This window comes from Curtobacterium sp. Csp1 (assembly GCF_013347185.1).
In genome coordinates this window covers 3498083-3579755 of record NZ_CP054594.1, presented here as the reverse complement: position 1 = coordinate 3579755, position 81673 = coordinate 3498083, and the positions used below count along the sequence as shown (strand labels likewise).

Sequence of the window (81673 nt, the reverse complement as noted above, 5' to 3'; positions counted from 1 at the left end):
CGGCATCGCAACGATCGAGCGCGTGATCTCGGACAACGCGTTCGCCTACCGGCACTCGGCCGCGTTCAAGGACGCCGTCGCCGCGCTCGGGGCGAAGCAGAAGTTCATCAAACCCCACTGCCCATGGCAAAACGGCAAGGTCGAACGATTCAACCGGACCCTCGCGACCGAGTGGGCCTACCGGCAACCTTTCACCAGCAACCAAGCACGCGCCGACGCGCTTGCGCCCTGGATCGAGCACTACAACACTGGCCGGACCCACTCAAGCCACGGACTCACACCTGCAGCCCGAGTGTCACCAACCTAACGGCCTAGTACATCTAGAGCGGGCCGGCGGTGAAGCGACCTGATCGATCGGGAGCATGAGGATCGTGCCCGCCGGCGCGACTGACGGGACGGGACGACAGTCGAGTGTCGGGCTCGAGTCGGCCGGTGTGTCCCGGGACCTGAGCCAGAGACACGGGACGTGCGACACGGGACACGGGACAAGATCGCGAGCGGGACAACCGAACTCGTCCGACGCTTCCGCCCGCTTGGAACAGATCACGCGGGGACTTGAGGGTGTCAGGCGAAGGCCGGTGCTGCCGAGGATGCAAGGGACGGGGTGCGCGTTCCGGGCATGCCCAGTTGGGCGATTCTGGGCCGACGCTGAACTGGTCGAGCCACAGGTTTCGTCGCCTTTTTCTCGGCCAGTTCCTGCGCTGCTGCTTCTTCATCTCAAGTGTCAACTGCTGCCCCGTGCGTGTCTGCGGATCGGTCACGCTCTGACCGCTCTTCGGCGCCGAAGTGGAACACCCCGGCAACGGTCCGCGAGCGGCCGAACAAGGTACGGCGGTGTCGCGCCCGCACGCGCCACGGCGCACGGTCCGCGCATACTCCGAACTGTGCACGCAGAAGAAGCCGCTCGTCGACGGGTCACCCTGAAGGAGGCCTGCCGTTCTGTTGAACGACTCGTGCTGCTGCTTTCGGAGAACGGCGGCCACGAGGAGCTCGCGCTCGAAGCGATCCGCCGCTCACGTCGCGTCGAGCGCATCGCCGCAGAGGCGGATACTCGTCCGTCCATGACCGCAGCACAGCAGACGCTGGATCGAGCCCTGGCGCTCCTCCGGGTCGGCGCACACCGAGGAGTCGCTTCCATCGAGTTCTTCATCGCCGTGGTTGTGAGCCTCGACTCAGAATCGACTGCACAGTCGCCCTCGCCCTTCCTCCAGCTGCACGAAGACGCTCGGCGCCTGACGGCAGAACTCGCGCCGCTCCTGCACATCGCGGACGAGGCCGACCCGATCGTGCAGGCGTTGCTGACCGCCCAGGGAGAACTGTGGTCCGTTGCGTCGACTGACATCGAGGGAGTCGCCGCGACGCGCAGACGTCTCAGGACGCAACGCGCGGCCCTCCGATTGGTTCCCGGCTGAGGGAGGGCACGTGCGACAACGTCCGGTCGCGCCGCTGCGCCGTCAGTCGTGACGAGTCGCGTGCGCACGGCCATGGAGAAGCGGGTCGAGTTCGCTGCTCGTGAGCACGGTGATACCAAAGAGACGCGCCATGGCGAGGACTGCGTCGTCGTTCGAGATGATTGCCCATTCGTCGCCGAACAGGCCCTCTTCCTCTTCGTGGACGGCGTCCAGAGCGCATGCCACGAGCATCGGATCCGCGTTGCCCTTGCCGCTGTACAGGTTGACCAGACGAACGTCGTCGACCGGCACACGTTTCATGACCCGCTGCAGGTGGTGCAACACCCGTCCCGTCGTCCGGTACTCCAGCTCGGTCAGGGACACGATGTCCGGGAGGAAGCGAGCTTCGTGCAGCACCTCTGAGGGGATACGACAGTGCTCCCTGATGAACGGCGTGGAGCGTTCCTCGACCGTGAGTCGCGAGAGGGCGTTGTTGTCGAGGAGGTACCGGTACCCCATCATCCGAGCGCCTCCCGGAAGTCGCGGATCTGGTGTGGCTTGATCTTGTTCGCACAGACCACTCGGCAGAAGTCGCCTGGGGAGACGCGTCCGGCGTCGAGTGCCCGGAGCATGCGCGCCGAGAACTCCCTGCCGTTGTACGTACGGACGCCGTTGACCGGCTTGGGCTGCTGTGCTCGGCTGGGTGGCCGAGCAGCGAATTCTCGCCCTAGGGCGTTGAGATGTGACGCGGCGACGGCGGGGCTCACGAGACGGAGACGCCGCGCTCGGACGACCAGGGCGCTCGGCGTGACGTTGAATCGATCTGCGGACGCCTTGAGGTCCTCGAGTGTCGCCAGCGCGAGCCCTCGAACTGCCTGCTCCGGCATCAGGATCTCCCCGACGATGTCGTACTCGCGTCCTGGCCCGACGGCCGGACTACTGCCGTCGTACGTCACCGGGGCGAAGATGCCCCGCGCGACGAGGACGGCAAGCAACGTCAACGTGAAGAGCTGCCGTCCTTCGGGCTCCTGCGCATCGCCGTGGTCCCCGCGAGCGAGAAAAATGTAGGGGACCTTTTTGTCCTTGATGGTCAGCCCGCTGAACTTCACCTCGATGAGCTGTGGCATAAACCCACGGACGCTCAACGAGACGAAGACCTGGTGTGCCTCCAGGCGCTCGATCAGAATCTCGAGCGCGCGCTCAAACTTCTTCTCGCTCGAAGAGCACGCCGAGCGGACCGATGACAGACGGGCGCACCATCTGCGCAACCGTCCATCCCTTTGCTGCGTAGCGGTTGATGGTCTCGTTGAAGACTGCGACGTGCTTCGCCTCGTTGCCAGACCCGTTGATGGTGACGTACTCGCAGCGCTTCATCTTGCCCTCTCAACCCGTGTCGACATTAGCAACCAGTGCGGACGCGTCTACTTTGCCAAGACACAACACGACTACTCTGCTGGGACGGGACCATCCTTCCCTACGCACGGTCCCCCCCCCCCCCCGCGCACGGCGGGGATTCCTGGGAGGTGACGACGCAGTGCCCCGACGCCCTCGGTCAGCACGAGTATCCCGATGCAAAGAGGAAGCGCCATACGGACCGGACGCCACTCCGCGCGATCCCGTCGACCGCACTGGCTTCTGTCCAAGTCACTGGCATCTCATCCTTGGTGATCACGGAGAGAATTCGTGCGCGGCAGGTCTGCCGCAGACAGTCCTGCTACCGATGACGGCGTCATCGACGGTCATCGGGGCAGCGGCTACGACGTGAGTTCCGGAACCGTAACGCATGGCCGCAACCGGCCCGTTCGGAGAACGATTCGCTCAACGAGAGCACCAGGGGCCCCGGCGTCGAGCCTCGCTGAACGCCTGAAGTGACGGAGGTCTTCCGTACAAACCGAGCCCGTCCCATCAGCGGAGGACGACTCGCCGACGTGACCTGGGCTTAGCCTCCTTCACCACGGCTGATGTGGCGTTCGCGCATAGACGGCGTGTCACCCACTCCGGGAGGCAACGAGCTGACGAAGCCCGTTACGTCCAGCACCGAAAGCGAACTGCCCATGCCCACGTCCTTGAGCCGCCTGACCGCGGAATCGGAGACCCGCGAGCTCACCCAGAAGTATGCGGCTCTCCTCAAACCGGCTGAAGCCGCATCGTTCCTCCTCACGTCCGTCGGGACGCTCGCCCAGTGGCGCTACCTCCGCCGCGGTCCCGCGTACATCAAGGTCGGCCGCTCCGTGGCCTATCGCCTCGGTGACCTGCTCGACTATGTCGAGCAGACGCGCGTATCGCACAACGGAGTGGCTGCCTGATGGCCACGATCCGTGAATACGAGACGGCGAAGGGCAAGCGGTTCGAGGTCGGGTACACGAAGCCGGACGGCGGAAGGACGCGGAAGCGTGGGTTTCGGACCAAGCGTGACGCGAAGGTCTGGTCCGCGGCGAACCTCATCGCAATGAGCAAGCCGAACTACCGCACTCAGTCCGACCTGTCGCAGAAGCTCGGCCCGTTCATCGACGAGTTCCTCGCTCGACGCGCGACGCTCGCCGCTACCACGGTCGCGAACCGTGCGGCCGTTGCGGGCAAGTGGATCACGCCGTACTGGAGCGAGACGTCCCTGGAGGCGCTCACGAAGAAGTCGGTGCGAGCCTGGGTGGAGTCCATCCACGCCGCCGGCGCCGGTGCGCAAACGATCCAGAAGGCGCACCAGATCCTAGGGGGCGTCCTCGAGGAGTGTGTCGAGCAGGGCCTACTGACCGGGAACCCGGCGCGAGGAGTCAAGCTGCCCACGGTGGTGACGCGCGAGCACGGTTACCTCAGCGCCCCGCAGGTCGCGCACCTCCTCGACGAAGCGCAGGAGCGCGACCGGATGCTCATCGCCTTCCTGGCGTTCTCAGGACTGCGGTTCGGCGAAGCCGCGGCTCTCACGTTCGCCGACCTCGACTTCGCGAACAACGTCGTGCACGTCCGCAGGTCCGCGACCGAGGTCAGGGGCGAGCTCGTGCTCGGTCCGCCCAAGAACGGCAAGGCTCGACAGGTTCCGGGAGTGCCGCAGGTCATGGAGCCGCTCCGACGACGCTCGGCAGGGCGTGAGGCACACGACCTCGTCTTCACCGGGCCGGGGGGCGGCATGCTCAGGCTCTCGACCTGGCGGCGTCGAGTCTTCGCTCCAGCCGTCCGGCGTGCGATCGCAAGCTGGCCAACGAGCAACTTCGCGCGCGGAGCGGTCGTGCAGCACTTCCCGAAGCTCACCCCGCACGACCTGCGGCACACCGCCGCGAGCCTCGGGGTTTCCGCGGGCGCCACCGTGCCCCTCGTGCAGGGCATGCTCGGTCACGCCAAGCCGAGCATCACGCTCGATGTCTACACCGGACTCTTCCCGGCCGACTTCGACCCGCTAGTCACCAAGCTCGGCGACCTCGCCTCTGGAGCGGGCATCGCGGACCGGCTCTGACCGCCCTCTCCCCCTTCATCCTTCGCGCCGAGTGCCGGCCTGTTCGATTCGTCGACAGGCCGGCATTCGGCTTTCATGCTTGCTTCCAGTAGCTGACAGCACGGCTGCGCACCGCCCGCGGAGCATCGGAACCGAGCGACGCGCGCGCGGGAAGGACTCATGCGTCGGGTTCGACTTCCCGGATCATCCTTACTCGAAGGACACGTCTCGAGCGCTACCCGAAGAGCCCGTGCATCAGGTCGGGGACGCCTTGTCCTGCCGAACCGGACCGCCGCCCGGCGACGTCCTTGCGTCGAGCCAGGTAGTACCTGCCGTGCCTCGGCTGCGAGCACCAGGGCCTGATTCCATCGGGCTCTTTGCGACGTCGCTCGCATCACGGGCACGCGCCGACTGTCGCGCATCGACGACATGGTGCGATCAGGACGCGTCGATCGACCGGATCTCTTGACGCGTCGCCTACCCGACATCGGGCGAGACGTAGGGCGGTGGAAGCTTTCGCAGATCGTGCCAGAACCGTGCCACGACACCTGATCCGAGCCTTGGGCAACGCGTGGAGAAACACGAAAACCCCCGGATTTCCGGGGGTTTTCGGCTGGTGGGCGATACTGGGATCGAACCAGTGACCTCTTCCGTGTCAGGGAAGCGCGCTACCGCTGCGCCAATCGCCCAGGGGAGTGTGGAGCTGGAGGTGGGGACGGGATTCGAACCCGCGTGGACGGCTTTGCAGGCCGCTGCCTAGCCTCTCGGCCACCCCACCATCGAGGTTCACGTCTCCGTGAGTACCCGAACGGTGGGATACCCTCTGGTGAGTCGTGGTCGTCCGCAGACTCCCACACTCGAGCGGATGACGAGATTCGAACTCGCGACCCTCACCTTGGCAAGGTGATGCGCTACCACTGCGCCACATCCGCATTTCGAGGCGGCCCGAAGCCCGCCTCTGTCTCTCCGCTGTCGCGGCGACGAGAAGAACTCTATACGAACCGGACGGCATCCGCCAAAATCCTCCCCGTTCACCGGGCGTGTCCCCCGTGTTCATGCGGATCCAGATCGGTCCGACACCATCTAACAGCCCTCGATGGAGCAGCAACTGTCGAGCCGGGAGCGGGAACCCGACGTCGCCTGCTCCATCGTCCACCGACGGGCGCCAGAGGCGTCCGCCGGCGAGTACCGGAGACGACCCACCGAGCACGTCGCCGACCGCGCCACACCCGGGCGGCGGCACGTGTTCGGCGCACCCGCCAACGTCCGCTACTATCGACAGGCACCCAAGTGCAGCGGGCGATTGGCGCAGTTGGTAGCGCGCTTCGTTCACACCGAAGAGGTCATCAGTTCGAGTCTGGTATCGCCCACGTGTCCATCTAGGGCCTGAAGAACACCACCAACGAAGAGCCCGGCGCAACAGCGTCGGGCTCTTCGTCTTCCCGTACCGAAAGACAGCAGCGCCCCATGACCGACGTCGACCTCGAGTTCGCCCGCGTCCGTGCGGTCCTCGACCGCCCGACACTCCGGCTCATGTCCCGCCCGACGAGCGCCGCCGTCCTCGCCGTGTTCCGAACGGTGTTCGACCGCGACGTCCAGTACGTCCCCGCCGACCGCATGCACCTGCAGGTCGAGGAGCACGTCGCGCGCCTGCAGGCGACGGGCGCGCGCGTGCCCGCGAGCGACCAGACCTGGGGCGAGCCGACGGACACCACCGCGCGTCCGAACGGCCGTGCGCTCTGCCGCGACTGGGTGGCGGCGCAGTGGCTCGTGCGCTCGAACTCCCCCGACGGCGACGAGCAGTACTCCCTGACGAGCCACGCCCTCGAGGCCCTGAGCATGGTCGACGCCCTGGCCGCCGACCGGGCCCTCATCAGCGAGAGCCGGCTCGCCATGATCGTCGACGCCGTGCACCGGTGGGCGGCGCGCGCCGAACCGGACCCCGACGTGCAGGTCCGACGGCTCGACGCGCAGATCGCCGAGCTGCAGGCCGAGCGGGACCGCCTGGCGAACGGCGACGAGGTCGCCACGGTCGACGACCACCGGATGCGCGACGGCTACACGAACATCTCCGACCTCATCCGGCAGCTGCCGAGCGACTTCAGGCGTGTCGAGGAGGCCGTCGCCGCGATGCACCGCTCGATCGTCGAGGACTTCCGGCAGGAGGTCCGCCCGATCGGCGAGATCCTCGACGACTACCTCGCCCGCACGGACGACCTCATGCAGGCGACGCCGGAGGGCCGCGCGTTCGAGGGCGCGTTCGAGCTCCTCCGCGACGACGCCCTGCTCCTGCGGCTCCGGGACGACATCGCCACGATCCTGGCCCACCCGTTCGCGGACACGCTCGGGTCCGGGGAGCGCCGGGCCTTCCGCAACACGGTCGGCATCCTCCGCCAGGGCATCGAGGACGTCCTCGCCCAGCGCCGGCAGCTCACCGCGACGTTGCGCGACCAGATCGTGGCACACGACGTCGTCCGGGACCGCGAGCTCGACGCCGTGCTCCGCTCCGTGAACCGCGGCCTGGCGTCGTGGATCGAGCAGGGCAGCGCCCGCGACCGCGTCCCGCTCGGCCTGCTCCCCGCGACGGCCGAGGTCGGCACGCTCCGCGAACGCTTCCACGACCCGGACAACGACGCCGTCCCGCCGCCCATCGAGGAGCCCGACGACGACGTCTTCGAGGAACTCGACGTCGAGAGCCTCCGTCGGCACGGCGGCCCGCTCCTGGCGGAACTCCGCGCGGCGCTCCGCGACGCCGCGGACAGCGCCGACGCCTTCCACGCGCTCCCGCCGGAGCAGCGCCGGCCGGTCGAGCTGTTCGGCCTGGCGCACCTGCTCACCGGGAACGACGACTTCGAGACCGCCACGCACGTGGTCCCGCACCGCACGGTGCGTCCCGACGGCGAGCCGGTCACCTTCCACATGCCCACGGCGTCCCTGACCGGCGCGCCGGCGGACACCCAGCACGACCACGACAACGGCCAGGAGGCACGGTGAGCGACACGACGACGGCTCCCGTCGACAGCGTGGACCGCGACGAGACGGACCTCGGCGTCGTCGACACGACCGGTGACGACGAACGCGACGAGACCACGTTCGCCCTCTTCGAGGGCGACGAGGGACGGCTCGACGAGCCGCAGCGGCGCGCGCTCGTCGCGCTGCTCCGCAGCACGTACGTCAGCGCCCGCACGCACGCCGACGAGTGGCGCGCGGTGCTGGACGGCGAGCACCAGCTCCGCTCGCGGCTGAACGACCTGTTCCTCGAACTGCACGTCGACCGGGACCGCGAGGTCGCCTGGAAGCGCCAGGCCCGCTCGGAGAGCCAGCGCCGGGCCTTCCCGACGCTGCTGCGCGACGTCCCGTACACGCGCGAGGAGACGATCGTCCTCGTCTACCTGCGGATGCGGCTGCGCGCCGACCCCCGCCCGGGCCTGGACCAGGTCGTCGTCGACCGGTCCGAGATCACCGGGCACGTCGCCGGGTTCCTCCCGCCGTCGACCGACCGCACCCGGGACGAGTCCCGCGTCGCGAAGGCGATCGACCGCCTGGTGACCGCCCGGGTCCTCGTGAGGACCTCCGACCCGGACCGCTTCCGGGTGGCCAGCGTCGTCGAGGTGCTCCTCCCCCTCGAGCAGCTCCGCGAGCTCGAGCACTGGCTGCGCGACGCGACCGCCGCCGGTGGCGAGCCGACGGACGGCGCCGGGACGAGCCTCCCGGCCGAGCCCACCGACACCAACGACGAAGGCGAGCCGAGCGCATGACCGACACCGCGACCGACCCCTCCGGCACGCCCGCCTGGGGCATGGACGCGCTCTTCGACACCGTCGCGCAGTGGCGCGCGGAGTCGATGCAGGTCGTCAACTGGGGCGGCTTCCACGGCCACCGGCACGTCGAGCTGTCCGGCACCGCGACGCTGATCTCCGGTGCCTCCGGCACCGGCAAGTCGACCCTGATGGACGCGTACCTGGCGGTCATGATGCCGTCGGACGTGCCGTTCAACGGCGCGTCGAACGACGCGACCACCGGGCGCGCCCGCAGCGCCGACCAGCGCAACCTGCTCACCTACCTGCGCGGCAAGGTCGACACGCGACGGGACCCGGAGACCGGCGCCCTGCGCGACGTCAACCTGCGCGGGGACGACCAGACCACGTGGGGCGCGGTCGCGGTGACGTTCCGGAACGACGACGAACGGCGCTTCACCGTGCTGCGGACGTACGTCGTGCCGAAGCGGGCGCGCGGCGTCGGCGACATCCAGATGACCATGGCGACCGTCGACGACACGTTCGACCTGCGCCGGCTCGAGGAGTTCGTGCCGTCGCGGTTCCACCACCTCGAGCTGACCAGCCGGGTGCCGGGGCTCGTCGTGCGGGACACCTACCAGGAGCTCGCGTACACGCTGCAGACCCGACTCGGGATCGGCGACTCGGGCGGCGGCAACCGGGCGATGCGTCTGCTCGCCCGCATCCAGGCCGGCCAGCACCTGCCGACCGTCGACGCGCTGTACAAGTCCCTGGTGCTCGAGACGCCTGGGACGTACGACGCCGCCGACCGGGCGCTCGCGCACTTCTCCGCCCTCGACGAGGCGTACGAGGCGATGGACACCGAGGAGCGCAAGGTCCGCATCCTCGAGCCGATCGTCGACCTGCACGCCGAGATCGAACGGTCCCGCGCGGCCGCGGCGGCACTCGACGGCATCGCCCCCGGTGCCGAGGTCTCCCCCTTCGCGCACTGGACGGCTTCGCGCAAGCGCGCCCTGCTCGACGCCGAGGTCGACCGGAACACCCGCGAGCGCACGGCAGCCCGCGCCGACGTCGCCGCGACCGAGGCCCGGCACGCGGCCGTCGAGATCGAGCTCCGCGAGGCCGAGGGGCGCCTGCGCGACCAGGGCGGCAACGCGCTCGCGCAGCTCGAGGACCGCATCGACCGCGGCACGCGCGAGCGGGACACCATCGCCCGGACCCGGGCCACGTTCGAGGAGCGCACCGCGCCGCTCGGGCTGACGCTCGACACCGAGGCCGCGTTCGGCGCTGCGCAGCGGACCTCGCGCGAGTTCCTCGGCTCGGTCGCCCGGCAGCGCGTCGCCCTCGACGAGCGCCGCGACGCACTGACCCGCGAGGAGTACCCGCTACTCGACCGCGAGCGGACCCTGCGGCAGGAGCGGCAGTCGCTCGAGCACCGGCAGGGTGCGATGCCGCTGCCGATGCACGAGGCACGCCTGGCGATGGCGCGCGCGGCCGGGATCGACCCCGAGTCGCTGCCGTACGTCGCGGAGCTGCTCGACGTGCTCCCCGGCGAGGAGCAGTGGCGCACGGCGATCGAGTCCGTCCTGGCGCCCGTCGCCCGCACGCTCCTGGTCGACCAGGACCGGCTCGCCGACTTCAGCCAGGCGATCGACGCCCTGCGGCTGCCCGTCCGGGTGCAGTTCGAGGGCGTCCCGACCGGCCCGCACCTCGACCTCGACGGCGACCCCGCGATGGTCTCCGGCAAGCTCACCATCAAGGACTCCCCCTTCAGCACGTGGGTGCGGGAGCGCATCGAGTCGGACCGGATCGACGCCCGCTGCGTCGACACCGCCGCCGAGCTCGGTGGTGGCGGCCGGCGGGTCACCCCGTCCGGCCAGCTCCGCGACGGCAAGCGCGGCGCGCACGGCGACCGCCGGCAGTCGAACGTCATCGGGTTCACGAACGAGGCCCGCGTGGCCGCGGTCGAGCAGGAGCTCGCGGCGATCGCGCAGGACCTCGCGACCCTCGAGGCCCGCCGGACCGACGTGGCCCAGGACCTCGCCGGGCTCGACGTCGTCCGCGCCGCCCACCAGCACCTGGTGGACGCGACGTGGGACGGCATCGACGTCGCCGGTGCGGACGAGTCGCTCGCGCGGCTCGACGCCGAGCGCCAGGCCCTGCTCGCCGCGGACGACGGCCTCCGCACGCTCCGCGAGTCCGTGGCCCGTCTCCGCCGGTCCCTGGACGAGGCCGCCGACCGGCGCGCGGGTGCCCGGCAGCAGGTGACCCGCCTCGAGGAGCGCCACGCGGTGCTCGTCGACGGGCAGGACGCCGCCGCGGAGATCCTCGAGCGCTTCGAATCGGCACCGGGGAGCGTGCCCGACGACGCGCAGGCGCAGCTGCTGGCCGAGACGTTCGAGGAGGTCGGCGCCCCCGAGGGCGTCGACGGCTTCGACGACGCCACCCGCCGCCTGCGCCGGCGACTCGAGGAGCGGCTCACCCAGGCGCTCGACGGGGCTGCGGCGGCCTCGAACGCCCTGACCGTGACGTTCCAGCGGTACCAGGACGCGTGGCCGGACCCGAACCTCGGCACCGCCGTCGCGTCGTGGCCGGACTACCACGCGATCCTCGAGGAGATCGTCGCCACCGGGCTGCACGCCCGGCGCACCGAGTGGCGTCGACGACTGTCGCAGTGGAGCGGCGAGGACCTCGTCCCGCTCGCCGGGGCCTTCGACCGGGCGGTCGTCGAGATCGAGGAGCGGCTCGAACCCGTCAACGAGATCCTCCGCGAGCTGCCCTTCGGTGCGAACCGGGACCGCCTGAAGATCCAGATCCGCCGGGTCACGCGCGAGGACGTCACCGCGTTCCGCCGCGAGCTCCGCGCCCTGTCGGCCTCGGTCGACACCGAGCTGACCGACGACGTGCTCGAGACCCGCTTCCGACGGCTCCGCCGCTTCATGGCCGTCATCCGGCCGGAGCCGGGCGGGTCCCGCGGGCGCACGACGCAGCGCGACGCGGTGCTCGACGTCCGCCGGCACATGGAGATCACGGCCGTCCGGTACGACGTCGACGGCAACGACCTGGGCGTGTACTCCTCGCTCGGCGACAAGTCCGGCGGCGAGACGCAGGAGCTCGTGGCGTTCATCGTCGGCGCGGCCCTGCGCTACCAGCTCGGCGACGAGACCCGTCCACGGCCCCGGTTCGCGCCGGTCTTCCTCGACGAGGCGTTCATCAAGGCGGACTCGGAGTTCGCGGGGCGGGCCGTGACGGCGTGGCTCCGACTCGGGTTCCAGCTCGTGGTGAGTGCGCCGCTCGACAAGGTCACCGCGCTCGAACCCTCGATGGAGCGGCTGCTGTCGATGCGGAAGCACCCCGACACGGGCCACTCGTCCATCACGGAGATCTCCCGGGCGTAGGCGCGGCGCAGGCGGGGCGAGGGGGCGGACGCGCGTGCCACATGTGGCACGCTCGCCGTCCCCCGCCGACACTTTGCGCCCACCGGGCAACACGCACGCGGCACGTCGTGCACGCTCGCGGAGCCGCGCTCGGGGTCCGGGGGCGTCCGGGCGCGTCCGGGGCGTCCGAAGCGACCGGGGCGTCCGGGGCGTTCGGGGCGTCCGGGGACGCGCGGTACGGTGAGCGGGTGTTCGGACGACGACCTCCCCGCCCCCGGCCCGACGACGCCTCCGGGAGCGGGAGCGGCATCGGGATCGGCGCCCTCGTCCGGGTCGTCCCGTCGGAGCGCGGCGGGGACCGCTGGGTCGGCGAGCCCGTCGGGGTCGTCGTGGCGCCGGGCGGGAACCAGCTCGGCGGCGTCCAGCGCACGTGGGTGGTCGCCTTCGACGAGCCCGTACACACCGAGGACGGCCGCGGCCCGTTCGAGCGCGCGACCGTCCTGGGTCGTCAACTGGTGCCGGTCGAACCGGCGGAGTGACCCCGGGCCGCGACGGGTCCCGGGGCGGCGAGCGGCCTAGTACTCCTCGGAGCCGCTCTTCATCATCGCGGCGACGGCCATGCAGAAGCCGACGCCCCCGAGGACGCCGATGCCGATGATGACGCCTGCGATGAGTTCGAGCATGGTGGACTCCTGTGGTGACGGGGCCGGGCTGGTCCGCTCCAGGTTACCGGATGCCCCGCATGGCCTTCAGCACCGGCTTCGCGAGCAGGAGCAGCACGACACCCACGACGACCGCGACGAGGCCGAGCACCGTGAAGTACGGGGCCTCGTCCGTCGGGTCGTAGTAGGCCGACAGGACACCGGTCACCGCGGTGCCGAGCGACACCGACAGGAAGAACAGCGCGACCATCTGCGTCTGGAACTTCGGCGGCGCGAGCTTCGTCGCGACGGACTGGCCGACCGGCGAGAGCAGCAGCTCGGCGAGCGTGAAGACGAGCAGGATCGCGACGAGGGCCACGAGCGGCGTGCCGTTCTCCCCGGTGCCGACGAAGGGCAGGAACAGCAGGAACGCGATGCCCATGATCCCCGTGCCGAGCGCGAACTTCGTCGGGGTCGAGGGCTGGCGGGCACCGAGCTTCGTCCACATCGCCGCGAAGACGCCGGACAGCACGATGATGAACACCGGGTTGATCGACTGGATCCACGAGACCGGCATCGTCCAGTCGAAGAACGACCGGTCCAAGCGCTGGTCAGAGTACACCGTGACGACGGTGAACTGCTGCTGGTACAGCGACCAGAACACCGCGCTCGCGATGAACAGCGGGATGAAGGCGACGACGCGGGACCGCTCGTCGGCGGTGAGTCCGCTCGACAGGATCACGACGAAGTAGGCGATCGTCGCGACGACCACGACGGCGACCACGACGGTCGGCAGGTTCCGCACGGTCAGGAGCCCCGTCAGGACGGACACCACGACGAGCACGAGCACGACGGCGACGATCCCGCCGAGCAGGGGCAGCCGACGACGGTCGACCGGGTTCGTGACGTGCCGGACGGCGTCCGGGAGCTTCGGACGGCGGATCGCGTACTGCACGAGCCCCGCGGCCATGCCGATCGCCGCGAGTCCGAAGCCGAAGTGGAAGCCGAGGGTGCTCTGCAGCAACCCGGTGAGCAGCGGGCCGGCGAACGCGCCGAGGTTCACGCCGAGGTAGTACAGCGAGAAGCCGGCGTCGCGCCGGGGGTCGTCGCGGCTGTACAGCCCGCCGACGATGGTGGTCGCGGTCGCCTTGAGCCCACCGGACCCGAGCGCGATGAGCACCAGGCCGATCCCGACCCCGGCGACCCCCGGGACGAGCGCGAGTGCCACGTGCCCGGCCATCACGACGATCGCGCTGCCGAACAGGGTCCGGTCCGCACCCGCGAGCCGGTCGGCGACCCACGCCCCCACGATGGTGAACAGGTACACCGCGCCGCCGTAGGCGCCCATGATGCCGGTGGCGATTCCCTCGCTGATGCCGAGGCCGCCCTGCGACGCCGTGTAGTACATGTACAGGAGGACGATCCCCTGCATGCCGTAGAACGAGAACCGTTCCCAGAGCTCGACCGCGAACGGTGTGGACAGCTCGAACGGCTGCCCGAAGAAGGTGCGCTTGTGCTCCCGGGAGTCGGGTGCGGTGGTGCTGGACATCCGTCCACTGTGCCCCGCGCTCGCGACGACGGCCGAATCGAGCAGGGGTGCGAACAAAATCCCTCCGGCGCGTTTTGGAGGGTTCCCACCACGCGCGCGCCGGGCAGCGCGACGGTCTTGTGCGGCGGACACGGCGTTCACGCGACTGTCGGTCGCGGTGCCTAGCGTGGGTTCTGCAACACGGACAGAGCAGTTCAGGAAGGCTCCACGCATGGTCGACACCGCCCCCGCACGCCCCAGCTCGACGACCGCAGCCCCGGCGACCGAGGCCCCGAACGCCAGCGCCGCCGGCGACCCGGCGGCCGGCACCCCGGTCGGCTCGACGGACACCGACGTCCGCATCGACACGACGCTCCTCGGCGAGCTCCTGCTCGGACGGTGGGCCGAGGACCGCCGTATCTCCCGTCGACTGACGAAGGACCCCGCGGTGCACAAGATCGAGGGCCAGCCGGTCCCCGAGCACCGTGCCCGTGCGCTCGAGCAGCTCCGCATCCTGGTCGACGCCGGCGCGATCCAGCGTCCGTACCCGCTCGAGTTCGGCGGGCAGGAGAACCACGGCGGCAACCTCGCTGCGTTCGAGGAGCTGACCACCGCCGACCCGTCGCTCCAGATCAAGGCCGGCGTGCAGTGGGGACTGTTCGGCTCGGCCGTGCACCACCTGGGCACCGAGCGGAACCACCGCGAGTTCCTGCCGGGGATCATCCGCTTCGACGTGCCCGGCTGCTTCGCCATGACGGAGACCGGGCACGGCTCGGACGTCCAGAGCATCGCGACGACGGCGACCTACGACCCGGCGACGCAGGAGTTCGAGATCCACACGCCGTTCCGCGGTGCGTGGAAGGACTACATCGGCAACGCAGCCCTGCACGGCAGAGCAGCCGTCGTGTTCGCGAAGCTCGTCACCGCGGGCGTCGACCACGGCGTGCACGCCTTCTACGTGCCGCTCCGCGACGTCGAGGGCGCCTTCCTGCCCGGCGTCGGCGGCGAGGACGACGGCGTCAAGGGCGGCCTGAACGGCATCGACAACGGCCGGCTCTGGTTCGACCACGTCCGGGTCCCCCGCACGAACCTGCTCAACCGGTACGGCGACGTCGCCGAGGACGGCACGTACAGCTCCCCCATCGCCTCGCCCGGACGCCGCTTCTTCACGATGCTCGGCACCCTCGTGCAGGGTCGGGTCTCGCTCGACGGGGCGGCCGTGGTCGCGCAGAAGATCGGGCTGCAGATCGCCCTGACCTACGCGATGGAGCGTCGGCAGTTCCCGACCGGCGGCGGTGACGAGGGCGTGCTGCTCGACTACGGCCGACACCAGCGTCGCCTGATCCCCCGGCTCGCGACGGTGTTCGCGCAGTCGTTCGCGCACGAGAAGCTCCTGCGCACGTTCGACGACGTGTTCAGCGGGCGCGAGGACACCCCGCAGCGCCGCGAGGACCTGGAGACCCAGGCCGCGGCGTTCAAGTCGATGTCGACCTGGTCGGCGCTCGAGACCCTGCAGGAGTGCCGCGAGGCCTGCGGTGGCGCCGGGTTCCTCGCCGAGAACCGCCTCACCGGTCTCCGCGCCGACCTCGACGTCTACGTGACGTTCGAGGGCGACAACACGATCCTGCTGCAGCTCGTCGGCAAGCGGCTCCTCACCGACTTCCGCGCCCGCGCCCCGCGCGACCCGGCGTCGACGGCCCGCTTCGTCGCCGCCCAGGCGGCCGCGAAGCTCGCCGACGCGTCCGGCCTGCGCCGGCTCGGGCAGACCGTCGCCGACCGCGGGTCGCTCGCGGCCTCCGTCACCGACCTGCAGGACCCCCGGACGCAGCGCGAGCTGCTCCAGGGCCGCGTCGACACGATGGTGACCGAGATCGGACTGCGGCTCGCCTCGGCCGGCAAGGACCGAGCGAAGGCGGCGAAGCTCCTGAACCGCTCGCAGCACGAGCTGATCGAGGCGGCGAAGGCACACGCGGAGCTCATGCAGTGGGAGGCGTTCACCGACGCGATCGAGGAGGTCGCCCCCGGCGACACCCGACGCACCCTGGTCTGGCTGCGCGACCTGTTCGCCCTCGGGCTGCTCGAGCAGCACCTGGACTGGTACCTGCTGCACGGTCGGCTGTCGGCCCAGCGCGGTCGCGCGGTGTCGGCCTACGTCGACCGACTCGTCGCGCGCATCCGACCGATCGTCCCGCAGCTGATCGAGTCGTTCGGCTACGAGCCGGAGCACGTCCGGGCGCCGATCGCCCTCGGCGAGGAGCGTGCCCGGCAGGAGGAGGCAGCGGCGTGGTTCGCGGCCGAGGCCGCCGCCGGACGCCTGCCCGAGCAGGAGAAGAAGCCCCAGCCGTAGCGAGCCGCAGCCAGGGCAGGTGGCGGGGTCCCAGCCGGAGTCGCAGGAGCGCCGGGCCTCGGTCGGGGTCCGGCGCAGAACGCCCCGGTCGGGGTCCGGCGCGGAGCGCCCCGGCGCGGAGCGCCCCGGCGCGAGGTCCGGCGCAGAACGCCTCAGTCGGGGTCCGGCGCGGTGCGCCCCAGCGCCGCCCGCAGCCGCGCCTCGGCGTCGTCCGGCCCCGTGGCACCGGCGGACGCCGCGGCAGCTGCCGCCTCGGCGTTCGCCTCGGTCACGGCACGCACGACCTCCTCGCGCTGGATCTTCACTCCGCGCGGTGCGTCGATGCCGATCCGGACACCGTCCCCGCGGCTGTCGAGCACCGTGATGACGACGTCGTCACCGACGAGGATCCGCTCGCCGACCTTCCGCGTGAGTACCAGCACCCCGTCAGCCTAGCGACAGGACCGGGACCCCCAACCTGTGCACCGACTCCGGCGTGGCGGTCTCCCCCGCGCCGATCGCCACGATGCCCGCCACGGGCGTGCGCGACGCCACCGCCGACACCATCGCCACGGTGTCCTCGTGCTTCCGGCCGACGTCGACGACGACCCACACCTGGTCCGGCGCGAGGCCCGCGGTCGTCGCGACGTCGTCCCACGCGGCGACACCGAGCAGCGCCTGCCCGGCCTGCACGCCGGCCGCGCGGGCGAGGATCCCGGCCCGCCGGTCCGCGGCGTCGGTCGGCTGGAGCGCGTGCCGCATCGCGAAGACGCCGGCCGCTGCGTCGACGTCGGTCGGTCGGCCGACCAGCAGGACCAGGTCGCCGTCGGCGGACCGCACCGCCGGCACGACGGGGGCCGACAGGACCGGTGGCACCGCGCCTCCAGGCTGGTCGCCGGCACCGTCCTGGAGGCGCGACCCGCCTCCGTCGACCAGGCCCGCGTCCGGCTCGGGGCCGGCCCCAGCAGGTCCGCGCACCGGCACCGGCACGGGCACGGGCACGGATGCATCCGCTGGCACGGATGCGGGCACGGATGCCGGCACGGACGCAGCCGCAGCCCCGCGCGGTGCGATCCCGTCCGCGACGAACCCGTCGAGCACCGACGCGAACGCGTCGGCCCGCGCCGTCGCGGTGCCGTCGGAGCGGGCGGTGCGGTCCTCGGCCGCCTCGGCGTCGGCGAGGAGCGCGGCGATGCCGACCCGCACGACCGGACCGTCCGCGATCGCGACCCGCGCGACGGGCGGGGTGGTCGGGTCGGCGACCTCGACGACCGCCTCGACGTGGGCGCGGCGGAACAGCCCGCCGATGCCGGCGGACGTGACGCGCTCGGCGGAGACGATGCGGGCGCTGGTGCCGAACTCGGCGCGGACGGCCTCGCGGACCGCCTCGAGCGTCGGGCCCCTACGCAGCGATCGGATCGGCGGCACGGACCACCCCCACGGTCTCGATGGTGGAGCCCGCGGCGGTGGCCTCCTGGTACGACAGCACCGGCAGGCCGTTCGCCTGGGCGGAGACCATGCGGTGCACGGCCGGGCGGAGCTGCGGGGCGCACACCAGGACGGCGGAGAGCCCCTGTTCCTCGACCGAGCGCACGGCGTCGCGGAGGGACCCGAGGACCTGCTCGATGCGGTGCGCGTCGAGCACGATCTGGGTGCCCTGCTCGGACGGCCGGAGCCCCTCGAGCATCGACTGCTCCAGGAGCGGGTCGATCATGATCACCCGGAGCGTGCCGTCCTCGGCGTAGCGCGCGGGCAGGGCCGGACCGAGGGCGGCGCGGGCCGCCTCGACGAGTCCCTCGGGGTCCGTCGAGACCTTGGCCCGGAGGGTGAGCGCCTCGCAGATCCGGCCGAGGTCGTTGATCGGGACACGCTCGGACAGCAGGCCCTGGAGCACGCGCTGCACCTCGGCGAGCGAGAGCATGCCGGGGACGAGCTCCTCGACCGCGGCCGGGTTCACCTGCTTGACGCCCTCGGTGAGGACCTTGACGTCCTCGCGCGTGAGCAGCCGTGCGGCGTTGTCCCCGATCACGGCCTGCAGGTGGGTGACGAGCACGGAGACCCGGTCGATCACGGTCGCCCCGGTCATCTCCGCCGCGTGCCGGAGCTCGGCGGGGACCCACTTGCCGGCGAGCCCGAACACCGGCTCGACCGTCACCGCGCCGGGGAGTCCGTCCAGCTGGTCGCCGAGCGCGAGGACGCTCCGCGCGGGCGCGGTCCCCCGCCCGGCTTCGACGCCGGCGATCCGGATGGCGTAGGTCGCCGGCGGCAGGTCGATGCTGTCCCGCGTCCGGACCGGGGGCACGACGATCCCCATGTCGACGGCGATCTTCCGGCGGAGCGCGCGGACCCGGCCGAGCAGGTCGTCCGAGGCGCCGGACACCATGTCGACCAGGTCGGGGGCGAGCAGGATCTCGAGGGCGTGCACGCGCATCTGCTCGAGCAGGTCCTCGGGGCTGTCCGACGTGGGCGCCGCGGCCTCGAGCGCCTGCTGCTGCTCGGCGGCCTGCTCCTCGCGCTTCGCCTGCCGGGCGAGCCGCCAGCCGGCGAACAGCAGGCCGGCGCCGATGAGCAGGAACGGGAGGATCGGCATGCCGGGGATGAAGCCCATCGCGATCGCGGCGACCCCGGCGATCATGAGCGCGTTGCGGGACTGGGTCAGCTGCTTCGTCGCCGAGGCGCCGATCTCGGTCTCCGCGCCGGACCGGGTCACGATCATGCCCGTCGAGACCGCCATCAGGAGCGCCGGGATCTGCGTGACGAGCCCGTCGCCGATCGTCAGGATGCCGTACTTCGACAGGGCGTCGGTGATCGAGAGGCCGTTCTGCAGCATGCCGATCGCGATGCCGCCGATGAGGTTGATGACGATGATCAGGATGCCCGCGATCGCGTCGCCCTTGACGAACTTCGATGCGCCGTCCATCGCACCGTAGAAGTCGGCCTCGGCGGAGACGGCCGCGCGGCGCTCCTTCGCCTCGGCGTCCGTGATGAGCCCGGCGTTCAGGTCGGCGTCGATCGCCATCTGCTTGCCCGGCATGGCGTCGAGGGTGAACCGCGCCCCGACCTCGGCGACGCGCTCGGCGCCCTTCGTGACGACGACGAACTGGATCACCACGAGGATGAGGAACACGACCGCGCCGATGATCACCGACCCGGAGACCGCGACGTGGCCGAACGCCTGGATGACGTCGCCGGCGAACCCCTCGCCGAGCACGAGCCGGGTGGACGCGACGTTCAGGCCGAGCCGGAACAGCGTCGCGACGAGCAGCAGCGAGGGGAACACCGAGAAGTCGAGCGGCTTCTTCACGAACAGCGTCGTGAGCAGGATCACGAGCGCCAGCAGGATGTTGCAGATGATGAGCACGTCGAGCAGGAACGACGGCACCGGCAGGATCAGGAGCAGGACGATCCCGACGATGAAGACGGGGACGGCGAGCTTCGGCAGGTCCTTGCGGTTCATGCGGGAACCCCTTGCGGATCGGAGGTCGCGGACGACGACGGGCTGGGTGCCGCGTCGGCGGCGGGACGGGACGGGCGGAGCCGGCGCGGACGCAGGTCGCCGCTGAGGGTGGCGGGGTCGAGGACGGCGGCGACCTCGGCCGGGGTGGTCGGACGGGGTGCGGCGTGCGTGCCCGCCGCGGCACCGCGGGCCTTGAGGGCCATCACGAACGACAGGACGCGGGCGACGGGCGTGTAGAGGTCGACCGGGACCTCCTGCCCGAGCTCGCACGCGGCGTGCAGCGCCCGGGTGAGCGGGACGTCGCGGACGATCGGTACCCGGGCCTCCTCGGCCCTGGCGCGGATGACGTCGGCGACCGGCCCGGCACCCTTCGCGGTCACCCGTGGAGCGGACTTCCCCGGTTCGTAGCGGAGCGCGACCGCGTAGTGGGTCGGGTTCGTCATGACGACGTCGGCGTCCCCGATCGCGGCGACCATCCGGTTCCGGCTCATCGCCAGCTGGCGGGAGCGTCGCTGCGACTTCACGAGCGGGTCGCCCTCGCTGTGCTTCGACTCGTCCTTGACCTCCTGCTTGGTCATCATGGTGCGCTTCCGGTTGCGCCGGACCACCACGAAGACGTCGACCGCGGCGAGGAGCAGCCCCGCGGCGACGGCGGCGCGCAGGAGCGTCCCGGTGCCGGCCGCGGCGGCGTCGAGCACCGCGGACAGCGGCAGCGAGCCGCTCGTCATGAGCACGGGCACGAGCGACTGCACCGCGAACCAGAGCACGAGCCCGACGACCGCGGTCTTGAGCAGCGCCTTCACCCCGTTCCAGAGCGCCTGCACGCCGAACACCCGCTTGATCCCGGCGACCGGGTCGAAGTGGTCCGGCTGCGGGGTCATCCGACGGAAGTGCACCCCGCCCTGCGCGACGGACACCGCGGCGACCGCGACCGCGACGACGCCGAGCATCGGGCCGAGCGTCGCACCGATCGAGGCGAACGCGTCGACGAGCGCCTGCCGCGCCGTGGCGGTCGTGGGGTCGGCGATCACCCGCTGCACGACGTGCAGCTGCTCCTGCCCGGCCGAGGCGGCGCTGCCGATCGCGGCGGGCATCATGAGCGCCGCCGTCGCGATCCCGACCCAGGCGCCGAGGTCCTGGGACCGGCCGAGCTGCCCCTTCCGGTGCACCTCCTGCATGCGCTTCTGGGTGGCCCGCTCGGACCGTTCCCCGCTGCCGCCGTCGGACATGCCGTCACCCCCGCCCGGTGATCGCAGCGACGGCGTCCCCGGTGAGGGACGACACCACCGCGGGCAGGGCCATGAAGAGCGCGCCGGCGAACACGACGGTCAGCCCGATCTTGATCGGGAAGCCCATCTGGAAGGCGTTCAGCGCGGGCGCGACCCGGGTGAGCAGCCCGAGTCCGACGTCCGCCAGGAACAGCACGACGACGAGCGGGCCGGCGATCTGCAGCGCGGCGAGGAACATCTGCGACATCGCGGTGACGAGCAGCGCCGCGAGTGACCCGACCGCGAAGGTGCCGGGTGCACCGTCGGCGCCGACGAGGGGCACCGCGTCGAACGACCGGACGAGTCCGCCGACGATGAGCTGGTAGCCGCCGCTGGCGAACAGGAGCGCGAGGGACGCCATCTGGAACAGCCGGGTGAACTGCGCGCCGTTCACCTGGGACTGCGGGTCGAACGCCTGCGCGAGGGTGAAGCCGCCGAACAGGTCGATGAGCGCACCGGCGGACTGCACGGCGGCGAAGACGAGGAACACCAGAAAACCGAGCCCGAGCCCCACCGCGAGCTGGGTGAGGAGGGCGAGGAGGAACGCGCCGGTGTCCGCCTGCACGTACCCGGCGCCGACGTGCGGGGCGAGACCGATCGCCAGGGCGAGCCCGAGGACGACCTTGACCGTCGCCGGGAACGCCCGGTACGAGAACGGCGGCGCGATGACGAAGAACGCCACGAGCCGCACCCCGGCGAGCATCGTGGCCTCGAGCCGCGCGCCGTCGACGACGAGGTCCATCAGCCGGTCCCGAGCAGCTTCGGGATCATGTCGAACGCGACGTGCGTGAACGCCACCATCTCCGAGATCATCCAGTTGCCGCAGACGACCAGGGCGATCGCGACGGCCACGGCCTTCGGTACGAACGAGAGCGTGACCTCCTGGATCTGGGTCACGGACTGGAACAGCGAGATCGCGAACCCGACGACGAGCGAGGTCACGAGGACCGGGGCGGCGAGCTTCGCCGACACCAGGAGCGCCTGGAGCGTGAGGTCGATGACGGCCTGCTGGTTCATCAGTGCACCACCTGGTAGCTCTGGATGAGCGACTGGATGATGAGCCCCCACCCGTCGACGAGCACGAACAGCAGGATCTTGAACGGCAGCGAGATCATCACCGGCGGGAGCATCATCATGCCCATCGACATGAGCGCCGCGGACACGACGAGGTCGATCACCAGGAACGGGATGAAGATGACGAACCCGATGATGAACGCGCTGCGGAGCTCCGAGATCACGAACGCCGGGATCACGGTCGTCATCGGGACGGCGTCCATGTCCTTCGGGTTGGCCTGTCCGGCCGCGCGGGTGATGAGCGCCACGTCCTCCTCGCGCGTCTGGTGCAGCATGAACGTGCGGAGCGGCTTCGTCCCGACCTCGACCGCCGTCGCGAAGTCGACGTGCCCCGCCAGGTACGGCTGCAGGGCGTCGTCGTTGATGTGCCCGAGCACCGGCGCCATCACGAAGAGCGACAGGAAGAGCGCGAGTCCGGCGAGGACCTGGTTCGGCGGGATTCCCTGGAGCGCGAGCGCGTTCCGGGTCATCGCGAGGACCACGAAGATCTTCGTGAAGGACGTCATCATGAGCAGCAGCGCCGGGGCGACGCTGAGGAGCGTGATGCCCAGGAGCGTCACGACCGCCGACGACGGGCTGCCGTCCGGACCGTTCACGCTGACGCTGAAGTCCCCGGTCGCGGGCGGGGTCGGCGTCGCGGGAGCGCTCGGCTGGACGACCCCGGCGGCGTGCGCGCCGGTCGGGTCCAGGAGCAGCAGGCCGGCGAGCACCGCCGCGCCGAGCAGGACGAGCGTGACGAGGCGGCCGACGCGTGCGGCGGTCACCCGGCCCGCCGGTCGCGGAGCGCGGCCGCGGCCTGCCGCCACGTGTCGGCGGACAGGATCGAACCGTGCAGCTGACGGTTGGTCGGCACGACGGTGCGCTGCGGACGCCGGTTGCGCGGACGCATGGGCAGCGGCTCCGTCACCTCGGTCGTCTCGGCCGCTCCGACCGGGAGGATCGTGGCGGGGTCGTCCTGCTGCTCCAGCTCGGCGCGGAACCGGTCGGCGGACGTGACGATCGCGAGCTCGGGCTCCGGCGCGGGCGCCTGCCCGCTCGTGAGCAGCGCGACCCCGTGCTCGGACACGCCGAGGACGAGCCGCTCGCCCTCGACGTCGACCACGACGACGCTCGCCTTGCCCCCGATGCCGGTGCGCCCGACGACCTCGACGGACGCGGCGCGGCGGCCGCGGGCCTTCGGACGGCCGAGCTGCCCCTTCGACACGCGGCGGTGCAGCACCCACATCAGGGCGAGCACGACGCCGAGCGACAGGGCGACGCGGAGGACGATGACGAGCGTGTCCACGGCCGGGCTCAGACGCTCTCGGCGACGTCGAGGATCTTCGTGATGCGGACCGCGTAGTCCTGGTCGACGACGACGACCTCGCCGTGCGCGATGAGCCGACCGTTCAGCAGGACGTCCGCGGGGGCCCCGGCGCTGCGGTCGAGCTCGACGACGGCGCCCGGTTCCATGCCGAGCACGTCGCGGACGGACATGCGCGTGCGGCCGATCTCGACCGTCAGCGTCATCTCGACGTTGTTGATCCGGCCGAGGTTCCCGGTCGGCAGGGCGGGCGTGGCGGCCGGGGCCGAGACGGTGCCGTTCTCGCGGACGCGGAGGCCGAACCACCCGCCGGCGACGCCGCCGCCGGCGGTCAGTGCGAACACGACGGTCTCCGGGTCGGCGAACAGCGACGCGGCCGACTCGCGGCGGGCCTCGCCGAGGACCCCGACGCCGAGGACCCCGGCGGCGGCCTCGAGGGACGGGCGGAGGACGTCGGTGACCGCGACGATCCCGTGGTCGGTGCCGCCGGCGGCGACCACGGCCTCCAGGTCGGTGAGCACCAGGGCCAGGTCGGCCGACAGGCCGCCGACGAAGGACGCGACCACCGCGTCGGCCGCCGCTTCGAGCACGACCGCGGGCGCGCCTCCAGGCTGTGCCACCGCGGATAGGGGGGCCGCCGTCGGGAGCTGCGCCGCGAGCGACTCGGCGGCTGCGGTGTGGAGGGTGGTCGTGGTCATGCGTGCTGCTCCGTGGTGGTCGTGACGACGATGCCGGCGAGGCGCGAACCGTTCGCGCCGACGGCGGCCGTGCCGACGGGCTCGCCGTCGACGGCGATGGTGAGGGGGCGGTGCTGCGGGTGCGGCAGCGGCAGGACGTCGCCGACCGCGAGGCCGAGGACCCGCGCGGGGAGCACGGTCGCCGGCGCGAAGCGCAGGCTGACGCCGACCGGGACCGCTGCGAGCTGCGCGTCGAGCAGGGCCTTCGCGTCGGCGGCGGTGACGCTCGAGGTGTCCTCGCCGAGCTGCGGCAGGAGCGCCTCGGCCGGCAGCGCGAGGGTTCCCGGTGCGACGCGGTCGCCGACGCGGATCGCGAACGAGGCGACGATCATCAGGTCGCCCTTCTGGGCGGCCTGTGCGAACTGGCTGTTGAACTGGAAGCCGCCGGTCGCGACCTCGTGCGTGAGGAGCCCGCCGAACGAGTAGCGCAGGTCGTCGAGGGCGTCCTCGACGATCTTCCGGACGAGCGCCTGCTCGATCGGGGTGAAGGTGCGGTCGGGGGTCGGCAGCGGCTTCGAGGCGCCGAGGGCGTGCGACACCCAGGTCAGGGCGGCGTCGAGCGGTACCTGCAGCACGCCCTTCGGCGCGATGCCGGCGATCGGCAGGAGCACCATGCCGGTCAGGGCGGGCAGCGACGCGGCGTACTCGTCGTACGTCGTCATCTCGACCTGCTCGCAGGTGACCTGGCTGACCGCGCGGACCTTGGCGGTCAGCTGCGTGCCCCACTGCCGGGCGAAGGTCTCGAAGGCGAGCTCGAGGACCCTGGCGTGCTCGCGGGCGAGCGTCGACGGGCGCGCGAAGTCGTACACCTCGGGCGCTGGCAGGGTCTCGGTCACGGGTGCGTCTGTCGGCCGCCGGCGGGCGCGCGTCAGTGCTGGCCCCCGGACTGGGGCCGGTGGGGCGCGTGCGCCTCGTCGGTTGCCATCCCGCTGTGCCGCTGCGCCGGGGCGCTCCGGCATGTGTTCGCTCGTCGTGTGTCAGCCGGCGGCGCGTGCTCCGTCCTGCGCGGTCGCGAGCGCGGGCATCAGGCTGCTGACGTCCTGGTCCGCGTTCGACAGCACGACGATGTCGACGCGGCGGTTCAGCGCGAGGTCGGCGTCCGAGTCGCCCTTCGCGAGCGGGCGGCTCGACCCGAAGCCGACGCTCTGCACGTGCTCGCCGGGCATCCCGCCACGTTCGACCAGGTCGCGGAGCACGCCCGTCGCCCGGGCGGCGCTGAGCTCCCAGTTCGTGGCGTACGGCGCGGTCGAGTTCCGCTGGTCGGCGTGCCCCTCGACGCTCACGTCGTGGTTGCTCGTCCGCAGGACCGGCGCGATGGCGTCCATGATCCGCCGCGCCTGGTCGGAGAGGTCGGCGCTGTTCGTGCCGAAGTAGGTCTCGCTGCCGATCAGCCGGACCGTGAGCCCGCGGGCGTCGACCGTGAACTGCACGTTCGCCTGCTCGCCGGCCTTGTCCAGGTTGCCCTGGATCGCCGACTCGATCGCCTTCAGGTCGTCGAGCTCGTGCTGCGCGGCGGCCAGGTCGGCCTTCGACGCGACCGGCGGGACCACCGTGGACGCGGGATCGACGTTGGTGTCCTTCGCGCCGGAGGCCGCGGTGGAGTGCTCGGCCTTCGACTTGTCGGTCGCGTAGCCCTTGCCGTCCTTCGTGACCTGCGACTTCGACACGACCGTGCCGGACGCCGTGTCGATCTTGTCGGACTTGACCTCGCCGAAGCCGGTCGCGAGCGAGGTCTTCAGCGCGATGAACTTCTGCTGGTCGACCGACGACATCGCGAACAGGACGAGGAACATGCACATCAGGACGGTGATCATGTCCATGTAGGACGCCATCCACCGCTCGTCGGGGTGCTCGGCCTCGTCGTGGCCGCCGCGCTTCCGACCGCGTCCGCGGCCCCGGGGGTTCGCGCTCACGATCAGGCCGCCAGCTGCTGGTCGTCGACGTCCGCCGACGCCCGGCCCTTCGCGCCCTTGCCGCCCTTCGCGTCACCGCGGGCGGTCGGCGGGACCATCGCGGTCAGGCGTTCACCGAGCAGGCGGGGCTGGCTGCCGGCCTGCACGGCGAGCAGCCCCTCCATCAGGAGGGTCTGGCGGTCCGACTCGAGCTGCGCGAGCTTCTTGAGCTTGCCGCCGAACGGGAGCCACAGGAAGTTCGCGGTGAGCAGGCCCCAGAGCGTCGCGACGAACGCGCTCGCGATGAGCGGACCGAGCTCGTCCGGTTTGCCGAGGTTCGCGAGGACGTGGGTGAGCGACACCACCGTGCCGATGATGCCGACCGTCGGCGCGAAGCCGCCGAGGCCCATGAAGAACGCGCTCGCGCTCCGCAGCGGTGCGGCGTTCGACTCGATCTCGTCCTCGAGCAGGATCCGGAGCTCGTCCCCGTCGGTGCCGTCGGCGATGTTCTGCAGCGCCTTCTTCATGAACGGGTCGTCGTGCTTGTCGGCCTCCTGCTCGAGCGCGAGCAGACCGTTCGAGCGGGCGGTCTCGGCGAGCCCGACGACGTCGTCGATGACGGCCTGCGGCGGCGTGACCTTGCCCGTGAACGCCTTCGGCACCGCTTTGAACGCGGCGATCGCGTCCTTCAGGGTGGTGCTGGCGATGCCGCAGCCGATCGTCGCGCCGAACACGAGCAGCATCGGGGCGGGCAGGAACAGTCCGGCGAGCTCGACGTGCTCCATCTGCGCCATGCCGAACAGGGCGCCGAAGGCGACGAGGATGCCGACGATGGTCGCGATGTCCACGTCAGCGCCCCCCGTCCGCGCGAGCGTCGGTCGATCTGCTCGGCAGGGCCGCGACGGGTGCAAGGGAGTGGGGACCGCCCGAGTTCTGGACGGACTGCGCGTCGGTGCCGTACGCCATCCCGACGATCCGGGCGCGGTACGCGGCGACGAGGTCGATCACCTCGGTCATGGACTCGCGGACGATGTACTTCGCCCCGTCGACCATGATGAGGGTCGTGTCCGGCGTCTCCTGGATGCGCTCCACGAGGTCCGGGTTGACAGCGAATGCGCTGCCGTTGAGTCGTGTGACGACGATCATGGCCCGTCCTGGTTCTCGATCGTCCCGCCGCCGTCCGTGGGGCGGGATGCAGGCCCGTCCGTGGTCCTGCACCGGTGGCTATCGGCGGAGGTCCCGACCTCGTTAGGAGCCGCACCACACCCGTCGCCCAAGTTCTCATGGACGAGTTATTCCCGATCCGTTCCTGCGAATCAGCCCCGTGATGTCCCCTGTTTTATCTCATGAGCGTGTTAGCGTGACGCCCATGTCCGACACCACCACCGTCGTCACGCCCGCCGACCCGGCTGCTCCCGCAGCGGCCACCGCGCCCCTGCGCGAGGTCGGCGCGCTCATCCGCGGCGCCCGCAAGGGACGCAGCATGACCCAGTCGCAGCTCGCCGAGCGCGTCGGGACCAGCCAGAGCGCGATCAACCGGATCGAGCAGGGTGGCCAGAACCTGTCCCTCGAGATGCTCACGCGCATCAGCGAGGCGCTCGACCAGCAGATCGTCTCGATCGGCGGCGCACCGCAGCGCTCGCACCTGCGGGTGCAGGGCGGACGGAAGCTCAGCGGCTCGATCGCCGTCAACTCGAGCAAGAACGCCGCCGTCGCGCTGCTCTGCGCCTCGCTGCTGAACCGCGGCGTGACGCGGCTGCACCGGGTCGCACGCATCGTCGAGGTCGACCGGATCATCGACGTGCTCCGCAGCCTCGGCGCGACCGTCACCTGGTCGCCCGACGGCGAGGTCCTGGAGATCGTCGCGCCGTCGGACCTGCACCTCGACGCGATCGACGCGGACGCCGCGCGCCGCACCCGGAGCGTGCTGATGTTCCTCGGCCCGCTGAGCGGTCGGTACGGGTCGTTCCGACTCCCCTACGCGGGCGGCTGCGACCTCGGGACCCGGACCGTCGAGCCGCACCTCATCGCGCTGCGCCCCTTCGGCGTCGACGTCGAGGCGACGTCCGGCTGGTACGAGGTCGGCGTCGCGAACCAGGACGTCCCCGCGCACTCCGTCGTCCTGACCGAACGCGGCGACACCGTGACCGAGAACGCGATCCTCGCCGCTGCCGCCCGCGACGGCGTCACGACGATCCGCAACGCCAGCCCGAACTACATGGTGCAGGACCTCTGCTTCTTCCTCGAGCTCCTCGGGGTGCAGGTCGAGGGCATCGGCACGACGACGCTCAGGATCACGGGCAAGAGCCGGATCGACGAGGTCGTGGACTACTGGCCCAGCGAGGACCCGGTCGAGGCGATGAGCCTGCTGACCGCCGGCATCGTCACGTCATCGACCCTGACCGTGACGCGCGCGCCGATCGAGTTCCTGGAGATCGAGCTCGCGACCCTGGCCGAGATGGGTCTGCGCTTCGACGTCAGCGAGGAGTACTCGGCCGCGAACGGTCGGACCCGCCTCGTCGACATCACGGTCCACCCCTCGGAGCTGCACGCGCCGATCGACAAGATCCACGCGATGCCGTTCCCTGGCCTGAACATCGACAACCTGCCGTTCTTCGTCGTGATCGCGGCGATGGCCGAGGGCACGACGCTCGTGCACGACTGGGTCTACGAGGGCCGGGCGATCCACCTGCTCGACCTGACCCGGCTCGGCGCCAGTGTGACCCTGCGCGACCCGCACCGGCTCGACGTCACCGGCCCGACGCACTTCTCCGGTGCCGAGGTCAGCTGCCCGCCGGCCCTGCGTCCCGCGGTGGTCATCCTGCTGGCGATGCTCGCGGCGAAGGGCGAGAGCGTTCTGCGCAACGTCGGCATCATCGCCCGCGGCTACGAGCAGCTGCAGGAGCGCCTCAACTCGCTCGGCGCGTCCATCGAGACGTTCCACGACTGACCGGTCCCCGCGCACTCTTCGCGAAACGCCACGTGGGCGGTTCCTCGCAGCGGAGTACCGCTGCGAGGAACCGCCCACGTTGCGTCTTGAGAGGGATCGGGAAGAACCCGCAGCACCTCGGGCGTTGACTGACAGGTCGGACGAACCTCGAGGAGACACGTGCTCGGTCCTGAACTGGTGGTCGCCCTCGGCCTCGCCATCGCCGTGACGGCTGCCGTCGCCGACCGCATCCGCGTCGCGCCGCCGGTGCTCCTGCTCGTGATCGGTGCGCTGCTCGCGCTCGTGCCGACCTTCGGGACGGTGGAGCTCCCCGCGGACGCCGTGCTCCTGCTGTTCCTGCCGGCGCTGCTGTACTGGGAGAGCCTGACGACCTCGCTCCGGGAGATCCGGAAGAACCTCCGCGGGATCGTCCTGATGGGGACCGTGCTGGTCGTCGTGACGGCCGGGGTCGTCGCCACGCTCCTGCACCTGCTCGGCATGCCGTGGGGGCCGGCGTGGGTGCTCGGCGCCGCGGTCGCCCCGACCGACGCCACGGCGGTGGGCGTCCTGACGAAGATGCTGCCCCGTCGCAACGTCACGGTGCTCCGCGCCGAGAGCCTGGTCAACGACGGCACGACCCTGGTGGTCTACGGCATCGCGGTCGCCGTGACCGTGGGCACCCAGCAGCTGACGTTCTGGAGCGTCTCGTGGATGCTCGTGCTCTCCTACGTCGGCGGGGTCGCGGCCGGGCTCCTCGCGGCGTGGCTCGGCTCGCTCGTGCTGCGCCGGGTGGACACCGTGGTGCTCGAGAACCTCGTGACGCTGCTCGTCCCGTTCGCGGCGTTCCTCGGCGCCGAGGCGATCGGCGCCTCGGGCGTGCTCGCGGTCGTCGCGGCAGGCATCGTGGTGAGCCAGGTCGCACCGAAGCTCGACCGTGCCGAGACCCGGCAGCAGGTCCGCGCGTTCTGGTCCTTCCTGACGTACCTGCTCAACGGCGCCCTGTTCGTGCTCGTCGGCATCGAGGCCATGGTGGCCGCGCGGGAGCTCGACGCCCGCGAACTGTGGAGCGGCGTCGGGCTCGTGGTCGCGGTCTCGGTCGTGCTGGTCCTCGTGCGCTTCGCGTTCGAGGGCACGATCGGTGGAACGGTCTGGCTCGTCACCCGGCGCTTCGGCGGCGAGCCCCGCGAGGACCGCCGCGACCGGCTCGTGAGCGGCTTCGCCGGGTTCCGGGGCGCGGTGTCGCTCGCGATGGCGGTCGCCGTCCCCCGCACGCTCGAGTCCGGGGGCGCGTTCCCGGAGCGGGACCTCATCGTGTTCGTCACGGCGGGCGTCGTCGTCCTGACGATCGTCGGCCAGGCGCTCGTCCTGCCGGCGGTGCTCCGTCGGGCGGCCCTGCCGGAGGACGAGTCGGTCGGCGAGGAGCGGCGGCACGCCGAGCGCACGGCCATCGAGGAGGCGCTCGACGCACTCCCCCGACTCGCACGCTCTGCCGGTGCCGACCGTGCGACGGTGGCGCGGATCCGGAAGGACTACGAGGCACACCTGGACGTCATCGAGGCCCGCGCCGAGGAGGACGAGGACCACCCGGCCCTGCAGCGCCACGACTCCGCCGTTGCGCTCGAGCTCGCGCTCGTCCGCCACAAGGCGGCGACCCTCCTGCGGCTCCGCGACGCCGACGAGATCGACGACCTGGTACTCCGCCAGGTCCGCGCAGGCTACGACGCCGAGGAGGCGCGGCTCGAGGGCTCGACCCCACCCTGACCCCGCGCGGGCACCTGCCCCGCCCGCAGCATCGCCCGCTCGAGCAGCTCCAGGTCGATCCCGACGTGCCGCCGCGCGATCTGCCCGGCCGTCACCGTCGCCCCGTCGCACACGGCGTCGACGAGCGCCTCGTGCTCCCGGAGCGCCCGGGCCTCCATCTCGGCCATGCCCTCCGCGGTCCCCCAGAGGTGCGCGGGCGCCGCGATCGACACCTGCGACTCGAGCCCGGCCAGGGTCGCAGCGAGCACGTCGTTCCGTGCCGCGTCGATGATCGTCCGGTGCAGCACGGCGTCCGCCTGCTGCTTCGCGAGCCCGGACTCCGCGACCCGGAAGTCCTCGAGCCGAGCGCGGAGCGCCCCGCGCTCGTCGTCGGCGATCCGCTCGGCGGCCGCCGTGGCGAGGGCCCCGTGCAGCAGTGCGATCGCGTCGGCGGTCTCACGGATGCCGGCCCACCTCGCGGTCATCGTCCGCCCGACCGCCTCGGACGACGAGTCCGGCCACTGCGTGCGGACGAACGTCCCGCCGCCCCGACCGCGCCGGGTCTCGAGGAGCCCCCGGTCCACCAGGCGCGCGAGGGCGGCCCGGACGGTGACCCGCCCGACCCCGAGCAGGCCGGTCAGCTCGCGCTCCGGCGGCAGCCGGGACCCGGGCAGGTACTCCCCGACGGCGACCGCGGTGACGAGCCGGTCCTCGACCTCGTCGACCCGGCTCTCCGGCGCGCGTTCCGCCACGTCGGCCCCTCCTGTCCTGTTTCGTCCACGTTAAAGGACCGGAAAAGGTCTTGCAGCAGACCTTTACGGGAGCCATGCTGAGCGGCATGTCCCGCATCACCGAAGGCACGATGCCGTTCCGCGACGGCCACACCTGGTACCGCGTCAGCGAACCCGACTCCCCGACCCCCGGTGCGCTGCCGCTCGTCGTGCTGCACGGCGGCCCTGGCATGGCCCACGACTACCTCAGGAACCTCGCGGCGCTGGCCGACGAGACCGGTCGGACCGTCGTCCACCACGACCAGTTCGGCTGCGGGCGGAGCTCCCACCGCCCCGACGCCCCCGTCGACACCTGGGTCCCGCAGCTCTTCGTCGACGAGTACGCCGCGCTCGTCGAGCACCTGGACCTCGGCGACCACCACGTGCTCGGGCAGTCGTGGGGCGGGATGCTCGGCGCCGAGATCGCCGTCCGGCGGCCGGCACACCTGCGCAGCCTGATGATCTGCAACTCACCCGCGTCGATGCAGCTCTGGGTCGACGGCGCCGCCGAGCTCCGCGCGCAGCTGCCCGACGACGTCCAGGACGCCCTGACCCGGCACGAGCAGGCCGGCACGGTCGACGACCCCGAGTACCTCGCCGCGACGCAGGTCTTCTACGAGCGCCACGTCTGCCGCGTCGTCCCCATGCCGCAGGACTTCGTCGACTCCGAGACCCAGATGGAACAGGAGCCGACGGTCTACCACACGATGAACGGCCCGAACGAGTTCCACGTCATCGGCACCATGCGCGACTGGACGATCGTCGACCGGCTCGACCGGGTCGCCGTCCCCACCCTGGTCGTCGCCGGCGAGCACGACGAGGCCACCCCCGCCACCTGGCAGCCCTTCGCCGAGCGCATCGCCGACGTCCGCCAGCACGTCTTCCCCGGCGCCAGCCACTGCACGCACCTGGAGCAGCCGGAGGAGTTCCGCCGCGTCGTCGCCGCGTTCGCGGCGACGCACGACGACCACCCCACCGTCGCGGACCGGCCCACCTCCTAGGTCGCGACCCCACACCGGACGGGAGGCGCGGCACCGCCCCGCCACGATCCTCCCGTCCGGCTCCCCCCACCCACGCACCGTCTCCCCGAACGGAACCGTCATGTCGCAGCAGCACAGCGAGCTCTCCGCACAGCAGCAGCTCGAGGCCTACGGCTACAAGCAGGAGCTCAAGCGCTCCGTGTCCACCACCGACCTGCTCGTCTACGGGCTCGTCTTCATGGTGCCGATCGCCCCGTGGGCGATCTTCGGCACCGTCTACAACGCGTCGAGCGGCATGGTGCCGCTCGTCTACCTCGTCGGTCTCGTGGCGATGATCTTCACGGCGCTCGCGTACGCGCAGATGGCGAAGTCCATCCCGCTCGCGGGCAGCGTGTTCTCGTACGTCGGCCGCGGCATCCACCCCACCGCCGGGTTCTTCGCCGGCTGGGCGATCCTGCTCGACTACCTGCTCGTCCCGACGCTGCTCTACGTGTTCGCCGCGGAGAGCATGGTCGGGATCTTCCCGGGCACGCCCCGCTGGCTGTGGGCGCTGCTCTTCGTCGCGATCAACACCGTCATCAACCTGCTCGGCGTCTCGTCGCTCAAGCTCGCGAACCGCATCTTCCTGCTCATCGAGCTCGTGTTCGTCGCGATCTTCGTCGTCATCGCGATCGTCGCCCTCACCGGCGGCACCGTGCCCGGAGCCTCGTTCTCGACCGACCAGGTGTGGGACCCGGCGAAGGTCTCCGCGCCGCTCATCGCGAGCGCCCTGTCCATCGCGGTGCTGAGCTTCCTCGGCTTCGACGGCATCTCGACCCTGTCCGAGGAGTCCACCGGCCGCCGCGGGGGCGCCGGTCTCGCGATGATCCTGGCGCTCGTGATCGTCGCGTTCCTGTTCGTCCTGCAGACCTGGCTCGCCTCCGCGCTGGCCGCCGGCCGGGACGCGTTCCCGGACAGCGAGGTCGGCAACGCCTTCTTCTCGATCGTCGAACAGGCCTCGTCGAGCGGGTGGGCGACGGCGTTCTTCGCGGTGAACGTCCTGGCCGTCGGCATCGCCAACGCCATGGCCGCGCAGGCCGCCACGAGCCGCCTGCTCTTCTCGATGAGCCGCGACCGGCAGCTCCCCGCGTTCCTGCACAAGCTGAACGGCCGACAGGTCCCACAGAACGCGATCATCGTCGTCTCGGTGCTGTCCGCGATCCTCGTGCTGTTCTTCGTCGGGCAGATCGACACGATCTCGTCCCTGGTGAACTTCGGCGCCCTGTTCGGCTTCATGCTCCTGCACGTGTCGGTGTTCGTGCACCACGTCGTGAAGGGGAAGTCGCGCAACTGGCTGCTGCACCTGGTCGTCCCGCTCATCGGCTTCCTGATCATCGGCTACGTGCTGCTCAACGCCGCGGTCGAGGCCAAGGTCGGCGGCATCGTCTGGCTGGTCGTCGGTGCGGCCGTGTTCCTCTACTACCGTGCGACGGGACGGTCGACCGAGGTCGGCTCGGAAGGAGACCACGCATGACCCCCGACCACCACCTGCCGAACACCCTCGGCGTCCCCGGGTTCGACCCGGCACGCGAGCCCGTGCTCCGCATCACCCCGGGCACCGGCGAGACGATCGGCTTCGAGACGACCGACGCCGTGTACGCCGAACTCGACCGGCACCACGACCTGGCCCAGCTGCAGGCACCGATCAACCCGGTGACCGGCCCGGTGTACGTCGAGGGCGCGATGCCGGGCGACACCCTCGCGGTGCACATCCACGACATCGAGCTGACGACGCACGGCTGGTCGGTCTCGCTCCCCGGGTCCGGGGCGCTCCAGCACGTCATGCCCGAGGGGGTCTTCGCGCGCCGCTGCCCGATCGAGGACGGCGTCGTGCACGTGACGGACCGGCACGCGTTCCCGGTCCGGCCGATGATCGGCTGCATCGGGGTGGCCCCGGCCGAGGGCACGAACTCGACGATCATGCCCGCGTACGCCGAGGGCGGGAACATGGACGTGACCGAGGCCCGCCCCGGCTCCACCGTGTACCTGCCCGTGCGGGTGCCCGGCGCGCTCCTGTCGATCGGGGACGTGCACGCGATCATGGCGGAGGGCGAGTCGTCCTTCGTCGCGATCGAGGCCCAGGGCACCGCGATCGTCTCCGTCGACCTGCTGCAGGGCGGCCCCGTGCTCCGGGCACCGCGCATCGAGACGCCCGAGGAGTGGCTGTTCGTCGGGCTCGGCGACCCGGTGCAGGAGAGCGTCCGTCGCGGGTACGAGGACGCGTTCGCGTTCCTGGTCGACGAGCACGGGTGGAGCGCCGAGGACGCGTACGCGGTGCTCAGCGCCGTGGGCGACTCGAAGCTCGGCGGGCCGACGGGGTCCGGCGACCCGGACCCGCTGCACCCGTTCGCCGCGGCGGGTGCCGTGACGCTGCACCGGGTGCCGAAGGCGGTGCTCGGCGGCGCCGCGGGCTGAGGCGCGGCGGACGGCCCGGCCGACTGCGCTCCGCACAACGGGAAGCACTCCGCGCCATGGTTCGCCGTGGCGCGGAGTGCTCCGCGTTGTGCGGCGGCACGCCGCACAACGATCCGCCCGCCGCACTGGACCGCGGGCTGAGCGCACCCTCATCGCGCCGGGGCCGACCACGGCGGTACCTTCCTGTCGTCAGACGATCGTCTGGCGAAAGGAAGGAGCGGCGGCATGGTGCTGCACCAGGTCACCACGGTCTACCCCGGACTCGACGTGCCCGTGGTCGAACCGTGCTCGTGCGCGTCCGACGTCGACCACGTCGAGGTGTACCCGACGTGGAGCGAACTCGTGGTGGAGCCCCTGCGCCGGGCGATCCGCCGTCGGACGGAGGACGTGACGATCCGCTTCCTGGACGACGAGGAGACGGAACACCCATGGAACGCCACACCCGCACCGCTGGACGACGGACCGCGATGACGACCGCCGTGCTGCTGAGCCTGATCGCGACGGTGGTCGGCTCCGGCCTCGTCGCAGCCCGACCCGCGATCGCCGCGCCGACCACGTCCGACACCACCACCACCGCCGGCACCGACACCGGGCGGCTCTCGGGCGTCGGTGACCTCGTCGTCAGCCGACTCGCCCTGGCCGAGCCCGTCGCGGAGAGCAAGTGGCTGAGCGGGAAGCCGATCGCGGACCCGGCCCGCGAGCAGGCCGTCGTCGACGCGGGCGTCGCCCGGGCCCGAGCCGAGGGCGTCGACCCGGACCTCGTGACCCGGGTGCTCCGCGACCAGATCGCGGCGAGCAAGCTCGTGCAGCGCGGACTCTTCACACGGTGGACCCACGAGCCGTGGTCCGCCCCGACGACCGCGCCCGACCTGACCGCCGTCCGCACGCAGATCACGCAGATCGACGACGACCTGGTCGACCGGCTCGCGGCGGTCGCGCCGATCGCCGCGGCGCCGCGCTGCGCCCACGCCGTCGACGCCGAGCGACACCGGGTCGAATCCGGCCTCGACTCGCTCCAGCGCAAGGGCTTGCACGTCGCGTGGTCGAGCTTCTGCAACGACTGACAGGCCGGTACCGGTACCGACACCGCCGCGAACATGGCTCCTAGAGTGGTGCCGGGTCGACCCGACGGCCCGGCACCGACCAGGAGGACCGTGAACCGACGACAAGCAGCGATGGCGGCGTCACGTGGAGCGATCGTCGCCGCGGCGGGGGCCCAGTTCGCCCGCTACGGCTACGAGGCCACGAGCTTCGCCCGCATCGCCGAGGCCATGGGACGCCCCAAGTCCGCGATCGGGTACCACCTGTTCCCGTCGAAGCACGCACTCGCCGTCGCCGTGATCGAGGAACAGCAGGTCCGCTGGGTCGAGACGGCCGCTGCCGCCACGGACGAGCCGGCCGGGGTCGAACGACTGACCCGCGTGCTGCTCGACACCGCGCTCGAGACCCGCGAACGCCCCGAGGCGGGCGGCGCCGTCCGCCTGCTCCGCGAGCTCCTGCACACCGACGTCGAGGTCCCCCGCGGCTTCGTCTGGGCCGACTTCATCCGCGAGCAGCTCGACGCCGCCCGGCCCGCGGACGCCCCGGCGCTGCCCGACCGCGCCGAGGACCTGCTCCTCGAGGCGACCTTCGGCCTGGTCACGTCGGCCGCCACGACGACACCGGACGACCTCGTCGCCCGCCTCCGCGCGCTCTGGGTCCCCCTGCTCGTCTCCTTCGGCATCGCCGACGCCGACGCACGGGTCGCGTCCGTCGCGGACGCGACCACACGCGGCCCCGCCTGACGACACCACCGTCGGACGGGAGGCGCGGGACGGCCCGGCACCGTGCCTCCCGTCCGCTGGATCACGGGCCCGACGGTCGATCAGTCGTAGCCGAGGACCACCGTGCCGTCGTCCTCCTGCTCCGGTGCGGTCGGGAGGGTCGGTCGCGTCAGGACGGTGGTCACGACCGCACCCCGCGCCCCGGGTTCGCGGGGATCGCGTCCCAGACGTCACCCCAGACCAGCTCGAACTCGACCCGTCCGACGCGGTCCTGCCGGTGCGCCCGCTCGAGCACGGTGAGCGCGTCGAGCGACCCGTCGAAGAGCCGGCGGTCACCGTGCTCCTCGGGGCGGCCGTTGCCGTGGAAGGTCGTGACGGTCAGGGTCCGGACGGCCGGGCGGGTGCGACGGGTGGCGCGGGCGAGGACGAGGAAGCCGACGACGTTCAGCGTCACGGCGAGCCCGACGGCGACGAACGGACGGTCGTGCAGCACCAGGAGCAGCACGGCAGCGGTGAGCGGGCCACCGAGGCGCCAGGCGTGCCAGGCGCGGAGGAACAGGAGCTCGGTCGCGTTCGTGCCGGGCGGGTAGACCTCGAGGGTCCGGGCACTCCACAGGGCCCGGGTGACGGGCTGCACGGTGTAGCGGCCCCAGAGGTGCTCGCCCTGCAGGCTCCGCGCGCGGCGGCCCGGGGCGTGGCGGCCGCTGCCGGTCGCCGGTCGGTCGGTGTTGCTGTCCACGTCCAGGAGCCTCGCCCCGGGGACGTGCGGTGGGCCGGGTACTGACGGATCCCTCACGCGGCGGGGTCGGGTCCGTGCGGTCCGCTCACGTCGGGTCCGCTCGCGTCGGGTCCGCTCGCGTCGCGTCCGCTCGCGCCGGTCCGCTAGCGTCGGTGGCGTGACGACGACGCGTGGGGCCACCGAACCGGACAGCAGGGGCAGGACCGGTCTCGACCGGGTCGGCCGAGACCTCGACCGCAACCCGGACGTGGTCGTCCGGGACGTCGAGGTGACCTCGGACGGCTGGCACGTGCTCCGCCGGACGACGTTCGACGTCCGCGGGCGGGACGGCTCGTGGACGACGCAGCAGCGCGAGACCTACGACCGCGGCAACGGTGCGGCGGTGCTCCCGTACGATCCGGAGCGCGGCACCGTCCTGCTGAGCCGGCAGTTCCGCTGGCCCGCGTACGTCAACGAGCACCCGGACGGCATGCTCGTCGAGGTCGCCGCCGGCCTGCTCGACGCCGACGACCCGGAGACCGCGGTCCGGCGCGAGGCGCACGAGGAGCTCGGCGTCCGACTCGGCCCGTTGACCCACGTCGTCGACGCGTACATGAGCCCGGGCTCGGTGACCGAGCGGGTGCACTGCTACGCGGCGCCGTACTCCGCGGCGGACCGGGTCGACGCCGGCGGCGGGGTCGCCGACGAGGGCGAGGAGATCGAGGTGCTCGAGGTCCCCGGCGACGAGGCGCTCGCGATGCTCGAGGACGGCCGCATCGTCGACGGCAAGACGATCCTGCTGCTGCAGTGGGCGGCACTCCGCGGGCTGGTCGGGACGGGAGCGGGTCGATGACCCCGGAGGCGGACCGCGACCTCGCCGTCGCCCTCGTGTCGCAGGCCGCCGCGCTCGCCGAGGAGATGCGGGCCTCGGGCACGCGGGCCGAGCAGAAGACCTCGGCCGCCGACCTGGTGACCGCGGCCGACCGCGCCGCCGAGGACCTCGTGCACGGCATGCTCGCCGAGCAGCGCCCCGGGGACGGCGTCACCGGCGAGGAGGGCGCCCACGACGACCCGGCGAACGGCCGCCGCTGGACCGTCGACCCGATCGACGGCACGTACAACTACGTCGCCGGGCTGCCGGCCTGGTGCAGCGCGGTGTCCCTCGAGGTCGACGGCGGACTCGTGCTCGGTGCCGTGCGACGACTCCTGCCCGACGAGACGTGGGTCGCGAGCGCGGGCGTGACCACGTGCGACGGCGTCCCCGTGCCGGCGATCCCCGACGCGCCGCTCGGCTCCGGCGCCGTGGCGACGTTCCTCAACGCCTCGCACCTGCGGGAGCGTGCCACCGCGCCGCTCTTCGCCCTGCTCGGAGCCGCCGCGACGATCCGGATCAGCGGCTCGGGGTCGTGCGACCTGGCGGACGTCGCCGCCGGGCGGACGGCGCTCTGGGTGCAGACGGACTGCGCCGACTGGGACTGGCTGCCGGGCCGGGCGCTCGTCGAGGGTGCCGGCGGCGCGGCCGAGGTCGTGCGGGCGCACGGGCACGGCTGGCACCTGGCGGGCGCGCCGACCGCCGTGCGCGAGGCCGCGGCGCTGCTGCGCGCGGGCAGCGCCTAGCGCGGGCGGGCTGCGCGTACCGCGGACGGGCTGCGGCGGCGCGGTCTGCTGCCGAACAACCGGAAGCTCGCCGCGCCACGGAAGTCCACGGCACGGCGTGCTTCCGGTTGTGCGAACCGCAGCGCACCGCGCCGCACCGCCCCGCACAACACCGCACCGGCTCAGCGCAGGCCCGCCGCCGCCTCCCGCAGCTCCCGCAGGACCGCCAGGGTCTGCACCGCGAGAGGCTCGTCGTCCGCGACGCCCCGCCCCGCCCACCGCTCGAACCCCTGAGTGAAGGCGAGCACGCCCATCTCGCTCGCGAGCCGCGCCGGCACCGCGTCGACCCCGCGCGCGAGCAGCGCGTCGGTCATCGCCGCGGCCAGGCCGACGCTCTTCAGGGCGTCCCGCTCGCGCAGCTCCGCACTCGCGGCCACCGCCGCACGGAGCCTGGGCCCGAGCTCCCGGTTCACCGGGCCCATCTCGGCCGAGGCCCGCTCCACCCCGTTCGCGACGGCCTCGAGCGGTGTCGCCCCGTCCGGCGCGTCCGCGATCCCCTCGGCGAGCAGTCGACTGAGCGTCTCCTGCCCGGCGACGAGCAGCTCCCGCTTGTCCGGGAAGTGCCGGAAGAAGGTGCTCTTCGTCACCCCGGCGCGCTCGGCGATCTCGGTCACGGTCGTGTCGTCGTACCCCTGCTCCGAGAACAGGTCGACCGCGGCCAGCACCAACCGCTCCCGTGCACCGGATTCCCACCTCGCCATGCGCCGATCCTACGGCCCGACGACCACCGACGGGACTCTTGTCCCATCCGATTCACGCACCGACGGGACAACTGTCCCGTCATGGTCCTAGCGTGATGGCACCACGGTCCCGTCACTCGACGGACCAGACAGGAGCACACCATGCACGTCTTCGTCACCGGCGGCACCGGCACGATCGGCACCGCCGTGCTCGCCGAACTCCGCTCGGCGGGCCACACCGTCACCGCCCTCGCCCGCTCCGACCGCTCCGCCGAGGCGCTGGCCGCCCAGGGCGCCGAGACGGTGCGCGGGAGCATCGCCGACTACGACGTCCTCCGGACCGCTGCGATCGCCGCCGACGGGGTCGTCAGCCTGGCCTTCGCGAACGACTTCGGCACGGCAGAGGGCCTCGAGCGGGCCATCGCGGAGGAGTCCGCCGCGGTCCACACCCTCGGCGAGGCACTCGGCGGCACCGGCAAGCCGCTCGTCGTCGTCTCCGGGACGCCGTGGGTCCCGGGCCGGCTCGCACTCGAGACCGACCCGCTCCCCCTCGACAACCCGGTCGCCGGACGGGCGCGGACGGTCCTCGCCGCCCTGGACCTGGCCGACCGCGGGGTCCGGGTCTCGGCGGTGCGACTCCCCCGCACCGTGCACGCCGACGGTGCAGGCGGCTTCGCGGGCATCCTCACCGAGACCGCGCGGGCATCGGGCACCGCCGGCTACCCCGGCACCGGCGACCAGCGCTGGCCGGCGGTGCACGCCCGCGACGCCGCCGTGTTGTTCCGCCTCGCACTCGAGGACGCACCAGCCGGCTCCACCTGGCACGCCGTCGCCGACGAGGGCGACCGCGTCCACGACCTCGCCGAGGTCATCGGCCGCCGCCTCGGCCTGCCGGTCGCCGCCGTCCCGGACGACACCTTCGGCCCGTTCGCCCCGATCTTCGCGACGGACCAGCCCGCCTCCGGGGCGGCGACCCAGCGTGCGCTCGGTTGGCAGCCCACCCACCCGAGCCTGCTGGCGGACCTCGAGAACGTCACCCCGTGACGGACGGGAGGCACGTGGCGGCCCCGCCACGTGCCTCCCGTCCGCCTTCCGTCCCGACCACCCCGGATCCGGCGGCCAGGCCGCCGACCGCGCCCCGCGTCGCCGGACGGAGCAGCATGTGGGCATGGACGTCGACAGCACCGCGCGAGCGTTGCTCGAACGCGCGGTGACGCTCGGGCAGGCCGTCATCCGGACGGACGACAGCACGCCGCTGCGGGCGCTCCGGGCGGCGGTCCGAGCCGCAGCCCGAGCGAGCGGCGCCAGCGTGCGCACGGGGATGGTCGCCGAGGTCCTCGTGGTGGCCAGGACGGACGCGCCGCTCTGGTCGTCCTCGGCGTCGGAGATGCGGCGCGCACTGGCCGCACCCGACGAGCCGAACGTGGTGCGGTGACGGACGCTGCCGCCGCGCACCTGCGCGCTCCCTCAGCAGCGCGGCGGCCCGGTCCCGGCGCACTGACGGCGGCGACCGGGAACCTGGGCGGATGACCACGCCCGCCGCTCCGTCGGCACCGCAGCCGACCCCCGTCCCGCGAGTCGGGCGGTCCCGTCGCTACCGGAACCGGCTGGTGCTCATGGTGGTCGTCGGGGTCGTCGTGGCGGTCGTGACCGGGCTGACGGTCGGGCCGCGGTGGGCCGCATCGGTCGGGTGGGCGGCGGCGTGCGCGTCGTACGTGGTGACCGCCTTCCCGCTGCTGCGGGCCGACGCCGAGCGCACCGCACGGCTGGCCGACCGCGAGGACCCGCGGCGGACGGTGTCGGACCTGTTGCTCGTCGGGGCCTCGGCGGCGAGCGTCGTCGCACTGCTCGTCGTGCTGAGCACGGCGCGGGGGCTGCACGGGACGGCGCAGGACCTCGCGGCCGCGCTCGGCGTCGTGAGCGTCTTCCTGTCGTGGCTGCTCGTGCAGACGCTCTTCACCCTCCGGTACGCCGAGCTGTACTACAGCGGCACACCGGGCGGGATCTCGTTCAACCAGGACGAGCCGCCGCGGTACTCGGACTTCGCGTACTTCGCGGTCACGGTGGGGATGACCTACCAGGTGTCCGACACGTCGATCACCTCGAGCAAGGTCCGCGGGACGACGCTGCGGCACGCGCTGCTGTCGTTCTTCTTCGGCACCGTGGTGATCGCGAGCGTCGTCAACCTGGTCGCCGGGCTCGGGAGCTGACGGGCACGGGAGCGCGGCCGTGTCGGGGGCGTCGCCGTGTCGGGGGGGCGTCGCCGTCGCTCAGACGACGCCTTCCTCGCTGCCCCGCCACCCGTCCGCGGTGTGGCGGAGGAACAGTCCCCACTCGTTCTTCCCGTCGGGCATCCCGGACACGTTCCGCACGTCGACGGTGAACCGGACGGACGTCTCCCCCGTCCCGTCGTCGGGCTGGGTGGTGGGGTCGCTGAACCGGCCGTGCCCGAGCAGGTGCGGGTCCTGGCCCGTGAACGTGTCCCACCAGGAGACGCACCACGTCGTGTCGTCCGGGTCGGACAGTGCTCGCATGGTGGCGCAGTCCCGGTGCTCGGCCGCGCGCCAGAACGTCTCCGCGACGGTGCGGGCGGACGCGGAGCGCGGTGGGACCGCGACGAAGGGGGTCGACCAGGACGGGGCGGTCGCTACGAGGACCCCGATGACGACGATGGCCGCCGCGCCGAGGAGGGTCCCCCGGCGGATCTGCTGCGGTGTGGGCATGGTCCATGCTGACGGGTCCGGGGCGCTGGCCCGGTCGCGACGCGCGGGGGTGTCGCGCGCGTGCGTCGCGGGGGGGCGTCGCGAGCGTCGCATCACGGATGCGACGTCGGACCGGGCGCGGGGGCTGGTTCGACGTCGGCCACGTGGTTCGACGGTCCCGCGCGGGTAGGCGGGTGGGCACTCGCACCAGCGCGGGCGGTCGGGCGGGCCGCACAGGGACGAACGGCGAACCCGATGCCGTCGTCCCCGTGGACGCCCCCGTCGCGTGGACGGGTGCCCGCTCCCCGGTGGTACCCCCACCGGGGAGTCCTCTCGCCGCCGGGCGGGCGCCGCACGGATCCGGTGTCGGACCGGTCGGCGCCGTCCCCGGCGGGCGTCCGTCAGGCGGAGCGCTGGAGCTCGTCCTGCTCGTCGACGGAGATCTCGACCGTGCGCGGCGCGACCGGTCGGCCGAGCGCCCGGTACTCCCAGCCCGCGGCGCGGTACCGGTCGGCGTCGAGCGCGTGTCGGCCGTCGACGATCCGCCGGGTGTGCACGAGAGCGCCGAGGTCCTCGGGGTCGGCGTCGCGGAACTGCTGCCACTCGGTGAGCAGCACGACGACGTCCGCGTCGACAACGGCGGCGGTCAGCGACGGCGCGTACCGGAGCTCGGGGCGGACCCGGGCGGCGTTCGCCATCGCCTCGGGGTCGTACACCGTGACGATCGCCCCCGCGTCGCGGAGCATCCGGGCGACGTCGAGCGCCGGGGCGTCCCGGATGTCGTCCGAGTTCGGCTTGAACGCCGCACCGAGCGCCGCGATCTTCCTGCCGGCCAGGTCGCCGTCGACGAGCTCCGCCACGAGGTCGACGGTGCGCTGCCGGCGGCGGAGGTTGATCGCGTCGACCTCGTCGAGGAAGCGCACGGCCTGGCCGACACCGAGCTCGTCGGCGCGGGCCGAGAACGCCCGGATGTCCTTCGGCAGGCAGCCGCCGCCGAACCCGAGCCCCGGCTTGAGGAACCGGCCGCCGATCCGCGTGTCGTGCGACAGCGCGCTCGCGAGCAGGCTGACGTCGGCGCCGGTCGCCTCGCAGATCTCCGCCATCGCGTTGATGAACGAGATCTTCGTGGCGAGGAACGAGTTCGCGGCGACCTTGACGAGCTCGGACGTCGGCAGGTCCGCGACGACGAGCGGCGTGCCCTCGTCGAGCACCGGGCGGAAGGCGGCGCGGAGCTGCGCCTCGGCCCACGGCGACTCCACGCCGAACACCAGGCGGTCCGGGTGCAGCGTGTCCTGGACGGCGTAGCCCTCGCGGAGGAACTCGGGGTTCCACGCGACCTCGACGTCCGCGCCGGCGGGGGCGACCTCGCGGACGAGGGCGGCGAGCCGGGCGGCGGTGCCGACGGGCACGGTCGACTTGCCGACGACGAGCGCGCGGCGGGTGATGTGGCTCGCGAGCTCGCGGAACGCGCCGTCGACGTACGTCAGGTCCGCGGCGTTCGAGCCGCGCTGCTGCGGGGTGCCGACGCAGACGAAGTGCACGTCGCCGAACTCGGCGGCCTCCTGCATCGAGGAGGAGAACCGGAGCCGCCCGGACGCGAGCGCCTCGGCGAGCTTCTCGGGCAGACCCGGCTCGTGGAACGGGACCCGGCCGGCGACGAGCGCGTCGACCTTCGCCGGGTCGACGTCGACGCCGAGCACCTCGTAGCCGAGGACGGCCATCGAGACGGCGTGGGTGGCACCGAGGTAGCCGGTGCCGATGACGGTGAGGCGCGGCTGCTGGGCGACGGGCGGGAGGTCCCGGGTCGGGAACGGGGTCACGGGGACGGACATGGTGGACTCGCTTTCGGGAGCGGGAACAGGAACAGGAACAGGAACTGTTCGGTGGGACGGACGGCCGCTGGGGACCGCCCGGAGGCGCGACGGAGGACGCGACGGGGCACGGTGCGTGCCGGGGCGCGGAGCGGTGGGTGGGCGGGTCAGCCCGTGCAGCGCGTGGTGCTCAGCTCGTTCGACCCCACGACGGTGTTGTCGCACGAGACGGTGTTGCCCTCGACGGGCCGGAAGGCGAACGCCACTCCGGAGCTGTTGCCGAGATCGACGGTGTTGTCGGTGAAGGTGTTGTCGGTGCCCCAGCCGGCGAGCAGCTCGTGCGTCTGGAAGCCGTCGAGGGGTGAGTCGACGCCGCGGTTGCCCGTCACCGTCCAGCCGTTCCCCTTGACGTCGACCCACGAGTCGGCGTGGTTCTCGCCCTGCATCCCGGTGCCGTCGAAGGAGTTGTCCGACAGCGTCCCGCCGGTGGTGCCCTCCTTGATGTCGACGTTCTCGGCGGCGGTGTCGGAGATCGTGTTCCCGGTGACGACGTTGCGGTCGCTCCGGTCCTCCTGGCAGTCCGAGACCTTGCACCAGTTGCTCTTCGAGGACCCGACGTAGACGCCCTCGCCGAACTGCGGCTTCCGGAGCCCGGTCTTCGTGACCGAGCTGCCGCTCACCGTGTTGTCGCTGCTGCCGGCGCGCAGGTGGATGCCCTCGTCGCCGATGTCGGTCACGGTGATCCCGTCGATGGTGGTGTGCTGGACGTCGTCGAACATGACGCCCTTCTGCCCGTTCTGCACCGTGAAGCCGGCGAGTCGCCAGTACGACGCCCCGTCGAGGTGCAGGACGTAGCCCTTGTCGGTGCTGCCGCCGTCGAGCACCGCGTCGGTCGGGCCGCACAGGGTGATCGGCTGCGCGGCGGTCCCCGCGGCGCTGCCGGTGAAGTTGCCCGTGTACGTGCCGGGTGCCATCGCGATGACCTGGCCGGCGGTCGCCTTCGACAGCGCCGTCTCGAGCGCCTTCGTGGTCGAGACCGTCGTGGTCGCGTCGGCCGAGCAGGACAGGTCCGCCTGCTCGGCGTCCGGCGCCGTGCTCGGGGCCGTCGACGGTGCCGACCGGGTGGGTGACGGCGTCGGAGCGGTACCTCGCTCCGACGGGCGGGTCGTGGTGGCGGCACGGGGTGCGTCGGTCGTGCTCGCCGCGACCCAGACCCCGCCGACCACGACCGCGCCGACGACCAGACCGACGGCACCCACGACCAGGTGGGACCGGAACCTCCGCAGGGGCGTCGTCATCGGTCAGCTCGCCGTCTGCGGCGTCGCGCCGCCCGGGTCCGCGGCGTGCGAGCCGCGGGCCGTGGGCGCCGGGGGCAGACCGAGCGAGACCGGGTCGACCGCGCCCCGGGTGAAGCTCGACAGCGGCGCGAGCTCGGCGTACGGGTGCTCGCGGCGACCGGCCCGGCGGCGGCGACGGATCCCGCCGATCGCCGCGATGAGCACGACGAGCAGGAGCACCGTCCAGAGCACGGTGAGCGGCTGGAAGATCGCGCGCAGGGTCACCAGGAAGGGCTTGGTCGAGTGCCACTCCGCCGTGGTGTTGCCCTGCTGGGCGGCACCGTCGGAGCGGGCCAGGTCGATGGCGCTCGGCCCGGATCCGCGGACGGTGTTGTTCTCGATCTGCGTGCCGTCGGCGGCGCCGACCGTCGTGACGCCGTGCATCCGCGCGTCGGTGACGGTGTTGTTCGTCACGGACGACGTGGTGGCACCGCGCAGGTACACCCCGATGTCGGCGCCGCTGATCGAGTTCTCGGAGACCTCGGTCGCGCTCGGACCGTCGACCACGGCGATGCCGTTCTGCGCCGAGTCCTTCACCACGTTGTTCCGGATGACCACGTCGTCGGCGTCGTGCCGGACGACGATGCCCATCTGGTTGCCGGTGGCGGTCGATCCGCTGATCCGGACGTTCTTGCCGCCGATCACCTCGACGCCGTAGCGGCCGTTGTCGGCGCTCGTGCTGTCCGTGAGGGCGTTGTTGCCGTACGTGGTGGTCGGCATGCCGGCCGAGTTCGGGCCGTCGGCGAGACCGCTGCCGTTCAGGGTGATGCCGTTCCGCCCGTTGTCCGTGGCCTTGACCTGGCTGAACACGATGCCCGTGGACGCGCGGGTCATCTTCACGCCGTCCATGGCGTTGTCGGTGGACTGCACCGACGTGAAGGTCGAGTTCGTCACGTACCGGTGCAGCACCAGGCCGTCGATCAGGGAGTGCTCGACGGTGGCGTTCGACATCGTGACGCCGTCCGCGCTCGTCAGGAACAGCCCGTAGGCGTTGCCGTCGAACGTGACGTGCTGCACGAGCGCCGAGACGTAGCTGTAGGCACCGGCACTGGCCGAGCTCCCGCCGGTGCTCGGCAGCGCCCCGGTCGGCAGGATCGCGTTGCCGAAGACGTCCTGCGTCGTCCGCTTCGTCTTGCCCTGCTGGTCGCCGGACGCCTGGTCGAGCGTGGTGAGGTCGGTGCCGGTCAGCGAGACGCCGCCGGTCGTACCACTCCAGAACCCGAGGTGCGAGAACGACGCGTACTTCAGCGTCGCGGTGCCGCCCTGGACCCGGACGTACGCCCGTCCGTCGGACGTCTGCGTGTCGACGACACCGGCCTGCGGGTCCCACGCGTCGATCGCGACGGGGGACTTCGCCGACCCGACGACCTGCAGGCCACCGGCCTGCGTCACGATCGAGACGAAGCCGTCGTGGTTGCTCTTCATGTGGATGCGGAGGCCGTCCGGGCTCGCGAGCCGGAGGGTCGCGCCGTTCTCGACGACGATGTTCTCGCTGAGGAGCCACGAGCCGTCCGGCTGCTTCACGAAGGTGGAGGGCGCGAGCTGCGTGAGGTCGTCGATCGTGTACGGGGCGCCACGCGCCACGAGCACGAGCGTGTACGACGACCCGGTCGCGAGGCGGTACGGCTGCGAGACCGCGAGCCCACTCCAGCGGGCCGCCGACGCGAGTGCCCGCACGTTGTAGATCCGGTCGTCCTCGGCGGAGACGAGCCGCGCCTCCTTGTCCGGATCGCCCTTGTACGGACGCCCGACCGCCGCGGACCCGGCGGCCGTCGCCGCCGAGCCGGACCCGCCGGTCGCCGAGCCGGACCCGCCGGTCGCCGCCGTGGCCGCGGGCGCGGCGGCCACGCCGGCCAGGACGAGTCCCGCGCCGATCGCCAGCGCGGTCGTGCCGCGCAGGATCGTGGAGCGCACGCCGCTCATGCTGCCACCGCCTGGTCGTCGGAGGAAGCGGAGGCCGCGACCGCACCGGGCTGGACGACGACACCGGGCGACGGACGCCGGGTCTCGGCGACCGGCTCCGGCTGGAGCGTGCGGGCTTGCTGCCCGTCGCCACCGATCTGGTCGGCGTGGCGGGTGAGCCAGCCCTGCTTGTTCATCGTCACGAACGCGTACACCTTGATCGGGAGGGCCACCGCGATCACCACGAGGGCGAGCAACGGGAGCACGAGGAGGTCGAGGGGGTGCCGCTTGAGGTTCGAGGCCCCGCGGACGGCACGGCCGAAGAGCAGCCAGCCGAGGGTGAAGAGGACACCCACCGCGCTCAGCTCGAGGCGGCTGAAGAGCAGGTACCACATCGTGATGCCCATGGTGACGGGGGTCAGGATGATCTGCAGCACGGTGATCTTCGTGACGAAGGGCACCCGCCAGACCCAGCCCTTCGCGATGGCGGTGAGGTAGGTGCGGTAGGAGTTGCGGCTCCAGCGGATGCGCTGCTTGAAGAACGCCTTGCCGCTCGCCGGGAACATGGACAGCGCCTTGGCCGACGACTGGTGCACGGTCTTGAAGCCGGACGCGATGACCAGCCAGGTCAGCCGTCCGTCGTCGCCCGCGATGCAGCGGCGGCCGAGGAAGAACTCGTTCTCGAGGTTGTCGAGCACCGGCATCACGGCCGACCGGCGGTACGCCGCGGTCCGGCCGGACAGGATCGGGACGGCACCCGCGGCACCCATCGCCGGGACGTAGTTGAAGTAGCGCAGGTTGACGAGCCAGTCGGCGATGATCCGCCAGATGCTCGAGTTGCGCTGGTAGACGTTCTGCTGCGTCCCGACCCCGCCGACCCGCTCGTCGACGAACGGCATCTGCACGGACTCGAGCAGCCCCGGCTCCCACGAGGTGTCGGAGTCGACGAGCACGAGCACGTCGTACCTCGCCCGCCGGATCCCCTCACCGAGCGCGCTGCGCTTGCCGACGTGGTGGAACAGGACGGGCTTCACGGTCGGGTCACCGATCGCGACGATCCGCCGGTAGGCGTCGGTGTCCGCGACGTCGAGCACGATGATGATCTCGTCCGGGTGCTGCTCCCGCCAGCTCTCCAGGCACCGCAGCAGGATGTCGGGGTCCTCGTGGAAGGACGGCACGACGACCGAGGTGGACGTGCGGAACCCGTTCTCGACCGGCTTCGCGCGGGCGGAGAGCACCACGCGGTACAGCCAGAGCGACCAGACGATGATGCCGGCGATGCCGATCGGGAAGTACTTCAGGGCTTCGTGCCCGAAGGCGGCGAGGTCGTCGAGCACGACCTGGGTCGATGTCTGCGACGCGAGGAGGACGAGCGGTTGCATGAGGTTCGGGTCCTTCGTGCGGGTGTTCGGGTCGGGTACGGGTCGGCCGCTGGGTGGGCAGCACGGCGCAGCGCCGCGTGCGGGCAGCACGGGACGCACGGCGATCGGGAGGACACAGAGCTCGACGAGGCTGGGTCGGCAGCGGTCGTGACCGAGGGAACAGGTGACGACGACCGACCAGGAGGGAACGGGTGACCACTCGCCCCTGAGTGATCTCGTCACGCTGAACGTACTCTCGGGTCCGCGTACCCCACAAGCGCGGGGAATCCGCATTGCGGGATCGCGCAACCCCGTCAGGACGCGGATCGGTGCCGACCGGTCACGTCCGGTGGACACCCAGCTCACACCGGACGGGAGGATCGTGGCGCGTCCGCCTCGTCCCTGCTGAGCCGAGCGCTCGGCTCAGACCGGTCGGTCGTGCCGCGCGTCCGACAGGTCCGCGTCCCCCGCCGCTGCGCGCACCGCCACCGGGAGCAGGGTCGACGGGGCGAGCGTCGGACCGGTGACCGACGACAGACGCCGCGAGGTCGGCAGCAGCGACGCCCCGGTGGAGGACGAGATCCACGAGTCCTTCGACGCGATCGTCGAGGAGGGCGCCGAGCGCCTGCAGCGCACGACCCGGGTCGTGCTGACGACCGGCTTCGCTGGTGGACTGGAGATCGGGCTCGGGGTGATGGGGTACCTCGCCGTCCTGCACGAGACCGACAGCCACCTCCTCGCGGGTCTGGCGTTCAGCATCGGGCTCATCGCGCTCTACCTCGCGCACAGCGAGCTCTTCACCGAGAACTTCCTCGTCCCCATCACGGCCCTCATCGCCCGGGAGGGCACGGTCGCGCAGCTCCTCCGGCTGTGGGTCGGCACCCTGCTCGCCAACCTCGCCGGCGGGTGGGTCGTGATGTGGCTCGTCGTACAGGCGTTCCCGCAGTGGCACGGCGAGCTCGTCGAGGCCGGTCGGCACTACGTCGAGGCGCCCTTCGGCCTGCAGACCGCCGTCCTCGCCGTGCTCGGCGGGAGCACGATCACGCTCGTCACGAGGATGCAGCAGGGCACCGACTCGGACCCGGCGAAGATCGTCGCCGCCGTCGTCGGCGGCTTCCTGCTGTCCGGCCTGCAGCTCTTCCACTCGATCCTCGACTCGCTCCTGGTGTTCGGCGCGATCCAGGCGGGAGCGGAGCTGTCCTACGGCCAGTGGGCCGCGTGGTTCGGCTGGACGCTCCTGTTCAACGTCCTCGGCGGCCTCGTGCTCGTCACGGCGCTGCGGCTCGTGCGGTCCGCCGACCTCCTCCGTTCGCGGCGTCGGGACGCCCCGTCCGACCCGGCGCGGTCCGCGCGCGAGCGCGACGACGGCTGACGTCGGACGCGACCCGGAACCGGACGGGAGGATCGTGGCGGGTCCGCCACGATCCTCCCGTCCGGTGTGGAGCCGGCCACACGACCGGCGCGACCGGCGACGGTCCGGCTAGGCGACGACGACCTTGGCGGCGGCGAGCACGTCGTGCAGGTCGGGGCGGAGCGCCTCCTGCGAGGTGGTGCGCACCCGGACGACGAGCACGATGCCCGGCTTCGCGAACGCCCGCGCCACCGTCGCCGACCACGACCCGTCCGAGTCCTGCGACGCGACGGACAGGAACTGCGCCGTGCCGCCGGTCGCGGTGGGCAGGAGCTGCTCCTCGAGCCGCTCGACCGGCGCACCCGAGGCCGTGAACATCCGCTCGGTGGCGGCGCGGTCCCCCGCCGTCGGGTCGAGGTCGGTGACCCGCTGCTGGGTGATGGTCGCGACCGAGCCGGCCGCGTTCGTGTACTCGCGGGACCCGGCGCTCGGGTCCTCGCCGGTCTGCGTCCAGCCGTCGAGCGCGGAGACCTCGAGCGCGAACGCGGGCAGTGTGCTCGCGGACAGCGCGTCGCCGTCCTCGAACCGGAGGTCGCGCGACGCGACGGCGGTCGGAGTGCTCGGGCTCGGCGCCGTGGTGGGCGTCGCGCTGGCGGTCGGCCGGACGGCCGCGGTGCGCTGCCCCGCGGGTGCCGGACCGGCGCATCCGGTGAGTGCGACGGCGACGACGAGCGCGGCGGCCGTGCCGGTGAGTGTGGTCGTGACGGACATCTGGATCCCCCTTGCCGCTGCCGAGCGCCCCGTGCACCGGCAGGTCCGTCCACCACGCTACCGACCGCGCCCGGGCGCGGTCCCGGCCAGGAACGGCCTGGGCGGTCAGGTGGTCAGGGCCCGGCCGCGCAGGCGGTCACTTGATCGCGCCCTTCGCGATGTCGCCGATGAACTGCCGCGCACCGATCAGGAACACCACGAGCAGGGGCAGCACGGAGAGCAGTGCGCCGGCCATCACCATGCTGTAGTTGTTCGCGAACGTCGTGTTCAGCTGTGCCATGGCGACCTGGAGGGTCAGGTGGTTCGGGTCGTTCAGCACGATGAGCGGCCAGAGGTAGTCGTTCCACGAGCCGATGAACGTGAAGATCCCGAGGAAGCCCAGACCCGGCCGGATGAGCGGGATGCAGACGGTCCACCACTGCCGGAAGAACCCGGCGCCGTCGATGACCGCGGCGTCGAGGAGCTCGTCGGGGATGCTCGACAGGATGTACTGCCGGAGCCAGAAGATGCCGAAGGCGTTCGCCGCGGCCGGGACGATGAGCGCCTGCAGGTGCCCCACCCAGCCGAGGTTCGTCATGGTGATGAACTGCGGGATGATCGACAGCTGCATCGGCAGCATGAACGTCACCAGGACGATCGTGAACAGGGTCTTCCGGAACGGGAAGTCGAACTTCGCGAAGGTGAACGCGGCGAGCGAGTCGAAGAACAGCACGAGCACCGTGACGCTGACCGAGACGATCACCGTGTTGAGGAGCGCCCCACCGAAGTCGATCTTCTGGAACACCTCGCCGATGTTCTGGAACAGCCAGGGTCCGGGGACGAACACGGGCGGCGACTTGTAGATGTCGCTCGTGGTGTTGCTCGCCATCACGAACAGCCAGTACAGCGGGAAGACCGAGACCACGGCGCCGATGGTGAGCAGCGTGTAGAGCACGACGCGGGACGCTCCCGGGCCGCGACGGCGGCGGCGGGTGACGGTGGTCCGGGTCGCCGGGGCGGCGGTGTCCGGGCGGGTCAGGACGGTCACGAGCGCGCCTCTTCCTTGCGGCCGGCGGTGAAGCGCCAGCTGATGATCGTGAACACGACGACGATGAGGAACACGCCCCACGCGATGGCGGCGCCGTAGCCGAAGCGGTTGAAGCCGAAGGCCTGCTGGTAGAAGTACAGGACCATCGTCAGGCCGCCCTGCCCCGCACCACCGCTGTTCGTCGAGCCGGCCGTCGTGGTGAGGACCTGCGCCTCGGTGAAGCTCTGCAGGCCCGTGATGGTGCTCACGACGAGCAAGAAGATGACGGTCGGGCGCAGGAGCGGCAGCGTGATCGAGAAGAAGCTCCGGAAGGCACCGGCACCGTCGATCTTCGCGGCCTCGTAGACCTCGGCGCCGATCGACTGCATGCCCGCGAGGAAGATGATCGCGTTGTACCCGGTCCACTGGTACGTGATGAGCAGCGACACCGTGACCTGGATCCCGAGCGGGGTCGACAGCCACGGCACGGCGGGCAGCCCGATCCCCTGCAGCAGCGTGTTCGCGAGCCCGAAGTTCTGGCCGAAGATCGACCCGAACAGCACCGCCATCGCGACGACCGAGGTGATGTTCGGCACGAAGTAGGCGATCCGGAACGCCGTGCTGAAGCGGACGGCGTTGTTGAGCATGGCGGCGACGGCGATCGCGATGACGAGCATCGGGAAGGTCGACAGGGCGAAGATGACGAAGGTGTTCCGGATCGACAGGTAGAAGGTCGGGTCGGCGAACAGCTTCTGGAAGTTCTCGAGCCCGACCCACGTCGGGTCCCCCAGCCCGTTCCAGTCCTGGAACGACAGCACGAGCGAGTAGAGCGTCGGGTACAGGCCGAACGCGATGAACAGGACGAAGAACGGCGCGACCGCCAGGTACATCGGCCAGGTGCGGCGGAGGCCCCGCCGGCGGGGCCGGGTCTGCTGACCCGGCCCCGCGAGCGACGGCGCGACGGTCGTCGTCACTTCGCTGACTCCAGCGCGGCCTTCGCGGCCTTGACGGCGTCGTTCCACGCCTGGTCGGGGTCCTTGCCGCCCTGGACGTTCGTCAGCTCGGTCAGGTACGGCGCGCCGACCTGCGCGTCGTAGGGGCTGGTGTACTTCGTCGGCATCGACGCGATCGACTCCTGGAACACCGAGACCGTGTCCTGCCCGCCGAAGAACGTGTCCCCACTCGTGAGCGCCGACTCGGTGAGCGCCTTCGACGAGGACGGGAAGTTCCCGACCTGGCTGTAGGTCGTCGCCTGGGCGGACGGGGCGACCATGGCCTCGATGACCTTGAGCGCGGTCTTCTTGTCGGCGGTCGAGGCCGGGATGGTGAGGAACGAGCCGCCGGCGTTGCCCGGGCCGCCGGGGGTGGCCGTGACCCGCCACTTGCCCGAGGTGTCCGGTGCGGCGCTCTTGATGTCACCGGCGTGCCAGGCTGCACCGATCACGGTCGGGAGCTTGCCCTGGTTCACCGCCGACGCCCAGTCCGGGCTGCCGTCCTCGATGCCCGCGACGACACCGTCCTGCTTCGCGGTGACCGCGCGGTCCCACGCTTCCTTCACGGTCGCGTCGTCGCCGGTGAACTTCCCCGACTTGCTCACGAAGCCGCTGTCGGCCTGCGCCATCGACCACGAGAACACGTCGCCCATGGACACCTCGAGCGAGGCGCCCGTCTTGGCCTTGAGCTCCTTGCCGAACGCGAAGTACTTGTCCCAGGTGCTCGTCGCGTCGGCGACGGCGGCCGGGTCGCTCGGGAGTCCGGCCTTCGCCAGCACGTCCTCGCGGTAGAACAGCGCGGACGGGCCGATGTCGGTCGGGATGCCGATGAGCTTCCCGTCGGCGGTCGTGGCCTCGGCCAGCTTCCACTTCGGGAACTGCGCCAGGTACGACGCGGGGACGAGGTCCTTCAGGTCGGTGAACAGGCTCGACTGCTGCAGGAAGTAGGGCATGTCCTCGCCCTTGACGCCGGTGACCGACGGGATGTTCGTCTTGCCGGTGAAGGTCGTGACGAGCTTCTGCTTGAAGTCGCCGCCGATCACGTTGACCTGGAGCTTGTCGGACGCGAACTCCTTCTTGGCGTTCGACACGACCGAGTCGCCGACGGCGCCGGGCCAGAGCCAGGCGGTGAGCTTGCCGGTCGAGGCCGATGATCCGGCCGTGCAGCCGGTGAGGACGAGGGCGGCCGCGACCGCGGTGGCGAGGACCGCGGCGGTGCGGCGACGCTTCGTGGTGGTGCGCATGGGGTCTCCTGGGGTCGGGGGAAGGGAGCGGGTGCGGTGGTGCGGGTGGGTCAGGGGGTCCGGATCGCCGGTCCGGCGAGGACCGACGGGAGGCTCGTGGTGACGAAGCCGTACCGGTCCGGGTCCGCGGCGGCCGGGTTGGCGGCCAGCCACGGGGCGAGTTCGGCGCGTCGGGGCGCGCCTGCGGCGCCGCCCGGTCGCGAGACGGTGATCGCCGCGACGAGCGCGGCGAGGTCGATGCGCTCGCGGAGCGGCAGCTCGGCGAGCGTCCCGACGGCGAGGGCCGCGCAGAACACGTCACCGGCGCCGGTGCTGTCCACGGCGCGGACCCGGACCGGCGGCACGACGACCTGCTCCCCTGTGGACGAGTCGACCGCGACCACGCCGTCGGCGCCGAGCGTCACGACGGCGAGGGGCACCCGCTCGGCGAGCAGGCGCGCGGCACGGACCGGGTCGTCGGTGCGCGTGTAGGCGAGGGCCTCGTGCGCGTTCGGGGTGAAGGCGTACGCACCGTCGATCGCGTCGAGGAGCGCGGGGTCCCAGTCGCCGGTCGGGTCCCATCCGACGTCCGCGAAGACCCGCAGGCCGCGGTCGGCACTCCCGCGGACCCACTCGGCGGTGGACGCGTCGACGTGCAGGGCCGCGACGCGACCGCCCGTCGGCGGGAGCAGGTCGGGCAGCGCGAGCGGTGCGGGGGTCCCGCCGGTGACGATCGCGCGGTCGCCGTCGTGGTCGATGCACGCGCTGACAGGGAGCGCCCACCCGGGGACCTCCCGGAGGAGCGCCGTGCCGATCCCCTCGCGGACGAGGGCCGCGCGGCAGAGCCCCGACAGGTCGTCGTCGCCGACCGCGGCGCAGACGTCCGTGGACGCGCCGAGCCGGGCTGCGGCGATCGCGAAGTTGGCGATGCCGCCGGGGGTCCAGCCGAAGTGCGGTGTCCAGACCTCCTGCCCGGGCACGGGGGCCTGGGGCAGGTCGGCGAAGACGGCGTCGAAGAACAGCTGGCCCGCGACGAGCACGCCGGCGTCGGTGCTGCGGTGCGTTCGATCATCCATCGGATCTCCGTCGGCTCTGGTGGTGTTGTGGAAGCTACAACACCGATCGATCAAGAGCAAGCAACTTTTTGTTCGTTCATGCTTGCGTTCTGAGCGAAGTTGATCGGTATGCTGCTCGGCATGAAGGACATCCGGGACATCGCGATCCTCGACCACCTGCGGGCGGCACGGGCGGCGTCGGTGACCGACCTCGCCGAGGCGACGGGGTCGAGCATCGCCACGATCCGCCGCGACCTGCAGCGGCTCGACGAGGCCGGACTGCTCCGTCGGACCCGGGGCGGCGCCGTCCTGGCGGACCCGCACGAGGGCGACGCCCCCTTCCCGGAGGTCGAGACCGTGAACCGTGACGCGAAGGCCAGGATCGCCCGGGCCGCGGCCGAGCTGGTCGAGGACGGGCACACCGTCGTGCTCGACATCGGCACGACCGTGCTCCAGCTCGCGCTCCTGCTGCGCGGGCGGCCGATCACCGTCATCACCGCGAACATGGCGGTGTTCGAGGCCCTCAAGGACGCCCCCGCGACGCACCTCGTGCTCCTGCCGGGCGACTACGACCCCGTGTACCACTGCGTCTCGGGGCACCTGACCACCGACTCGCTCCGCCTGATCCGCGCCGACCACGCCTTCCTCGGCGTCAGCGGGATCTCGGCGAGCGGCGACCTGCGCGACACCACGATCGCGCAGGTCCCCGTCAAGCAGGCGATCGCCGACGCGTGCGACGAGGTCACCGTCCTCGCCGACAGCAGCAAGTTCCCCGGCACCGGGGCGGCACGCATCGACCTGCCCAGCTCGATCGTGCGGGTCGTCACCGACGACGAACCGCCGGTCCCGGTCGCCGCCGCGTTCGCCGCGCACGGCGTGGAGGTCATCGTCACGTGAAGCTCGTCATGATCGGCGGTGGCGGGTTCCGCACACCGCTCGTGTACTCCGCCCTGCTCCGCGACCGCGCCCCCGGGCGGGTCACCGAGGTCGCCCTCGTCGACGTCGACGCGGCCCGCCTCACCACGATGGCCCGGATCCTCGCCGACCAGGCCGACGGCGTCGCGGACGCGCCGACCGTCTCCGTGCACACCGACGTCGAGGAAGCGCTGCCCGGCGCCGACTTCGTCTTCTCGGCGATCCGCGTCGCCGGCATGGAGGGCCGTGCGGCGGACGAGCGCATCGGCCAGTCGCACGGCGTGATCGGCCAGGAGACGGTGGGCTTCGGGGGCATCTCGTACGCCCTCCGCACACTGCCCACCGTGATGGCGCTCGCCCGGACCATCCAGCGCCTGGCGCCTGATGCCTGGGTGATCAACTTCACGAACCCCGCCGGCGTCGTGACCGAGGCGATGTCCACGGTCCTCGGGCACCGGGTGATCGGCATCTGCGACTCCCCCATCGGACTCGCCCGTCGAGCACTCGGCACGATCGGCGTGCAGCACGGGCCCGACGTCGAACTCGAGTACGCGGGCCTGAACCACCTCGGCTGGCTCACCGCGATCCGCGTCGACGGCGTCGACCGGCTGCCCGAGGTCCTCGCCGACGCCGGGCGGATCGAGTCCTTCGAGGAGGGCAAGCTCTTCGGTGCCGAGTGGATCCAGGCCCTCGGCGCGCTGCCGAACGAGTACCTGCACTACTACGCCTACCGCCGCGACGTCCTGCAGGCCGACCAGTACGCCCCGCACACCCGGGCGCGGTACCTCGTCGAGCAGCAGGACCGGTTCTGGGCCGCCGCGGCGTCGTGCGACCACCCGTTCCACGCCTGGCAGGACAGCCGGAACGAGCGCGAGGCCACCTACATGGCGACGAACCGCGACTCCGCCGGGATGGGCGACCGTGACCTCGAGGACATGACCTCGGGCGGCTACGAGGACGTCGCACTCGCGCTCATGCGCGGCATCGCGTACGACCAGCGCGCCCGGCTCATCCTGAACGTCCGGAACCGCGGCGCCCTCGCCGGACTCGACGACGACGCCGTCGTCGAGGTGCCCTGCACGGTCGACGCGACCGGCGCCCACCCGGTCCCCGGCGCCTGCGTGCCCGACTTCGGGCTCGGCACCGTGACCGCCGTGAAGTACGTCGAACGCCAGACCATCGAGGCGGCACTGCACGGCTCCCGCGCCGCCGCCCTCCGCGCCCTCGCGCACCACCCGCTCGTCGACTCGGTGCGCGTCGCGCGCGCCCTGCTCGAGGACGCGCGGTCCACGTTCCCGCACCTGTCCTACCTGACCTGACCCGCGCCTCCCGGCCGTCCCCAGTCCACCGCCCGGTCCGCCCCTCCCAGGAAGCCCGCCATGCACCAGAACCAGCAGCTCGTCGAGGCGCGCATCGAGCGCGTCCTGAACGAGCGGATCGTCCCCGCCGTCCACCAGGCCCGCACGCCGGTGAGCCTCGCCGCGTGGCAGGTGCCGGACGAACCCGTGCCGGCGGCCGAGGCCCTCGCGGCCGAGTACCGGCCGTTCGCGGTCGGCGAGTCCTGGGGGCGGGCATGGTCGACGTGGTGGTTCGAGGTGACCGGGGCCGTCCCGGCGGAGTGGACCGGACGGACCGTCGAGCTGCTCGTCGACCCGGGCTTCCAGGGCGACTGGCCCGGCAACCAGGCCGAGGGGCTCCTGCACACGCCGGACGGCACCCCGGTGAAGGGCATCCACCCGCGGAACCACCACCTGCGCATCGCGGACCGGGCCGTCGGCGGTGAGCAGGTGCACCTGTACCTGGAGATGGCGGCGAACCCGGACATCCTGGTGAACGAGTTCGTCCCGACGGAGTTCGGCTCGAAGCGGACCGCGCCCGAGTCCCCGATCTACACCTTCCGCACCGCCGAGCTCGCCGTGTTCGAGCCCGAGGTCTGGGCGCTGCGCTTCGACGTCGAGGTGCTGTTCCAGATGGTGAAGGAGCTCCCGGAGGCCGACCCGCGCCGCCACGAGGTGCTGCGCGACCTGGAGCGCGCGATGGACGTCCTGGCGCTCGACGACGTCGTCGGCACGGCGGCGGCCGCCCGGGCCGAGCTCGCCGGGGCCCTCGCCAGCCCCGCGAACCCGTCCGCGCACCGCCTGAGCGGCATCGGCCACGCGCACATCGACACCGCCTGGCTCTGGCCGATCCGCGAGACCAAGCGGAAGACCGGCCGGACGTTCTCCAACGTGCTCGCGCTGGCCGAGCAGTACCCGGACTTCAAGTTCGCGGCCTCGAGTGCCCAGCAGTACGCCTGGGTGAAGGAGCGCTACCCCACGGTGTTCGCGGGCATCAGGGCGGCGATCGCCCGCGGCCAGTGGATCGTCGTCGGCTCGCAGTGGATCGAGCCGGACGGCAACCTGCCCGGCGGCGAGGCCATGGTGCGCCAGGTCACGCAGGGGCTGCGCTTCTTCGCCGACGAGCTCGACGTCGAGACGCACGGCATCTGGCTACCGGACTCGTTCGGGTACACCGCGGCCTTCCCGCAGATCGCGAAGCTCGCCGGGCTGGAGTGGTTCCTCACGCAGAAGCTGTCCTGGAACCAGACGAACACGTTCCCGCACCACACCTTCTGGTGGGAGGGCATCGACGGCTCCCGGATCTTCACGCACTTCCCGCCGATTGACACCTACAACGCGACGCTTGAGGGCGAGGAGCTCCACCACGCCGTCCGCCAGTTCCGCGAGAAGGGCGCCGCGACGACGTCCCTGGTGCCGTTCGGCTACGGCGACGGCGGCGGCGGACCGATCCGCGAGATGATGGAACGCCAGCGCCGCGTCGAGTCGCTCGAGGGATCGCCCCGGGTGGAGGTCGAGCACCCGGACGACTTCTTCGCCCGGGCCCGCGAGGAGTACCCGGACGCCCCGGTCTGGGTCGGCGAGCTCTACCTCGAGCTGCACCGCGGCACGTTCACCTCGCACGCCCGCGAGAAACGCGGTAACCGCCGGGCCGAGCACCTGCTGCGCGAGGCCGAGCTCTGGTCGACCGCCGCCGCACTGCAGGGGGCTCCGTACCCGTACGAGTGCCTGGACGAGCTCTGGCAGGCCACGCTCCTGCAGCAGTTCCACGACATCCTGCCCGGCTCGTCGATCCGCTGGGTGCACGAGGAGAACGAGGAGAGCTACCGGCGCAACCACGCCGAGATCGAGCAGCTCACCGCGCGGGCCCTCGCCCACCTCGGCGCCGCCGGGGTCGTCGCGAACGCCGCGGACCACGACCGCCGCGAGCTCGTCCTCGACGCGGCCGGCACCCCCGTCGGCGTGGTCGAGGCCCGAGCGCACGCGCTCTCCCCGCTGACCGTCGTCACGCCGGAGCACGCGGTCACGGCGACCCAGGGCGCGGACGGCACCGTGCTCGACAACGGCCTGGTCCGCGTGCACGTCGACGGCGACGGGCTCGTCGACTCGATCGTCGACCTCGTCCACGACCGGGAGCTCGTGCCCGCCGACCGCTCGGCGAACCTGCTGCACCTGCACGAGGACCTGCCGAACGCGTGGGACGCGTGGGACGTCGACGCGCACTACCGGCGCTCCGTCGTGGAGCTGCGCACCGCCGAGTCCGTCGAGCTCACCACCGACGAGGACCTGCGCGCAGTGGTTCGGGTCCGCCGGGTGTTCGGGTCCTCCGAGCTCGTGCAGACGATCGCCGTGCACGCCGACGACGTCCGGGTCCACCTCGGGGTCGACCTGGAGTGGCGGGAGCGCGAGAAGCTCCTCAAGGCGTCGCTGCCCTTCGTCGTGCACGCGCAGCACCACAGCGCCGAGATCCAGTTCGGACACCTGCGCCGGCCGACCCACACGAACACCTCGTGGGACGACGCCCGCTTCGAGGTGATGGCGCACCGCTGGGTGCACGTCGAGGAGCCCGGCTACGGCATCGGCGTGACGAACGCCGGCACGTACGGCCACGACGTCACGCGACGCGTCGGCGCGCACGGCGAGGTCGAGACCGAGGTCCGACTCAGCCTGGTGCGCGGGGCGCAGTCCCCCGACCCCGAGCAGGACCTCGGGCACCACACGTTCGCCTACACGGTGCACCCGGGCGCGGACGTCGCGGCGGTCGTCGCGAGCGGGTACGACGAGAACCTGCCGCTGCGGGTGGTCCCCGCGGCGGGCGACACCGCTGCCGGCGGCACGGGCGCGACCGTGACGGCACCGGTCGTGTCGACGTCGCCCGGGATCCGCGTCGAGTCGGTGAAGCTCGCCGACGACCGCTCCGGCGACGTCGTGGTCCGGCTGTACGAGGCGCTCGGCGCCCGCTCCGACACGGAGCTCGACCTGCGGGTCGACGCGGTGGCCGTCGAGCAGGTGGACCTGCGCGAGCGTCCCCTCGCGGACCCCGCGCTGACCGCGCGGCGCTTCGCGTGGTCGGGTGGGACGGTCGCGCTCGGGCTGCGGCCGTTCCAGGTGGTGACCCTGCGCATCCGACCGCGCGGCGCCTGAGGCGGCGGGCGCTGCGGCGGCAGGAGCCGCGGCGGCGGGAGCCGCGGCGGGGCCGCGTCGACGGACTGGAGGCACGGTGCGGGTGGGCCGATCGGCTCACCGGCACCGTGCCTCCGATCCCGTGCCGTGCCACCATCGGAGCATGCCTGACCACGGACGACCCCTGGCACGACTCGGCTTCCTGACGATCGGGTCCTTCGACCCCGCGGCACCGGGAGCGGGACACGAGGACACCCTCCGCACGATCGAACGCGCCGAGGCGCTCGGCTTCGACAGCGCCTGGCTCCGCCACCGACACCTGCAGCACGGCATCTCGTCCCCCGTCGCGGTCATGGCAGCTGCGTCGCAGCGGACCTCCCGCATCGCACTCGGCACCGCCGTCACACCGATCGGTGCGGAGAACCCGTTCCGCCTGGCCGAGGACCTGGCCACGGTCGACGTGCTGCTCGGCGGGCGGCTGCAACCGGGCTTCTCGTCCGGGACGCCGATGCACTACGACCTGTACCGCGACGCGATCCACCCCGACACCGCCGAGCACGAGGACCTCGGCGAAGGACGGCTGCTGCGCTTCCGCGACCTCGTCCGGGGCGACCCGGTCACCGGGCCCGTCGGACGCCGGGGCATCGAGGAGTTCGCCTCCACGGTCCAACCGCACAGCCCGGGCCTGGTCGACCGGCTCTGGTACGGCACCGGGAGCACGCGCTCGGCGGTCTGGGCCGCGCGGAACGGGTTCCACCTGCTCACGTCGAGCGTCACCCGGAGCGAGGTCGGCACGGACTTCGCCGCGAACCAGCGCGCCCAGGTCGAGGCCTACCTCGACGCACATCCCGCGCCCGAGCAGGCGCGGGTCTCGCAGGGACTCGTCGTCGTGCCGACGGACACCGCGACGCCCGAGCAGGTCGCGCGGTACCGGGCCTACGCCGCGTCCCGCGCGGACCGGGTCGGCGTCCCGCAGGGGCCGGCGGGCATGCTGTTCGCCTCCGACCTGGTCGGGACGTCCACCGAGATCGCGGACCGTCTGCGCGCGGACGCCGGGTACCAGGTCGCGACGGAGGTCGCCTTCGCCCTGCCGTTCTCGTTCGCACCGGACGACTACACGCAGATCGTGACGGACATCGCGGAGCGCCTGGGCCCCGAGCTCGGCTGGTCCCCCGCGCCGCGCGCCTGACACCCCGAGGTCCGGCCAGGCCGCGCCGACCGGTCGGTCACCGTCGGCGTTCGACGGTCACCGGACCGCGCCCGCACCCGCACCCGCACTACCGTCGCGGGTGTGTCACGGAACCGGGTTCCCACGCGACCCCGTCGGTCGGCGCAACGGCCCACAGAGCGGGCCGATCTCGACCACGTCGGTACCGGAGGCGCGGTGGTCACCCGCACCGCGCCTCCCGTCCCCTGCCGGACGCGGCAGCGCAACCCGACCGACGGAGGAATCCGACTCCGTCTCAGGCGGGTCCGCCGTCGACGGGTGGAGCCGCCGCACCTCGGCGTGCATCTGCTCCCACGTGGTCTCACCGGCAGCCCAACGGTCCTGCAGCTCGTGCACCGCATCGGACGCACGACCTCCTTCGAGAGCGGTGGACACCCGTGCTTCATCGACGATCTGTCGCCGCCGGTCGTGCTCATCGGGGCTCAGCCGCGTAGACCGTCGCGGTCGGAGCACGGGGAAGCCGTACTTCGCTTCGAGCTGCGCCGCCGCTTCTTCGTACGTCAGCGAGCCGTCGAGGATGCCGCGCCCGCCCCAGCGCCTCGGCGTCGGGGAAGTGCCCGGCGAGCTGCTGACCCTTCTCGATCATCGCCATGGCCTGCTCGAGTGCGTCACGGCTCAGCGGCCGTCGATCGTCGTTCATCGCACCCCTCCAGAAGATGCAGCGAGCGTCGCTCGTGCGGCCGCCGCCGAGCGCCGACGGTGCGGCACCGCGACCGTCGTCACTGGTTGTTTCCAGTTCGTCGTGGTGCGGTGAGCGGATGATGTTCTTCGCCGACGAACCGGACCCGCTCGATGCTGCACCCATGGACGAGCCTCCTCGGGATCCACGGCACGGGCCATCGGAGGACGAGCTGCCGGGTGTGCTCGGGTACGGGCTGCGGTGGGGATCGAGTGCGAACGCGATGGTCGTCGTCGAAGCGGCTCGTGTCTTCTCCGACGGGGTCATGTTCCAGGTCGGTCGGCAACTCCGCCGCGGTGATCTGAGCGTGCGAGCGTTCCAGCAGCTGGTTCACGAGGACCACTTCTACGCCTCGGACGAGGACCGCCGAGCGCGACTCCGGTACGGAGCGGTCCTTGCTGACGGGCAGCACGTCACCGACGGCTACCCGTTCTGCCGCGACAGTGAAGGCACCGGAGCCGTGTTGATGCGGCACGGTGGCGGGGGCGGTGGGGGCGCGTCGTCGTACCGGTACACCGACGAACTCTGGCTGCACCCCCTTCCACCGACAGGACCGCTCGAGCTCGTCGTGCAGTGGCCATCGCTCGGCCTCCCCGAACAGCGCGTCGCCCTCCCCGCGGCAGACATGCTCCAAGCGGCTGAACAGGTCACCGCGCTCTGGCCAGATTGAGGTCATCACTCGCGACTGGACCCTGCACATCTCGGTAGCCGATCGATGACCGAGACGTCAGCGACGGCTTCGGTGGGTCCCGTTCAACTCGTTGCGGACGGAGTGGAGGGTGACGTAGGCCGTGTCCAGGCGCGGTCCGGCACTCAGGAAGAGCAGCAGCACGTAGCTGGCGAAGGCGACGGCCATCGCGGCGAAGAATCCGTGAACGGCGCCGGTCTGCGGATCGGACATGAAGTTCATCCCGAGGAACAGCGTGAGCGCAGCCGCAGCAGAGAACAGCGACGCCACGAGCAAGTGGGCTGCTGACTCGTCCAAGGCGTCTCGATCGAACCGCTCAGTGTCACGGGACTGCCCATGGCGTCTCAGTAGCCGATGACGATCGCTGTGGGCCGCATCATCGGTGCCGACCATCTACCGGTACCGACCACGAAGCCCCCGACTGCTCACTCCGGCCGGGGGCTTCGTCCTGCTGGATGCGGTTGCTGCGGATCGCGGACGCTTTGCTCAGTGGACTGTGATCGGGGCCGCGAGCAATGCGTCGATCTGGGTGCTGGTCGGTGCTGTTGCTGGTCCGTGTTGTGTCACTGCGAGGGCGGCGGCGGCGTTGGCGCGTCGAACCGCAGCAGTCAATGGATCCCCGCGAGTCAGGGCTGCGATGAGCACGCCGCCGTGAGCGTCACCTGCACCGTTCGAGTCCACCGCATCGACGGTGAAGCCTGGAACCAGGATTGGGCTGTGTCCGGGCTCGGCGACCCAGCAACCTGCTGCACCGTCACGGGCCAGCGCGACGCCGCGTGCACGCCCGGCGATCGCGGCGACTGCCCCGGATAGCTCGGCCTTGGTCGGCGCCATCAGCCGTGCCTCGCGCGCGTTGGCGCTGACAACGTCGGCCCTCGTCATCACGGGGTCCAGCACCGTGTGCGACAGCGTGTCGACCAGCGGGGAGGGATCAAGAACGACGCGCACGTCGTCGGGGACGGTGCTCAGCCAGTCGGCGATGGCTGGACCGTTGGTGGTGTGAGCGAGCCCGTAGCCGGATACGAACACCGTGTCTTCAGAGCGGAGCTCGACCCGGTCGAGGTCCGCTCGGGTGAGGCGACCCTCTGCTCCGACGCTCGTGACGAACGTGCGCTCGGTCGATGCGTCCACCAGTGCGACGCAGTAGCCGCTGTCGACGTCCTCGAGCCCGGGCTGGACGACGTCGACGCCGGACTCCTCGAGAGCTGCGCGGACGACGTCGCCGAACGGTCCCGTGCCGTACTGGCCCGCGAAGACCACCGACAGACCGTCGCGGGCAGCGGCGACCATGGTGTTGAGGCCACCGCCGGCGGTGATCGACGACGCCGAGGCGATGACGTCCCCTCCCGGTTCCGGGACGGCGTCGACGCGCAGGACGATGTCGACTATGACGTTGCCGACGGAGACGAGCCGCCCCATCAGGACCGGGCCTCCGTCGGAGCGACGACCTGACCGCGTGCTCCGCCGGTGAGCAGGTACGCTGCCGCCGCGACGACGAAGGTGACGACCCAGCCGAGGCCGTTCGCGCCGATCCAGCTGTCTGACAGCGCACCGACGTAGATCGGGTGCGCGCTGCCGACCTGGATCGAGGTGAAGAGGAAGCCGACGACGATCGCGACGACCCAGGCGCCGAGGGCTCCCCACGCGACGCCGCCGCGGTACCAGTAGCGGCCGCCGGGGCGCAGGTCGAGGAGTGCCGTCGGGTCGTACCAGCGGCGGCGGAGCATGTCGGCGGTGAACACGCCGAGCCAGGCGGTGATCGGTACGGCGAGCACGGAGATGAACGTGATGAACGGCGCGTAGAAGCCGTCCGCGACGAGCATGAAGTACATCGCTCCGAGCGTTGTGACGACCACGTCGACTCCGACCGCCCAGACCCGGGGCACCTTGACGCCGAGTGTGAGCGTCGTGAGGCTCGCCGAGTAGACGGAGAGGTGGTTCGACAGCAGCAGCCCGCCGAACGCAGCGATGAGGTACGGAATCGCCATCCAGCTCGGCAGCAGATCACGGATTGCTGCAACCGGGTCACCGGCCTGCGCTAGGGTCGGATCGCCTGCGGAGACGAGGGCGCCGAGGCCGACCAGAACGACCAGTGGAATCCCGGCTCCGGCCGCGCTCGCGCTGATGAGTGCGCCGGCCTTCACCGACGTGCGGGTGTAGCGGGCGATGTCCGCGCCCGCGGTTGCCCATCCGATGCCGGTGCCCGCGGCGATGGTGCCGACACCGATCACCAGCGCGGCGACGGGGCCCGCGGGCTGGGAGCCGACGACGTCCCAGTTGACGCGGACGATCAGGAAGACAGCGACGAAGACGTTGAGGGCGCCGAACACCCAGGTCGCCCACTTCTGCACGGCGACGATGAACGCGTGCCCGAGGCCGGAGACGAGCACGGTCGCGGCGACGAACACGAGGATTGCGACGATGGTCAGCACCGGGTTCGCTTTGGCGTCTCCGTTGGTACCGAACAGGATCGTGAAGAGCGACAGGAGCACGAAGGCCGCTGTGGTGGTGTTCACGGTCTCCCACCCGAGGCGGGACAGCAGCGACACGGCGGTCGGTCCGATGTTGCCGCGGACACCGAACACCGCCCTGCTCAGGGTCAGCCCGGGCGCGCCACCTCGGCGGCCGGCGATCGAGATGACGCCAACGACCGCGAAGGAGCCGGCGGCGCCGATCACCGCGACGAGCAGCGCCTGCCAGATGTTGAGGCGCTGGAACGCTACGAGGGTCGCGCCGAGGGGTAGGCCGAGGATCGAGATGTTCGCCGCGAACCAAACCCAGAAGAGGGCGCCTGGTGCGCCGTTGCGTTCATCGTGGGGGACGGGTTCGATGCCGCGTTGCTCGATCGTGGTCAGGGTGCCACTGGAGAGCGTGGTGGTGTCTTGGGCCATGGGGTCCTCTTACATCATTGGAAGGGTGCTGCACGAAAGGGATGATCGGACGGCGGCGGCCACGGAGAACCGCCACCCTCCGGTCAGGTCAGGCCGATTGACGGAGCGCGAGAAGCCCGTCGACCAGCGGATCGAGTCTCAGGTGATTGACGGTGGTGACGGCGTCCACCGCATCGGAAGGCCAGGCGTCAGGTCCGTGTACCGCTCCGAGGACGGCACCCGCCATCGCAGCGATCGTGTCGGTGTCGCCGCCGATCGATGCCGCCGTGCACAGCGTCTCCCAGGGGTCTTCGTCGAGCGATACGAGGGCGAGCGCTGCGACGACGGATTCCTGGCTGGCGACACTCGTGCCGATGAGTTGTGAGACGGCTTCGATGCGATCGGCCGGCGGCACGGTCGGTAGATACTCGATTGCCCACGTCGTCCGGGCCGCGATGTCGGCACCAGCGATCCAGTGGCCGCGATGGGTGCCGATCGTTGCGGCAGCGATCGCGGCGTCGAGCGCTTCGGCTCGGGTGGCGCCGTCGATTCCGGCGCTCACACCGGCGGCGATCGCGCTTGCGCCCGCTATACCGAGCCCAGTGTCGTGGGTCACACGTGAGGCGTTCTGCACGGCGTCGACCAAGCGGACGAGGTCGACTGACGGCACGGCGATCCCGACCGGGGTGATGCGCATCGCGGCGCCGTTGGTGGTGCCGGTCGATCCGGCTTCGGACGCCGGGACACCGTCGAGGATCCTCTGCACGGCAGTTTTGGTACTCGGCCCCAGTAGATCGAGCGAGCCTTTTGCCTCCATCGCACGTTCCCACGCGATGAGTGCTTCGGCGAAGCGGGTCGGGTGGAGTCGCCCTCTGCCTTCGAGGAGCAACTCGGCGACGAGCACAGCCTGTTCGGTGTCGTCGGTGATCGTGCCCGCGGGCATGCCGGCAGCGATTCGCTGGTGCGGTCCGGCGTCGACGAAGCCGGTGATCCTCCCGTGGTCAGCGCGGATCTGCGCGAGTGACATGGATTGGGTCGGCATGCCGAGGGCGTCGCCGATCGCGAGGCCGGTCATCGCGGCAAGAGCAGCGGTCTGGTGAGTCACGGAGTCCTGTCGGGTCGAGAGTGTGGTCACGGCGCTGTTCCGAAACGCATGTGCAGTCGGAAGCGATCTGGGTCGAGCAGACTGTCGACGCGCTCGACGAACACGCCTTCGGCGGTGCGCGAGACGCGGCGGCTTCGAAGAAAGGGTGTGCCGTCGGCGCGCTCGAGCAGGCGGGCATCGTTCGTGTCGAGCGGCACGACGTCGATCCACTGCTCGGCGCTGGAAGGGATGAGGCCGGCTTCGGCGATGGTGGCGGTGAGCGAGTCGTCGACGAGGCCTTCGATGATCGCGGACGCAAGACGTCCCACGTGCGGCAGGATGCTCCGCTCGAGCGATACGGGCCGCTCGCCGGTGACGGCACGGATGCGGTCCACCGCGACGAACACGGGAGTGGCCGCGTCGAGCTCAGCTTGCAGGTCCGGACTGTCCAGGCGCGCGATCCGCAGGATACGAGTCGTTACCTCGGTGCCCGAGGCAGCGATCGAGCGGGCCCATCCGCCGCGTGGATCGAGCGTCGCCCCGTCGAATGTCACGACCGACCCGACACCCCCGTGAGTCGAGATGTACTCATCGTCAGCCAGGTCTGCGAGAGCGGCGCGAACGGTGCCGCGGCTCACTTCATAGCGAGCAGCGAGGTCGTGCTCACCCGGCAGACGTTCACCGGCGCGGTACCGTCCCGTGGCGATCGCGTCACGGAGGGCGTCAGCGACCAAGCGTCGCTTCGATGAGACAGGCATGGCCGAAAGAGTACATGTACAAGACCTGTTCAACAACCACTACGATTTGATGCTCGCGGACGATGGCGGTCGCAACTCGTCAACACACCACCCGCCAGGTGTTGCGGACGATCGGAGAGGCGGCGGGTGAGGTCGGCGTTGGCCGTCGCGCGGGAGTTTGGTAGCCCTCGCGTCGTGCTCGTCGGTTGCGAGACAGGGCCGAAGCGGCTCCGAGTGCGAAGTGGGTAGCGTCGGCGGCGGCTACAGGAGCGCCGGTACCGGTGTCCGACAGCCGGTCCTTCAGCGGGCACCGCCTGCCCGCCTCTTCTCGCCACGACGGCTCCTGTCTCAGATGGCTGGTCCGGCGATGGTCTCACCGAGGGCTCGGTATGTGGACGTCGGAGCCGCTTCCTCCTGGCGCGGTCATGGGTCGTCGTCGTTCGATCGGCTCGCTCGAGGAGGACGGGCGCGGCACGGCGGTGTGTGCGCCGCCGGAGCTGTCGCCGGTGCTTGCGTACTTCCAGTCACCCGATCGTCTGGTCCGACGAGGTGTCGCTCGGGCGCCACGCCTGGCCGTTGACGCAGTTCCGGTGGAAGCAGGTCACCGCGAGACCGAGCTGGTCACGAGCGCCACGTCGAGTCCCGCCGCGGAGAGCCGGCTGACGGAGCCCCGGCTTCCCACTCAGGCGCGACCTCTCCGCAACCAGTCCGCGAACGTCACGACACCCACCAGCATCACCACGACGCAGACGACGAGGGACGCACCAGCGAAGCCGCCGCCGCCGCCGAGCACCAGGCACGCGTCGCCGAGGACGCACGCCGTGATCGACCGGATCAGGAGTACGGGGCTCTCCAAGCGGAAGCCTGCTCTCGCTCGTCGCACCTCTGGACGGCGTCCGTTGCACAGCCGTTGTCCGGCCGCGATGACTCGAAGCCGTTCTACCGGGGCAGCGCGTGCCACCAGCGGATCAGCAACGCATCCTGGTGGGCCGGGAGCGGTCAGCCCGGTGCCGAGGGCATCGGTCGCGGTGACGTCGAGCGGCATCGGCACGGAGCCCCGCCGGTGCTCGTGCACCACGGACTCGTCCTCCTCCTCCCCCGGCGGGTGACAGAACGTGGTCTGCAGCTGCGTCACCGGGTCGGTGAGCGTGTCCGTACCGGCGTACTGATCCGCAGTCGCCGCACGACGACCGGCCGTGATCGCACGGCCGGTACGGAATCGCGGAGCGCCTGGGCCCGATCCCGGATGATCCCCCGCGCCCCGCACCTGACGGCGCCCGGCGGCCGCCGGACCGCCCGCCGCCCGCCGACCGCCGCCGCCGCCGCCCCTACCGCTTCAGGTTCGTCAGCTCCTGCAGCACCTCGTCGCTCGTCGTGATGATGCGCGCGTTCGCCTGGAACCCGCGCTGCGCGACGATCAGGTTCGTGAACTCCTGCGACAGGTCGACGTTCGACATCTCGAGCGTGCCCGACGCCAGCTGCCCGACCCCGGGGTCGCCCGGCGCACCGACGGTCGCCTGCCCCGAGTTCGCGGTGGCGCGGTAGCCCGACGCCCCGGTCTTCTCGAGGCCGGCCGGGTTCGCGAAGGTCGCGAGCGCGATGCGGCCGATCGCCAGCGATGCGCCGTTCGAGAAGGTGCCGACGACGGTGCCGTCCTTCGCGATCGAGTAGCCCTGCAGGGTGCCGGCGGCCTTGCCGTTCTGCGACGCGATCGAGGACGTGTCGAGCGTCGCGAAGCCGCTGAGCTGCGTCATGTCCACGGCGATCCCGCCGACGGTCAGCGAGCCACCGGCGGTGAGCTTGCCGTCCGCACCGAAGGTCAGCGTGCCGGTCCCGGTGCCGCCCTGGCCGTCGGTGCCGGCGACGGACCACCCGGTGGCGGTCCGCGTGTACGTCAGGGTGAGGGTCTGCTTGGTGCCGGACGCGTCGAACACCGTCGACTCGCGTACGCGCGTCCCGCCCACGGCGGTCTCCGACGGCAGGTTGCCGGTGACGGAAGCGGTCGTGGTGCGCGTGGCCGGTGCGGCGGCGTCGAGCGGCAGGACGATGTCCCCGAGCTGTCCGCCCTGGTTCACGACGCCGTTCGTCGCGGGGTAGCCCTGCACGATCTTGCCGTCGGCGGACACCAGGCGACCGTCGGCGTCGAAGTCGAACGCGCCGGCGCGGGAGTACACGGTGTCGTTGCCGAGGCGCGTGACGAAGAAGCCGTCGCCGGAGATCATCAGGTCTGTGGCCTTGCCGGTGGCCTGCGCGGAGCCCTGTGCGAAGTTCGTCGAGACCCCGGCGACCTGGACGCCGAGACCGATCTGCGCGGGGTTCGTCCCGCCGATGCCGGTCTGCGGTCCCCCGGCGCCCTGGGTCATCTGCGACAGGGTGTCCTGGAAGACGGTGGACGACGACTTGAAGCCGACGGTGTTGACGTTCGCGATGTTGTTGCCCGTGACGTCGAGCATCTCCTGGTGGGAGCGGAGGCCGGAGATCCCGGAGTAGAGCGAGCGGAGCATGAGGTGTCCCTTTCAGAACGAAGAGCGAAGAGCGAAGAACGAAGGAGAAGAGAGGGACCGCGTCAGGCGGTCGTGATACCGGAGATCACGTCGAGGTCGACCTCCTTCCCGTTCACGGTCACGGTCGGCACGCTCGAGGCGTACGACACGGCGGTGGCGGTCCCCGTGACGGCGGACCCGGAGGCGGCGTCGGTGTAGCTGACCTGCTTCCCGACGAGGTTCGCGGCGGCGATGCGCATCTGCAGCGAGAAGTTCTCGTTCGCCGTCGTGGTCTGGTTGGTGACCTGCTCCATCATCGCGAGCTGCGTCTGCTGGCTGATCATCTGGTTCGTGTCCATCGGGGACGACGGGTCCTGGTTCCGCAGCTGCGTCACGAGGAGCTGCATGAACACCTCGGAGTCCATGGTCTGCGACTTCTTCGTGGTGCTGTTCGCCGCGAGGGCCGCGGCCTGCGCCGCGGTGTCGACGGAACCGGTGATGCCGGAGAGGGGCATGGTCGTGGCCTTTCAGGCGAGGACGTCGAGTCCGACGGCGCGGACGGTGGACGGACGGGGGGTGGGCTGCGGGGCGGGCGCGGGGCGCGCCTCCAGGCCGGGGTCGGACCGCAGCGGCGACGGAGCCGGACGGTCGTCGCGACCGGGCTGCGCGCCGGGGTGGTTCTGCGACGACAGGTCGAGCGTCGTCGCGACGCCGGCGCCCGCGGCGTCGCGGCGCAGGTCCGGCAGGACCTGGCGGACCGCGTCGCGGCCCGCCTCGGACGCCGCGAACAGCTCGACGTGCATGCCGTGCGGCGTGACGTGGGCGCGGACCGTGACCGGTCCGAGCGTGTCGGGCACGACCTGGACGGTGACGACGTGCTCGCCGGTGCCGGCGTGCGCGAGCGCGAACACCGGGCGGGCGAGCTGCTGGGCGAGCGGGGCACTCGTGGCCGGGGCGCCCGTGGTCGGCGTGGGTCCGGCGGTCGGGGCCGCCGGCGGGGTCGGGACGGTGACGGCCGGCTCACCACCGCGGGGTGCGGAGACGGCCTGGAGGATCGGATCACCCTGCTCGGTCCGCGTCGCCTCCGGTGCGTGGCCGGTCCCGCGGGACGGCTGCGCGGGGCGGGTCACGGGTACGGCAGGTGCGGTCGCGAGCGCAGCCGCGGTGTCCGCGGTCGCCGGCGCCGGCGCGGACGCCGTCGCCGTCGCCGTCACGGGGGCCACCGGCACTGCGGGCGCGGCGGGCGCCACAGCCGTGGTGGACGGGGTTGACGGGGTGCCCGTGGTGGCCGGGCTGCTCGTCGCCGCCGGCTCCCCGTGCGCGAGCGGCGCCCGGGCTGCTACCGGTGCCGCTGCCGTCGCAGGCGTGGGCGTGGGCGTGGGCGTGGGCGACGTGCCCGGGTCGATCGACACCGCCGGGTTGTCGCGGACCGGGGCCTGCGCCGGTGTACCGCTGGTCGGAGCCGGGGTGGTCGGGGCCGTGGTGAGCGGAGCCGCGGTGGGCACGATCGTCGACGCCGCGACGACGGGCGTCGCGGTCGCGGCCACGGGCCCCGCCGCCGTCTCGTTCGCCGACGTGGTCGAGGCCGGCGTCCCCGGCGCCGTGGCAGTGGTAGTGGCGGGTCCCGCGGGCGCGATCGACGGCACGGGCACCGGGAGCGCGGCCACGAGTGCGACCGGGAGCGCCGCGGCGGCGTCGCTCGCAGCGACCAGCTCGCCGGTCGTCGTGGTACCGGCGCCGTCGTGGTCGGTTCCGGCGTGCTCGGTCGCGGTGTGCTCGGGCTCACGACCGTCCCGGGGCGCGGCCTGGTGCGCCGAGCCCGCGACCGCGGCCATCGCGGCGCCGAAGGGCTCGGCCGAACCCGACGCCTGGCCCGAGCCCGGCGCGGACGCGGGTGGCGTCGGCGCCGACCGGACGGCCGGCGTGGGGACGGTGGACACCGGGCTCATGCGGCACTCCCGCGCATCATCGACAGGAGCGCCGCGGTCTGCAGGTCCGTCGCGCTCGACGCCGCAGCGCCCGCGGACACGACCGGGGTCGCGGGCGTCTCGGACGGGACGATCCGGCGGATGGTGGCGATGTCGGAGTCCTTGTACCAGTTGTCGACGATGCGGACGTCCTTGCCCGGGCGCGGAGCGTGCAGGACCTTGCCGTCGCCGAGGTAGATGACGATGTGCTGCTCGCCCTTCGGCACGATGAGGTCCCCGGGCTTCGCGTCGGCCAGGGACGCGACCGGCACACCCATGTCCGCCTGGTCCGGCACGACGCGGGGCATCGTGACGCCGAGGTCCTTGAACACCGTCTGCACGAGACCGGAGCAGTCCATCCCGGAGCGGGTGGTGCCGCCGAACACGTACGGCACACCGAGGTACTTCTTCGCGTCCGCGACGACGTCCGCCCCGGTCGCGCCGCTGCCGGTGGCGAGCGTGCCCTTGCCGGCGTCGACGGAGGTCGCGGGCGCTGCGGTGGCAGCGCTCGCCGCGGAGGTCGACGCGGACAGCGGGTCGTCGGCCGCCGAGGAGAGCGCGTCCGCGAACGTCGTCGAGGACGCGGCGCCGGAGGACCCGGTCGTGGTCGTCGTCGTCCCGCCGGTCACCCCGCTGCGCAGGGCGTCGATGCGTGTGCGGATCTCGTCGATGCGGGAGAGCACGGCGTCCACGCTCATCGGGCACCACCTTCCGTGCGGCGTCGAGCCGCGATCTCGTCGAGGGCGTGCTGTTCCGCCCGGAGTTCCTCGGCCGCCTGCTGGCGCGCGTGCTGCGCCTCGAGCTTCTCGAGCCCGAGCGCGGCCCGGCGTGCAGCGGTGTGCTCGGCCTGCGCGGCGTCGGCGTCCTCGCGGCGGGACCGTGCGACGGCCTCGAGCTCCTCGAGCATCCCGCGCGTCGACGCCCGGGCGGCGGCGACCGCGCTGAGGGTCGCCGCGTCCGTGATCGGCTGGGACGCCTCGCTGTCGGCCAGGTTCCGCCGGGCGGCGATCCGGGCGTCCGCGGCGTCGCGCACCCGGTCGTTCGCGGCGGCGAGCACGGCGGCGGCGCGGTCCTGCTGCGCGTGCCGGAGCCGGAGCAGCCCGGCGAGGGGGAAGCGCTTCGCCATCAGCCGGTCACCCCCAGCCGTGCGACGAGCGTCTCGAGCGCGTGCCACGAGGACGCGGCGTCGGCGCGCTCGTCCATGCCCTGCTGCAGGAACGCCTCGATCGCGCCGCGGTGGTCGACCGCGGCGTCGACGAGCGGGTTCGTCCCGCGCTGGTACGCGCCGACGTCGAGCAGGTCCTGCGCCCCCTGCCGGGCGGCCATCACCTTCCGGAGGACGGTCGCCGCGGCACGCTGCTCGGGCGTCGTGACCTTCGAGGCTACGCGGGACACCGAGCCGAGCGCGTCGACGGACGGGAAGTGCCCGGTCACGGCGAGCTTCCGGTCGAGCACGACGTGCCCGTCGAGGATGCTGCGCGCGCTGTCCGCGATCGGCTCGTTGTGGTCGTCGCCGTCGACCAGGACCGTGTAGAGCCCGGTGATGCTGCCGACGCGGTCCGTCCCGGCGCGTTCGAGCAGTCCGGCGAGCACGGAGAACGTCGACGGCGGGTAGCCCCGGGTGGCCGGGGGTTCGCCGACCGACAGGCCGATCTCGCGCTGCGCCATCGCGACGCGGGTGAGCGAGTCCATCATGAGCACGACGTCGGCCCCGGCGTCCCGGAACGACTCCGCGATCCGGGTGGCGACGAAGGCCGCACGGAGTCGCATGAGCGCCGGCTCGTCCGAGGTCGACACGACGACCACCGAGCGCGCCAGGCCCTCCGGACCGAGGTCGTCCTCGAGGAACTCCCGCACCTCGCGGCCGCGCTCCCCCACGAGCGCGATGACGTTGACGGCCGCGTCGCTCCCGCGCGCGATCATCGACAGCAGCGACGACTTGCCGACACCGGACCCGGCGAACAGGCCCATGCGCTGCCCGCGCCCGACGGTCGTCAGGGTGTCCAGGACGCGGACGCCGAGCTGCATCGGCGCGTCGATGCGCGTGCGGGCCATGGCGTCCGGCGTCGGGTGGTCGATCGGGACGGCGCCGTCCGAGTCCAGGCGTCCGCGGCCGTCGATCGGACGGCCGAGCCCGTCGAGCACGCGGCCGAACAGCCCGACGCCCGTCGGCACGAGCACCGGACGCCCGGTCGGCCGTGCGGGGGTGCCGGCGGTGATGCCGGTGAGCCGGCCGAGCGGCATGCAGCGCACGCCGGTGCTGTCGGTCGCGACGACCTCGACGGCGGTCTGCGGTCCGCCGTCCGCGCCGACGGTCACGACGTCGCCGATGCGCGCGTCGAGTCCCGCGACGGTCAGGCCGAGTCCGACGGCGCTCGTCACGACGCCGACGCGCTGCGGCCCCGCGGCCGCACGGGCATCGTCGAGGCCACGGGGGCGGAGCAGCGTCGCGGTCACCGTGCCGCCTCCAGGGCCTCGCGGGCACGACCGAGCGCGGCGTCCAGGCGGGCGTCGAGCAGGCCGTCCGGCAGGTCGACGACCGCGTCCCCGTCGCGGAGCGACAGGTCGGCGACGACCGGGACCGGCAGGTCGAGTCCGGCGACGCGCGTCGCGTCCGCGGGGCTGGTCCGGACCGCCAGGGCGACCGTGCGGTCGACCAGCGCGAGCGCCCGCCGGACCGTCGCCTCCGCACCGTCCGCGCCACGGTCCTCCAGGCCGGCTCCCGCCCCGTCGGCGTCCGCCGCCGTGTGGTCACCGACCGTCTGCCGGGAGGCGCGCACCGCGTACCCGACGACGGCCTCCGCCAGGTCCAGGGCCGCGTCGACGAGCGAGTCCTCCGCGTCCGCCAGGACGGGCGCCACCTGTGCCAGGAGCGCGTTCGTGGCGGCGTCGAGGACCTGCACCCGGCGGGCGGTCTCCGCCTGCAGGGCCGCGACGCGCGCGGCGTGCTCGGTCTCGAGGCGCGCGTGCAGCGCCGCGGTCTCCGCCTGGGCGGCGCGCAGCCCGGCCGCGTAGCCGGCGGCGTGCCCACGGACGTCGGCGGCCGCGGCGCGGTCCCGCGCGACGGTGCCGTCGAGCACCGGGTACGCGACGCGCTGCAGGACGGGGTCAGTCAACGAGCTCGTCCTCCTCGGTGCGGTGCACGGTGATGACGCCCTGCGCCTCGAGCTCGCGCACGGAGCGGACGACCTCGGCGCGCGCCTCCTCGACCTGGGACACGCGGACCGGCCCCATCGACTGCAGTTCGTCGTCGAGGAGCTGGCGGTTGCGCTCGGAGACGTTCGCACGGATGGTCTCGACGACCGGGCCCGGAGCGCCCTTCATGGCGGTCGCAAGGAGCTTCGAGTCGATGCCGCGGAGCACCTGCTGGATGTCCCGGGACTCGAGCTTCACGATGTCGGTGAAGGTCAGCATGCGGGAGCGGATGTCCTCGGCGAGCTCCGGGTCACGCGCCTCGAGCCCCTCGAGCACGGCCTTCTCGGTGGCGACGTCCGAGCGGTTGATGATGTCGACGAGCGGGGCGATGCCGCCGACGACCTCGACACTCTCGCGCGGGGAGACGACGGCACCGGCGCGCTGCCGGAGCACCCCGGCGACGATGCCGACCGCCTCGGGCGTGGCGCTGCCCATCGTGGCGAAGGCCTGGGCGACGTCGGTCCGCACGCGCTCGTCGACCCCGGCCAGGACGGCACTCGCCTGCGCGGGCTTGAGGTGCGCGAGCACGAGGGCGATCGTCTGCGGGAGCTCGCCCTCGAGCAGGCTGACGACCTGCCCGGGCTCGGCGTCGTCGAGGAACTCGAACGACTGCCCGGCCAGGTTCGACGCCAGGCGGTCCATCACGCCGGCGGCGCGCTCGGAGCCGAAGGACGCCTCGAGCAGCCCGAGCGCCGCGTCCTTGCCGCCGCGCTTCTGCACGTGGCCGCGCTGGGTCATCCGGTGGAACTCGCTCATCGTCCGGTCGACCACGGTGTCGTCGACGCGGCGCATCCGGACGATCTCGGCCGAGATCTCCTCGGCCTCGAGCTCGGTGAACTGCTTCATCACCTCGGCGGCGCGCTCGGTCTCCATCTGCATGAGGATGAGGGCGACCTTCTGCGCGCCGGTGAGGGGACGCTCGGCGGCGGTCCCGCCGCCCGCCGGGGTGTTCCCGGCGGCGGCACTCCCAGCGGCGACCGGCACGACGCCGCTCACACCGGGGACCGGTCGTCCAGGAGCCCGCGGAGGAGCTCGGCGGTGCGCTTCGGATCGCGCTCGGCCAGGGCGGAGATGTCCTGGCGGCGGCGCTCGGCGCTGATCTCGTCGGTCGTGAGGACCTCGGTCGGGGCGTCGTCGTGCGGCAGGGTCGGGAGCGCGACCGTCGGGGCGTCCCCGGCGGCCAGGCCGCTCCGCTCGGCGTCGTCGAGCGCGAGCGGCAGCTCGAACGTCTCGCCGGCGAAGGCGTCGAGCTCGCCGACGTCGACCGCCTCGCGCTCCTGGCGACGGCCGCGGCGGGCGAGGACGATCGCCAGGACGATCGCGGCGGCGAGCACGGCGACGACGATGCCGGCGGTGCGGATCGCGGACCACATCGACGCCTGCTGGTCGGCCTGCTGCTGCGCCTCGAGCGCCTTCTGCGCGTCCTGGGCGGCGGAGCGGTCGAAGTCCATCACCGCGACGCGGACCTGGTCGCCGCGGACGTTGTCCACCCCGGCCGCCGCGGCGACGAGGTCGTTGACGCTCTGCAGGTTCGCGTTCTTCACGGCGTCGGCGCGGGCGTTCAGCGCGACCGAGATGGTCTGCCGCTGCACGCCCCCTGCCGGGATCTGGGTCGTCTCGGTGGTGTGGTCGACGGCGTTGTTCTTCGTCGCGGACTCGTTCGTGTAGCCACCGGTGCCGTTCGACGCGGCGCCGTTCGGGACGGCGACGTTGTCCGGGCCGAGGACGCCGGTCGCCCCCGCTGCCCCGGCGGCGCCCGCGCCGTACTGCTCCTTGGTGCTCGACTCGTTGAGCGCGACCGGCCCGGAGGTCGGGGTGGCGAAGCTCTCGGACGTGCGGGTGCCGGACTGCTCGTTCATCGTCGCGGAGACGACGACGCTCGCGTTCCCGGCCCCGAGGGTCGTGTCGAGCAGGTCCTGGATCTTCTTGCTCGTGGTGGCGTCGTAGTCCGCCGCCTGGTCCTGCCCGCTGCCGGTTGCGCCGGTGCCGACGGCCGACAGGGTCTGGCCCTTCGAGTCGACGACCGAGACGTCGGTCGGCTGCATGCCCTCGACGGCGGCGCTCGTCAGGTGCACGATCGACTGCACCTGCTCGGTGGTGAGCTGCTTGCCGTTCTCCGTCGCGACGAAGACGGACGCGGTGGGGTCCTTCTCTTCGGAGGTGAACACGGTCTTCTCCGGGATGGCGAGCTGCACGGTCGCGGTCTGCACGCCGTCCATCGACGAGATCGTCTTCGCGAGCTCACCCTCGATGGCGCGCTTGTAGGTGACGTCCTGCTGGAACTCCGAGCTCGTCACGCCCATCTTGTCGAGCAGCGAGTAGCCGCCCTCGTTCGACGACGGCAGCCCGTTCGACGCGGCCTTGAGCCGCTCCGAGTAGACCTGCGCCTGCGGCACGAGGATCGTCGCCCCACCGTCGCTGAGCTGGAACGGCACCCCGTCGGTGGTCAGCTGGTCGGTGATCGAGCTCGCGTCCTTCGCGGCGAGGCCGGTGAACAGCGGCGCGTAGGTCGCCTTCCCGAGCCAGCTCGCGAGCGCGATGCCACCGAGCACGACCGCCGCGATGCCGATGATCGCGATGGTCCGCTGCGCGGCGGAGAACCCCTTGACGTAGGCGACGAGCCGGGCCCACGTGTCCTGGACGGCGGCGGGCATCAGGCCTGCATCCGCATGATCTCGTTGAACGCGTCGACGCCCTTGTTCCGCACGGCGGCGACGAGCTCGAGCGTCACCTGCGCACGGGTGGCGGCGATGGTGGCGTCGTGGATGTCGTCGAGGTTGCCCGTGACGGCCTTGAGCGCGAGCGTCTTCGAGGTGCTCTGCAGCTGCTGCAGACCGTCGACGGCGTTCGTCAGGCTGCCGGCGAAGCCGTCGCCGGCGCCGGTCGTCCCGGTGGTGGCGTCGGCACCGCCGAGGCCGCCGGTCCCGGTCACGTCGGACGTGCTCGGGAACGCGCGGGTCATCGCGTTCGTGGTCACACCGTTCACGGCGTCGATGGGCATCAGTTCTTCCCGATCTGCAGTGCCGCCTCGTAGGCGGTCTTCGCCCGGTCGACCACCGCGGCGTTCGCCTGGTAGCCGCGCTGGGCCATGATGAGGTCCGCCATCTGCGTCCCGAGGTCGATGTCCGGCATCCGGACGTAGCCCTGCGCGTTCGCGAGGGGGTTCTCCGGGTCGTAGGTGACCCGGCCGGCGGCGCTGCCGAACGCGGCGCCCTTGACGTAGGCGCCGGAGGTCCCCGCACCCTCCTGCACCTCGACGTACCGGGCCTGGAAGGCGGAGTCGTCCATCGAGCGGACGGTGTTGACGTTGGCGATGTTGTCCGAGATCGCGTCGAGCCACTTCCGGTGCACGGTGAGGCCGGTGCTCGCGATGCCGATCGCGTCGAAGGTCGTCACGAGCTCGTCCGCATCGCCGCGCGCACGCTCGTCAGTTCGCTGTTCATCGCCTGCGTGGCGAACTGGTACCGGAGCACGGTGTCGACGTTGGAGAGCGTCTCCTGGTCGAGGTTGACGTTGTTGCCGTTGGTGTTCGTCGGCTCGAGGCTCCGCGCCGTCGTCGCCGCGGTGTGGCCGTCGCCGTGCACGATCGACTGCGCGAGCGCGTCCTCGAACTGCACCTTCTCGGCGTGGTAGTCCGGCGTGTTGATGTTCGCGATGTTGTTCGCGATGGTGCGCTGTCGCAGCGACAGGCCGTCGAGCGCGCTCTGCAGCGCGGCGCTCGTCACGGAATCGAACACTGGTCGACCGTCCCCTTCGGCAGCGGCGTCCCGAGGGACGTCGCCGGTTGGCGGGTGGCCGATCCGTGGCCGAACTGGTGAGCGATCCGTGCTCGACGACCGCTGTCGGCGTGCCGCCCCGGCTCGTTAGTCGTCGCCCCGAACGGGGGTGGTGCGGCGGGGGCGGGTCCGAGGGCGGGGGCGGGGGCGGGTGCGGGTGCGGGTGCGGGTGTTGTTGTGGAACGTCATCGCCGCTGTCGTACGACACCCACGATGACGCTTCACCCGGAATCGCCCGCATCCGCCCGCGCAGCCCCGGCACCGGGCCGGCGCGTGCGTCACCACCGCTGTCGTCCGACGACCACGATGACGCCCCGGCCCGCGCAACGGCAGGCCGCTCGCCCCTCAGGCGGACGCGTCGAGGTACACCGACCCGCGGGGCTCCCGCGTCGCCGACACCGCGCGGAGCGCACCGAGGTGCTCCAGCACCTGTCGCCGCTCCGCCTCGAGCGTCGCCGTCCGGTCGCGCTGCGCCGCCAACAGCCGGGAGGCACGCCCCACCAGCTCCCGCGGCACCGGTCCCAGCCCGGTCGGCTCCGACCACGCGAGGCCGCCCGCCACGGTCAGGTCGCGTTCGAGCGCGTCGAGCACCGCACCCCACGCCGCGAGGTCGGCGCCGGGCCCGAGGGCGGGGTCACCCTCGCCGCTCGGCTCAGGCGACACCGAGCGCTCCCCCGGTCGCACCCGGCAGCGGACGGGTCGCGGGCAGGGCGGCGGCGGCCTCGTGCCACGACTGCCGGAGCGGCTCGAGGATGCGGATGCAGTCGCGGGTCGCCTGCACGTCGCGGTGCACGTTCGCGGTGATGAGCGAGCTCGACGCGTAGTTGTAGATCGCGAGCAGGCCCTCGCCGCCGTCCCACACGTCGATGCGCAGCGTCGACGACAGCTCGCCGACGATCGCCTGCGCGTGCAGGAGCTGCTCGCGGGCGGCGTCCCAGTCGGCACCGGTCTGCGCTGCCTCGGCGCGGTGCAGGTCGAGCATCAGCCGGTCGTACAGCATCGTGACGAGCTGCGCCGGCGTCGCGGAGAGGACGGCCTCGTTCGTGTACTGGGCCCGGCGCTGGTCGGTGACCGTCCGCGGCTGGGCGGCCTGGCGGAAGGCGGCGGACTGCAGGTCGAAGGCGTTCATGGTGGCTCCCGTCAGCTCGACGACGACAGGGTCGCGAGGTGGCTGGCGATGAAGGAGGACTGGGACTGCAGGTTGCTCAGGCTCGTCTCGAGCGCCGCGTACTGCGCCTGCAGGGTGGCCCGACGCTGCGTCAGGCGGTCGGTCCAGCTGTCGATCTGGGCGCTGAGGTCCGTGGCGACGGACTGCTGCCCGGTGATCGACGTCGTGATCGACCCGGTGTACTTGTCGGACGCGGCCGTCGCGGCAGCACCGACGTTCGTGGCGACGCCGGACAGCACGGCCTGCGTGCCATCCGGGTCGTCGGCGAGGGCCTTCTGGAACGCCGCGGCGTCGAAGGTGAAGTCGCCGTCCTTCGTGATGACGATGCCGATCGACGAGGGCGACTTCCCGTTCACGGGGGTCGACATCGTCGAGGTCAGCCGCTGCACGACGTCGCGGGTGGTGGCGTCGCCGGTGAGCACGCCGGCGGTGGTCGACGTGGTGCCGGTGGTCGGGCTCGTGGTGCTCGTGACGGCGGTGTTCGTGCCGTAGTACGCGGTGATCGCGTTGAGCGCGTCGACCAGTCCGGACGCGACGGCCTGGGCCTTCGAGGTGTCCTGGCCGATCGTGACGGTGACCGGGTCGCTCGAGGGCGCCGACACCGTGACGTCGACGCCGGGGAGCAGGTCGGTGAAGGTGTTCGTGGCGCTCGTGACGGTCTGCGCGGCGTCGGTCCCGGCCCACAGCGTGACGCTCGCGTCCTTCGCGGCGGTGACCACCGCGGCGCCGGTCTGCGTCAGGACGTTCGTCGCGGTCCCCGCGGTCACCTGGTCACCCGTGCCGCGGTACACCTGGAACGCCGAGGCGGCGCCGGTCTTCGTCGCGGTGAGCTGCAGTCGGAAGAGCTGCGTGCCGTCGGTCGCGGTCCCGGCGGCGACCTTCGTCGCGGTGACCCCGGCGGCGGCACCGTTGATCGCGCTGACGGCGTCGTCGAGCGAGCCGGACGCCGGGGTGACGCTGGTCTGCTTGCCGCCCGCCCCGACGATCGTGATCGGCTCGGCGTCGGACGCCCACGTGGACATCGCCGCGGTCACGCCGACCTGTGCGGTCGCCGTCGCACCGAT

Annotated in this window: 81 protein-coding genes and 4 tRNA genes (1 of these 85 only partly in view); 29 read left to right on the top strand and 56 right to left on the bottom strand. The window is 72.0% G+C overall.

All coding sequences use genetic code 11. The annotated features are described in order from the left end of the window. Positions 1 to 307 (top strand): integrase core domain-containing protein (locus HUN58_RS17195; RefSeq protein WP_208745748.1); only part of this gene is annotated, 307 nt, incomplete at its 5' end. A 577-nt stretch (positions 308 to 884) separates the two neighbouring features. Further along, a complete protein-coding gene (locus tag HUN58_RS17190; RefSeq protein ID WP_180225258.1) occupies positions 885 to 1412 on the top strand; it encodes a hypothetical protein in 528 nt (175 codons plus the stop codon). Positions 1413 to 1454: 42 nt separating this feature from the next. On the opposite strand, the gene HUN58_RS17185 is transcribed toward HUN58_RS17190, so the two are convergent. The 3 genes from HUN58_RS17185 to HUN58_RS17175 form a co-directional block, all read right to left on the bottom strand. After that, positions 1455 to 1913: a hypothetical protein gene (locus HUN58_RS17185; RefSeq protein WP_141861474.1), complete on the bottom strand. Its 459-nt coding sequence runs from the start codon at positions 1911 to 1913 to the stop codon at positions 1455 to 1457. Then, positions 1910 to 2518: a hypothetical protein gene (locus HUN58_RS17180; RefSeq protein ID WP_180225257.1), complete on the bottom strand. Its 609-nt coding sequence runs from the start codon at positions 2516 to 2518 to the stop codon at positions 1910 to 1912. Before HUN58_RS17180 ends, HUN58_RS17185 begins: the two co-directional genes overlap by 4 nt. Before the next feature lie 73 nt (positions 2519 to 2591). Next, positions 2592 to 2765: a hypothetical protein gene (locus HUN58_RS17175; protein ID WP_180225256.1), complete on the bottom strand. Its 174-nt coding sequence runs from the start codon at positions 2763 to 2765 to the stop codon at positions 2592 to 2594. A 692-nt stretch (positions 2766 to 3457) separates the two neighbouring features. On the opposite strand from HUN58_RS17175, the gene HUN58_RS17170 reads away from it, so the two are divergent. After that, entirely contained in the window at positions 3458 to 3697 is a 240-nt protein-coding gene (locus HUN58_RS17170) for a hypothetical protein (RefSeq protein ID WP_217488548.1), read from the top strand. Beyond that, positions 3697 to 4839: a site-specific integrase gene (locus HUN58_RS17165; protein ID WP_180225255.1), complete on the top strand. Its 1143-nt coding sequence runs from the start codon at positions 3697 to 3699 to the stop codon at positions 4837 to 4839. The genes HUN58_RS17170 and HUN58_RS17165 overlap by 1 nt, the downstream gene beginning before the upstream one ends. A gap of 593 nt (positions 4840 to 5432) precedes the next feature. On the opposite strand, the gene HUN58_RS17160 is transcribed toward HUN58_RS17165, so the two are convergent. The 3 genes from HUN58_RS17160 to HUN58_RS17150 all read right to left on the bottom strand — a co-directional run bounded on the left by HUN58_RS17160 (position 5433) and on the right by HUN58_RS17150 (position 5750). Then, positions 5433 to 5507: transfer RNA gene (locus HUN58_RS17160), tRNA-Val, on the bottom strand. A 15-nt stretch (positions 5508 to 5522) separates the two neighbouring features. After that, positions 5523 to 5596 (bottom strand) — tRNA-Cys (locus HUN58_RS17155). An 82-nt stretch (positions 5597 to 5678) separates the two neighbouring features. Next, positions 5679 to 5750: transfer RNA gene (locus HUN58_RS17150), tRNA-Gly, on the bottom strand. 365 nt (positions 5751 to 6115) lie between these two features. On the opposite strand from HUN58_RS17150, the gene HUN58_RS17145 reads away from it, so the two are divergent. The 5 genes from HUN58_RS17145 to HUN58_RS17125 all read left to right on the top strand — a co-directional run bounded on the left by HUN58_RS17145 (position 6116) and on the right by HUN58_RS17125 (position 12471). Beyond that, positions 6116 to 6188 (top strand) — tRNA-Val (locus HUN58_RS17145). Positions 6189 to 6285: 97 nt separating this feature from the next. Then, complete coding sequence (locus tag HUN58_RS17140) at positions 6286 to 7812, top strand: DUF3375 family protein (protein WP_180225254.1); 1527 nt, start codon at positions 6286 to 6288, stop codon at positions 7810 to 7812. Beyond that, the gene (locus HUN58_RS17135) at positions 7809 to 8576 is read left to right on the top strand and encodes a DUF4194 domain-containing protein (RefSeq protein ID WP_180225253.1); all 768 of its coding nucleotides are present in this window, start codon (positions 7809 to 7811) and stop codon (positions 8574 to 8576) included. The genes HUN58_RS17140 and HUN58_RS17135 overlap by 4 nt, the downstream gene beginning before the upstream one ends. Beyond that, on the top strand, positions 8573 to 11953 hold the full coding sequence (locus tag HUN58_RS17130; protein WP_180225252.1) for an ATP-binding protein: 3381 nt from the start codon (positions 8573 to 8575) through the stop codon (positions 11951 to 11953). The genes HUN58_RS17135 and HUN58_RS17130 overlap by 4 nt, the downstream gene beginning before the upstream one ends. 227 nt (positions 11954 to 12180) lie before the next feature. Then, positions 12181 to 12471, top strand: coding sequence for a hypothetical protein (locus HUN58_RS17125; RefSeq protein WP_254631533.1), 291 nt, complete (start codon positions 12181 to 12183; stop codon positions 12469 to 12471). Between the two features lie 187 nt (positions 12472 to 12658). Here HUN58_RS17125 and HUN58_RS17120 read toward each other — a convergent pair whose 3' ends face one another. Further along, positions 12659 to 14122: a peptide MFS transporter gene (locus tag HUN58_RS17120; protein WP_144801239.1), complete on the bottom strand. Its 1464-nt coding sequence runs from the start codon at positions 14120 to 14122 to the stop codon at positions 12659 to 12661. Between the two features lie 211 nt (positions 14123 to 14333). Here HUN58_RS17120 and HUN58_RS17115 point away from each other — a divergent pair, with 211 nt between their 5' ends. Continuing rightward, positions 14334 to 16448 (top strand): acyl-CoA dehydrogenase, encoded by a 2115-nt coding sequence (locus tag HUN58_RS17115; RefSeq protein ID WP_180225251.1) that lies wholly within the window; start codon positions 14334 to 14336, stop codon positions 16446 to 16448. Positions 16449 to 16600: 152 nt separating this feature from the next. Here HUN58_RS17115 and csrA read toward each other — a convergent pair whose 3' ends face one another. From csrA to HUN58_RS17050, 13 genes are all read right to left on the bottom strand, one after another. After that, entirely contained in the window at positions 16601 to 16870 is a 270-nt protein-coding gene (csrA, locus tag HUN58_RS17110; RefSeq protein ID WP_180225250.1) for a carbon storage regulator CsrA, read from the bottom strand. 4 nt (positions 16871 to 16874) lie between these two features. Next, the gene (locus tag HUN58_RS17105; protein ID WP_180225249.1) at positions 16875 to 17855 is read right to left on the bottom strand and encodes a hypothetical protein; all 981 of its coding nucleotides are present in this window, start codon (positions 17853 to 17855) and stop codon (positions 16875 to 16877) included. Then, positions 17830 to 19884, bottom strand: a complete 2055-nt coding sequence (locus HUN58_RS17100; protein WP_114851101.1) for a flagellar biosynthesis protein FlhA — start codon at positions 19882 to 19884, stop codon at positions 17830 to 17832. The genes HUN58_RS17105 and HUN58_RS17100 overlap by 26 nt, the downstream gene beginning before the upstream one ends. Then, positions 19881 to 21113: a flagellar biosynthesis protein FlhB gene (locus HUN58_RS17095; RefSeq protein ID WP_114851100.1), complete on the bottom strand. Its 1233-nt coding sequence runs from the start codon at positions 21111 to 21113 to the stop codon at positions 19881 to 19883. Before HUN58_RS17095 ends, HUN58_RS17100 begins: the two co-directional genes overlap by 4 nt. 4 nt (positions 21114 to 21117) lie before the next feature. Continuing rightward, positions 21118 to 21894, bottom strand: a complete 777-nt coding sequence (locus HUN58_RS17090; protein WP_180225248.1) for a flagellar biosynthetic protein FliR — start codon at positions 21892 to 21894, stop codon at positions 21118 to 21120. Further along, positions 21894 to 22169, bottom strand: a complete 276-nt coding sequence (gene fliQ / locus HUN58_RS17085) for a flagellar biosynthesis protein FliQ (RefSeq protein ID WP_058740403.1) — start codon at positions 22167 to 22169, stop codon at positions 21894 to 21896. The genes HUN58_RS17090 and fliQ overlap by 1 nt, the downstream gene beginning before the upstream one ends. After that, a complete protein-coding gene (gene fliP / locus HUN58_RS17080; RefSeq protein ID WP_114851118.1) occupies positions 22169 to 22990 on the bottom strand; it encodes a flagellar type III secretion system pore protein FliP in 822 nt (273 codons plus the stop codon). The genes fliQ and fliP overlap by 1 nt, the downstream gene beginning before the upstream one ends. Continuing rightward, positions 22987 to 23511 carry a flagellar biosynthetic protein FliO gene (locus tag HUN58_RS17075; protein WP_180225247.1) on the bottom strand — a complete coding sequence of 175 codons (525 nt, stop codon included), beginning with the start codon at positions 23509 to 23511 and terminating at the stop codon, positions 22987 to 22989. The genes fliP and HUN58_RS17075 overlap by 4 nt, the downstream gene beginning before the upstream one ends. An 8-nt stretch (positions 23512 to 23519) precedes the next feature. After that, positions 23520 to 24227 carry a flagellar motor switch protein FliN gene (gene fliN / locus HUN58_RS17070; protein ID WP_180225246.1) on the bottom strand — a complete coding sequence of 236 codons (708 nt, stop codon included), beginning with the start codon at positions 24225 to 24227 and terminating at the stop codon, positions 23520 to 23522. Beyond that, positions 24224 to 25102, bottom strand: coding sequence for a flagellar motor switch protein FliM (locus HUN58_RS17065; protein WP_141861453.1), 879 nt, complete (start codon positions 25100 to 25102; stop codon positions 24224 to 24226). Before HUN58_RS17065 ends, fliN begins: the two co-directional genes overlap by 4 nt. 141 nt (positions 25103 to 25243) lie before the next feature. Then, positions 25244 to 26179 carry a flagellar motor protein MotB gene (locus HUN58_RS17060; RefSeq protein ID WP_114851095.1) on the bottom strand — a complete coding sequence of 312 codons (936 nt, stop codon included), beginning with the start codon at positions 26177 to 26179 and terminating at the stop codon, positions 25244 to 25246. 2 nt (positions 26180 to 26181) lie between these two features. Then, positions 26182 to 27006, bottom strand: a complete 825-nt coding sequence (locus HUN58_RS17055) for a motility protein A (protein WP_058740398.1) — start codon at positions 27004 to 27006, stop codon at positions 26182 to 26184. A gap of 1 nt (position 27007) precedes the next feature. Continuing rightward, on the bottom strand, positions 27008 to 27304 hold the full coding sequence (locus HUN58_RS17050; protein WP_114851094.1) for a flagellar FlbD family protein: 297 nt from the start codon (positions 27302 to 27304) through the stop codon (positions 27008 to 27010). A 223-nt stretch (positions 27305 to 27527) separates the two neighbouring features. Between HUN58_RS17050 and HUN58_RS17045 the strand changes: the two genes are divergently transcribed. Together HUN58_RS17045 and HUN58_RS17040 are read left to right on the top strand one after the other, a co-directional pair. Beyond that, complete coding sequence (locus HUN58_RS17045; protein WP_246276429.1) at positions 27528 to 29108, top strand: UDP-N-acetylglucosamine 1-carboxyvinyltransferase; 1581 nt, start codon at positions 27528 to 27530, stop codon at positions 29106 to 29108. Positions 29109 to 29267: 159 nt separating this feature from the next. After that, positions 29268 to 30848 carry a Na+/H+ antiporter gene (locus tag HUN58_RS17040; protein ID WP_144801261.1) on the top strand — a complete coding sequence of 527 codons (1581 nt, stop codon included), beginning with the start codon at positions 29268 to 29270 and terminating at the stop codon, positions 30846 to 30848. Here the strand turns inward: HUN58_RS17040 and HUN58_RS17035 are convergent. Next, the gene (locus HUN58_RS17035; RefSeq protein WP_141861445.1) at positions 30803 to 31579 is read right to left on the bottom strand and encodes a FadR/GntR family transcriptional regulator; all 777 of its coding nucleotides are present in this window, start codon (positions 31577 to 31579) and stop codon (positions 30803 to 30805) included. The genes HUN58_RS17040 and HUN58_RS17035 overlap by 46 nt on opposite strands. An 86-nt stretch (positions 31580 to 31665) precedes the next feature. Between HUN58_RS17035 and HUN58_RS17030 the strand changes: the two genes are divergently transcribed. The 6 genes from HUN58_RS17030 (at position 31666) to HUN58_RS17005 (ending at position 36815) form a co-directional block, all read left to right on the top strand. Then, positions 31666 to 32598, top strand: a complete 933-nt coding sequence (locus tag HUN58_RS17030; protein ID WP_254631532.1) for a proline iminopeptidase-family hydrolase — start codon at positions 31666 to 31668, stop codon at positions 32596 to 32598. A gap of 100 nt (positions 32599 to 32698) precedes the next feature. After that, positions 32699 to 34090: an APC family permease gene (locus tag HUN58_RS17025; protein ID WP_144801263.1), complete on the top strand. Its 1392-nt coding sequence runs from the start codon at positions 32699 to 32701 to the stop codon at positions 34088 to 34090. Next, positions 34087 to 35031 carry an acetamidase/formamidase family protein gene (locus HUN58_RS17020; RefSeq protein WP_180225245.1) on the top strand — a complete coding sequence of 315 codons (945 nt, stop codon included), beginning with the start codon at positions 34087 to 34089 and terminating at the stop codon, positions 35029 to 35031. The genes HUN58_RS17025 and HUN58_RS17020 overlap by 4 nt, the downstream gene beginning before the upstream one ends. Positions 35032 to 35256: 225 nt before the next feature. After that, on the top strand, positions 35257 to 35502 hold the full coding sequence (locus HUN58_RS17015; RefSeq protein WP_180225244.1) for a hypothetical protein: 246 nt from the start codon (positions 35257 to 35259) through the stop codon (positions 35500 to 35502). Continuing rightward, entirely contained in the window at positions 35499 to 36095 is a 597-nt protein-coding gene (gene aroQ, locus HUN58_RS17010) for a gamma subclass chorismate mutase AroQ (protein ID WP_180225243.1), read from the top strand. The genes HUN58_RS17015 and aroQ overlap by 4 nt, the downstream gene beginning before the upstream one ends. 90 nt (positions 36096 to 36185) lie before the next feature. After that, on the top strand, positions 36186 to 36815 hold the full coding sequence (locus HUN58_RS17005) for a TetR family transcriptional regulator (protein ID WP_217488547.1): 630 nt from the start codon (positions 36186 to 36188) through the stop codon (positions 36813 to 36815). A 160-nt stretch (positions 36816 to 36975) separates the two neighbouring features. On the opposite strand, the gene HUN58_RS17000 is transcribed toward HUN58_RS17005, so the two are convergent. Beyond that, complete coding sequence (locus tag HUN58_RS17000; RefSeq protein ID WP_180225241.1) at positions 36976 to 37533, bottom strand: DUF6611 family protein; 558 nt, start codon at positions 37531 to 37533, stop codon at positions 36976 to 36978. A gap of 157 nt (positions 37534 to 37690) precedes the next feature. On the opposite strand from HUN58_RS17000, the gene HUN58_RS16995 reads away from it, so the two are divergent. Beyond that, the gene (locus tag HUN58_RS16995; protein ID WP_180225240.1) at positions 37691 to 38365 is read left to right on the top strand and encodes an NUDIX domain-containing protein; all 675 of its coding nucleotides are present in this window, start codon (positions 37691 to 37693) and stop codon (positions 38363 to 38365) included. Then, a complete protein-coding gene (locus tag HUN58_RS16990) occupies positions 38362 to 39129 on the top strand; it encodes an inositol monophosphatase family protein (RefSeq protein WP_180225239.1) in 768 nt (255 codons plus the stop codon). The genes HUN58_RS16995 and HUN58_RS16990 overlap by 4 nt, the downstream gene beginning before the upstream one ends. Positions 39130 to 39290: 161 nt before the next feature. Here HUN58_RS16990 and HUN58_RS16985 read toward each other — a convergent pair whose 3' ends face one another. Continuing rightward, a complete protein-coding gene (locus tag HUN58_RS16985; protein WP_180225238.1) occupies positions 39291 to 39869 on the bottom strand; it encodes a TetR/AcrR family transcriptional regulator in 579 nt (192 codons plus the stop codon). Positions 39870 to 40010: 141 nt separating this feature from the next. Between HUN58_RS16985 and HUN58_RS16980 the strand changes: the two genes are divergently transcribed. From HUN58_RS16980 to HUN58_RS16970, 3 genes are all read left to right on the top strand, one after another. Continuing rightward, entirely contained in the window at positions 40011 to 40892 is an 882-nt protein-coding gene (locus tag HUN58_RS16980) for an NAD-dependent epimerase/dehydratase family protein (RefSeq protein ID WP_180225237.1), read from the top strand. A 124-nt stretch (positions 40893 to 41016) separates the two neighbouring features. Continuing rightward, positions 41017 to 41283, top strand: coding sequence for a hypothetical protein (locus tag HUN58_RS16975; protein WP_208745613.1), 267 nt, complete (start codon positions 41017 to 41019; stop codon positions 41281 to 41283). Positions 41284 to 41374: 91 nt separating this feature from the next. Then, positions 41375 to 42058: a DUF1345 domain-containing protein gene (locus tag HUN58_RS16970; protein ID WP_208745612.1), complete on the top strand. Its 684-nt coding sequence runs from the start codon at positions 41375 to 41377 to the stop codon at positions 42056 to 42058. A 60-nt stretch (positions 42059 to 42118) separates the two neighbouring features. Here HUN58_RS16970 and HUN58_RS16965 read toward each other — a convergent pair whose 3' ends face one another. The 5 genes from HUN58_RS16965 to HUN58_RS16945 form a co-directional block, all read right to left on the bottom strand. Then, positions 42119 to 42571 carry a hypothetical protein gene (locus HUN58_RS16965; RefSeq protein WP_208745611.1) on the bottom strand — a complete coding sequence of 151 codons (453 nt, stop codon included), beginning with the start codon at positions 42569 to 42571 and terminating at the stop codon, positions 42119 to 42121. A 380-nt stretch (positions 42572 to 42951) separates the two neighbouring features. Then, complete coding sequence (locus tag HUN58_RS16960) at positions 42952 to 44382, bottom strand: UDP-glucose/GDP-mannose dehydrogenase family protein (protein WP_208745610.1); 1431 nt, start codon at positions 44380 to 44382, stop codon at positions 42952 to 42954. A gap of 146 nt (positions 44383 to 44528) precedes the next feature. Beyond that, the gene (locus tag HUN58_RS16955; protein ID WP_208745609.1) at positions 44529 to 45659 is read right to left on the bottom strand and encodes a nitrous oxide reductase family maturation protein NosD; all 1131 of its coding nucleotides are present in this window, start codon (positions 45657 to 45659) and stop codon (positions 44529 to 44531) included. Positions 45660 to 45662: 3 nt separating this feature from the next. After that, complete coding sequence (locus HUN58_RS16950) at positions 45663 to 47612, bottom strand: right-handed parallel beta-helix repeat-containing protein (protein WP_208745608.1); 1950 nt, start codon at positions 47610 to 47612, stop codon at positions 45663 to 45665. 5 nt (positions 47613 to 47617) lie between these two features. Beyond that, a complete protein-coding gene (locus HUN58_RS16945; RefSeq protein ID WP_208745607.1) occupies positions 47618 to 48982 on the bottom strand; it encodes a glycosyltransferase in 1365 nt (454 codons plus the stop codon). A 502-nt stretch (positions 48983 to 49484) separates the two neighbouring features. On the opposite strand from HUN58_RS16945, the gene HUN58_RS16940 reads away from it, so the two are divergent. After that, a complete protein-coding gene (locus HUN58_RS16940) occupies positions 49485 to 50333 on the top strand; it encodes a formate/nitrite transporter family protein (protein WP_208745606.1) in 849 nt (282 codons plus the stop codon). Positions 50334 to 50441: 108 nt separating this feature from the next. Here the strand turns inward: HUN58_RS16940 and HUN58_RS16935 are convergent, their stop codons facing one another. The 5 genes from HUN58_RS16935 to HUN58_RS16915 all read right to left on the bottom strand — a co-directional run bounded on the left by HUN58_RS16935 (position 50442) and on the right by HUN58_RS16915 (position 55380). Further along, entirely contained in the window at positions 50442 to 51083 is a 642-nt protein-coding gene (locus tag HUN58_RS16935; RefSeq protein ID WP_208745605.1) for a hypothetical protein, read from the bottom strand. 136 nt (positions 51084 to 51219) lie between these two features. After that, entirely contained in the window at positions 51220 to 52110 is an 891-nt protein-coding gene (locus HUN58_RS16930; RefSeq protein ID WP_229666707.1) for a carbohydrate ABC transporter permease, read from the bottom strand. Next, complete coding sequence (locus HUN58_RS16925) at positions 52107 to 53063, bottom strand: carbohydrate ABC transporter permease (RefSeq protein ID WP_254631531.1); 957 nt, start codon at positions 53061 to 53063, stop codon at positions 52107 to 52109. The genes HUN58_RS16930 and HUN58_RS16925 overlap by 4 nt, the downstream gene beginning before the upstream one ends. Continuing rightward, positions 53060 to 54325, bottom strand: a complete 1266-nt coding sequence (locus tag HUN58_RS16920) for an ABC transporter substrate-binding protein (protein ID WP_114851070.1) — start codon at positions 54323 to 54325, stop codon at positions 53060 to 53062. Before HUN58_RS16920 ends, HUN58_RS16925 begins: the two co-directional genes overlap by 4 nt. A gap of 50 nt (positions 54326 to 54375) precedes the next feature. Then, positions 54376 to 55380: a carbohydrate kinase family protein gene (locus HUN58_RS16915; protein ID WP_208745604.1), complete on the bottom strand. Its 1005-nt coding sequence runs from the start codon at positions 55378 to 55380 to the stop codon at positions 54376 to 54378. Positions 55381 to 55500: 120 nt separating this feature from the next. Between HUN58_RS16915 and HUN58_RS16910 the strand changes: the two genes are divergently transcribed. The 4 genes from HUN58_RS16910 to HUN58_RS16895 all read left to right on the top strand — a co-directional run bounded on the left by HUN58_RS16910 (position 55501) and on the right by HUN58_RS16895 (position 61923). After that, positions 55501 to 56256: a DeoR/GlpR family DNA-binding transcription regulator gene (locus tag HUN58_RS16910; protein ID WP_058741775.1), complete on the top strand. Its 756-nt coding sequence runs from the start codon at positions 55501 to 55503 to the stop codon at positions 56254 to 56256. Then, a complete protein-coding gene (locus HUN58_RS16905) occupies positions 56253 to 57593 on the top strand; it encodes a 6-phospho-beta-glucosidase (RefSeq protein WP_208745603.1) in 1341 nt (446 codons plus the stop codon). Before HUN58_RS16910 ends, HUN58_RS16905 begins: the two co-directional genes overlap by 4 nt. Positions 57594 to 57653: 60 nt before the next feature. Further along, a complete protein-coding gene (locus tag HUN58_RS16900; protein ID WP_208745602.1) occupies positions 57654 to 60755 on the top strand; it encodes a glycoside hydrolase family 38 C-terminal domain-containing protein in 3102 nt (1033 codons plus the stop codon). A gap of 142 nt (positions 60756 to 60897) precedes the next feature. Then, positions 60898 to 61923, top strand: coding sequence for an LLM class flavin-dependent oxidoreductase (locus HUN58_RS16895; protein ID WP_208745601.1), 1026 nt, complete (start codon positions 60898 to 60900; stop codon positions 61921 to 61923). 105 nt (positions 61924 to 62028) lie between these two features. On the opposite strand, the gene HUN58_RS21085 is transcribed toward HUN58_RS16895, so the two are convergent. Both HUN58_RS21085 and HUN58_RS16885 read right to left on the bottom strand, forming a co-directional pair. After that, positions 62029 to 62415 (bottom strand): antitoxin VbhA family protein, encoded by a 387-nt coding sequence (locus tag HUN58_RS21085; RefSeq protein WP_368075751.1) that lies wholly within the window; start codon positions 62413 to 62415, stop codon positions 62029 to 62031. Beyond that, positions 62375 to 62767 carry a hypothetical protein gene (locus HUN58_RS16885; protein ID WP_208745599.1) on the bottom strand — a complete coding sequence of 131 codons (393 nt, stop codon included), beginning with the start codon at positions 62765 to 62767 and terminating at the stop codon, positions 62375 to 62377. Before HUN58_RS16885 ends, HUN58_RS21085 begins: the two co-directional genes overlap by 41 nt. Between HUN58_RS16885 and HUN58_RS16880 the strand changes: the two genes are divergently transcribed. Continuing rightward, the gene (locus HUN58_RS16880) at positions 62766 to 63311 is read left to right on the top strand and encodes a hypothetical protein (protein ID WP_208745598.1); all 546 of its coding nucleotides are present in this window, start codon (positions 62766 to 62768) and stop codon (positions 63309 to 63311) included. The genes HUN58_RS16885 and HUN58_RS16880 overlap by 2 nt on opposite strands. Positions 63312 to 63368: 57 nt before the next feature. Here HUN58_RS16880 and HUN58_RS16875 read toward each other — a convergent pair whose 3' ends face one another. The 21 genes from HUN58_RS16875 to fliD form a co-directional block, all read right to left on the bottom strand. Then, positions 63369 to 63626 (bottom strand): hypothetical protein, encoded by a 258-nt coding sequence (locus HUN58_RS16875; RefSeq protein WP_167510059.1) that lies wholly within the window; start codon positions 63624 to 63626, stop codon positions 63369 to 63371. A gap of 189 nt (positions 63627 to 63815) precedes the next feature. Continuing rightward, positions 63816 to 64748, bottom strand: coding sequence for a PfkB family carbohydrate kinase (locus HUN58_RS16870; RefSeq protein ID WP_141861411.1), 933 nt, complete (start codon positions 64746 to 64748; stop codon positions 63816 to 63818). Beyond that, positions 64748 to 66220 (bottom strand): cytosine permease, encoded by a 1473-nt coding sequence (locus HUN58_RS16865; protein ID WP_114851062.1) that lies wholly within the window; start codon positions 66218 to 66220, stop codon positions 64748 to 64750. The genes HUN58_RS16870 and HUN58_RS16865 overlap by 1 nt, the downstream gene beginning before the upstream one ends. Before the next feature lie 88 nt (positions 66221 to 66308). Beyond that, positions 66309 to 67334, bottom strand: a complete 1026-nt coding sequence (locus tag HUN58_RS16860; protein WP_254631530.1) for an ADP-ribosylglycohydrolase family protein — start codon at positions 67332 to 67334, stop codon at positions 66309 to 66311. Continuing rightward, positions 67331 to 68017: a GntR family transcriptional regulator gene (locus HUN58_RS16855; protein ID WP_254631529.1), complete on the bottom strand. Its 687-nt coding sequence runs from the start codon at positions 68015 to 68017 to the stop codon at positions 67331 to 67333. The genes HUN58_RS16860 and HUN58_RS16855 overlap by 4 nt, the downstream gene beginning before the upstream one ends. Before the next feature lie 685 nt (positions 68018 to 68702). Then, positions 68703 to 68876 (bottom strand): hypothetical protein, encoded by a 174-nt coding sequence (locus HUN58_RS16850; RefSeq protein ID WP_181819300.1) that lies wholly within the window; start codon positions 68874 to 68876, stop codon positions 68703 to 68705. Between the two features lie 472 nt (positions 68877 to 69348). After that, positions 69349 to 70524: a flagellar hook protein FlgE gene (locus HUN58_RS16845; RefSeq protein WP_114851060.1), complete on the bottom strand. Its 1176-nt coding sequence runs from the start codon at positions 70522 to 70524 to the stop codon at positions 69349 to 69351. Positions 70525 to 70586: 62 nt separating this feature from the next. Further along, entirely contained in the window at positions 70587 to 71018 is a 432-nt protein-coding gene (locus HUN58_RS16840) for a flagellar hook assembly protein FlgD (protein WP_141861407.1), read from the bottom strand. A gap of 12 nt (positions 71019 to 71030) precedes the next feature. Beyond that, positions 71031 to 72452 (bottom strand): flagellar hook-length control protein FliK, encoded by a 1422-nt coding sequence (locus HUN58_RS16835; protein WP_208745597.1) that lies wholly within the window; start codon positions 72450 to 72452, stop codon positions 71031 to 71033. Beyond that, a complete protein-coding gene (locus HUN58_RS16830) occupies positions 72449 to 73168 on the bottom strand; it encodes a C40 family peptidase (protein ID WP_114851057.1) in 720 nt (239 codons plus the stop codon). Before HUN58_RS16830 ends, HUN58_RS16835 begins: the two co-directional genes overlap by 4 nt. Beyond that, on the bottom strand, positions 73165 to 73596 hold the full coding sequence (locus tag HUN58_RS16825; protein WP_114851056.1) for a flagellar export protein FliJ: 432 nt from the start codon (positions 73594 to 73596) through the stop codon (positions 73165 to 73167). Before HUN58_RS16825 ends, HUN58_RS16830 begins: the two co-directional genes overlap by 4 nt. Then, on the bottom strand, positions 73596 to 74927 hold the full coding sequence (locus HUN58_RS16820) for a FliI/YscN family ATPase (RefSeq protein ID WP_180225235.1): 1332 nt from the start codon (positions 74925 to 74927) through the stop codon (positions 73596 to 73598). Before HUN58_RS16820 ends, HUN58_RS16825 begins: the two co-directional genes overlap by 1 nt. After that, positions 74924 to 75586, bottom strand: a complete 663-nt coding sequence (locus tag HUN58_RS16815) for a hypothetical protein (RefSeq protein WP_141861392.1) — start codon at positions 75584 to 75586, stop codon at positions 74924 to 74926. The genes HUN58_RS16820 and HUN58_RS16815 overlap by 4 nt, the downstream gene beginning before the upstream one ends. Next, positions 75579 to 76661, bottom strand: a complete 1083-nt coding sequence (fliG, locus tag HUN58_RS16810) for a flagellar motor switch protein FliG (protein WP_257222115.1) — start codon at positions 76659 to 76661, stop codon at positions 75579 to 75581. Before fliG ends, HUN58_RS16815 begins: the two co-directional genes overlap by 8 nt. Continuing rightward, positions 76658 to 78319: a flagellar basal-body MS-ring/collar protein FliF gene (gene fliF, locus HUN58_RS16805; protein WP_180225234.1), complete on the bottom strand. Its 1662-nt coding sequence runs from the start codon at positions 78317 to 78319 to the stop codon at positions 76658 to 76660. Before fliF ends, fliG begins: the two co-directional genes overlap by 4 nt. Next, positions 78319 to 78666: a flagellar hook-basal body complex protein FliE gene (gene fliE / locus HUN58_RS16800; protein WP_180225233.1), complete on the bottom strand. Its 348-nt coding sequence runs from the start codon at positions 78664 to 78666 to the stop codon at positions 78319 to 78321. Before fliE ends, fliF begins: the two co-directional genes overlap by 1 nt. Further along, positions 78666 to 79061 carry a flagellar basal body rod protein FlgC gene (locus HUN58_RS16795; protein ID WP_058741145.1) on the bottom strand — a complete coding sequence of 132 codons (396 nt, stop codon included), beginning with the start codon at positions 79059 to 79061 and terminating at the stop codon, positions 78666 to 78668. Before HUN58_RS16795 ends, fliE begins: the two co-directional genes overlap by 1 nt. Continuing rightward, the gene (locus HUN58_RS16790) at positions 79058 to 79402 is read right to left on the bottom strand and encodes a flagellar basal body protein (RefSeq protein ID WP_180225232.1); all 345 of its coding nucleotides are present in this window, start codon (positions 79400 to 79402) and stop codon (positions 79058 to 79060) included. The genes HUN58_RS16795 and HUN58_RS16790 overlap by 4 nt, the downstream gene beginning before the upstream one ends. Positions 79403 to 79786: 384 nt before the next feature. Further along, positions 79787 to 80104, bottom strand: coding sequence for a hypothetical protein (locus tag HUN58_RS16785; RefSeq protein ID WP_180225231.1), 318 nt, complete (start codon positions 80102 to 80104; stop codon positions 79787 to 79789). Continuing rightward, positions 80094 to 80570 carry a flagellar export chaperone FliS gene (gene fliS, locus HUN58_RS16780; protein ID WP_180225230.1) on the bottom strand — a complete coding sequence of 159 codons (477 nt, stop codon included), beginning with the start codon at positions 80568 to 80570 and terminating at the stop codon, positions 80094 to 80096. Before fliS ends, HUN58_RS16785 begins: the two co-directional genes overlap by 11 nt. 11 nt (positions 80571 to 80581) lie before the next feature. Then, on the bottom strand, positions 80582 to 81673 hold the 3' portion of the coding sequence (fliD, locus tag HUN58_RS16775) for a flagellar filament capping protein FliD (RefSeq protein ID WP_180225229.1). Its footprint extends 312 nt past the window's final position; the window shows 1092 of its 1404 coding nt (coding positions 313-1404); its start codon lies off the right edge, out of view; the stop codon is at positions 80582 to 80584.

Excerpts from the sequence above, each read along its gene's own strand:
- HUN58_RS16835 (WP_208745597.1), bottom strand. The coding sequence starts at position 72,452 with ATGAGCCCGGTGTCCACCGTCCCCACGCCGGCCGTCCGGTCGGCGCCG.
- HUN58_RS16990 (WP_180225239.1), top strand. The coding sequence starts at position 38,362 with ATGACCCCGGAGGCGGACCGCGACCTCGCCGTCGCCCTCGTGTCGCAG.
- HUN58_RS17045 (WP_246276429.1), top strand. The coding sequence starts at position 27,528 with ATGTCCGACACCACCACCGTCGTCACGCCCGCCGACCCGGCTGCTCCC.
- fliN (WP_180225246.1), bottom strand. The coding sequence starts at position 24,227 with ATGACCACGACCACCCTCCACACCGCAGCCGCCGAGTCGCTCGCGGCG.
- fliF (WP_180225234.1), bottom strand. The coding sequence starts at position 78,319 with ATGCCCGCCGCCGTCCAGGACACGTGGGCCCGGCTCGTCGCCTACGTC.
- HUN58_RS16880 (WP_208745598.1), top strand. The coding sequence starts at position 62,766 with ATGGACGAGCCTCCTCGGGATCCACGGCACGGGCCATCGGAGGACGAG.
- HUN58_RS17175 (WP_180225256.1), bottom strand. The coding sequence starts at position 2,765 with ATGAAGCGCTGCGAGTACGTCACCATCAACGGGTCTGGCAACGAGGCG.
- fliS (WP_180225230.1), bottom strand. The coding sequence starts at position 80,570 with ATGAACGCCTTCGACCTGCAGTCCGCCGCCTTCCGCCAGGCCGCCCAG.
- HUN58_RS16985 (WP_180225238.1), bottom strand. The coding sequence starts at position 39,869 with ATGGCGAGGTGGGAATCCGGTGCACGGGAGCGGTTGGTGCTGGCCGCG.
- HUN58_RS17015 (WP_180225244.1), top strand. The coding sequence starts at position 35,257 with ATGGTGCTGCACCAGGTCACCACGGTCTACCCCGGACTCGACGTGCCC.
- HUN58_RS17185 (WP_141861474.1), bottom strand. The coding sequence starts at position 1,913 with ATGATGGGGTACCGGTACCTCCTCGACAACAACGCCCTCTCGCGACTC.
- HUN58_RS17130 (WP_180225252.1), top strand. The coding sequence starts at position 8,573 with ATGACCGACACCGCGACCGACCCCTCCGGCACGCCCGCCTGGGGCATG.
- HUN58_RS17115 (WP_180225251.1), top strand. The coding sequence starts at position 14,334 with ATGGTCGACACCGCCCCCGCACGCCCCAGCTCGACGACCGCAGCCCCG.
- HUN58_RS17095 (WP_114851100.1), bottom strand. The coding sequence starts at position 21,113 with ATGTCCGACGGCGGCAGCGGGGAACGGTCCGAGCGGGCCACCCAGAAG.
- HUN58_RS17030 (WP_254631532.1), top strand. The coding sequence starts at position 31,666 with ATGTCCCGCATCACCGAAGGCACGATGCCGTTCCGCGACGGCCACACC.
- HUN58_RS16970 (WP_208745612.1), top strand. The coding sequence starts at position 41,375 with ATGACCACGCCCGCCGCTCCGTCGGCACCGCAGCCGACCCCCGTCCCG.
- HUN58_RS16885 (WP_208745599.1), bottom strand. The coding sequence starts at position 62,767 with ATGGGTGCAGCATCGAGCGGGTCCGGTTCGTCGGCGAAGAACATCATC.
- HUN58_RS16975 (WP_208745613.1), top strand. The coding sequence starts at position 41,017 with ATGGACGTCGACAGCACCGCGCGAGCGTTGCTCGAACGCGCGGTGACG.
- HUN58_RS17020 (WP_180225245.1), top strand. The coding sequence starts at position 34,087 with ATGACCCCCGACCACCACCTGCCGAACACCCTCGGCGTCCCCGGGTTC.
- HUN58_RS17140 (WP_180225254.1), top strand. The coding sequence starts at position 6,286 with ATGACCGACGTCGACCTCGAGTTCGCCCGCGTCCGTGCGGTCCTCGAC.
- HUN58_RS16845 (WP_114851060.1), bottom strand. The coding sequence starts at position 70,524 with ATGCTCCGCTCGCTCTACTCCGGGATCTCCGGCCTCCGCTCCCACCAG.
- HUN58_RS16865 (WP_114851062.1), bottom strand. The coding sequence starts at position 66,220 with ATGGCCCAAGACACCACCACGCTCTCCAGTGGCACCCTGACCACGATC.
- HUN58_RS16935 (WP_208745605.1), bottom strand. The coding sequence starts at position 51,083 with ATGTCCGTCACGACCACACTCACCGGCACGGCCGCCGCGCTCGTCGTC.
- aroQ (WP_180225243.1), top strand. The coding sequence starts at position 35,499 with ATGACGACCGCCGTGCTGCTGAGCCTGATCGCGACGGTGGTCGGCTCC.
- HUN58_RS16825 (WP_114851056.1), bottom strand. The coding sequence starts at position 73,596 with ATGGCGAAGCGCTTCCCCCTCGCCGGGCTGCTCCGGCTCCGGCACGCG.
- HUN58_RS16980 (WP_180225237.1), top strand. The coding sequence starts at position 40,011 with ATGCACGTCTTCGTCACCGGCGGCACCGGCACGATCGGCACCGCCGTG.
- HUN58_RS16870 (WP_141861411.1), bottom strand. The coding sequence starts at position 64,748 with ATGGGGCGGCTCGTCTCCGTCGGCAACGTCATAGTCGACATCGTCCTG.
- HUN58_RS16915 (WP_208745604.1), bottom strand. The coding sequence starts at position 55,380 with ATGGATGATCGAACGCACCGCAGCACCGACGCCGGCGTGCTCGTCGCG.
- HUN58_RS17025 (WP_144801263.1), top strand. The coding sequence starts at position 32,699 with ATGTCGCAGCAGCACAGCGAGCTCTCCGCACAGCAGCAGCTCGAGGCC.
- HUN58_RS16945 (WP_208745607.1), bottom strand. The coding sequence starts at position 48,982 with ATGCAACCGCTCGTCCTCCTCGCGTCGCAGACATCGACCCAGGTCGTG.
- HUN58_RS17120 (WP_144801239.1), bottom strand. The coding sequence starts at position 14,122 with ATGTCCAGCACCACCGCACCCGACTCCCGGGAGCACAAGCGCACCTTC.
- HUN58_RS17180 (WP_180225257.1), bottom strand. The coding sequence starts at position 2,518 with ATGCCACAGCTCATCGAGGTGAAGTTCAGCGGGCTGACCATCAAGGAC.
- fliE (WP_180225233.1), bottom strand. The coding sequence starts at position 78,666 with ATGCCCATCGACGCCGTGAACGGTGTGACCACGAACGCGATGACCCGC.
- fliQ (WP_058740403.1), bottom strand. The coding sequence starts at position 22,169 with ATGAACCAGCAGGCCGTCATCGACCTCACGCTCCAGGCGCTCCTGGTG.
- HUN58_RS16920 (WP_114851070.1), bottom strand. The coding sequence starts at position 54,325 with ATGCGCACCACCACGAAGCGTCGCCGCACCGCCGCGGTCCTCGCCACC.
- HUN58_RS16895 (WP_208745601.1), top strand. The coding sequence starts at position 60,898 with ATGCCTGACCACGGACGACCCCTGGCACGACTCGGCTTCCTGACGATC.
- HUN58_RS17090 (WP_180225248.1), bottom strand. The coding sequence starts at position 21,894 with ATGGACCTCGTCGTCGACGGCGCGCGGCTCGAGGCCACGATGCTCGCC.
- HUN58_RS17165 (WP_180225255.1), top strand. The coding sequence starts at position 3,697 with ATGGCCACGATCCGTGAATACGAGACGGCGAAGGGCAAGCGGTTCGAG.
- HUN58_RS16960 (WP_208745610.1), bottom strand. The coding sequence starts at position 44,382 with ATGTCCGTCCCCGTGACCCCGTTCCCGACCCGGGACCTCCCGCCCGTC.
- HUN58_RS16830 (WP_114851057.1), bottom strand. The coding sequence starts at position 73,168 with ATGAGCGTGGACGCCGTGCTCTCCCGCATCGACGAGATCCGCACACGC.
- HUN58_RS16965 (WP_208745611.1), bottom strand. The coding sequence starts at position 42,571 with ATGCCCACACCGCAGCAGATCCGCCGGGGGACCCTCCTCGGCGCGGCG.
- HUN58_RS16900 (WP_208745602.1), top strand. The coding sequence starts at position 57,654 with ATGCACCAGAACCAGCAGCTCGTCGAGGCGCGCATCGAGCGCGTCCTG.
- HUN58_RS16910 (WP_058741775.1), top strand. The coding sequence starts at position 55,501 with ATGAAGGACATCCGGGACATCGCGATCCTCGACCACCTGCGGGCGGCA.
- HUN58_RS17100 (WP_114851101.1), bottom strand. The coding sequence starts at position 19,884 with ATGAACCGCAAGGACCTGCCGAAGCTCGCCGTCCCCGTCTTCATCGTC.
- HUN58_RS16955 (WP_208745609.1), bottom strand. The coding sequence starts at position 45,659 with ATGACGACGCCCCTGCGGAGGTTCCGGTCCCACCTGGTCGTGGGTGCC.
- HUN58_RS16840 (WP_141861407.1), bottom strand. The coding sequence starts at position 71,018 with ATGCCCCTCTCCGGCATCACCGGTTCCGTCGACACCGCGGCGCAGGCC.
- HUN58_RS17050 (WP_114851094.1), bottom strand. The coding sequence starts at position 27,304 with ATGATCGTCGTCACACGACTCAACGGCAGCGCATTCGCTGTCAACCCG.